A 115,343-nucleotide genomic window follows, 5' to 3' on the forward strand; every position below is an offset into this window, starting at 1 on the left:
ATGGATGCCTGGTCCCGTAGTCTCGAGCGCCTCGAAGCGGAGTTCCCGCCGGAAGACGTTCATACCTGGTTGAAGCCGCTGCAGGCCGATCTGCGCGTGGACAGCCTGGTGCTGTATGCACCGAATGCCTTCATCGTCGACCAGGTCCGCGAGCTGTACCTGGCCCGGATCCGCGAACTGCTGGCCCATTTCGCCGGTTTCAGCGACGTTTTTCTTGAAATCGGCTCGCGCCCGCGTCCCGTGGAGGCGCAGAACGCGCCCGTTTCCACGCCGTCGGCGCATGTGTCCAGCGAACCGCAGGTGCCGTTTGCCGGCAACCTGGACAATCACTACACGTTCGCCAACTTCGTCGAAGGCCGCAGCAACCAGCTGGGCCTGGCCGCCGCCTTCCAGGCAGCGCAGAAGCCGGGCGACCGCGCGCACAACCCGCTGCTGCTGTACGGAGGCACGGGCCTGGGCAAGACCCACCTGATGTTCGCCGCCGGCAATGCCATGCGCCAGGCCAATCCGGGTGCGAAGGTGCTGTACCTGCGTTCGGAACAGTTCTTCAGCGCGATGATCCGGGCTCTGCAGGAAAAGACCATGGATCAGTTCAAGCGCCAGTTCCAGCAGGTGGACGCGCTGCTGATCGATGACATCCAGTTCTTCGCCGGCAAGGACCGCACCCAGGAAGAGTTCTTCCATACCTTCAACGCGTTGTTCGATGGCAAGCAGCAGATCATCCTGACCTGCGACCGCTATCCGCGCGAGGTCGAAGGCCTGGAAGCACGCCTGAAGTCGCGGCTTGCCTGGGGCCTGTCGGTCGCGATCGAACCGCCGGACTTCGAGACCCGCGCTGCGATCGTGCTGGCCAAGGCACGCGAACGCGGTGCAGAGATTCCCGATGATGTTGCGTTCCTGATCGCCAAGAAGATGCGCTCCAACGTGCGCGACCTCGAAGGTGCGCTCAATACCCTGACCGCCCGCGCCAATTTCACCGGCCGCGCGATCACCACCGAATTCGCCCAGGAAACCCTGCGCGACCTGCTGCGCGCCCAGCAGCAGGCGATCAGCATTCCCAACATCCAGAAAACCGTTGCCGACTACTACGGCCTGCAGATCAAGGATCTGCTGTCGAAGCGTCGGACCCGCTCGCTGGCCCGCCCCCGCCAGGTCGCCATGGCCCTGACCAAGGAACTGACCGAGCACAGCCTGCCCGAGATCGGCGACGCCTTTGCCGGTCGCGACCACACCACGGTGCTGCATGCCTGCCGCCAGATCCGGACCCTGATGGAAACCGACGGCAAGCTCCGCGAGGACTGGGACAAGCTGATCCGGAAGCTGAGCGAATGATGCACGGATGCCGATGAGGCGTCATCGCACAAAACGGTGCAGAATCCGGTAGCAAGCGCGGGACACGTTGTGGATAAACATGGCGTCTGAAATCGCGTCGAATTTATCCACAGCTTTCCCCACCCCCTTGGGGTCGGTAATACAGAGGGTTTCGAGGTCTGAAATTCTTTTATTTACAAAGACTTAGCGTTGTTTTCCAGCGATTCTGTCTCTACCAGCACCACCAAGCTTTTGATTTATTCCACATTTTTTAAAGCATAGGGGCACGGAACCACATGCGTTTCACACTGCAGCGCGAAGCCTTTCTCAAGCCGTTGGCACAGGTCGTCAACGTGGTCGAACGCCGCCAGACCCTTCCGGTTCTGGCCAATTTCCTGGTCCAGGTGCAGAACGGCCAGCTGTCGCTGACCGGTACCGACCTGGAAGTGGAGATGGTGTCGCGGATCGCGGTTGAAGATGCCCAGGACGGCGAAACCACCATCCCCGCCCGCAAACTGTTCGAGATCATCCGCGCCCTGCCCGACGGCAGCCGGATCACGGTCTCGCAGACCGGTGACAAGATCACCGTGCAGGCCGGCCGCAGCCGCTTCACCCTGGCCACCCTGCCCTCCAACGACTTCCCGTCGGTTGACGAAGTGGAAGCCACCGAGCGCGTGGCCATCGGCGAAGCGACCCTGAAGGAACTGATCGAACGCACCGCGTTCGCGATGGCCCAGCAGGACGTGCGCTACTACCTCAACGGTCTGCTGTTCGATCTGCGCGGCGATGCGCTGCGTACCGTCGCCACCGACGGCCACCGCCTGGCGCTGTGTGAAACCGACCTGGCCAAGCCCAGTGGTTCCAAGCGCCAGATCATCGTGCCGCGCAAGGGCGTGACCGAACTGCAGCGCCTGCTGGAGAGCGGCGATCGCGAGATCGAGCTGGAAGTCGGCCGCAGCCACGTCCGCGTCAAGCGCGACGATGTCACCTTCACCTCGAAGCTGATCGACGGCCGTTTCCCGGATTACGAAGCAGTGATTCCGATCGGTGCCGACCGCGAAGTGAAGGTTGATCGCGAAGCACTGCGTGCCTCGCTGCAGCGTGCCGCAATCCTGTCCAACGAGAAGTACCGCGGCATTCGCGTGGAAGTCTCGCCGGGCAACCTGAAGATCAGCGCGCACAACCCGGAACAGGAAGAAGCCCAGGAAGAGATCGAAGCCGACACCACGGTCAGCGATCTGGCCATCGGCTTCAACGTGAACTACCTGCTGGATGCCCTGTCTGCCCTGCGCGACGAGGAAGTCATCATCCAGCTGCGCGACTCCAACTCCTCGGCGCTGGTGCGTGAATCCAGCAGCGAGAAGTCGCGCCATGTGGTGATGCCGCTGCGTCTCTGACGGCAGCCTGTTCCACGTGGAACCGAACGACGCCCGGGATCTTCCCGGGCGTTTTTTTTTGCAGGTTCCACGTGGAGCATCGCGATGGCCGGATCTCCAGGTGTGGGTGAATGCCTTCCTTGAGATTGCTGGTTGCCGATTGATCCTGGCTGCCCTTCCGATGCAATCGGTGCTGAGCGATTGGAATCCAGGTTGTGAGCTTGGGCGCAGTCCAGCCGCTCTCGATCGAGTATGCCGTTCCGGGTCTTCAGCCTGATGCACGTTCCCCGAACTTGCCGGAGGGGTGAAGCAGATCGTGGGTCGCAACGCTGCGGTTGCTTCATCTGCAGACGCCACTGTCCACAGGTCTCGTTGGGGTCGGATCGGGGCCGGCCTAGCTTCTAAATCTGGGTATAAATCTAAAGCATGGTGGTGATGGTAGGCCCAGATTTCGTGGAGAAATGCATTATCTATTTGATTTTTAAGAGATTTATGCACCTGAAACCCCCTGTATAGAGGCCCCTCAGGCTGGGGGGGAACCTGTGGATAGTTTCGCAGGCCGGGCAAAAGGGCTTTTTTATCCACAGTTTGCCCATACCTTGTGTATAAGTCATACAGACCTGCTGTGGACAGCGTGAAACGGCGGGCTCGAATTCCTTGAAATCTGTGGAACCCTCCAGGGCATCGCATCGTAGATTTCAAGAAATCTGCGCGGTGTTCGCGCAAACCACCGTCGGGGCACCTGGCGATGCTCGCGGAATGAGGCTGAAATCGCTGAAATCTGAGGGCCGGTACCCTGCGCCGCCGCTCAGAATTCAAGGATTCCCGGGCGTATCCAGACCCAGGCGAGCCCAGGTGAGGGAGCGCCACCACGTGGAACACGCGTAGGGTTGCCAGGCGGAGGCTTCAGCACAGTGGCGATGTCTGGCGCGGCACGGCTGGCTTGACCGATGCAGTAAGCTGATGGATTCCCTGCCCCTCTACCGCCTTGTGCGGATGGTCTTTCGCGCCCCATGCAGATCCGCCGCCTCGCCTTGCATCAACTGCGTCGTTTCAGTGCGGTGGACCTGTCGCCCCAGCCGGGATTGAACCTGCTGACCGGCGACAACGGTGCCGGCAAGACCAGCGTGCTCGAAGCCCTGCACTTGATGGCCTATGGCCGCAGCTTCCGTGGCCGGGTGCGCGACGGTCTGGTACGCCAGGGCCAGGAAGCGCTGGAAATCTTCGTGGAATGGGACGAACAGCGTGCCCATCACCCGCCCCACCGCCGAAAAGCCGGCCTGCGCCACAGTGGTCAGGACTGGAAGGGGCGACTGGACGGCGAGGATGTCGCACAGCTGGGTAATCTCTGCGCAGCGCTGGCCGTGGTGACGTTCGAGCCCGGGAGCCATGCACTGGTCAGTGGTGGTGGTGAACCCCGCCGCCGCTTCCTCGATTGGGGCTTGTTCCACGTGGAACCGGATTTTCTGTCCCTGTGGCGTCGCTACTCCCGGGCGCTGAAGCAGCGCAATGCCCTGCTCAAGCAGGGCGGGCCGTCGCGGATGCTCGATACCTGGGATCACGAGCTGGCCGAGGCAGGAGAACCACTGACCAGCCGCCGCCAGCACTACCTGGAGCGTCTGCAGCAGCGCACGGTCGCCTTGGCCGCCAGCCTCGCTCCACAGCTCGGTATCCAGGGATTGGAGCTGAGCCCCGGTTGGCGGCGGCACGAGCTTCCCTTGGCCGATGCCCTGCTTCTGGCCCGGGAACGTGACCGGCAGGCCGGGTATACCTCGGTGGGCCCGCACCGCGCGGACTGGAGTGTGGATTTCCACAGCATTCCAGGTCGTGATGCGCTGTCCCGCGGCCAGGCCAAGCTGACGGCGTTGGCGTGCCTGTTGGCACAGGCGGAGGACTATGCGGAACAGCGAGGCGAATGGCCGGTGATCGCATTGGACGATCTGGCCTCGGAGCTGGATCGCACCCATCAGGCGCGGGTACTGGAGCGCCTGCTCAATGGGCCGGCACAGATCTTCATCACCGCCACCGAAACCCCGGCGGCGCTGCAGGAACTGACCCACATCGCCCGGTTCCACGTGGAACATGCACAGATCGTGGCTGTGCCATAGTGGGCACACCAGGGCCGCTCGACCCCGGCTGGTATAATTCGGGTTGGAATCCTTTCATTCTCGGCGCATCGCCCCAAGCGGTGCCCGACCTGCGGAGCCTACGGCAAGCGCAATGAGCGACGAACAGAACACCCCGGCAAACAACGGCAATTACGACGCCAACAGCATTACCGCCCTGGAAGGCCTGGAGGCTGTCCGCAAGCGTCCCGGCATGTACATCGGCGACGTGCATGACGGCACCGGTCTGCACCACATGGTGTTCGAGGTCGTCGACAACTCGATCGACGAAGCGTTGGCCGGCCACGCCGACCACGTTGCAGTGACGATCCACGCCGACGGCTCGGTCTCGGTGTCCGACAACGGCCGTGGTATTCCGACCGGCAAGCACGAGCAGATGAGCGCCAAGCTCGGTCGCGAAGTGTCTGCGGCCGAAGTGGTCATGACCGTCCTGCACGCAGGCGGCAAGTTCGACGACAACAGCTACAAGGTTTCGGGCGGCCTGCACGGCGTCGGCGTCAGCGTGGTCAACGCGCTGTCGCAGAAGCTGCTGGTGGACGTGTTCCAGAATGGCTCCCACTACCAGCAGGAATTCAGCAACGGCGCAGCCGTGACTGCGCTGGCCAAGCTGGAAGCCACCACCAAGCGCGGTACCACCGTGCGCTTCTGGCCGTCGACCGTCGCCTTCCACGACAACGTGGAATTCCACTACGACATCCTGGCCCGCCGCCTGCGCGAGCTGTCGTTCCTGAACTCCGGCGTCAAGATCGTCCTTGCCGACGAGCGTGGCGACGGCCGTCGCGATGACTTCCACTACGAAGGCGGCATCCGCAGCTTCGTGGAGCATCTGGCCCAGCTGAAGACCCCGCTGCACCCGAACGTCATTTCAGTCACCGGCGAGCACAACGGCATCGTCGTGGACGTGGCGCTGCAGTGGACCGACTCCTACCAGGAGACGATGTACTGCTTCACCAACAACATTCCGCAGAAGGACGGCGGTACCCACCTGGCCGGTTTCCGCGGTGCGCTGACCCGTGTGCTCAACAACTACATCGAGCAGAACGGCATCGCCAAGCAGGCCAAGATCAACCTGACCGGCGATGACATGCGCGAAGGCATGATCGCAGTGCTGTCGGTGAAGGTGCCGGACCCGAGCTTCTCCAGCCAGACCAAGGAAAAGCTGGTCAGCTCCGACGTGCGCCCGGCGGTGGAAAACGCCTTCGGTGCGCGCCTGGAAGAGTTCCTGCAGGAAAACCCGAACGAAGCCAAGGCGATCGCCGGCAAGATCGTCGATGCCGCACGTGCACGTGAAGCCGCGCGCAAGGCCCGCGACCTGACCCGCCGCAAGGGCGCGCTGGACATCGCTGGCCTGCCGGGCAAGCTGGCCGACTGCCAGGAAAAGGATCCGGCGCTGTCCGAACTGTTCATCGTCGAGGGTGACTCGGCAGGTGGTTCGGCCAAGCAGGGCCGCAACCGCAAGAACCAGGCGGTGCTGCCGCTGCGCGGCAAGATCCTCAACGTGGAACGCGCGCGTTTCGACCGCATGCTGTCCTCCGACCAGGTGGGTACGCTGATCACCGCGCTGGGCACCGGCATCGGCCGTGACGAGTACAACCCGGACAAGCTGCGTTACCACAAGATCATCATCATGACCGACGCCGACGTCGACGGTGCCCACATCCGCACCCTGCTGCTGACGTTCTTCTACCGTCAGATGCCGGAGCTGATCGAGCGCGGTTACGTCTACATCGGCCTGCCGCCGCTGTACAAGATCAAGCAGGGCAAGCAGGAGCTGTACCTGAAGGACGACCCGGCGCTGGACAGCTACCTGGCCAGCAGCGCAGTGGAAAATGCTGCACTGGTGCCGGCCACCGGCGAGCCCGGCATCGAAGGCCTGGCGCTGGAGAAGCTGCTGCTGGCCTACGCGGCGGCGCTGGATTCGATCGAGCGCAACGCACACCGCTACGACCGCAACCTGCTTGAAGCGCTGGTCGACTTCGTCCCGATGGACCTGGAAAGCCTGCGCGCTGCCGGCGAAGGCGAGGGCCTGGATGCACTGGCCAAGCGTCTCAACCAGGGCAGCCTGGGCAGCCCGCGTTTCACGCTGGAACTGCAGGACGCCAACGATGAGCGCCCGGCCGCTGTGCTGGTGACCCGTCGCCACATGGGCGAACAGCACATCCAGGTGCTGCCGATGTCGGCCTTCGAGAGCGGCGAACTGCGCGCGATCCACCAGGCATCGAAGCTGCTGCACGGTCTGGTCCGCGAAGGCGCGACCATTTCCCGCGGTGCCAAGTCGATCGAAGTCGACAGCTTTGCCAAGGCACAGAACTGGCTGCTCGAGGAGGCCAAGCGCGGCCGCCAGATCCAGCGATTCAAGGGTCTGGGTGAAATGAATCCGGAGCAGTTGTGGGACACCACGGTGAATCCGGAAACCCGTCGACTGCTGCAGGTGCGCATCGAAGATGCTGTCGCTGCCGACCAGATTTTCAGCACGCTGATGGGCGATGTCGTCGAACCGCGTCGCGACTTCATCGAAGACAACGCGCTGAAAGTCGCAAACCTGGATATCTGACACAATCGGGACACGGCCGGTGCGCGGGGAGGCGCGCCGGCCTTCGACTCTTGAACGCAGGTACCTGATGTCCGCATCCGCCCCGGTTTCCGCTCCGCCCCCGGTTCCGCCGGCTTCTGCCGCGCCGCGTGCCGTTTCGCCGTTGGCGGGGTTTTTCATCGACCTGGGTATCGCCGCTGTCACCCTGTTCGGCCTGAGCCTGATCAGCGGCCTGCTATGGGGCCTGTACCGTGGCGTGGTGGTCGGTTACGCGAACGCGCAGGCCGGCGCTGGTGCCCCCGACGCCAGTTCGGTAGCGGCGTCACTGGGCCAGCCGGGCGCGCTTGCGCAGATTCTCATGGCGCTGTTTGCCACCGGCGGCGCCGCGCTGCTGCTGTACTTCTGGCGACGGCCGGCCAATGCCGCCGAGCGCCACGCGTCGCGCCAGGCGCTGCGCCGTCCCTCCACCTGGGGCTGGACCCTGCTGGTGGCGACCCTGATCGTGCTCGGCAGCAATGGCATCGCCTTCCTGGCCAAGCAGTTCGGCATCGAGCCGGTTCCCACCAATCTGGCGCTGATGCAGAGTGCGATCGCGCGCTTCCCGTTGTTCCTGGTGCTGTTCGCGGTGGTACTGGCACCGGCCTACGAGGAGCTGCTGTTCCGCCGCGTGCTGTTTGGCCGCCTGTGGAAGGCCGGACGCCCGTGGCTGGGCGTGGTACTGAGCAGCCTTGCTTTCGCCCTGATCCATGAAATCCCTGGCACCAGTGCCAACGGCCCGGCCGAGATCGCGCAGCTGTGGCTGGTCTATGGCGGCATGGGTGCCGCGTTCTGCTGGCTGTACCAGCGCACCGGAACGCTCTGGGCCGCGATCACCGCGCACGCGCTGAACAACGGCGTGGCGCTTGCCGCGCTTGTGTTCTTCGGGGCAACGTAACGCCGTGTCCGCTTGACGAAAGATTAAGCCGCTACGCTACACACTGCGCATATGAACACGGGGGTGGATCCATGAAACAACTGCTGCTGGCCCTTGTCATCACCACCCTGGTCAGCGCCTGCGCGACCACGACCTCTCCTACCGGCCGTCGGCAGATGGTGGGCGGGGTGTCGCAGGCGCAGCTGGACCAGCTCGGCGCACAGGCGTTCGCCGAAACCAAGCAGAAGGAAAAGATCAGCACCGACGGCCGCCAGAACGGTTACGTGCAGTGCGTGGTCAACGCCCTGGTCGCGCAGCTACCGCCTCAATACCGTGGCGTACGGTGGGAGACGGCCGTGTTCGTCGACAAGGAGCCCAACGCCTTCGCCCTGCCCGGTGGCAAGGTCGGCGTGAACACCGGCATCTTCACCGTCGCCAAGAACCAGGATCAGCTGGCTGCCGTAATCGGCCATGAAATCGGCCACGTCATCGCCCGCCACCACGAAGAGCGCATCACCCGGCAGATGGGTGCGCAGACCGGGCTGGCCGTGCTCGGTGCGCTGGCCGGCGCGGCCTACGGAGAAGGCGCTGCCAGCACCGTCAACCAGCTCGGGGGCATGGGCGCGCAGACCGCCTTCCTGCTGCCCGGTTCACGGACCCAGGAAAGCGAGGCCGACGTGATCGGCCAGCGACTGATGGCCCAGGCCGGTTTCAACCCGGCGCAGGCGGTCGATCTGTGGCAGAACATGATGGCCGCCAGTGGCGGCCGCAGCCCGCAATGGCTGTCCACCCACCCCGATCCAGCCAACCGTATCCAGGAACTGCGACGCGATGCACCGGCACTGACGCCGGTCTATCAGCAGGCGCAGGCGGCCGGGCTGCGGCCAAAGTGCGGATGAGTGCGCAGTTCTATGCTGTATTGCAGCACATAAAACGATTTCTCACGCCATCTGTTTCTGATACGTTTGGCGGCTCAGATTTTTCTGACAGTCCGACTTTGCCGCTATCCGGCGGTTCGATCGAGGTGAACGATGATTTTCCGTAACCACAAAGCTGTGCTTTCCGTCCTCGTCGCGACCGCCCTGACCGGCGCCGTGGTCACCGATGCCTTCGCGCAGTCCTCGCGTTCCTCCGAGCGTGGCAACCGCGGCGGCAAGCAGGCCAAGGCCGAAGCGCTGTACCCGAACGCGACCCGCGAGGAGCCGACCGTCAAGGCATCGGCCAAGCTGGGCAGCAAGCTGCAGAAGATGATCGACAGCTACAACAAGGAAAAGTTCCCGGAGACGCGCACGCAGGCCGACGCGATCCTGGCTGACAGCGCCGCGAACGAGTACGACAAGTCGCTGGCCGCGCAGCTGGCCTCGCAGGCCGCCTACCAGACCGACGACACCCCGGCTGCCGTGGCCTACCTGAAGCAGGTCCTGCAGTTCAACGGCCTGGACAACAACGGGCACTTCCAGTCGATGCTGATGCTGGGCCAGCTGCAGCTGCAGGAAGACCAGACCGCCGAAGGCCTGGCGACCCTGGACAAGTACTTCGCCGAGAGCAAGTCGACCAAGCCGGAAGAGCTGATCGCCAAGGGCCAGGCGCTGTACCAGCTGGAGCGCTACCAGGAAGCGATCCCGGTGCTGAAGCAGGCCATCGCCGGCGCCACCGAACCGAAGGACAACTGGAACCAGCTGCTGATGGCGGCCCTCTCCGAAGCCGGCCAGACCGGTGAAGCGGTGAAGGAAGCCGAGGCACTGGCCGCCAAGAACCCGAACGACAAGAAGGCCCAGCTGAACCTGGCCAGCATGTACATGCAGGCCGATCAGATGGAGAAGGCTGCCGCGGTGATGGACAAGCTGCGCAGCAGCGGCCAGCTCACCGAAGAGCGCGAGTACAAGCAGCTGTACTCGATCTATGCCAACACCGAACACAAGGAAAAGGACGTCATCGCGGTCATCAACGAAGGGTTGCAGAAGGGCATCCTGAAGCCGGATTACCAGGTCTACCTGGCGCTGGCCCAGTCCTACTACTACTCCGACCAGGTGCCGCAGGCGATCGATGCGTGGCAGAAGGCTGCCCCGCTGTCCAAGGACGGTGAGACCTACCTGAACCTGGCACGCGTCCTGCATGCCGAAGGTCGCATCCCGGAGGCCAAGCAGGCCGCCCAGCAGGCGCTGGCGAAGGGTGTGAAGAACCAGGCTGATGCCAAAAAAATCATCAACCTGAAGTAAGTAGGAATAACGCCTGAATGCCTGCACAGTTGATGCGCAGGCGCTCAGGATTGGTATAAGCTTGGAGGTTCCTGCGGTGTCATGCACCGCTGATCAGGGATTCCGCCCCCGGCATCCCGGCCCCACTATTGAGCTCTTGGCGCATGACGGAACAACTAGTCGTTCACCGGTACGAACAACCCGATGACAAGGGGCTGAGCTGGCCTCGCATCGTCGGCATCGCGTTTGTAATTGCCCTGCATCTGGCCGCGTTCATGATGCTCCTGATCCCCGCCGTGGCTCCCAAGGCCGTGGCTGAGAAGGAGCGCAACGTCATGGTGACGATCGTCGACGCCCCGCCGCCGCCGCCACCGCCGCCGCCGCCGCCGCCGCCGACGGATACTCCGCCGCCGCCGGTGAAGAACCTGTCGCCGCCGAAGCCGTCGCCGGTCCCGCCGCCGCCGCAGGCGCCGGTCGTGGACGTGCCGGAACCGCGCCCGAGCGATATCGTCACCCCGCCGTCGCCTCCGTCGCCGCCGGCTCCGCCGACCTCGATCGAGGCCAGCGTGGACATCTCGTCGAAGGCCATGAACCCGCCGCGCTACCCGCCGGCAGCCTTCCGCGCGGGTATCCAGGGCGAAGTGATCCTGATCATTGATGTCGATGCCAGCGGCAACGTCACCAATGTCACGGTGGAAAAGTCCAGCCGTAACCGCGACCTGGACCGTGCTGCGATGGAAGCAGCTCGCAAGTGGCGCTTCAACGCCGCTGAATCTGGCGGTAAGAAGGCGGCAGGTCGCGTTCGCGTCCCGGTCAACTTTGCGCTGAACTGATGCGTCCGGGTGGCCGCCTGGCCACCCCCGCTCCCAGTTCGATTGTTTAGCTTAGCTACACCCTTTATCACCACACACAACAAAGGTAAGCGTCATGCTGCAGGAAATTTTCATCGCCGCTGCTGCCGGGGGCAATCCGTCCAACGCCCTGTCGCAGATGGGCTTCGAGCACCTGATCCACGAAATGACCACCAAGCCGGGTGATTTCGCGGTTTCCTGGGTCGTGCTGCTGACCCTGGTCGTCATGTCGGCCATGTCCTGGTACTGGACCGTCATCAACATCTTCCGCGCCACCCGCCTGAAGAGCGCCGCTGATCGCGTCGTCAGCCTGTTCTGGGATACCCCGAACGCGCAGGACGCCATCCGTGCGATGGAAGAACAGCCGGCTTCCGAGCCGTTCTCCAAGATCGCCCTGGACGCTGCCCAGGCGGCTGCCCACCACCAGCGCGCTGAAGGCGGCGCCACCGGCGGCGTGGGTGAGAACCTGAGCCGTTCGGAGTTCGTCGACCGCGCTCTGCGTCAGGCCGTGACCCGCGAAAGCAACAAGCTGCAGTCGGGCATGACCCTGCTGGCCACCGTCGGCGCGACCGCTCCGTTCGTCGGTCTGCTGGGTACCGTGTGGGGCATCTACGGCGCGCTGATCAAGATCGGTGCCACCGGCTCCGCTTCGATCGACGCCGTTGCCGGCCCGGTGGGTGAAGCGCTGATCATGACCGCGATCGGTCTGTTCGTCGCGATCCCGGCCGTGTTCGCCTTCAACTTCTTCAGCAAGATCAACAGCGCGACCATCAGCAAGTTCGATACCTTCGCGCACGACCTGCACGACTTCTTCGCCACCGGTTCGCGCGTCCGCTAATTGCGACGCGCTGTACCCAGCGAGAACGTAGTCAACACGATCTAGACGGAGCCCGTTATGGCTTTCAGTAGTGGTAACAGCGGCGGCCCCATGGCCGACATCAACGTTACGCCCCTCGTGGACGTGATGCTGGTGCTGCTGATCATCTTCATCATCACGGCGCCCCTGATGTCCCACAAGGTCAAGGTGGATCTGCCGGAGGCCAACCTGGTCCAGAAGCCGGACGACACCAACGACCGCAAGGGCCCCATCACCCTGGCAGTCAAGGAAGATGGCTCGATCTACTGGAACGACGAAGAAATCAACAAGCAGACTCTCGAGTCGCGCTTGGCGACCGCCGCCCAGCAGACCCCGCAGCCGCCGTTGAACCTGCGTGGTGACCGCACCACCAAGATGCGTGTCATCAACGAGATGACCAAGATCGCGCAGGAACAGGGCATGCTGGACGTCGGCTTCGTCGCGACCAAAGAGAAGGGGCAGTAAGCCATGGCATTCAGTAGTGGTGGTGGCAAAGGCCCCATGGCAGACATCAACGTCACGCCCCTCGTGGACGTGATGCTGGTTCTGCTGATCATCTTCATCGTGACCGCGCCGATCATGACGTACCCGATCGCCGTGGACCTGCCGCAGCGCGTGCTCAACCCACCGCCGCAGCTGGTCGAACCGCCGCCGCCGATCGAACTCAAGATCGACGCCAGCAACCAGGTCTCGTGGAACAACAGCCCGATCAATGCGAGCGAGCTGCAGCAGCGGATGGAGAACGAGGTCCAGAAGGACCCGACCAACCAGCCGGAACTGCGCATCGATGCGAGCCCGGATTCCGAGTACGACGTGATGGCCAAGGTTCTGGCTGCCGCGAAGAACGCTCAGATGAAGAAGATCGGTTTTGTGCAGCAGTAACTGCTACACCGCAATACAACAGTCATGACGCGACTGCAGACGCCCCTGGAAACAGGGGCGTCTTTTTTTATGCCTGACGGTCTGGACCGTTATGATCGGCGGATGCTCGCCCTCTTCGACTCCCTGCGCCACTGGCTCGACGGCATCGCCCACCTTGGCACGATCCTGGCGGTCGCCTATCTGCTGTACCTGTTCGCGCTGGCGGGCTGGATCATGCTGCAGAAGCGCGAGCCGGTGGCCACGCTGAGCTGGATCCTGTCGCTGGCGCTGCTGCCCTACCTGGGTCTCTTCATCTACTACCTGCTGGGCCCGCAGAAGGTGAAGCGGCAGCGCCTGCGCCGTGGCCGTGCCCGCTCGGGCATGGAGCACTACAGCGATGTCTGCCCACCCGACGCCGACTGCACCGAGCTGGCCAAGGTCGCACAGGCCACGACCGGGCTCGCGCCGAGCAGCGCCACCGAAGTCACCTGGCTGGTGGATGGCGCGGCAACCTACGCGGCCCTGCTGGACGCCATCGCGCAGGCCCGCGATCACGTGCACCTGGAGTACTACATCTTCAACCCGGACCATGCCGGCACCGCGCTGCGCGACGCCCTGGTCGAGCGCGCCCGCGCGGGTGTGCAGGTGCGCCTGCTGCTCGACGCGGTGGGTTCGTCGGCCCTGCCCCGCCGCTTCCTGCAGCCGCTGCTCGACGCCGGTGGCGAAGCGATCTGGTTCCACCCACGGCAGCTGCTGAAGCCATTCAAGCGCCCGTGGTTGAACCTGCGTACCCACCGCAAGCTGGTGATCGTCGACGGCCGCCTCGCCTTCACCGGCGGCATCAACATCACCGACGACGAGGATGAAAGCCGCAGGGCGGATGCCTACCGCGACCTGCACATGCGCATCCGCGGCCACGTGGTGCGCAGCCTGCAGCTGGTGTTCGCCGAGGACTGGCTCTACGCCAGTGGACAGGATCCCTCGCGCATGGACATCGCGCGTCTGTGGCCAGCTGACATGCCGCTGCGCGGCGATGGTGCGATCAACGCCCAGGTGCTGGTCTCCGGCCCGGACTCGGGCTGGGAAACGATCCATCGCCTGCATGTGGCGGCGATCCAGGAAGCGCACGAGCGCGTCTGGCTGGTCACGCCCTACTTCGTGCCGGGCGAAGCGGCGCGGATGGCACTGACCTCGGCCGCGCTGGGCGGGCTGGACGTGCGCCTGCTGGTGCCGAAGATGAGCGATTCCTGGTTCGTCACCCAGGCCGCCCGCTCCTACTTCGACGAGCTGCTGCATGCCGGGGTGAAGATCTACGAGTACGGCCCACGCATGCTGCATACCAAGGCCTTCATCGCCGATGACGACGTCTGCATCGTCGGCAGTGCCAACTTCGATCACCGCAGCTTCCGGCTGAACTTCGAGCTGTCGATGATGATCAGCGACCGTGACCGGGTGGCTGCGCTGGCCGAACTGCTGCAGGGCGAATTCGACCGTTCCGCGCGGGTGCACGACCAGGCCGGTCGTTCGCTGTGGCTGCACCGCCTGCCCGAGGCCTTCGCCCGGCTGGCCTCGCCGCTGCTCTGACGCAGCGCTACACTGCGCCGATCATCCGGGGAGCCCGACTATGTACTGGTTGTACCTGCTGCTGGCGCTGGGCTGTTTCGCCTTCGCGCTGAAGACCCCCAGCCCCGGGCTGATGACCCTGTGCCTGCTGGCCGCCCTCGCCTTCCTGCTGGCCTGGGTACGCGGCCGCTATGTGGCCCGTTTCGGTGATCCACAGCGCGATCCGTCCACACTGGTCGATGCCGAAGAACTGCGCCGCCTGCGCGAACAGGCCCAGGCCCGCCGCGGTGACGACCCCAACGATCACGATCCATCCCCTCTTTCCAAGTAGTTTCGTTCCATGACCCAGCTCAGCGTCAACGTCAACAAGATCGCCGTCCTGCGCAATTCGCGCGGCGGTGCCGAACCGGACGTGGTACGCGCCGCCCAGGCCTGCCTGGATGCCGGCGCGCACGGCATCACCGTGCATCCGCGACCGGACCGTCGCCACATCACCGCCGAGGACGTGCTGGCCCTGTCCACGCTGACCCGTGCGCGTGGGGTGGAGTTCAACATCGAAGGCAATCCGTTCGCACCGCCGCGCGAGGGTTATCCGGGGCTGCTGCCGCTGTGTGCACAGACCCGTCCGGCGCAGGCTACCCTGGTGCCTGACAGCGACGGCCAGATCACCTCCGATCATGGTTTCGACTTCGAGCGGGATGCCGAACGACTGCGCCCGCTGATTGCCGAACTGAAAGCGATGGGTTGCCGGGTCAGCCTGTTCGTCGATGCCGGCAACCCGTTGCTGGAGCAGGCGGCCGAAGTGGGTGCGGACCGCATCGAGCTGTATACCGGGCCCTATGCGGAGGCGCATGCGGCTGGTGATGCTGACGCGATGCTGGCGCTGTTCGCCACTGCCGCACGCCGTGCACAGGCCGTTGGCCTGGGCGTGAACGCCGGCCACGATCTGTCGCAGGACAACCTGCGCGATTTCCTGGCCAACGTGCCGGACGTGCTGGAGGTGTCGATCGGCCACGCGCTGATCGGTGAGGCGCTGTACGACGGGCTGGACGCCACGGTGCGCGGGTACCTGGCGCTGCTCTGACCCCTCCCCTGTAGCATCGAGCCCTGCTCGACTTCGGTCTTGGGCCACCTTGGGTGGGAGTCGAGCACGGCTCGACTCTACGGGGGCGCTGAACCCTTCAGGCGGCCGTCGCAGCCACTGAGACGGCCGCGACGTACCCTGCCGCAATGGGTATTGCGATCAAGGGCCGAGGTTCCACGTCCCACCTTGCCGGGCGCTTTGAAAGCACTGTCAGCGAGGCGGTGGACGACGGCTGGGCGGTCGACGAGAGCGAGGAGTTCCTTGCCCCTCGCCTGCGTACCGAAGTGCGTGCCGAGACCGCGCGCAGCATCATCAGCCGCAACACCTCGCCGGACGTCGGCTTCAGCCAGTCGGTCAATCCGTATCGCGGCTGCGAGCATGGATGCTCATACTGCTTTGCACGCCCCTCGCATGCCTATCTGAACCTGTCGCCGGGCCTGGATTTCGAAACCAAGCTGTTCGCCAAGACCAATGCGCCGCAGCTGCTGCGCAAGGAGCTGTCGAAGCCGGGCTACGTGCCGCAGCCGATCGCGCTGGGCATCAACACCGACGCGTATCAGCCGATCGAGCGCAAGTTCAAACTCACCCGCCAACTGATCGAAGTGATGCTGGAGACCAAGCATCCTTTCTCGCTGATCACCAAGAACGCACTGGTCGAGCGCGATATCGACCTGCTTGCACCGCTGGCGGCGGAGAACCTGGTCAGCGTGCATTTCTCGGTGACCTCGCTGGACCCGCACCTCTCCGCGAAGCTGGAGCCACGCGCGTCTGCACCGCATGCGCGGCTGCGCGCGATGAAGCGCCTGCATGAAGCCGGTATTCCGGTGGGCGTGATGGTGGCGCCGGTGATTCCGTGGATCAACGACAGCGAACTGGAAGCCGTGCTGGAGGCTGCACACGATGCCGGTGCCAGCACCGCCGGTTATGTGCTGCTGCGCCTGCCGCTGGAAGTGGCACCGCTGTTCCGCGAGTGGCTGGACACCCATCATCCAGATCGCGCCGCACATGTGATGAGTACCATCCAGCAGCTGCGCGGCGGCAAGGACTACGACAGCCAGTTCGGCACGCGCATGCGGGGCCAGGGCGTGTATGCCGATCTGTTGAACAACCGCTTCAAGCTGGCGCGCAAACGTCTGGGCTTCAATGCGCAGAACAGCCATTGGCCGAAGCTGGATTGCAGCCGGTTCCAGAAGCCGCTGCCGCCGAAGAAGGATTCGCCGCAGGGTTCGTTGTTCTGAGTAGAGTCGAGCTTGCTCGACTGGAGACGGAAAAGCAGTCGAGCAAGCTCGACTCTACCCTCCAAACAACTTCTGCGCACTCTGGAACAGGATCCAGCTGGTCGCGATGAACTTGTCCCCACCCTGCGGCCGGTTGCCACGATGCGTGTGGGTGAACGCAGTCGGCGCAATCAGCAGGCTGCCGGTGCGCGGCGCGATCTTCCGCCCCTGGAACAGGAACTCGGTTTCGCCCTCTTCGAAGTCGTCGTTGAGGTACAGCGTCCACAGCACGTGCCGGTGCAGGGTCTCGGCCTGCGCATCCTTCGGGTACAGCTCGCAATGCCAGTACGGGTAGCCGCCCTCGCCTGCCGCATACCACTGCAGGTTGATCGCACCCGGGCGCAGGCAGGTGCGGGCCAGATCGGCCAGCTGCTGCTGCGGCATGTCGGGGAAGTCCTCGGCAGACAGGCGTCGCGGTTGGCCGTTGCTGTCCTGGATCTGCAACATCAGCGGCGCAATCAACGCCTGTGGATAACGGCGTAGATAAGTCAGCAGGCCGTTGAACACCGCGATCTGCAGCTGCTGATCGACATCCTGCCAGCCGTCCAGGCCACTGATGCGCAGATCCTTGCTGTGCTTGAGTTCCGGGAACACGCCACTGCCCACCGCACCGGGCTGCAGGCCACGCGTAGCGCGCAGGCGCTCAACGATGGCCGCGCAGACCTCGCTGGGGACGGCGTTGTGGATGACTTCGATGAAATCGACCGGGCCCTGCTCGTGCATGCGTGCATTCCTTAGGCGGCAACGGCTTGATGGTGCCGTTTGCCGCCCTCGGTGTCACCCCACGGTCATGTCATCGAACTGCCATGACCGCTGTCAGGCGATAGGCCGTCAGCCCTGCGCGTCGTCGTGTGCGTGGTGGTAGCGCACGGCTTCAGCCACTTCCTCGCGCGAACCCAGGAACACCGGCACGCGCTGGTGCAGCTGGTCGGGCTGGATGTCGAGGATGCGCTCGCGGCCGGTCCAGGCAGCGCCACCGGCCTGTTCGACCAGCAGGCCCATCGGGTTGGCTTCGTACATCAGGCGCAGCTTGCCGGCCTTGGACGGATCCTTCTTGTCCCACGGGTAGATGAAGATGCCGCCGCGGGTCAGGATGCGATGCACGTCGGCGACCATGCTGGCGATCCAGCGCATGTTGAAGTTCTTGCCGCGCGCGCCTTCCTTGCCCGCCAGCAGATCACCGACATAGGCCTGCATCGGCGCTTCCCAGTGACGCTGGTTGGACATGTTGATGGCGAATTCCTGGGTGGCCGCCGGAATCTGCATGTTCTCGGTGGTCAGCACGAACTCGCCCTTCTCGCGGTCCAGGGTGAAGGCATGGGTACCGTGGCCGACGGTCAGCACCAGCTGGGTGCTGGGCCCGTAGATGCAGTAGCCGGCGGCAATCTGCTTGCTGCCCGGCTGCAGGAAGGCGTCATCGCCCGGCAGTTCGACGTTGGTCGGGCAGCGCAGCACCGAGAAGATGGTGCCGACGGAGACGTTGACGTCGATGTTGGAGCTGCCATCGAGGGGATCGAACAGCAGCAGGAAATCGCCGCGCGGATAGATGTCCGGCACCGGCTGGCTGTGGTCCATTTCCTCCGAGGCGCAGGCGGCGAGGTGGCCGCCCCAGGCGTTGGCTTCGAGCAGGATCTCGTTGCTGATCACATCCAGCTTCTTCTGCGCTTCCCCCTGCACGTTGCCGGTACCGGCGTCGCCGAGCACGCCACCGAGGGCGCCCTTGCTGACGGCGATGGAGATGCTGGTGCAGGCGCGGGCGACGACCGCGATCAGCTGGCGCAGGTCGGCATTGATGCGGCCGGCGTGCTGTTCCTGGATCAGGAAGCGGGTCAACGAAGTACGGGACATGAGCGGGCAGGTCTCGGCAGCGGGAAAACGCCTATTGTCGCCCGTATGGCGGGGCCGTGCGTGAGCGCGGGAAGGCGTAATCGTTTCCAGATGCGTTGCGCTGTCGGCGCACTCCTTCATGGAGGCGCAGGGCGAGGCACACCGTGACCAGGACACGCCGTAAACCCCCCTCCGGGGTCCGGCCCAGCCGCTGGCGGCAGGGCGTTCGGGCGCTTGCGAAGCAGTGCTTCGCAGGCAAAGCGCCCTCACCCATGGGGGCTCGATCGGCGCATCCATGCGCCTCACGGTCCTGGCCACGGTGTGCCTCGCCCTGCGCTTCAGGGTTCGCCGCGAGCGCGGAGAGTGTGGCAAAGGCAAAGCAGGAGCAAAAACAAAGGCGCCTTTCGGCGCCTTTGTCTTCAAACCACTGGAGCACTGTTTCAGCCCTTGGCCACAGTGGCCACGGCCTTGGCGACGTATTCCAGGTTGTTCTGGTTCAGCGCGGCCACGCAGATGCGGCCGGTGCCGACGGCGTAGATGCCGAACTCGTCGCGCAGACGCTCGACCTGCTCACGGCTCAGGCCGGAGTAGGAGAACATGCCGGCCTGTTCGTTGATGAAGCCGAACTGCGGGGCACCGGCAGCGGCCAGCTTCTCCACCAGGCCCTGGCGCAGGGCGTGGATGCGCTCGCGCATCTCGGTCAGCTCCTGCTCCCACATCGCGCGCAGTTCCGGGTTGGTCAGCACGCCGGCCACCAGCGCGGCACCGTGGGTGGACGGGCTGGAGTAGATGGTGCGGATCACGCGCTTGACCTGCGACTGCACGGCCTTGGCGTCAGCGGCGGTCGGCGCCACCATCGACAGCGCACCCACGCGCTCGCCGTACAGCGAGAACGACTTGGAGTACGAGTTGGCGACGATGAAGCTGTCGATGCCGGCTTCGGCGATGATGCGCACGGCGGCGCCGTCCTGCTCGATGCCCTTGTCGAAGCCCTGGTAGGCCATGTCGATGAAGGGGAACAGCTGCTTCTCCTTCAGCAGCTGCGCGACCTGCTTCCACTGGGTGACCGTGAGGTCGGCGCCGGTGGGGTTATGGCAGCAGGCGTGCAGCAGCACCACGGTGCCGGCGTCCAGCTTGCCCAGGTCGGCCAGCAGGCCGTCGAAGTTGACGCCATGGGTGGTCGGGTCGAAGTAGGTGTAGTCCACCACTTCGAAGCCGGCCGCGCTGAACACGGCGCGGTGGTTCTCCCAGCTCGGGTTGCTCAGCGCAACGGTGGCGTGCGGCAGCAGCTTCTTCAGCACGTCGGCGCCGACGCGCAGCGCACCGCTGCCACCGACGGTCTGTGCGGTGGTGACGCGGCCGGCGGCCAGCAGCGGCGAATCCTTGCCGAACACCAGCTCGCGCGTGGCCTGCGTATACGCCGGCAGGCCATCGATCGGCAGGTAGCCGCGCGGTTTGGCTTCAGCGGCGAGCTGCTGCTCGATCTGCTTGACGGCGCGCAGCAGCGGAATGCGGCCGCTCTCGTCGTAGTAGATGCCCACACCCAGGTTGACCTTGGTCGGGCGGCTGTCGGCGTTGTACGCCTCGGTCAGGCCCAGGATCGGGTCGCCTGGGACCAGTTCCACGTTTGCAAAGAAGGACACGGCGGTACTCGTTCGGTAGACGGAAAGGGGGAGGAATTGCGCCACGCGGTCTGCGGCTTTTCGGCCGGAAACAGCCCATCGTAACAAAGCCTGCCGGGGCTGGCCGCCGCCATCGTCATCCGCGGCCCCGTACCATGGCGTGCGTTGCCGCCCGATCCATCAACCTGAATCATGAATCCTGCCGCACGACGCCGTTGCCTGCCGCTGTCCGTTCTGCTGCTGTCGCCACTGGCGGCCATGGCCGAGCCTGCGCCCACCGCCCTGCCCGCCGTGCAGGTGCAGGTGGCGCGGGTGCCGGGTATCGACCCGTTCGCGCTGCCGGCCAGCCTGGACACCGTCTGGATCGACGCCAGCCGCGCGGGCACCGGCGCGCAGCTGTCCGAGGCGTTGGCCGGCGTACCGGGACTACTGGCACGCGACCGGCAGAACTTCGCTCAGGATACGCAGCTGTCGATCCGTGGCTTCGGTGCGCGCTCGACCTTCGGTGTGCGCGGGGTGCGGGTGCTGATCGACGGGGTGCCGGCGACCATGCCCGATGGCCAGGGCCAGCTGTCGCACGCCAGCTTGTTGGGCGCCGAACGCATCGAGGTGCTGCGCGGGCCGTTCTCGGCGCTGTACGGCAATTCCTCCGGCGGCGTGCTGCAGGTCTGGAGCGCGCAGGGCCAGGCCGGCGACCCGTGGCGGCTGCGCGTGAACGCCGGCGCCGACAACACGCTCAGTGTCGGCGCGCAACTGAAGGGTGCCGGCCAAGCGCTGGACTACAACATCGCCGCCAATCACTTCCGCACCGATGGCTGGCGGGACCATAGCCGCGCGCGCCGTGAATCGCTCAACGCACGTATTGGTGGTGATCTGGGCGGTGGACGGCTCGAGCTGCTGCTCAACGCGCTCGATGCCCCCGATGCGCAGGATCCGCTGGGCCTGAGCCGTTCCCAGGTGGCGGCCGATCCGCGCCAGGCCACGGCAGTGGCTCACCAGTACAACACCCGCAAATCGGTGCGCCAGCAGCAGGCTGGGTTGCGTTGGACCCGGGAAACAGACACCCAGCGCTGGCAGCTGATGGGCTATGCCGGGCAGCGTGAGGTCACCCAGTACCTGCCGATTCCGCCGACCGCACAGGCCAACCCGTTGCATGCGGGCGGCGTTATCGATCTGGACGCGGGCTACGGCGGACTGGACGCGCGCTGGGGCTGGCACGGCGACCTCGCCGGTCGACCGCTGGATCTGGTGGCCGGGCTCAGCGCCGACCGCCAGCGCCAGCATCGCACCGGCTACGAGAACTTCATCGGCAGCACCCTGGGCGTGCGTGGGCGCCTGCGTCGTGACCAGATCGACGTCGTGCAGAACGTGGACCAGTTCGCCCAGGCCTGGTGGCAGTGGAGCCCGCGCTGGTCGCTGCTGGCTGGGCTGCGCCACAGCGCCTTGCGATTCGAATCGAATGACCGCTACATCACCGGGCGCAATCCGGACGACAGCGGCCACCGTCGCTATCAGGCAACCACGCCGGTGGCAGGTGTCAGCTTCGAGGCCAGCCCGCAGTGGCGGCTGCACGCCGCCGTGGGCCGGGGCTTCGAGACGCCTACCTTCAATGAGCTGGGGTATCGCGCCGACGGCCAGGCGGGATTGGCACTGGATCTGGCGGCCGCGCGCAGCCGCAATCTGGAGATAGGCAGCAAATGGCGCGCACAGGACGGAACCCAGCTTGATATCAGCCTGTTCCGCGCAGATACCGACGATGAGCTGGCAGTTGCCAGCAACTCTGGTGGGCGCAGCACCTATCGCAACATCGGCCGCACCCGCCGCCAAGGTGTGGAACTGCAGTACCGACAGCCGCTGGCCGAGCAGCTGGAACTGCAGCTGGCATGGACATGGCTGCAGGCGCAGGTGCGCTCGCCGTACCTGACCTCGAACAGCGTGGTCGCCGCGGGCAGCCGCCTGCCCGGTGTGCCGCGCCAGCAGGCCTTCGCCAGGCTGCAGTGGACCCCCGCCGACTGGCAGTGGGCGCTGGAAGCCTCGGCCAGTAGCGATACCGTGGTCAACGACGTGGCGACCGAACGCGCGCCCGGTTTCGCCCTGCTGCATCTGGAAGGCGGGCGTCGCTGGAACCTGCCGGGTGGCGAGCTGCGCGCCTTCGCACGGTTGGAGAACGTGCTGGACCAGGCCTACATCGGCTCGGTGATCGTCAATGACGGCAATGGCCGCTTCTACGAGCCGGGACCGGGACGGCGGGCCAACGTCGGCCTGCAGTGGTCGTGGCGCTGAAGTGGTAGTGCCGGCCGCTGGCCGGCATCGCGCGGTGCAGGACGTCAGGAGGTTGCCGGCCAGCGGCCGGCGCTACCGTCAGTCGGGGGCCTTGGCCGGCACGAACGGCGAGGTCGGGTCGCTGGCCGGGAAGGTCTCCTCCAGCGCCTCATCCTGGTTGTCGCTGGCGCGCTGCTTGCGCTCACGCCGCTTGAGCGGGCTTTCCTGGCCGCCACGATGGCGGTCGCCGCCGTCCTTGCGGTCCAGCGCGGCCTGTTCAGACTCGTGCTTCACTGGCAGATGCTCTCCGGCATGCTCGGCATCGAAGAACGGTGCACCGGTGCCGCGGTAGTCGGCATTGTCGGCATCGCGCTTGCCGCGCTGCTCGCCGGGAATGGGCGGGTGGTTTTCGCGCAGCGGGTCTCGTGAGGTCTCTCGGCTCATGGTCTGGTACCTGCACTCGGGGACTCCCACTACACCGCCCTGCAGGTAAAGCCGCTGCGAACCTGGCGTCATGAACATCTCGCTCACCCCCCGGTAACGGGACCGCGCGTATTCCTGCCCACCCGCCCCCGCTGCAGGAGCCGGCCATGCCCCGTCTTGAACGACCCGCACCGTCCGTGTTCAACGCCCTGCTCGATCCGCTCGGCCAACGCACCGCGCAGCGCCGCACGCGCCGCCAGGAAGATCCGCAGGCGGTGGCGCAGGACTACCTGCAGTACATGCTCAGTGACTACGAAGAGCGCCGAGGCCACAGCCACCGCAACTGGCGCGATCTGTGCCCGGTGTATGCCTTCGCGCTGACCACGCATGCCGCCGACTGGCCGCGCGGTGATGCCGCCGATACCTGCGAGGAACTGGCCGAGCATTGGGAGCAGATGCGCGGGCAGTCGCGGTTGAGCTGGTCGCAGGCGAGGCCGGTGGTGGAGGACGCCTGGCGCGCACTGGACCATATTCCGGCGGCGGCGGTGAGGCCGTTGCTGCAGTAGTGCCGGCCGCTGGCCGGAAACCCAGGAAACTTCAGTCCGCGAGCCTCAGCCGGCCAGCGGCCGGCACTACCGTAGAACCCACGTGCACGGCATGGACACGGCTGGTTTACGCCCTCCGGCCCACGCTGGGCACCCTGCCCCGCCAAAGGTGCGCCCATGGCCCGCCCGATCTGGACCGGCACGTTGTCGTTTGGCCTGCTCAACGTGCCGGTGTCACTGATGTCCGGCGAACGCAAGGTCGATCTGCAGTTCCGCATGCTCGACTCCCGCGATCGCAAGCCGATCCGTTTCGAACGGGTCAACGCCGACACCGGTGAGGAAGTGCCCTGGAAGGACATCGTCAAAGCCTATGAGTACGACAAGGGCAGTTATGTCGTGCTGGAGGAAGGTGATATCCGTTCGGCGGCGCCGGAAAGCCACGAAGCGGTGGAGGTGGAATCGTTCGTGGATGCGGCGCAGATCGACCCACGCTACTACGAGAAACCGTATCTGCTGGTGCCCGGCAAGAAGGCCGAAAAGGGCTATGTGCTGCTGCGCGAAACGCTGCGCAGTACCGGCAAGGTGGGCATCGCGCGGGTGGTGGTGCGCACGCGCGAATACCTGTGCGCGGTGATGCCGCATGAGGACGCGCTGGTGTTGATGATCCTGCGCTATCCGCAGGAGCTGGTGGATCCCGAGGACTACAAGCTGCCCACCGGAAAACTGTCCGACTATCGCATCACCAGCAAGGAAACGGCGATGGCCGAACAGCTGATCGAGTCAATGGCCGGTGACTGGGATCCTTCGGATTATCACGATGAGTTCCGCGAGCGTCTGCAGCTGGTATTGAACAAGCGCATCAAATCCAAGGGCGGCACTACCCGGGTGGAAGACGAGCCCGCACCGCGTGAAGATGCCACCACCAATGTGGTGGATTTCATGGCGTTGCTTCAGAAGAGCCTGGACGCCAACAAGCGCACGCCGGCGAAGAAGACGGCAATGCGCAAGGCACCGGCGAAGAAGGCTGCGAAGAAGGCTGCGAAGAAGGCCGCCAAAAAGGCCGTAAAGAAGACCACGCGGCGCAAGGCAGGTTGAACCATGTCGCTGCACCAGTACCGGCGCAAGCGCAGACTGGGTGGTGGCGCCGGGCGGACGCCGGAGCCTGACGACACGCCCGCACGCGGGAATCCGAAGCGGCGGCCGACCTTCGTCATCCAGCTGCATCACGCAAGCTCGCGTCACTATGACTTCCGCCTGGAAATGGACGGCGTACTGAAGAGCTGGGCCGTGCCCAAGGGGCCTTCGCTGCGCGTCGGTGAGAAGCGGCTGGCCGTGGAGGTGGAAGATCACCCGTTGTCCTACGCCGGTTTCGAAGGAGACATTCCTGAAGGCCACTATGGCGCTGGCCACGTGGATGTCTTCGATCACGGCACCTGGGCCTGTGAAGGTGATCCACTGCAGGCGCTGGCGGCTGGAAAGATCGACTTCGTGCTGCACGGGCAACGCCTGGCCGGTGGGTGGAAGCTGGTGCGTACGGCAATGAAAGGGCGTCAGGTGCAGTGGCTGCTGATAAAGCGCGACGACGGCGAAGCGCGCGACGCGGAGGCGGATGACCTGCTGACGGCACCCACGCCGAAACGAGCATCTGCGGCGAAGAAGCGTTCCACAGCGAAGGCGGCGCGTGCTGCACCCGTCGCACGCACGACCACGCGCAAGGCCGATGCGCGTTGGCATGCACGCGCGCTGCAACTGCACGGCGCACGTGATACGCCCTATCCCCTTGGGTTCAAACCGCAGTTGACCGATCATCGCGACAGTGCCCCCGACGGCGAGCGCTGGCTGCACGAGATCAAGTGGGACGGCTATCGTCTGCTGGCCGATCTGCACAATGGCGAGGTGAAACTCCGCTCGCGCAACGGCCTGGACTGGACGGCCGATTTTCCCGAGGTCGCGCAGGCCGTGCTGGCGCTGCCGGTGCGCGATGCGCGCCTGGATGGCGAGCTGGTGGTTCTGGACAAGGAAGGACGCAGCGATTTCGCAGCACTGCAGCGCGTGATCGATGGAAGCTCGAAGCAACCGTTGCGTTACATCGTGTTCGATCTTCCGGGTGTGGCCGGCGTGGACATCAGTCGTGCGCCGTTGCTGGAACGCAAGGCGCTGCTGAAGGATCTCATCGGGCCGGCGCCCGGCACACTGGCCTTCAGCGAACACGTGGTCGACCATGGGCCGCAGGTGTTCGATGCCAGCGGCGAGGCCGGCTTCGAAGGCATCGTCAGCAAGCAGGTGGATGCGCCGTACGTAAACACCCGCGCGCGCAGCTGGGTGAAGGTGAAGCACGAAGACACCGACGAGTTCGTGATCGTCGGCTATACGGCACCCAAGGGTTCCCGGGTGGGATTCGGCTCGCTGCTTCTGGCCACGCCGGACAAGGCCGGGCTGCGCTATGTGGGCCGCGTGGGTACCGGCTTCGACGACGAGCGCCTGCGCGCGCTGCTCAAGGCACTGCAGCCTTTGGCAGTGAAGACGCCGGTGCTGCAGCTGCCGGCGCATGTGCCGTTCCGCGCCGCCAGCGTACGCTGGGTGAAACCGGTGACGGTGGCGGAGGTGGCGTTCCGTGGCTGGGGCAAGGAAGGCCTGCTGCGCCAGGCCAGTTTCAAGCGGCTGCGCAGCGACAAGCAGGAGGAGGACCTGGGAATGAGCACCGCAGATGCCGAACCCGGAGGTGAGGTCCAGATCACCCATCCTGAGCGGGTGGTGTTTCCAAAGCAGAAACTGAGCAAGGGCGACGTGGCCGACTACTACCAGCGCATGGCGCGCTGGATCCTGCCCGAACTTGGCGGACGTCCGCTGTCATTGCTGCGCTGCCCGGACGGCGTGGGCAAGGCCTGCTTCTTCCAGAAGCATCATGGCCCCGGCCTGGGCGATGCGGTACATGCGGTGCCCCTCCTGCAGAAGAGCGGCCGCGAGGATTACGTCTACATCGACGATGCGCGGGGCCTGCTGCAACTGGTGCAGATGAACACGCTGGAGCTGCATCCCTGGGGTGCGACCGTGGCCGACCCGGAGCATCCGGATCGACTGGTGTTCGATCTCGACCCTGGTGAGGGCGTCAGCTGGGCACAGGTGAAAGCCGGTGCGCGCGACGTGCGTGACCGCCTGCAGCAGGTGGGTCTGGAGAGCTTCGTACGCCTGTCTGGCGGCAAGGGGGTGCACGTGGTGGTACCACTGCAGCCCAAGGCTGGCTGGGGCGAAGCCAAGGCATTCTGCGAGGCGTTCGCACAGGCGATGGCGGAGCAGGCGCCGGACCGCTACGTGGCGACGATGAGCAAGGCGAAGCGCAATGGCGTCATCTTCATCGACTGGCTGCGCAACACCCGAGGCGCCACCAGCGTGTGCTCGTGGTCGCTGCGTGCACGCGATTCTGGCGGCGTGGCGGTGCCGCTGCGCTGGGAAGAACTGGCGCGGGTGAGCGCGGCCGACGCGTTTCCGATGGCCAAGGCGCTGGCGCGTGCCAAGCGGCTGAAGGGTGACCCATGGCAGGGCATCGCGCGATTGAAGCAGACGCTGCCGACGCTGAAGCGGTAGTGCCGGCCGCTGGCCGGCACCTGTAGCATGGGCGAGGTTGCCGGCCAGCGGCCGGCACTACCTGGATGCGCTCAGCGCGGATCGCGCGACGCGCGGCGGCCGAACCACCAGCCGGCCAGCAGCTGCAACGGCAGCGATGCCAGCAGCGAAATGACGAACCACAGCGGGAAATCCGCGCCGGCGCTCCACATCGCGTAACCGCATCCGAGTGCGATCAACGACCAGATCGAAAAACCATGCGAACGCGGCCACCACGGTGCGTAGTAGGTGGCGAAGGAAATGCCAGCGACGCCGCCGAGCACGCTGAAGGCCAGGTCCCACCCCAGCTGCACGCAGTTGTTGTCCGGCGACATGCCCAGCAACGGGGGCAGCCAGCTGGCGACGCTGCTGACCAGCGCAAGCGACAGCACGCCGCCGATCAGGGCGACGAGGGACAGGAACAGGGTCTTGAGCAGGCCGGGCATGCGCGCATTGTACGGCGGCGCGAAATGCCTGGGGTTGCCGGCCAACGGCCGGCACCACCGGGGGATAGGCATGGCCGCCGCGTCCGTGGGAGAGGGGGACGGAGCGACGGCGGCCATGCACAGGCGGTCAGGCGGCGAAGTCGAGCACCACGCGGCCTTCAATGGTGCCCGCGTGCATGCGCGCGAACACGTCGTTGATGTTTTCCAGGCGGTCGGTGCTGACCGTGGCCGCGACCTTGCCTTCGGCAGCGAACTGCAGCGACTCCTGCAGGTCCAGCCGGGTGCCGACGATCGAGCCACGCACGGTGATGCCGTTGAGCACCATGCCGAAGATGTCCAGCGGGAAATTACCGGGCGGCAGTCCGTTGAGCGAGACGGTGCCGCCACGGCGGACCATGCCCAGCGCCTGCTCGAACGCCTTCGGCGACACCGCGGTGACCAGCGCGCCGTGCGCGCCGCCGATTTCCTTCTTCAGGAAGGCGGCCGGATCGGTGGTACGCGCGTTCACGGTGATCTGCGCGCCGAGCTGCCGGGCCAATGCCAGCTTGTTGTCGTCCACATCCACCGCAGCCACGTTCAGCCCCATCGCGCGGGCGTACTGCACCGCCATGTGGCCCAGGCCACCGATGCCGGAAATCGCCACCCAGTCACCGGGTTTGGTGTCGGTGACCTTCAGGCCCTTGTAGACGGTCACGCCGGCGCACAGCACCGGCGCGATCTCGACGAAGCCCACGTCCTTCGGAAGCAGGCCGACATAGTTGGCATCGGCCAGTGCGTACTCGGCGAAGCCGCCGTTGACCGAGTAACCGGTGTTGCGCTGTGTCTCGCACAGCGTTTCCCAGCCACCCAGGCAGTGTTCGCAATGGCCACACGCCGAGTACAACCAAGGGATGCCGACCCTGTCGCCTTCCTTGACGTGCCCTACCCCGCCTCCCACGGCCACGACGTGCCCCACGCCCTCGTGGCCGGGGATGAACGGCGGGTTCGGTTTCACCGGCCAGTCGCCCTCGGCGGCGTGCAGGTCGGTGTGGCAGACGCCACAGGCCTCGATCTTGACCAGCACCTCGCCCGCCCCCGGGCGCGGTACCGAGACTTCCTCGATCACCAGTGGCTTGCCGAACTCACGCACGACAGCGGCCTTCATGGTCGAATTCATGTTCGGATCTCCGTAGTGCGCTTGCCCACAGAATGACGCCGGCACGAGGCCGGCGCTTTGATCACGATCAAACCTTTGAAGATTCGTGGAGCGGCTTCAGCTGGCCAGCACCGAGGCCTCGCGGGCCAGACGCTCGATCGCATCCCAGTCGCGGGTCTGCAGCAGCGCCGGGGTGGTCAGCCACGAGCCGCCCACGCACAGCACGTTGGGCAGGTGCAGGAACTGCGGCGCGGTCTGCGCGCTGATGCCGCCGGTCGGGCAGAAGCGCATATCGGCGAACGGGCCGTGCCAAGCCGCCAGCAACGCAGCGCCACCGGCCTGCACCGCCGGGAAGAACTTGAAGGTGTCGTGGCCGTGCTCCAAGCCCAGGATCAGGTCGGAGGCAGTGGCGGCACCAGGCAGGTACGGCAGGTCGGCATCACGCGCGGCGGCATACAGCGTCGGCGTGGCACCGGGGGACACCGCGAAACGCGCACCGGCCTCCTTGGCTGCCTGCATCTGCGCGGCGTTGAGCACGGTGCCGGCACCGATTACCGCATCGGGCACGGCCTCGACCATCGCCTTGATCGCATCCAGCGCCTGCGGCGTGCGCAGCGTCACTTCGATCACCGGCAGGCCGCCGCGGAACAGCGCCTGGGCCACTTCGACCGCTTCATTCACATCTTCGGGGGTGTACACCGGAATCACCGGTGCCAGCTTCAACAGCGCGCGCAGGCGCGGATCAGCGCTGGACATCGTCTTGCTCCTTGCCCGACCGGGCATCGCGGATCGCCGCCGGGTCCGGCAGCGCAGCGGCGCATGATGCCACGTGGCTCACGACGGTGCTGGTGGTGCCCCGCCCTGCCCCCGGCTCAGGCCGGGTCGGCCTGCAATGCCTGGATGCGACGCTGGTACCAGTCACCACCGAGCGGATCGAACACCGCAGAGCGCTCCATCTGCGCCTCGTACACGTGTACCGAGATCGCCAGCGCTTCGTTGCTGGCGTTGCGCAGGGTGTGGTACTCGTGCGGCGGAATCAGGCTGCCGGCACTGCCGCAGCCCCCGCGCAGCACGGCGTGGCGGCGGAAGCGGCAGCGCTCACCGTTGCGCTCCAGCAGTTCATAGCGGGTGATCTCCAGCTCGCCTGACCACACTCCCTCCACACACCACATGGCATCGTGGTCGTGCAGCGGCGTGCCCTGCCCTGGGCCCCAGCTCATGGCAATCACGCTGTAGCCGTGTTCGCGGCTGTGGTACAGCGGGCGTCGCGCGTAATGATCACTGACCGGACGGTGTACGCACTCGGGCAATTCGATGCGGCTGTCCGCGATGGCTTCCTGCAGCGCCAGCTGCAGGTCGGCGGTGATGCGCTCGGCATCACCGGAGGTCATCGCCGCGTCGACCGCAGCGATCAACCTGTCGCGGCCACGGAACACCGGAAACGGAGAAGTCTGCAGGTCCATGCCCCGACTGTAGCGGAGCCTGGTTAAGGGAATGTTGGCGTTCGCGCGCGTCGCGCCCGCATTCAAGGTGAACACGCGCGGAAGAACGGTTCAGATGGACATCAAGTAGAGCGATCACAATGGAACCTCGCGCAGCAGAAGCGGTCGAACACGACGCGATCCATCTTCGCTGCGACATTCCGCAACTTCGCGCCCCACGGGCGCAAGGCTAGAATTCTCCGACTTACCTGGTTCTATACATGTCAGTGCGAATTATTAGCGATGCCGCGTTGCCGGCATCGAAGGGCAAGGCTGCCACGATCAACGACATCGCACGACTGTCGGGAGTTTCCAAGAAAACGGTTTCAAGAATCATCAACAACTCGCCGCTGGTGCGCAAAGACACCCGCGACAAGGTCGAGGCGTTGATGCGCGAGGTCGGTTACGTGCCCGACCCCCTGGCGCGCGGCCTCGCGTTCCGCCGCTCCTTCCTGATCGGCCTGGTGTATGACGACCCGGGCGCCCAATGCATCGTCGACCTGCAGCACGGCGCGTTGGAAGCGCTGCGCGGCACCGGCTATGAACTGGTCGTGCATCCCTGCGACAGCCTGGCTCCGGACTGTGCGTACGGCGTGCGGCGCTTCGTGCAGCAGCAGAAGCTGCATGGCGTGATCCTGGGCCCGCGTGCCTCCGAGTCAGCTGCGTTGACGGAGATGCTCGACGGCATTGAATGCCGCTACGTCCGCATCAACGCGCATGTGTCGGATGACGAGGCACAGGCCGTCGTCACCCATGATCGCGACGGTGCAGCCGCGGCAGCGGGCTACCTGCTCTCGCTCGGCCACCGCGACATCGCGGTGATTGCCGGTCCGGGTGACCGCCGTACCGCACGCGAGCGCACCCATGGCTTCCTCGACCGGCTGGCGCAGGTGGGCCTGACCCTGCCGGGTGAACGCGTGCTGGAAGCAGGCGATACGTTCGAGTCGGGCGTGCATGCCGCCGAACGGCTGCTGATGGGCGGACAACGCCCCAGTGCGATCTTTGCCGGCAACGACGAAATGGCTGCCGGCGTGTACCAGGTGGCGTTGCGTGCGGGCATCGCGGTGCCGCAGCAGTTGTCGATCGTCAGCTACGACGACAGCCCGCTGGCGTCGCGGCTGTGGCCGCCGCTGACCTCGGTGCGTCGCCATGTGTCCGACATCGGACGCATGGCGGCGGCGATGCTGGTGCAGGCCGACGTGCCGGATGCGCCGACCGCAACCAGCGTGCATCCGCAATTGATGGTGCGCGGTTCCTGCCGGGCCGTGGACGCCTGATTGCCCTGCCCTCGCCTGCACCGCCGTAACGGTGCAGGCAGGCAGCAACGAAAACGGCGCATCCAGGTGCGCCGTTTTCAGTACGAAGCGGTGTGTGCCGTTCGCCTACACGTCGCCGCCGTCGGCCCAGCCTTCGCCGGTGCCCTTCTGGAACACGCGGTCATCGCGCTGCACATCGCCCGCCGGCAGATGCGCCTGATCAGACAGCGCCGCGTAGATCGGGGTGAAGTCCGGCGAGGTCGCCTGCATCAGCTGTTCGAAACTGTCGATGACGAAGTAGGTCTTCTGGAAGGTGTCGATGCGGTACTTGGTACGCATGATCCGCTGCAGGTCGAAGCCGATGCGGTTGGGCGCGGCCGATTCCAGCGAGTACAGCGATTCGCCCTTCGACGACACGATGCCGGCGCCGTAGATGCGCAGGCCGTCGGGCGTATCGATCAGGCCGAACTCCACCGTGTACCAGTACAGGCGGGTCAGGTTCTGCAGCGCGTCCGGGCCGATCGCGTGGGCTTTGACCCCGCCACGGCCGTACGCCTCCATGTAGTCGGCGAACACCGGGTTCATCAGCAGCGGCACATGGCCGAACAGATCGTGGAACAGGTCCGGTTCGGCGATGTAATCGATCTGGTCCGGGCGACGGATCCACCAGGTCACCGGGAAACGACGGTTGGCCAGGTGGTCGAAGAAGTCCAGTTCCGGTAGCAGGCCTTCCACGCCGACCAGGGTCCAGCCGGTGGCGGCGCCGAGCACTTCGTTGAGCTGGTCGAAGCGCGGAATCATGTGCGCGCTCATGCCCATCTCGTCCTGTGCATCCAGGAATTCCTGGCAGGCGCGGCCGACCAGCAGCTCGCGCTGGCGCTGGTACAGCGTGCTCCAGGTGGCGTGGTCGTCGGCGCTGTAGGTGTCCCACGGCTGCTCGACGAGCGCGGTGGTATACACCGGCACGTAGCCCTTGTCGGTCTGCTGGTGTTCGACGCGGCGGGGCTGGGCGAGGTCCATGGGGCACTCCTTGACGGGATACCCACGATGCTAGGGCAGGGCGCGCGCAACAGGGTTGCAAAAGTTGCGCCGATTGGCCTTGTTGGCGCAATATCCTTGCGTACTCACCATGTTGCGGGGCAACAATGGCCGGAGAAGTCCAGTTCGATCGCACGGATATACGTCTGCTGGCTGAAATCCAGCGGGATGGGCGCGCCACCAACGCCGAGCTGGCGACACGGGTGAATCTCTCGCCCTCGGCCTGCCTGCGGCGCCTGCAGCGGCTGGAAAGCGAGGGCGTGATCGTCGGCTATGGCGCGCGGCTGGAACCGCGCCAGCTGCGCCTGGGCCTGCAGGCCTTCGTGCGCGTGCAGCTGGAAAAGCACGACCAGGCCGCCATCGGCCACTTCGTCGACAGCGTGCAGGGCTGGGATGAAGTGGTGGCCTGCCATGCACTGACCGGCGACATGGACTACCTGCTGCACGTCTACGTGCGCGACCTGGAGCACTTCTCGCACTTCCTGCTGGACCGGCTGCTCAACGCCGGTGGCGTGGCCGATGCCAATTCCAGCTTCGTGCTGCGCACGGTGAAGGGCTTCCAGGCATTGCCGCTGTCGCAGCTGGAATGAACGCGCCGCTGCGATTTGACGGCGCCGGGCGGGTAGCCGAGCATCTCCGCCCTGCGCGCGTCGCAGCGTTCCTTTCCGGTTCCACGCATGTCCGAACTCCAGCACCCGCTGCCCACCACCACGTTCCTGCCGCTGCAGCGCAAGTCGCTGGCGCGCTACGTTGCCCATGGCACGCCACCGCAGACCGCAGTGGAGCAGGCCGGGCTGATGGCCGCGCAGCTGTGCCGGACGCGCCTGCATCCGGCGGCCGAGATCGAGCGCCTGCTGCATGATGCCTGCGCGTTGTTTGCTGGCAACGAAGGCGCGGCTGCACAGCTGGCCGGGCCCGGTGGCGGTGGCCAACCGGAGCTGGATGCCTGGCTGAGCGCATTGGCCGGCCACGGCGTGCTGCTGGCACCGGCGGAGATCCTGCAGGACGTCATCGCGCAGTCGCCACGGGAGTATCCGGGCCTGGCCCTGCAGCAGGCCTGTCAGGAAACCCTGGTCGAACATGAGATCCGCTTTCCCGCCACCTTTTCCAGTGACGATGACGAGGCCACGCAGGATGAGGTTGTCGCCGAGGATGCACGGTCGGTCGAACACCATGGCCTGTACACCTCCGAGCAGGCCCGCGTGCTGCGCGCCATCGCCGCCAACCCCGATGAGCTGATCGACCTCGATGGCTATGCCGGCACCGGCAAGGGCCACCTGGTGCTGGCGCTGATGGAGGCGCGGCCGGGCCGCTACACCTACGTGGCGCCCTCGCGTGGGCAGGTGGAAGCCTTCCGCGCCCGCGTGCCGGCCAGCACTGCGGTGCGCCTGCTGACCCAGATCGAGTTCGCCAACCGCGTGGCGCAGCACGCCGCGCGCAGCGGCCAGACCGGTGGCTTCGTTGCCAGCTACCGGCGCAGCACCCGTACTCCGCGCGAGATTGCCGGCCGCATCGGCCTGCAGGGCATCGGTGGGCGCAGCCCGGAGCAGGTGCTGCTGACCGCGTTCGAGGCCATCAACCGTTGGTGCGCGTCGTCGGCCCCGGGCTTGGCGTTCCAGCATTTCGACCGTTCGGTGCCCGCTGCGATGCTCGATGTGTCGCCGTACATGGCGGCCGCCGAGCACGTCTGGCGCTGCATGTTCGACGCCGAGCTGCAGCGGGGCACGCTGCTGAGCCTCAGCCCGGCGCACATCGGCAAGTGGCTGGCGCTGCGCGGCGTCACCCCGCCGCAGGACATGGGCATGCTGCTGGTGGACGAGGCGCACGACCTGAGCCCGTCGTGGAAGCAGGTGCTGGCCACGCATGCGCCGGGCGTGGTCAGCCTGGGTGACCCGCACCAGTGCCTGACCGGTACGGTGCCGCGCTGGGCCGCGTCGAAGGTGCTGGAAATGCACCAGTCGGTGCGCCAGGGCAACCAGGTCGAGGGCCTGGTCAACCAGACCCTGGCACTGGATGGACTGGGCCAGGACAGTGGGCCGTTCGTCGGTGCCACCGACCGCGCCACCGGTGTGCTGCATTACCGCGACTGGGCGCAGGTGCCGAGCGAGGGCCTGCGCATCCATGGCAGCGTCGCCGATCTGGCCCTGGACGCGGCACAGCTGCACGCACTCGGGCTGCGGCCCTACCTGCATCCGGCATCGCTGCGCGCGCTGCGCAGCGTGCTGCAGCGGCCACTGGATGCGTGGCGCCGGCGCCGCGACAGCGCATCGGACCAGGAATGGGAGCGCTTCCTGGCCACCCAGGCCGACGAAGGGCAGGGCGCGCTGGTCGAACTGTTTGCGTCTGCCGATCGGGTGCAGTCACTGCTGCTGGCGCTTGATGACCAGGACACGCCCGCTGAAGGGCGGGTGGCGCTGTGCCTGGCCGAACACGCGAAGAACCTGCAGTTCGACGTGGTCTCGCTGTCGCCCGGTTGCTTCAGTGCGGGGCAGGGCGGGCGCATCTGGCACAACCCGGTGCGCGCGGTCTATCTGGCGCTGACCCGTGCGCGACGCCAGCTGCACGTACCGGGCGATGGCATGGAACAGCTGCAGCACACGGCGACACTGCAGGAGCAGGCCCGCCAGATGCGCAGGCGCGAGCGGCAGCAGGCCAGCGGTTACCGGCCCGCGCGCTAGCACGCGCGTCGCTGTCTGGCAGCGACACGCTGGCTCAGGTCAGCACTTGTCCTTGCGGCCCATCAGCTTGCCCAGGCGCGAGGCTTCCTCGCACTTCGGCGCGGCCACCGGTGCCGGTGCGGCCGCCGCGGCACGTGCGCGCTGCAGCTGCTGGATCTTCGCGCGGATCTGCGGCATGGCTGCCATCGCGGCCTTTTCGCCTTCCAGGATGGCGGTGCCACGCTGGCTGAAATCGGCGGCGCCGATGTCCAGCACCTTCGGGCGGATGACGATGTCGGCGCGCGCCAGTTCCTGCTCGCCCAGGCGCTGGCCCATGATCGAGATGGACTGGTTGACGATGCCCAGCATGTCGGTCGGCGCCTTGCCGCTGGCCTTGCTGGAGATGTCCACGGCGATCACGAAGTCGGCGCCGAGCTGGCGCGCGGCATCCACCGGCACCGGGCTGACCACGCCGCCATCGATGTAGTTGCGGCCGCCGATCTTCACCGGTTCGAACACACCGGGAATGCTGCTCGACGCGCGCACCGCCTGGCCGACGTTGCCGCGCACGAAGATCGCACGCTCGCCGGTTTCGAGCTGGGTGGCGACGGCGGCGAACGGCTTCTTCAGTCGCTCGGCAGGACGGTTGGCGACCTGCTCGTTGACGTAGTCCTGCAGCTTCTGGCCCTGCACCAGGCCGCCGGAGAACAGGCGCACGTCGCGGATGCTGGCTTCGTCCAGCGCGACCGCCTTGCTCTGCATCTGGAACGCGTCCATGCCGCTGGCGTACAGCGCACCGACCACGCTGCCGGCGCTGGTGCCGGACACCACGGCCGGTTCGAAGCCGTTGGCCTCCAGCATCTTGATCACGCCGATGTGCGCGAAGCCCTTGGCTGCGCCACCACCGAGGGCGATGCCGATCTTCACCGGCTTGGCCTGCGGCACCACGGTCGGCGCCGGCGGCGGTGTGGGGCGGACCGGGTCGCCACCGCAGCCGGCCAGCAGGCCGATCAGGGCGACGGACAGCAGCATGCGGGGGCGGAACAGGCTCATCGGCAGTGCGCTCGCGGCGCCGGATTCAGGAAAGGGCGCCAGCATACCGAAGCCGTGGCGGGGCGGGCAGGGTAGGAAACATCGCCCATTCATAAAGGTAGTGCCGGCCGCTGGCCGGCAATCATTGGGAACCTGGCAACGGTTCATGAGGCTGCCGGCCAGCGGCCGGCACTACCGGGATGCGCGCCAAGGTCCATGAGGCTGCCGGCCAGCGGCCGGCACGACCGGGGGCGGTCAGAACCGGTTGTCGCCGTCCAGCATCCGGCCCAGGCCGCCCAGCACCGAGCCTTCGCCGCGGTTCTGGCCACCGCCCTGCGGCGCGGCCATCCACATGCGGCCGGCCAGACGCGAGAACGGCAGCGACTGCAGCCAGACCTTGCCCGGACCGGTCAGCGTGGCCAGGAACACGCCTTCGCCGCCGAACAGCATGCTCTTGATGCCGGCCACCCGGCGCACATCCATGTCTACGGTCGGGTGGTAGGCCACCACGCAGCCGGTATCCACGTCCAGGCGCTCGCCCGCGGCCAGCTCGCGCTCCACCACGCAACCGCCGGCATGGATGAACACCCAGCCGTCGCCTTCCAGCTTCTGCATGATGAAACCTTCGCCGCCGAACAGGCCGGTCATGATCTTGCGCTGGAACTGCACGCCGATCTGCACGCCGCGCGCGCCGGCAAGGAAGCTGTCCTTCTGGCAGATCAGGCGGCCGCCATGCTGGTCCAGCTTCATTGCCAGCACGGTGCCGGGGTAGGGCGCGGCGAAGGCGACCTTGCCCTTGCCGTGGCCGCTCTGGGTGTAGACGGTGGCGAACAGGCTCTCGCCGGTCAGCACGCGCTTGCCGGCGGCCATCACCTTGCCCATGAAGCCGCCGCCCTGGTCGCCGTTGGCGGCGCCGAACACCGTGTCCATCTGCACGGTGGCATCCTTGAACATCAATGCGCCGGCCTCGGCAATGGCGCTCTCGCCGGGGTCGAGCTCGATCTCCACGAACTGCATTTCATGGCCGACGATGCGGAACTCGATGTCGTCGGCGCGGCCGCTGGCCGCGGCGGGGACCGGCGGCGGGGTGTTCGGCATGCCCGGGGCCGCGGACTGCAGTTCGGGCACCTCGGCAATCGAGGTCCACCCGCTCATGCCCTGGCACCAGGCCAGGGCGCGCGGGTTGGCCTGCGCATAACGGCGCGCGGCCTCGTCATCAAGCGGGCCGATACGCTCGGCCTGGGCGGAGGCATGGAAGTACCACTGGGTCATCGCGGCGGCTCTGCAGGGCTGGAAAACCCCGAGTCTAGCGAGGGCGTGGGGGCCGGGGCGACGCGGCCATGAACGGCAGGCATTTGCGGGGCAGGTGCTGTATTGCAACAATTATCTGGTAGCGCCGTTTTACCACCCCTCCAAACACAGCCTACCGCCATGTCTCCGACCCGCACTTCCCGTGGCCGCCTTCCGGTCGCGCGCCCCCTCGTTGCCGCTCTTTCCGCCCTGTTGCCGCTGGTAGCAGCCGCCCAGGAAACTCCCGCTGCCAAGGATCCGGTTGCCCTTGATGCCCTGCAGGTGACCGCGCAGCGCCGCGTCGAGAACGCCAAGGACGTGCCGGTCGCGATCAGCGCGATCCAGGGCGAGAAGCTCGATGTGCTGGGTTCGGCGGGCGATGACATCCGCTTCCTGGCCGCGCGCGTGCCCAGCCTCAACATCGAGTCGTCCTACGGACGTGCCTTCCCGCGCTTCTACATCCGTGGCCTGGGCAACACCGACTTCGACCTCAATGCGTCGCAGCCGGTGTCGCTGGTGTACGACGACGTGGTGCAGGAAAGCCCGCTGCTGAAGGGCTTCCCGCTGTTCGACCTGGCCAATGTGGAAGTGCTGCGTGGCCCGCAGGGCACGCTGTTCGGCCGCAACACCCCGGCCGGCGTGGTCAAGTTCGATTCGGCGCGCCCGTCGCAGGATGCCGATGGCTACGTGCGCGTCGGCTACGGCAGCTACAACAGCTGGAATGTGCAGGGCGCCTATGGCGGCCCGCTGACCGACCGCTGGTCGGCTCGCGTCTCGGCCATCTACCAGCGCCGTGACGACTGGGTCGACAACACCCGTGCCGGTGCGCCCAACAGCGGTTTCGAAGGTTATGACGAAGCCGCCGGCCGCGTGCAGTTCCTGTACGAAGGCGACGACTTCGAAGCACTGTTCAACCTGCACAAGCGCAAGCTCAACGGCACCGCCCGCCTGTTCCGTGCCAACATCATCCAGAAGGGTGGCAACGGCCTGGTCGAGAACTTCGATCGCGACAAGGTGGCCAACGATGGCGTCAACTTCTCCGACCTGGAGACCTGGGGCGGCAGCGCGCGCCTGCAGTGGAACCTCGGTTCGGTGACCCTGCACTCGATCACCGGTTATGAAACCGCCGAATCGCTCAATCGTGGTGACATCGACGGTGGCTACGGCGACGCATCGCTGGGCGCTGGCAACTATGGGCCGGGCTTCATCCCGTTCTCGTCGGAGTCGGCCGACGGCCTGCCGCACCATCGCCAGTGGACGCAGGAATTCCGCGTTGAATCCAACGAATGGGGCCGCTTCGACTGGCAGGCCGGCGTCTTCTATTTCGACGAAGACGTGACCATCAACAACTTCAACTACAACTCGTTGAAGCCGGGCAATCCGCAGACCGGCCACGTGGTGCAGAACCAGCGCAACAAGGCATGGGCGGTGTTCGCCTCGGGTGACTTCGATGTCACCGACCGCTTCAAGCTGCGTGCCGGCGTGCGCTACACCCAGGACAAGAAGGACTTCAACGCCAGCGTGCTGCAGGCCGTGCCGTTCGGCACCCCGGTCAGTGGCCCGTACCTGGCCAACACCGACGTCAACGACGTCAGCTGGGATGTCAGCGGCGTGTACAAGCTGACCGACAACGTGAATGCCTACGCCCGCGTGGCCAAGGGCTTCCGTGCGCCGTCGATCCAGGGCCGCCTGGCCTTCGCGCCGGGCCTGTCGCAGGCCGATTCGGAGAAGGTGATCTCGTACGAAGCCGGCATCAAGGCCGACCTGTTCGAGCGCCGCGCGCGCCTGGGCCTGAGCGTGTTCCGCTACAACGTTGACGGCCAGCAGTTGATCGCGGTGGGCGGCACCAACAACACCGCCACCCTGCTCAACGCTGACAAGACCATCGGCCAGGGCGTGGAGCTGGACCTGGAAGCCTATCTGGCTGACAACGTCCTGCTGACCTTCGGCAGCAGCTACAACGACACCGAGATCAAGGACAAGGATCTGGCGGTAGCGATCTGCGGCGGTGGCTGCACCATCAATGACCCGACCACCGTCATCAACGGTGGCACCTACGCACTGGTGAACGGCAACCCGCTGCCGCAGGCGCCGAAGTGGATCCACAACGCGACCCTGCGCGTGGGCTTCCCGCTCAGCGATGGCAGCGAGCTGTATGCCTACACCGACTGGGCCTACCGCAGCGCGGTGAACTTCTTCATCTACGAGTCGCCAGAATTCCGCGGCCGTAGTTCGCTGGAAGGCGGCCTGCGCCTGGGCTACAACTGGGATTACGGCCAGTACGACGTGGCCGTGTTCGGCCGCAACCTGACCAACCAGACCCGCGTGGTCGGCGCGATCGACTTCAACAACCTGACCGGCTTCCTCAACGAGCCGCGTACCTGGGGCGTGGAGTTCACCGCGAAGTTCTGATGCGGTTGCTGCGTTGATGCAATGAAGAAGGGCCGGCGCAATGCCGGCCCTTCTGCTTTACACCCATCGGTAGTGCCGGCCGCTGGCCGGCAACAATTGAACCGCCAGGCGCTTACAGCGCGCTCTGCGGGCGCACCTTCAGCACCGCTTCCTCGGCCGCGCAGTCGCGGCTGGAGTGCAGGCCGGCCTTGCGCGCGGCAGCGATCTCCTTGCGTGCGGCCAGCAGGTCCTTGTTGAACGCGGCGTTGTCATGCAGGCGGGCCACGGCGGCGGCGCCCATGAAGCGGCCTTCGAGGATGTCGCTCTGCCAGTGCACGTTGCAGACCAGGCGGCTCTCGCCGTAGTTGCGGCCGCGCGCCTGGATGGCATCGGCGCGATCCGGTGCGATCTCCGACAGGATCAGGGCCCAGGCCCAGCCGATCGAGGTGTGGCCGGACGGGTATGAGCCGTTCTTGCGCAGGCCTTCTTCGTCCTTCGGCGAGCAGGTCGGTTCACCGTTGACCATGAACGGGCGCGGGCGCTGGTAGTGGTTCTTGGCGGCCTTGGTGGCGGCGCTGGCGTCGATCCGGCTGCGCTCCAGCAGGCGGTACAGCGCCGGGGTCTTCACCGCATCGACGTCGATGTCGGCGGCGCAGGAGAAGTGGTTGGCGCCTTCTGGGAAGCCGAGTTCGGCATCGACACCGGCCTGGGCGAAGCGCGGGCTGCCACGCAGCGCGCGGGCTTCACGGCTGACCTGTTCGTCGAGGGCGAGGGCGGCCGAACCGGCCACCGGCGGTGCCGGCACCAGGTCGAGGCTGGCCGGTACCGCGCTCTTGTCCAGATAGCCCACCGCCTTGGTAGTGATGTTGGCTTCGACGGCGGTCGGCTTGGCGGCGGTGGCGGCACAACCGGCCAGGGCCGCGATGACGGCAAGGCCGAGCAGCGGGCGGGCAGGGTGGGAAATCAGCGACATGGACAGGCTCCGGAGGAAAAACATCGCGCCATGATCGCAGCCCGTATACGACACCGCAGTGGCCATCGGTCATACGGCCAGACCCGGCATGGTCATCCCGGTGATATGAAAAGCGTCATCGAGTGACGTCAGTCTCCTGAATCCGGGCGCAGCGCACGGACTTTCACGCGGCCGCGCCGCGAGCATCGGCACAACGGCAAGCACCAGGGGCCGTCCAGTTCCAGCCGGGTCGGGGGGATCCGTTGACAGAGGGAGAGAAGCGATGCGCAGCACCGCAACAGGAAGTACCGTCCTGGCCCTGCTCCTCGGGCTGGCAGCCGCGCCGGCTCAGGCGGCCGACGTGGTCGGCGTGGCCTTCGTGCATGGCACCGGCGCACAGACCAACGCCACCCAGGAGTACTGGCAGCCGGCGATCATCGACACCGTGCGCCAGGGCCTGCCGAACAGCAGCAACTACGTCGTCATCAACTGTGACTTCACCCAGTACATGTGGAAGCCGGAAGCGGCCGGCTGTCTGGCCAATCAGCTGACCGGCTTCATCGACAGCCGTGGCATCACCCAGCTGGTGGTGATCACCCACTCCAACGGCGGCAACGTGATGCGCTGGATCCTGTCCAACCCGACCTATGACAGCCGCTATCCGAAGATCATCCGCACGGTGCGCAAGGTCAACGCGCTGGCACCGTCTTCGGCCGGCACGCCGTTGGCCGATGCGGTGCTCAACGGCAACACCTTTGAAACCTCGCTGGGCTGGCTGCTGGGCTACAAGAACGACGCCGTGCGCCAGCAGCAGGTGGCGAGCATGGCCACCTACAACGCGCAGAACCTGTACGGCACCGCTGGTCGCCCGGCGCTGCCCAAACCGTTCCGTGCGGTGGTGGGCAGCGATGTGGAATCGGCGGTGTGGGACAGCAACAGTTACTGCGGTGGCTATGCCGCCAACGTCGGCCTGGAGTTCACCCAGAACTGGCTGTCGTCCTGCTCCGATGGCTTCCTGGAGTGCAGCAGCCAGAAGGCCGCCGGCACCACCTGGTTCACCGACAAGGCGCTTACCCAGGGTGCAGAACCGCTCAGCCACAACCAGAGCCGCCGCGAGTGCTTCGGCCTAGGCACCCTGCTGCGCAACGACCTGACCCAGTGAGGGAGACGACCATGACGATTCAATCCACCCTGCTGGCCGGCGCCACCCTGGCAGTGCTGTCCCTTTCCGCAGCGCAGGCCGCGGAGCCGCTGCAGGCCGCCCGTGCGGGCGATCAGGTGCCTGCCGCCCTGGTAGCCGCGCCGCTTCCCACCGATGAGAGCGAACACGCGCCACTGGCCTTTGCCTGGGCGCTGGACCCAGCACAACCGCTGCAGGCGGCCACGCCGTATGCCTCGGTCAGCCGCAGCTACTGGCAGCAGGTTGATGGCACGCAGCTGCAGCGAGGCCTGGACCTGCCACTGACGGCGCCGGATGCGGTGATCCAGCTGAGCCCGACCGCAGGTGCCCGCGCGCTGCCGGCCAACACGTTGCAGGTGCGCGACCCGGCCGGCCGCAGCAGCGTGGCGCGCAGTGTCGATGCGCGCGCGCTGCAGGACGCCGGCATGCCGGTCAGCGATGGCAGCAGCATGCTGCGTACCGGCGCGACCAGTGCCGTCGGTGCGTACACGCTGCAGAGCGCGCAGGCCCAGGGCCGCTACGTGGTGCAGGTGCTGGAGCCGAACAGCCCGCTGCGGCTGGAGGTGCAGGCCAACCAGGCCCAGGTGCTGGCCGGCGGTAACATGCAGCTGCAGGCACGCCTGCTGGAAGACGGCGCCACCACCGCGCAGCTGGCATCGCGTCGTGGTGGGCTGGGCGGTGAAGCCCTGCTGGTCGCACCGGATGGCCGCAGCTGGCCGCAGCGGTTGCTGCGAACCACCGATGGCAGCCTGCGCGCGCAGGTGCGGATCCCCGCCGATGTCGGCAGCGTGCAGGGGCTGTGGGAATTGCAGGTGTTCGCCCAGGCCGACGGTGTGCTGCGCGATGGCAAGGTCGCCTTTGCGGTGGCACGGCCGACTGCCCGCTTCAGTGGACAGGCCGCGCCGGACCCGGCCAGTCGGCAGGTGGCGCTGCCGCTGCAGGTGGCCGCCGCCGGCCGCTATGAGGCGCGGGGCACGCTGTACGCCACGGCCCGCGATGGCCAGTTGAAGCCGGTCGCACAGGCACATGCGGCCGCGTGGTTCGATGGCCCGGGCGCAGGCCAGCTGGTGCTGCCGTTCGACCAGGCCGCATTGCCGGCCGGATTCGGTGCGCCGTACGAGCTGCGCGACCTGCAGCTGCAGGACCAGAGCCGGATGGCACCGATCGAGTCGCGCGCACTGGCGTTGCGGTTCTGAGCAAAGCGGTGGCGGGCCGGAACATCCGGCCCGCTGCCCCGCCTTCCGTAGAGCCGAGCCATGCTCGGCTGCTTCTGCTCGCGGCGAACGGCAGTCGAGCATGGCTCGACTCTACAGACGGTTACGGAGAGCGATGCATCTGTCTATCCCGCGTACGCGGTCAGTCGGCCTTCCTGCTCGACCACCGTAATCGCACCGCCGAACACCGCCGACAGCGGTTCGTTGCGCAGCAGCTCGGCGCGGGTGCCATCGGCCAGTACGCGGCCGTCGCGCAGCAGCACCACCCGCTCGATCTCGGGAATGATCTCTTCGATGTGATGGGTCACCAGCACCAGGGTGATGCCCTGCTGTGCCAACACCCGCATGGTCGCCACCAGCTGCTCGCGGGCGACCAGATCCAAGCCGGTGGAGGGCTCATCCAGCAGCAGTGCCTGCGGCCGGTTGACCAGCGCGCGGGCGATCAGCACGCGGCGGGTCTCGCCGGCCGACAGCTCTGCGTAGGCGCGTTCACGCAGCGACAGCGCGCCGGTCATCGCCAGTGTCTCGCCGACGCGTGCACGCATGTCGGCGGTCACCTCGCGGAAGGCCGGTACCACGTAGCTGGCGAAGAAGCCGGACAGCACCGCCTGTTCCACGGTCAGCCCGGGCATGTCGGCCAGGTTGCTGCTGAGGTCGCCGGTGACGATGCCCAGCTGCGAGCGCAGCCGGTCCACCTGCCAGCGGTTCTGGCCCAGCACCTTCACCGCCACCGCGCCGTCGCCCTGGGCCAGCGGGTACAGCTCGCGGGTGATCAGCTTGATGAAGGTGGACTTGCCGCAGCCGTTGGGGCCGAGCAGGGCGGTGTGCTGGCCCTGCGCGATGCGCAGGCTGAGCCCGTGCAGCACCTTCACCTGGCCGCGTACCACGGTGGCGCGGTCCAGTTCGATCAAGGGGGGCAGCTCCGGCAGGGGCGGGGCGGCGGTCATGGCGCTGGCGCGTGGATCAAGGCTCGACAACTCAGGTCCCCAACTGTGAACGGTGCCTCGGATGGCGATGCAAAGCATCGCCGCAGGGATGCAGTTTGCAACGCAAGCGCCCATGATGTCTGCCATCCCCGCGTCGATCCGGAGAGCCGTCATGCCAGATGCCCTGATGTCCCTGTTGACCGGTGGTGTGCTCGGCCTGGGGTGGTGGGCCATGCTGGCGGTGCTGCTGGTCTTCACCCAGATCACCATCTTCTCGGTGACCCTGTACCTGCACCGCAGCCAGGCCCATCGCGGGGTCGATTTCCACCCGGCGCTGGCCCATGTGTTCCGCTTCTGGCTGTGGCTGACCACCTCGATGATCACCCGCGAGTGGGTGGCCATCCACCGCAAGCACCACGCCAAGGTGGAGACCGAGGACGACCCGCACAGCCCGGTCACCCGTGGCATCGGCAAGGTGTTCTGGCACGGCGTGGAGCTGTACCGCGAAGCGCGTGGCATGCGCGCGGACATCGAGCAGTACGGGCGCGGCACCCCGGATGATGCGATCGAGCGCCGCCTGTATACCCCGCATGCCACGTTGGGGCCGGTGCTGCTGTTCGCGATCAATACCGTGTTGTTTGGCCTGCCGGGCGTGGCCCTGTGGGCGATCCAGATGGCATGGATCCCGTTCTGGGCCGCGGGCGTGGTCAATGGCCTGGGGCACTGGTGGGGCTACCGCAACTACGAGTCCGCCGACACCTCCACCAATCTCACGCCGTGGGGGTTCTGGATCGGTGGCGAGGAGCTGCACAACAACCATCATGCCTTCCCCAGTTCGGCGCGCTTCGCGATGCGGCGCTGGGAGTTCGATATCGGCTGGAGTGCGATCCGCCTGCTGCAGGCGCTGCGCCTGGCCAAGGTGCTGCGGGTGGCGCCGGCCATGGACGTGCGCCCGAACATCGCGGTGCCCGATGCCGAAACCCTGAAGGCGCTGCTGTCGCACCGCTTCCAGGCGATGACCGATTACCAGCGCAATGTGTTCATGCCGGCCCTGCGCGAGGAAGCCGTGCAGGCGGGGGCCAAGCTGCGCCGCCTGCTGCCACGCCGGCTGCGCCGTGGCCTGGTCAACGATGGCCGCTGGTTGAAGCCGGACAGTCGTGCCCAGCTCAGCGAATGGGTGGCGCAGCGCCCGCGCATCCGCACCCTGGTCGAGTACCGCGCGCGGCTGGCGGCGCTGCTCGAGGCCCGCGGCCACGATGCCGCTGAGCGCCTGCATCAGTTGCAGGCGTGGTGCCGTGAGGCCGAGGAAAGCGGGATCGCCGCGCTGCAGGCCTATGCCGCACGGTTGAAGGGCTACAGCCTGGTGGGCGCGTGAGGGCTGGGTACGGGGTTCTGCTGGCGGTGCTGCTGCCGGGCGTGGCGCTGGCCCAGGTCACCGACACCACCAGCTACCTGCAGCGGATGGACAGCGATGGCGACGGCCGGGTGAGTGAATCCGAGTACGTGCAGTGGATGCTGTATGCCTTCGACCGCATGGACCGCAATGGCGATGGCGTGCTGAGCGCAGACGAGCTGCCCGGCGGCAAAGGCAGGGCGATCAGCCGCGAGCAGCAGCGGCAGGTGATCGTGCAGCGTTTCCACAAGCAGGATGCCAACGGTGATGGCGTCCTGGATGCCCGTGAACTGGCGGCACCGCCACGCTGAGCGGGCGTAGAATCGGTTCATGCCTGAACTGCCCGAAGTCGAAACCACCCGCCGCGGCCTGGCGCCGCACCTGCAGGGTCGCCGCGTGCATGGCGTGATCCTGCGTCGCGCCGACCTGCGCTGGCCGATTCCGCCGGAAGTGGCCGAGCTGCTGCCGGGGCAGCGCATCGAGGAGATCCGCCGGCGCGCGAAGTACCTGCTGCTGGATACCGCCATCGGCAGCGCGGTGCTGCACCTGGGCATGTCCGGCAGCCTGCGCGTGCTGCCCGGTGATACGCCGGTGCGCGCCCACGACCACGTCGACATCAGCCTGGACAACGGCCGCCTGCTGCGCTTCAACGACCCGCGCCGCTTCGGCAGCCTGCTCTGGCAGCCCGCCGGTGAGATCCATCCGCTGCTGCAGGGGCTGGGCCCGGAGCCGCTGGACGACGCGTTCGACGGCGACTATCTGTTCGCCCGCAGCCGTGGCCGCAGCGCGCCGGTGAAGACCTTCCTGATGGACCAGGCGGTGGTGGTGGGCGTGGGCAACATCTACGCCGCCGAGAGCCTGTTCAAGGCCGGCATCAGTCCACTGCGCGAGGCCGGCAAGATCTCGCGCGGGCGCTATCAGCGGCTGGCCGACGCGGTGAAGGAAATCCTCGGCTACGCCATCACCCGTGGCGGCACCACGCTGCGCGATTTCATCAGCCCTGACGGCGCACCGGGCTACTTCGAACAGGAACTGCTGGTGTACGGCCGCGATGGGCTGCCCTGCCCGAACTGTGGCCGCGCGCTGAAGCACGCCACCATCGGCCAGCGCGCCAGCGTCTGGTGCAGCCACTGCCAGCGCTGAGGCGGGCGGCCAGCGGCAGCTGAACGGGCAGGGTACGTCTCCGCTGCCCGTTAACGTTTGTCTGCCTATGATGGCCGACCTTCCCTCTGTGCCTGACGCGCCTGCATGCAACGACGCGACTTCATCCGCAATGCCTCCTTCGCCCTGGCTGCATTCGGCCTGCCGTCCCTGCCCGCGTGCGCGGCCAGCAAGAGCGGCCAGATGGGCCTGCGCCGCCTCGGCCAGCCGCAGCCGTTCGACTTCGCCACCCTGAAGGGCCAGGCGCGCGCGCTGGCACAGGCACCCTACAAGAGCCACAAGCGGGTGCTGCCGGGCCGCCTGGAAGGCCTGGACTGGGACCAGTACCAGTCGATCGGCTACCGCCAGGACCATGCGCTGTGGGCTGACCAGCCTGGCAAGTTCCAGGCCAAGTTCTTCCACCTGGGCCTGTACTTCCACTCGCCGGTGCGCATGTTCGACGTGGTCGACGGCAAGGCGCAGGAGCTGGCCTATGACGGCGCGGCGTTCAACTACGGCAAGAGCGGCATCAAGGACGGCGAGCTGCCGGCCGATCTGGGCTTCGCCGGCTTCCGCCTGAACACCCGCAAGGACACCGACCGCGACTTCGCGGCCTTCCTCGGCGCCAGCTACTTCCGCGCGGTCGGCAAGGAAGGCCAGTACGGCCAGTCCGCGCGCGGCCTGGCGATCGACACCGGCATGGGCAAGCCGGAGGAATTCCCGGACTTCATCGCCTACTACCTGGAGCAGCCGTCGGCCGATTCGGAGACGATCGTGGTCTACGGCCTGCTGGATTCGCCCAGCGTGGCCGGTGCGTACCGCTTCGCCATCACCAACGGCGACGTGCTGCTGATGGATATCGACAGCGCGCTGTACCCGCGCAAGGCGATCGAGCGGCTGGGCATCGCCCCGTGCACCAGCATGTACCAGGTGGGCGAGAACGACCGCCGCATGGCATGGGACTGGCGCCCGGAGATCCACGACACCGATGGCCTGTCGCTGTGGACCGGTGCCGGCGAATGGATCTGGCGACCGCTGCTGAATCCGCGCAACCTGCGCTTCAACATGTTCGTCGACCGCAACCCGCGTGGTTTCGGCCTGCTGCAGCGCGACCGCAACTTCGACCACTACCAGGACGACGGCGTGTTCTACGAGAAGCGCCCCTGCCTGTGGGTGGAGCCGAAGGGCGAATGGGGCGAGGGCTCGGTGCAGCTGGTGGAGATTCCCACCGTGGACGAGACCTTCGACAACATCGTGGCGTTCTGGAACCCGAAGGAAAAGCCGCAGCCGGGCCAGGAGCTGCTGGTCGGCTACCGCCTGTACTGGGGCGCCGAGCCGCCGGCACGGCCGCCGCTGGCGCACTGCGTGGCCAGCCGCACCGGCCTGGGTGGCGTGGTCGGCAAGAAGCGCGAGTATTTCAGCTGGCGCTTCGCGGTGGACTTCGAAGGCGGCGAACTGGCCAGGCTGATCGACAAGGGCGAGGTCGAGGCCGTGGTGGAAGCCAGCCGTGGCCGGGTCGAGATCGTGTCGGCGCGCCCGCTGCGCGAGATCAACGGCTACCGCGCGATGTTCGACCTGGTGCCGCCGGAAGGCAGCACCGAGCAGATCGACATCCGTCTGTTCCTGCGCAGTGGCGGCAAGACCCTCACCGAGACCTGGCTGTACCAGTACACCCCGCCGCCGGCAGGTGCGCCGGAGCGCACGCTGTACTGAATGGATGCGGCCCGGTGCCGGCTACACGCCGGCACCGTTGTTTCAAGGCTTGCTGTCGGTGGCGTGCGACTGGGTCGGCACACCCACTTCCACCGTGCCCCGGCGGATCTTCATCCAGGTTTCGTCCTGCCAGCGTTCGTACTGCTTCGGGTCCCAGTACTTCGGGTCGTAGAGGCGATCGGCCTTGATGGTGCGGGAGATTCCGCCGTCCATGTACACGATGTCGACGTTGTTGGACATCGAGCCGACGCGGCTGCCGGTCATCTCGCGGCGCCCCTTTCTGAGCACTTCGGCCATGCGTGGGCGCGCGACTTCGTCACCATACTCGGCGCGCAGCGCGCTTGCCTGCGCGCGCGCCGCATCATGCTGCTCCAGCGGCAGCGTGGCCCAGTACTCGTTGCGCAGCTCGACGAACAACGGATAGCCACGTTCGGCCGCCACCTCCATCCAGGCATAGGCCATGACCGGATTGCGCGGCTGCTCTACCCCGTACCAGTACATCTCGCCGAGGTAGCCCTGGGCAGGCTTGTCCGCATACCGCGCGGCCAGCCGGAAGTTGTCCATCGCGCCGTTGACATCGTTGCGACGCAGCGCGTTGACGCCCCATTGCCGGTACATCATGTCCGGGTGGCTGTCCATGAAACCGGCGCCGATCACCGCCGCATCGTCTTCACCTGACGGGCGCTCGGCCGCGGTGGCCAGCAGGTGCAGCAACAGCAGCGGCAGCAGCAGGAGGGCAGAGCGCATGTCGGACGTCCAGTTCGGCAGCAGGGGAGCCGCAGCCTAGGCGCGACAGCGCTTGCTTGTAAACCGCTGGAGGTCATGGCGCACCGGCGCGCCTGCTACAGCGGCAGCGGCGCCTGCGCCGGATCGATCCGCCCTTCGCCGCGGGTAATCTTCTTGAACTCCGCGCGGCTCACCGACACGTAGCGGTCGTTGCCGCCGATCTCCACCTGCGGGCCGTCCTGCACCGCGTGGCCATGCTCGTCCACGCGCACCGTCATCGTCGCCTTCTTGCCACTGTGGCAGATGGTCTTGATCTCCTGCATCTCGTCGGCCCAGGCCAGCAGGTATTGGCTGCCCTCGAACAGCTCGCCGCGGAAGTCGGTGCGCAGGCCGTAGCACAGCACCGGAATGCGCAGCTGGTCGACCACTTCGCTGAGCTGCCAGACCTGGGCGCGGGTCAGGAACTGCGCCTCGTCCACCAGCACGCAGCCCATCGGGCCGTTGGCTGCCAGATCCTGCTCGACCCAGCGCTGCAGGTCGGTATCGCGGTCGAAGGCCATGCCGTCCGCACGCAGGCCGATCCGCGAGGCGACCACGCCGGCGCCGGCACGATCGTCCAGGCGCGGGGTCAGGATCGCCACCCGCATGCCGCGCTCGCGGTAGTTGTGGGCGCTCTGCAGCAGGGTGGTGGTCTTGCCGGCGTTCATCGCCGAATAGTAGAAGTAGAGCTTGGCCATCGACGGATTGTACGCCGCAGCCCCGCTTTGCCGAAGCCGTTCAGCAACCCCACCGGCGGCCCGCTGTGGTCGTCACCCGGCCCCGCTACAATCCCCATCCCATGCACGGTCTCAATCCCCCCCAAGCCGCCGCCGTCCTGCACATCGAAGGTCCATTGCTGGTGCTCGCCGGCGCGGGCAGCGGCAAGACGCGTGTGATCGTGGAAAAGATCGCCCACCTGATCGGCTGCGGCCGCTATCCGGCGCGCCGCATCGCGGCGATCACCTTCACCAACAAGTCGGCGAAGGAAATGCGCGAGCGCGTGGCCAAGCGCCTGCGCGAGCAGGACGCCGACGAGGTGACCATCTGCACCTTCCATGCGCTGGGCCTGAAGTTCCTGCAGATCGAGCACGCGGCCGTTGGCCTGAAGCGCGGCTTCTCGATCTTCGATGCAGACGATGCCGCTGCGCAGATCAAGGACCTGATGTACGGGGCCAAGCCTGATGACATCGAGGACATGAAGAACCTGGTGTCGCGCGCGAAGAACGCCGGCCTGTCGCCCGAGCAGGCGATGGCCGCCGCGCGCAGCAATCGCGAGAAGGAAGCGGCCAGCGTCTACGAGCGCTACCAGCTGCGCCTGACCGCGTTCAATGCGGTCGACTTCGATGACCTGATCCGTCTGCCGGTGCAGATCCTGGAAGAGAACCCGGAGATCGCGCTGGCCTGGCGTGAGCGCATCGGTTACCTGCTGGTGGACGAATGCCAGGACACCAACGATGCGCAGTACCGGCTGCTCAAGCAGCTGGCCGGCGACAAGGGCAACTTCACCTGCGTGGGTGACGATGACCAGTCGATCTATGCCTGGCGCGGCGCCAATCCGGAAAACCTGCAGCAGATGGGGCGCGACTATCCCACGCTGGAGATCATCAAGCTGGAGCAGAACTACCGCTGCTCCAACCGCGTGCTGCGCGCGGCCAATGCGCTGATCGCCAACAATCCGCACGAGCACCTGAAGAAGCTGTGGAGCGACCAGGCCGACGGCGAGCGCATCCGCGTGTGGGAGTGCCGAAACAGCGAGCACGAAGCGGAAAAGGTCGCCGCCGAGATCGCCTTCGTGGCGCAATCGCGCAATGTACCGTGGAGTGACTTCTGCATCCTGTTCCGCGGCAACTTCCAGTCGCGCCCGCTCGAAAAGGCGATGCAGCTGCTGCGCATTCCGTATCACCTGACCGGCGGCACCATGTTCCTGGAACGCCAGGAAGTGAAGGACACGCTGGCCTGGTTGCGGCTGCTGGTGAACCCCGACGACGACACCGCGTTCATGCGTGCGGTGCAGTCGCCCAAGCGCGACGTCGGTGCCGGCACGCTGGCCAAGCTGGCCGAGCTGGCGCAGGAAAAGGACATGCCGATGGCACAGGCCGCCGAGGCGATTGGCGCCCTGCAGCAGTTGCCGCCGCGCGCGGCCAACAGCCTGGCGCGCTTCACCGACATCCTGCGCGACCTGCGCGCGCAGATGCGTCAGGTCACCTCGGGCGACATGATCCGCAAGGTCGCCAAGGAATCCGGCCTGCTCAGCGAACTGCGCCAGCAGGCCAAGGAAGAGGCAAGTTACCAGCGCCGTGCCAACAACATCGAGGAACTGGCGCAGTGGTTCGAGGGGGGCCCGCGCGGTGCCACTGCCGCCGACCTGGCCGGCCAGCTGGCGCTGCTGTCGCGCAGCGACAAGGACGAGGGCGGCAACCAGGTGCGCATGATGACCATGCACGCCTCCAAGGGCCTGGAATTCCCGTACGTGTTCATCGTCGGCTGCGAGGATGGCGTGCTGCCGCACCAGGTCAGCCTGGACGAGGGCAACCTGCAGGAAGAGCGGCGCCTGCTGTACGTGGGCATCACCCGCGCCAAGATCCAGTTGTGGATGAGTTACAGCAAGCTGACCCGCAAGTTCGGTGAGCACGTGCGGTTGAAGCCGAGCCGGTTCTTCGAGGAGATTCCGGCGGAGGAGATCCAGCGCGATGGTGCTGATCCGGTGGCCGATGCGGTGCGCAAGAAGGAACGGGCGAGTGCGGGGTTGGCGGCGATCGAGGCGCTGTTCGATTGACCGGCGAACGGCGCAGCCCCTCGTGGCTGCCGCCGTTCGCAGCGCATTCGTGGTGGGCCGGGCGGGTGGGCTGGTCGGGACACGCCGTAAACCCGTCCATGGGGGCTCGGCCGCGGCATCCATGCCGCGGACGGTCCCGCCCAGCCCACCCGCCCGGCCTCTGACAGGTTCCGTGCGCGCCAGCCACGGAAAAGAAAAAAGAAAATCAAAAGCAACAGCCGGGGGTTGAGGCAGAATCGGGGTTTCGGCTGGAGGTCTGCGCGTGCATCCCATTGAAAGTGAACGCCTGCGCCTGCGTGCGATTGAACCTGATCGCGATGCGGCGCCGATGCTGGCGCTGTTGAATGATCCGGGCTTCGTGCGCTTCATTGGTGACCGCAATGTGCGCAGTGAAGAACAGGCGCGTGAGTACATCGCGCTGCGGGTGCTGCACAGCTATGCGTTGAATGGGTTCGGCATGTATGCCATCGAGCGGTTGTCCGATGGGGCGTGGCTGGGCAATGCCGGGCTGGTGCGCCGCGATGGCTTGCCGGGGCCGGACATCGGCTACGCGGTGCTGTCTGAATTCGCCGGGCAGGGCTATGCCGGTGAGGCGGCGCGGGCGGTGTTCGCGCATGCGCGCGCTGAGCTGGGCCTGCAGGATCTGTACGGCATCACCGATCTGGACAACGTGGTGTCCGGGAAGATCCTGCTGGGCCTGGGCATGCAGGAGCGCGGGGTGATCCAGTTGCCGGGCATCGAAACGCCCAGCCGGCTGTACGCCACCTTGGGTGCGGCTGACGTCGGGTAGTGCCGGCCGCTGGCCGGCACAGTAGCAGCTGACGGTCGGCACCCACCATCAGCCGCGCAGTTCGGCCAGCTGCGCCTGCAGCTCGGCCACGGCCGCTTCCAGCTGGGCCACGCGCTCGGCCAGGCCCGGATCGGCCGCGTCGCTGCCACCGCCGCTGCTGGCGTATTTGGCCGCAAGCGCCGCGCCGTCCACTTCACCGCACAGCAGGTGCATGTAGCGGTCTTCGCGCTGGCCGCTGGCGCGCGGCAGTACTACCAGCAGCGCGCGCTGCTGCAGGCGCTCGATGGCGTGGCGGGCTTCGTCGGCGTCGGCGAAGCGGTGCAGGCGCTCGCTGCGCGTGACCAGTTCGCCCAGGGTCTGCGGCCCACGCAGCAGCAGCATCGCCAGCAGAACGGTCTGCTGCCGGGTCAGGTCCAGCGCGGCCTGCAGGCGGTGCTCGTAACGGTCTGCACGGGAGGAGAAGTGCTGGCGGGCCAGGCCCAGTGTTTCCAGCTGGCGCAGCGCGTGCTGCACGCTGCCGGCATCGACGTTCATCACCGGCTCGCGGGCGGTCTTCTGGTTGGCGGCCGATTGGGCGGCGTTGACCGTCAGCGGATAGGTGTCCGGGGTGGTTGCCTCCTTCTCCACCAGGCAGCCCAGCAGGCGGGCCTGCACGGCGTCGAGCAGGGGGACGTCGGGGGTCTGGGTGGAATCGGTCATGGCGGCCTCCGGAAGGGCAACGGGTCAACCGCCAAGCATAGCCGTCCCGGGACCGCCTTTGCCGGTAAAATGCGCCGGTATATCTGATTGCCGGTGAATCCATGCGTCGTCCCGTTTCCCTGTCCCTGACCCTGCTCGCCACCGCGGCGCTGGGCCTGTCCGCCTGCAAGCGCGTGGATGCGCCTGCCGCCGAAGCCGCTGCACCGGAGGCCCCGGCCGCCGCTGCCAAGGCCGACGGCGCGCTCGATGCCACTGCCAACGACAATCTCAATGCGGTGCTGTGGATGCAGCGCGCGCAGGAGTACAAGGCGATCACCGAGCAGACCTACCGTGCCGCCGCCGACCACCTGGATGCCGCGCTGAAGGAAGCCCACTGGGATGCGCTGGTGCCGGAAGAACGCGGCAACGAGGCCAAGGGCCTGAAGCCGGCGGTGGTGCTGGACGTGGATGAGACCGTGCTGGACAACTCGCCCTACCAGGCGCGCCTGGTGCGCGACGGCAAGGAATACGACGAGCTGACCTGGGACCAGTGGGTGGCCGAAAAGAAGGCCAAGGCCATTCCGGGCGTGGTTGATTTCGCCAAGGCCGCCAACGCCAAGGGCGTGACCCTGCTGTACATCTCCAACCGCGCCGTGCACCTGAAGGACGCAACCCTGGCCAACCTGCGCGAGCAGGGCCTGCCGGTGGCCGATGACAGCGTGTTCCTGGGCCTGGGCACCGTGGTCGAAGGCTGCGAGCAGGCCGGCAGCGAGAAGAACTGCCGCCGCCGCCTGGCCGGGCAGAAATACCGCGTGCTGATGCAGTTTGGCGACCAGCTGGGCGATTTCGTCGAAGTGACCGCCAACACCAACGACGGTCGTGACGCGCTGCTGCAGCAGTACCACGACTGGTTCGGCGAGCGCTGGTGGATGCTGCCGAACCCGACCTACGGCGGCTTCGAGCCGGCGCAGTTCAACAACGACTACAGCCAGTCGCGCCAGGCCCGCCACGACGCCAAGCGCGCTGCGCTGGACTACGCGCCGTGAGCCGCGCGCCGCTGCCGCTGCGCGATGACGAGCGCCTGATCTTCGCGCTGGACGTGCCGGACCGCGTGCAGGCGCTGGAGTGGGTCGAGCGCCTCGGCGACAGCGTGGCGTTCTACAAGATCGGCATGGAACTGCTCGCCTCCGGCGAGTACTTCCAGGTGCTGGACGAGCTGGCCCGCCGCGACAAGCGCGTGTTCGTCGACCTGAAGTTCTTCGACATCCCGGCCACCGCCGCGGCGGTGATCAAGCGCCTGTCGCAGTGGCCGGTCAGCTACGCCACCATCCACGGCTGGCACCCGGCGATGATGGAAGCCTGCGCCGCCGCCAACAGCAGCGACATGCGCCTGCTGGCGGTGACCGTGCTGACCTCGATGGGCCGCCCGGACCTGGCGCAGATGGGCATCGACCGTGAGCCGGTGGACGTGGTGGTCGAGCGCGCGCTGGCCGCGCAGGCGGCCGGCATCGATGGCGTGATCGCCTCGGGCCAGGAAGCCGGCCCGATCCGCGCCGCTACCGGCGCCGGGTTCTCGATCGTCTGCCCGGGCATCCGCCCCGGTGGCCCGGTCGGCGATGACCAGAAGCGTACCGTTGGCGTGGCCCAGGCCTTTGCCGATGGCGCCGATGCCATCGTGGTCGGTCGCCCGATCCGCCTGGCCGCCGATCCGCAGGCTGCGGCCCGGGCCATTCAGCAGGAAATCGCGTCGGCGTTGGCTACGCGCTGAGATTCCGCTGCGCAGTCTGCAGGCCCGAACGCCATCCCGACCCGCGCGGGATGGCGTTTTTGCATCCGCCGAAGGACCGGTTGTGCCCGAATCGCCGCAAAACCTGCCGTAGATTTCATGGCCCCGGCGCAAGGCATCAGGCTAATCAATAAAATCAATGATTTATATGACACTACGTGAAGTGTTGCCTTAACTTGAGCGGCAGCGTAGGATCGCCGCCATCCGGTCCTCGGACCGGACATGTGCCACAACACTGTCCACCGGCCCTGCGCCGGCTTGAAGAGCCTGTGATCCTCGTGATTCCGGCTCTTTTTTTATTCCGATCAGTGACTTGCACAAGCAACTGCGGAAACCGTGACGTCCCGGCTTGCCGCTGTCACCTCGCAGGCCGCAAGATGCGGACCGGTCCGGGGAGTCCGAGTGCATGAGCGTGGCAGTGCGAGGAAGGTCTGCGCGTGGATGGGGGCTGGCAGTCATGCTGCTGGCCGTGACCGCGTGCCGTGAACCGGCCAACGATCCGGCCAGGCCGGCAGCCGAACCAGTTGCGGCGGTGCAGGCGATGGCCCTGCGCCTGGCCGAGGACGATCTGGTCGGCTATGCAAAGCTGTCGGTTCCGCCCAGCCAGTACCAGCGCCTGCACCAGGCCTGGGCCGAGGGCCGCAGCCAGTGGCCGCTGACTGAACTGCCACTGGGCGACCAGCTGCTGCCGATGCTGGCCGCACTGCGCACGCCCAATGCCGGTGCCGAACTGCAACGCAGCTTCGACCGCCAGCTGGCCGGCCAGGCCGGTGCCGTGCGCCAGGCCGCGCAGTCGATGGGCAACTTCGGCGTGCAGTACCTGCGCCACCAGAAGGGCTATACGCCCGGCCAGCAGGCCCATTACATCGCCCTGGTGGAAACCCTCGCCAGCTGGGCGCAGGGCGCGCCGATCAGTGACCGTGCGCGTGCACGCAGCACGATCGCCGCGCTGGTGGGGGCCGCCGGCAAGGTCGGCTTCGACGATGAGGCCGGCCTGCAGGCCGCGGGCATGGAAGGCAGCCTGCAGCAGCTGGCGCCGTTCATCCATACCCTCAAGGCGGTGTTGGGCAGCTACGGGTTGGGCGTGGATGACGCACTGCGCAGCGTGCGCGGTGAACTGCTGTCGGTGGAGGGCGACAACGCGCTGGTACGCCTGCACTACGACCTGGCGGGGCGTGAGATGACCCTGCAGCTGCCGCTGAGCCGGCGCGAGGGCCACTGGTATCTGACGCGCACCCTGGCCGATACCGATGCCCTGCTGCGCCAGGCCGATGCTGCCCGCGCCGCTGCGTCGCCGTCACCGGCTGAAGCCCCCGCCGAGGGTGGGGAAGCGGCAACGCCGCCGCCTAAGCCATAATGGCGCCGATGTCGAAACAGAACCCGCTGCCGTTCCCCGGCGAAGAATCCCAGTCGACGCCCGCCGATACGGTGCCGGCGTCCCCCTCGACCGGTACCGGCCCGAACCCGGTACCGCCGCCCGCGCACGCGCGTCCGGCCGGCCGCCGCCCGCTGTGGGCTCGCCTGCTCGGCCGCCTGGTCGAGCCGTGGCTGTCGCTGAAGATCGAACCGGAAGACCCGGGCCAGTACAACGATGGCCGCCCGGTCATGTACGTGCTGGAAGACTACGGCCTGTCCAATGCGCTGATCCTGGACAAGGCCTGCCGCCAGGCCGGCCTGCCATCGCCGCTGGTGCCGCTGGCCGGTGACCCGACCGGCCGCAAGCGCGCCTACCTGGCGCTGTCGCGGCGCAGCTCCAGCAACTCGCTGATTCCCGAGCAGCGCGGCGCCAAGACCCATTCGGACTCGCTGGCCAAGGTGCTGCAGGCTCATCGCGTGCGCGATGACCTGGACGTGCACCTGGTGCCGGTGTCGATCTTCGTCGGCCGCGCGCCGGACAAGCAGAGCGGCTGGTTCGCCGTGCTGTTCTCGGAAAACTGGGCGCTGGTGGGTCGCTTCCGCCGCCTGCTGGCGGTGCTGCTCAACGGCCGCAGCACCATCGTCCGCTTTGCCCCGCCGATCTCGCTGCGCAGCACCGTGGACGAAGGCCTTGAGCCGGAGCGCACGGTGCGCAAGCTGCAGCGCGTGCTGCGTACCCATTTCCGCCGCATCCGTGAATCGGTGATCGGCCCTGACCTGTCGACGCGGCGCCTGCTGGTCGACCAGGTGCTGGCCGCCGAACCGGTGCGCGAAGCGATCGCCGCACAGGCCAAGCGCGACAATTCGAAGCCGGCCGATGCCTGGAAGAAGGCACACGCCTACGCCTGGGAAATCGCCGCGGACTATTCCAGCCCGGTGGTGCGTTCGGCCAGCTTCATGCTCAGCCACGTGTGGAACCGCATCTATGCGGGCGTGCTGGTGCACCACCTGGACAAGTTCAAGGCCGCCGCGCCGGGCCACGAAGTGGTCTACGTGCCCAGCCACCGCAGCCACATGGATTACCTGCTGCTGTCCTACCTGCTGTACGACCGTGGCATCGTGCCGCCGCACATCTTCGCGGGTATCAATCTGAACCTGCCGGTGGTCGGTACCCTGCTGCGCAAGGGCGGTGCGTTCTTCGCGCGCCGTAGTTTCCGTGGCAATCCGCTGTATTCGGCAGTGTTCTCCGAATACATGGCGCAGCTGGTGTCAGGCGGATATTCCATCGAGTACTTCGTCGAAGGTGGCCGCTCGCGTACCGGCCGACTGCTGCAGCCCAAGGGAGGTGTCATCTCGATGACCCTGCGGGCCTATCTGCGCCAGCCGCGCAAGCCGGTGCTGTTCCAGCCCATCTACATCGGCTACGAGAAGCTGATGGAAGGCAACAGCTATCTGGACGAGCTGTCCGGCCGGCCGAAAGAAAAGGAATCGATCTGGTCGCTGCTGTGGGGCATCCCCAAGGTGCTCAAGCAGAACTACGGCCAGGTGGTGGTGAACTTCGGCGAGCCGATCGAGCTGACAAGTGTTCTTGCAGCCAATGCTCCCGAATGGGATGGCCGGGCTGTGCCGGAGGATGAGAAGCCGGCTTGGCTGATGAAGACCGTCGATACTCTCGCGCAGAGCATCAACGTGCGCGTCAATGCCGCCGCCGACGTCAACCCGATCAACCTGCTGGCGCTGGCCCTGCTGTCCACGCCGAAGCACGCGATGGGCGAGGCCGACCTGATCGCGCAGATCGAGCTGTGCAAGACCCTGCTGGTCGAGATGCCGTACTCGGACCGGGTGACGGTGACCCCGCACTCGCCGGAGCGGATCATCGCCCATGCCGAGGAAATCAACGTCCTCACCCGCATCAAGCACCCGCTGGGCGACGTGCTCAGCGTCAGCGGCGATACCGCGGTGCTGCTCAGCTACTTCCGCAACAACGTGGTGCACCTGTTCACCGCCTCGTCGTGGGTGGCCTGCTGCTTCCAGAACAACCGCCGCATGAGCCGCACCGGCCTGGTCCAGCTGGGCCGTACGGTATACCCGTTCCTGCAGGCCGAGCTGTTCCTGCCGTGGAGCGAGGACGAGTTCGCCCAGCGCATCGACCGGACCATCGACGTGTTCGTGCGCGAAGGCCTGCTGCAGAACGTCAACGATGACGATGGCGGCATCCTGGCGCGCAACACCGGGCAGACCGACGAGGTGTTCCGCCTGCGTGCGATCGGCCATTCGCTGCAGCAGGCGTTCGAGCGCTATTACATCGCCATCTCGGTACTGGTGAAGAACGGCCCCGGCGTGCTCGGCGCGGCCGAGCTGGAAAGCCTGTGTCAGCAGGCCGCGCAGCGGCTGAGCCTGCTCTATGCACCGGCGGCACCGGAGTTCTTCGACAAATCCCTGTTCCGTGGCTTCATCCAGAAGCTGCGCGAGCTGCGCCTGGTGTGGCCGGACGAGAACAGCAAGCTGCTGTTCGACGAACGCCTGGACGCCTGGGCCAAGGATGCCAAGTTCATCCTCGGCCGCGAGCTGCGCCACACCATCGAGCGGGTCAGCCCGGAAGCGGCCCGTCCGGACGAGCCTGCGCCGCAGGATTGAAGGCAGCGCCCGGCGATGCCCGGCGAACGGCATGCCAACCAAGGTTGGCATCTACCGGGGCGAAGCAGTAGATCCACGCCATGCGTGGATGGGCCACCGCTCAGGCCGGTTCGTCGGGAATCTGCAGGCTTTCCAGCCTGGCGATGCAGTCCTTCAGCTGAAGCTTGCGCCGCTTCAGGCGCTTGGCTTCCAGCTCGTCCTCGCCATTGGCGGCCATGCGGGTGATCTGTTCATCCAGCAGGCGGTGCTCGGCGCGCAGGGCGGCGAGGTGCTCGACGATCTCGGCGGGGCTGTAGGTGTCCACAGCCTCCGAGCATACACAGCGATGATGACTGCCGGGAGAGGGGAATCCCGACCCCCGGCCGTGGCCGCTCCGAGCCGTTAGAATGGAACCCATGAGTGCCGTGATTTCCCTTCCCGATCCCCAGCCGCGCATCGCCCGTGATCCGCGCGTGGCCGAGCGCGAGCAGCACAAGCTGGCCAAGCGCCTGCGCCGCCAGGTCGGCGAGGCGATTGCCGACTTCGGCATGATCGAGGCCGGCGACAAGGTCATGGTCTGCCTGTCCGGCGGCAAGGACAGCTACACCCTGCTGGACGTGCTGCTGCAGCTGCAGAAGAAGGCGCCGGTGCCGTTCGAGCTGGTGGCGGTGAACCTGGACCAGAAGCAGCCGGACTTCCCCGAGCACGTGCTGCCGGAGTACCTGGCCGGGCTGGGCGTGCCGTACCACATCATCGAGCAGGACACCTATTCGGTGGTCAGCCGGGTCATCCCGGAAGGCAAGACCATGTGTTCGCTGTGCTCGCGGCTGCGTCGTGGCGCGCTGTACAACTACGCCGAACTCCATGGCTTCACCAAGATCGCGCTGGGCCACCACCGCGACGACATGGTGGCCACGTTCTTCATGAACCTGTTCCACCACGCCAAGCTGTCGGGCATGCCGCCGAAGCTGCGCAGCGATGACGGCAAGCACGTGGTGATCCGGCCGCTGGCCTACGTGCGCGAAAGCGACATCGTCGAGTACGCACAGGCCCGCCAGTTCCCGATCATTCCCTGCAACCTGTGCGGCAGCCAGGAGAACCTGCAGCGCCGCCAGGTCGGCCTGATGCTGAAGCAGTGGGAAAAGGACCACCCGGGCCGCATCGAGCAGATCGCGCGTGCCATGGGCGAAGTCCGGCCCTCGCAGCTGGCCGACACCACCCTGTTCGACTTCATGGCGCTGGGCCGTCGCGACGACGCGCCGCTGCCCGACGCCCATGCCTGGCTGGCCGGTTCCCCGGCCGACGCCGACGCAGATCCCGAGACGCCCACCGTTTAAGGTCGGTCGCCCTTCCTCTTTGCCATCCGGAATTCCATGTTCTTTCGCAACCTGACGTTCTTCCGTTTCCCGACCACCACCGATTTTTCCGAAGTCGACACCCTGCTGCCGCACGCGCTGCTGAAGCCGGTCGGCGCACTGGAAATGAATTCGCGCGGCTTCATCTCGCCGTTCGGCCGCGAGGAGAAGGAACTGCTCTCCCACCGCATCGCCGAACATCTGTGGCTGACCGTGGGCGGCGAGGACAAGATCCTGCCGGCGGCGGTGGTCAACGACCTGCTCGAGCGCAAGCTGGAGGAGATCGAGGAGAAGGAAGGCCGCCGCCCGGGTGGCCGCGAGCGCAAGCGCATGAAGGACGACCTGCTGCATGAACTGCTGCCGCGCGCCTTCGTGAAGTCCTCGCGCAACGACGCCTTCATCGACCTGCAGCACGGCTACGTGGCGGTGGATACCTCCAGCCGCAAGACCGGCGAGTACTTCATGTCCGACATCCGCGGCCTGCTCGGTAGCTTCCCGGCGATGCCGCTGAATGCCGAAGTCGCACCGCGTTCGATCCTGACCGGCTGGATCGCCGGCGAGCCGCTGCCGACCGGGCTGAGCCTGGGCGAAGAGTGCGAGATGAAGGACCCGGTGGAAGGTGGCGCGGTGGTCAAGTGCCAGCACCAGGAACTGCGCTGCGACGAGATCGACAAGCACCTGGACGCCGGCAAGCAGGTGACCAAGCTGGCGCTGATCTTCGAAGACAACCTGTCCTTCGTGATCGGCGACGACCTGATCGTGCGCAAGCTGAAGTTCCTCGACGGCGCCCTGGACCAGCTGGAGCATGCCGACGAAGACGGCCGCCGCGCCGAGTTCGATGCCCGCTTCGCCCTGCAGAGCGCCGAGATCCGCCGCCTGTTCCTGTTGCTGGAAGAAGCCTTCAAGCTCAGCAAGGCTGACTGAACAGGCAGCCCGACGGCCGCCGGTCATCCGGCGGCCCGAAGCGGCGCTATGCTGGGCGCATGAGCCGTCTGCTGCGCCGCCTGATCAGCCCGACCCCGCCCGCCACCGTACAGCGCGACACCGTTCGCCTGCGCCTGGAGGATGCCGAGATCGAGGTGCTGCGCGTGCGCGATCCACGTGCGCGCCGCATCAAGCTGAGCGTGGACGAACGCGGCGCACGTTTGACCCTGCCGCCGCGCGCAAGCCTGGTGATGGGCGAACGCTTCCTGGAACAGCACCGCGACTGGCTGGCACTGCAGCTTCGCCAGTACCAGGGCCAGGGCCTGCCGGCACCGCTGCAGCCGGGCGAAGACGGCGTGCTGCCCCTGCGTGGCGAACTGCTGCCGCTGCGCTGGCAGGAAGGCCGCTACGCGCGGCTGGAGATCGACGAGCACGGCGCCTGCGTGCAGTGGCCGACCCGCGGCGGTGATGCCACCCTGCGCCGCCTGCTGCGCGAGTTCTACGAAGCCCAGACCCGCGCCGACGTTGGCCGCTGGCTGCCGAAGTACCTGCCCACCCTGCCGCGCGCACCCAGCCGCCTGCGTCTGAAGGTGATGTCCTCGCAATGGGGCTCACTTGCCCCGGACGGCAGCATGGCACTGGACCTGGCCCTGGTGCTGGGCCGATCCGAGGCGTTCGAGTACGTGCTGGTGCACGAACTCTGCCACCTGATCCAGCCGAATCACTCACCCGCGTTCTGGCACGAAGTGGAACAACGCTTCCCCGCCTGGCGCGAACAGCGCGATTACTTCCAGCTCGAAGGGCGCCGCTTGAAAGCTATGCTCCGCCAGCTGCTGTAGAGCCGAGCCTATGCTCGGCTAACGCGCGTAGCGCGGATATTCAGCCCTCGCGATCAACAGCAGCCGAGCATGGCTCGGCTCTACAAAAGCGCGCGCAGCGCGCGACCCGCTTTCGCTCCTGCTCTTCTTTCTTTCTTCCGTGGTGGGCACACCGGAAAGTGTCCGTGGCCGGGTGGGGTGGGTTGCGCAGGGGCGTGAGCCGCATGGGCCCGAGGCATGCCTCGGGCGGGTTGGGCAGGACGCCCAAGCCCGGTCTTGCCGTGTGCGCAGGACAGCGCACACGAGCAAGCGGCGACCGAGCTTACAGGGGTGAAGGCGCTTTGCTTGCGAAGCACTGCTTCGCAAGCGCCTGAACGCACAGCCGCCAGCGGCTGGGCCGGGCCCCGGAGGGGGACTTGCAGCGACCCCTGCGCAATCCACCCCACCCGGCCAAGCACGGCTTCTGATCTGAACGACCCACCACGAGGGGCTCAGCCGTTGGCCGAAACCCTCACCCCGCCCGCAACGCCGCCGCCGCCGCCCACCGCGCCGCCACCCGCGGCGCCGTAATGCACACCGCCTGATCGGTCACCGTGGTCACCGCGCGCTCCAGCAGCTGGATATCCGCCTCATGCTGGCGCGCCACATGCGGATCCTCGAAGAAGATCGCGCGCTGGCAACGCCCCTCCAGCACCCGGTCGGCAATCTGCGCATCACCGCCCATCGGGCCGCTCTGGTAGCGCGTCACCCACGGCGTATCACGCGGCCAGCCCCGGCTCCAGGCCAGCTCGTTCAAACGCTGGCCGGTGGTCCCGGTGGCCACCCGCTCACCGAACCGGGCCAGCACATCGAAGTGCTCATCGGCGAAGGCCAGCATCGCCGGCTTCATCGCATCGTGCGCGATCAGCGCCAGCGTCTGGCCTTCGAACGCATGCAGGTCGTCGGCGCCGGCATCTGCTGCCAGCCCGGCGTGGACGCGCTCCACCTCCACCCAGTCGCGTGCGGTGGCCACGGTCGAAATGAACGGCTTGCCGTGGATCACGCACTGCCGCTTGAGCGCGGTTGCTTCCGGAAACACCGAGGATGGATCGACCGGGTCGATCAGGTAGATCGCGCCATCCAGTGTCCGATCCGGACCCATGCCAACGACTTCGGCGACCAGCTTCATCAGGCCACCCTCGCGTCCGTAGGGATAACGGTGCAGGCCCGCGTACCCGGTCAGGAAGCCCTGCCGTTCGATCGCGTCATGGGTGCGGCCGACCGCATGCAGCGACACGCCCAGCTCGCGCAGGCCGGCCTCGCTGCTGCGCAGCCAACGGAACAGCGCAGCGCGCGCGTCGTGGTGATGAAGACGGTTGGCAGCCAGGCCGATGCGCATCGAACGCTCCGCAGGTACGGGTGAAGGCGGCAGTGTATGTCGGCATTCCCCCATCTGGATGCTTTTACAACTTTCTTCATTGCCGTCGGCCCGCGCGTCGATAGCGTGGCAGGCAGCGGTACCGCAGCGCGGCCGTTCCTTCCGCCCGCGAGATGAGGATGCCTACCGTGAATGTCGCCGGCTTCCCGGCAGCCATTGCTGTCATGGCCAGCCTGCTGCTGCCTGCCGCGGCCTCCGCCACGGGCTGCAGCACACCGCTGCGCATCGCCTGGCCGTCCGACCGTGATCCTTTGTCGTCCAGCGAACAGGGCGAAGCCCGGGGGCTCGGCGCGGCGTACCTGAAGCTGCTGGGCGGGCAACGGCCACTGCAGCTGTTGCCCGTGCCGGCCACCAGCGTGGACCGGGACGAGCTGCCGGCCGGCACCCAGGCGCTGCTGGGATGGCCACGCTCGCAACTGCCTGCCGGATGGGTGGTCAGCACGCCCTACCTGCAGCTGCCACAGGTGATCGTGCGCCGGGAGGATGCGCCGCCGGTGCTGGGCCTGGAAGATCTACGTGGACGCATTGTGGCCAGCCCCAGCCGGGTGCCGCTGCAGGGGCTGCTGGCCGAGCAGGCAGCGGGTGCACAGCTGCTGCCTCCGGCAGCGCTGGACGATGCACTCCCGCTGCTGGGTACCGGATTGGTCGATGCGGTGGTCGCCAACCTCGGCGACGTCGAGGCGGCGTTGCGCCGCTACCAGGGCGGTGCACTGCTGATCGCCGCGCCGGCCGGTTTCGATGATGCCCTGGTGCTGGCGACCACGCCCGCCTGCGCCGATGTCATCGCCGGCTTCGAACAGGCGCTGTCGCAGCTGACCGACACCGAACGCGATCAGATCCGCGCGGCCTGGCTGCCGGACCGGCCGCGCAATGCTCCGTCATCGTCGCCCCTGCGCTGGCTGGTGCCGGCCTCGCTCATCCTGCTCGCCCTGGCGCTGGTCCATGCCTTCGGCTACTGGCGGGTCCATCGCGAGAGCGTGCGCCGCCGAGGGGTGGAGCAGCGCCTGCAGGAGGTGACCGCGAACCTGCCGGCGGTGGTCTACCAGGCGCGTCGTTCGGCGGGCGGCCACTACAGCTTTCCGCAGATCGCCGGGGACGTGCAGGCCCTGTTCGGAATCAGCGTGGAGACCGCGCGGATCGATCACCAGCGGTTGTTGGCCGCGGTCCACCCGGATGACCGCAACCAGGTGATGGCCTGCGTCGAGATGGCTGCATTGGCGCGTGGCCCGATCGACGTCACCTTCCGCACCCGCTCGCCACAGGGCTGGCGATGGGTGCGCTCGCATGGGCGGCCGTTGTCCTGCGACGACAGCGACGTCGAGTGGAGCGGCTACTGGATCGACGTCAGTGAGGTGCAGTCACGTACCCGCGCGCTGGCCGAAGCGCGCCGCGAGGCCGAGCAGGCGGCACAGGCCAAGGCGCACTTCCTGGCAACGATGAGCCACGAGATCCGCACCCCGATGAGCACGCTGCTGGGCATGCTCGAACGGCTGGCGGGCAGCAGGCTGGAGCCGCGCCAGCAGCAGGTGCTGGCCACCGTCGATGATGCCGCGCGGATGCTGCGGCAGATCCTCGACGATGTACTGCACAGCCAACGCCTGGAGGGCGCACCACTGCAGCTGCGGCCCACCGACCTGGCGGCACTGGTGCGCGCGGTGCAGCAGCTGCTGATGCCGGTGGCCGCCAGCCGAGGCCTGCACCTGCAGGTGGTGCTTGATCCGGAGATGCAGCCGGGATCGCTGGCCGATGGCCTGCGCCTGCGCCAGATCCTGTTCAACCTGGCCGGCAACGCGTTGAAGTTCACCCGGCACGGCCACGTGGAACTGCAGGTGCAGGTACTGCAGCAACGCGACTGGGGCCAGCGGCTGCGCCTGCAGGTAAGCGACAGCGGCGTGGGCATCAGCGAGGAGCGCCAGCAGGCGGTGTTCGCTGCCTATACCCAGGCGGAGCGCTCGACCACGCGGCGCTTCGGCGGCAGTGGGCTGGGCCTGGCGATCTGCCGCGAGCTGGCGATCTCGATGGGGGCGGAGCTGCAGCTGCGCAGCTCACCCGGGAAGGGCACCACGGTGTGGCTGGATCTGGACCTGGATGCCTGTGAGGCACCCGTGGCCGCGCCCGCGCCGGCGGTTGCGGACGAGCGTCCATTGCCGGCGGCGCGCGTGCTGATGGCTGAAGACCATCCCACCAACCTGCATCTGCTGGAGCAGCACCTGTGTGCGCTCGGGCTGCAGGTCCACGCCTGTACCGATGGACGGTCGGCGCTTGAAGCATGGCAGGCGCAGCCGTTCGACCTGGTCATCACCGACTGCCACATGCCGGGCATGGATGGCTTCGCGCTGGCACGGGCGATCCGTGCCGATGCCTGCCCGGCGCGTGCGCAGTTGCCGATCATCGCGCTCACCGCCAGCGTGATGGAAAGCACCCGCGAAGCCTGTCGTGCGGCTGGCATCGACCACTTCCTGGCCAAGCCGGTGGAGCCGCACGCACTGCGGGCGCTGCTGGCGGCATTGCTGGTACCGGACTCAGTGGGCCAGTAGCCGCACGATGCTGGCGGCGGCATCGCGGCCTTCGGCCACGGCGGTCACCACCAGGTCAGCACCGCGCACCGCGTCACCACCGGCGAACAGGCGCGGATGCGCGGTCTGGAATGGCAGGCGGTCCTTGCCGCCGGCCACGATGCGTCCGTTGGACTGGCCTTCCACGCCCAGCTCGGCCAGCCACGCCGGCACGCTCGGTGAGAAGCCGAAGGCGATGATCACCACGTCCGCTTCCAGCAGCGATTCACTGCCTTCGATCGGCACGGCGTTCTGGCGGCCGTTGGCATCGGGCTCGCCCAGCCGGGTTTCCACCACGGTCACGCCGATCACTTCATCGTCGGCGCCGGCTTCGATCGACAGCGGCTGCCGGTTGAACAGGAAGCGCACGCCTTCTTCGCGGGCATTGGCCACTTCGCGCGCGCTGCCGGGCATGTTGGCTTCGTCGCGGCGATAGGCACAGGTGACCTTGGCCGCGCCCAGCCGCACCGCGCTGCGCACGCAGTCCATGCCGGTATCGCCGCCACCGAGCACCACCACGCGCTTGCCGTTGAGGTCGGGCAGGGCAATGGTGTCTTCCCAGCCGGCAATCGGCCGACCCTTCGGGTCATCGCCGCCCACAATGCGGCTGTTCTGTACCAGGAACGGCAGGGCCGGCAGCACGCCCTTCAGGTCCTGGCCGTCGAGGCCACCATCGGTGTAGCGGTAGGCGCCGGTGCCGACGAACACCGCGTCGTGGCTGTCCAGCAGCTGCTGCACGCTCAGGTCACGGCCGATCTCCACGCCGAGGCGGAACTGCACGCCCATGCCCTCCAGCACTTCGCGGCGGCGGTGGATCACGTCCTTGTCCAGCTTGAAGCTGGGAATGCCGAACTGCAGCAGGCCGCCGATCTGCTCATAGCGGTCGTAGACCACGGCGGCAATGCCAGCGCGGGCGAGGCGATCGGCGCAGGCCAGGCCGGCTGGACCGGCGCCGATCACCGCCACGCTGTGGCCGCTGGGCTGCACCGCGCCCAGGTCAGGGCGCCAGCCGCTGGCCAGCGCGGTATCGACGATGTACTTCTCCACCGCACCGATGGTGACCGCACCGAATTCCTCCAGCGTGCAGCTGCCCTCGCACAGTCGATCCTGCGGGCAGACCCGGCCGCACACCTCCGGCAACGGGTTGGTGCTGTGGCACAGCGTGGCGGCTTCGTGGATGCGGTTCTCCTGCACCAGCTGCAGCCACTGCGGAATGGCGTTGTGCACCGGGCACTTCCAGCTGCAGTAGGGGTTGCCGCAATCCAGGCAGCGACCGGCCTGGTACTGGGCGTCCTCCTTGCCGAACTTGCCGTACAACTCGCCCCAGTCGCCGGACGTGCGCAGTTCCACCGGAATGCGCTGCGGCATGGTGCGGGGCAGGTCGAGGAACTGGAAGGCGTGCTTGCGGCTCATGGCGGGCTCTTTGATGTTTTCCGGTTGCCGGCCAGCGGCCGGCACTACGTGATCCTGGGTTGCCGGCCAGCGGCCGGCACTGCCGTTAGGCGGCGCGTCGCAGGGTTTCGGTCAGCGACTCGATGCTGGCGGCCTTCGGTTTGACCAGCCAGAACTTGCCGATGTAATCGCGGAACTCGTCCAGGATCTGCTGCGCCCAGATGCTGCCGGTCAGCTCGCGATGGCGGCCGATCAGGCGGTGCAGGTGCTGGCGGTAGTTCTCGAAGCCTTCGGCGGAGACGCGATGGATGTCGATCAGCTCGTGGTTGTAGCGGTCGACGAAATCGCGGTCGACATCCAGCACGTAGGCCAGCCCGCCGGTGAAACCCGCACCGAAGTTCAGGCCGACCTTGCCCAGCACCAGCACCACGCCATCAGTCATGTACTCGCAGCAGTGGTCACCGGCACCTTCGACCACCGCCAGCGCGCCGGAATTGCGCACCGCAAAACGCTCGCCGGCACGACCGGCAGCGAACAACTCGCCACCGGTGGCACCGTACAGGCAAGTGTTGCCGATGATGGCGGTGCTGCGTGCCTCGAAGCGCGCGCCGCGCGGCGGACGCACTACCAGGCGGCCGCCGGCCATGCCCTTGCCGACGTAGTCGTTGGCTTCGCCTTCCACTTCCAGGTGCAGGCCGCCGACGTTGAACGCGCCGAAGCTCTGCCCGGCACTGCCGCGGAAACGCAGTTCCAGCGGCGCCTCGGCCATGCCCTGGTTACCGTGTGCGCGTGCCACCGCACCGGCCAGGCGGGTGCCGATGCTGCGGTCGGTGTTGTGGATCAGGAAGCGGTGTTCGCCACCGCGCTTGTGTTCGATGGCCGGGGCCAGCAGGCCGTCCATCTGCGTGGCCAGGCTGTCCGGCGATTCGTACAGGCGCTGCGCGGCACAGTGACTGCCCTCGTAGCGGGCATCGGCCAGCAGGCGTGACAGGTCCACGCGCACGCCGTCGCGCGGCGCCGCCTCGATCTGCCGCAGCAGGTCGGTGCGGCCCACGATTTCTTCCAGCGAACGTGCGCCCAGGTAGGACAGCCAGCCACGCACTTCCTCGGCCAGCAGGCGGAAGAAGTTCTCCACGCGCTCGGGCTGGCCGGTGAAGTGGTTCTCGCGCAGGCGCTCGTCCTGGGTGGCCACGCCGGTGGCGCAGTTGTTGAGGTGGCAGATGCGCAGGTACTTGCAGCCCAGTACGATCATCGGTGCGGTGCCGAAGCCGAAGCTGTCCGCGCCCAGCAGCGCGGCCTTGACCACGTCCAGGCCGGTCTTCAGGCCGCCGTCGGTCTGCAGCAGGGTGCGCCCGCGCAGGTCGTTGGCCAGCAGCGCCTGGTGCGCTTCGGCCACGCCCAGTTCCCACGGTACGCCGGCATAACGGATCGAGCTGACCGGCGAGGCGCCGGTGCCGCCGTCATGGCCGGAGATGGTGATCAGGTCCGCACCGGCCTTGACCACGCCCGCGGCAATCGTGCCGACGCCGGCATGGCTGACCAGCTTCACCGACACCAGCGCGGTCGGGTTGACCTGCTTGAGGTCGTAGATCAGCTGCGCCAGGTCCTCGATCGAATAGATGTCGTGGTGCGGCGGCGGCGAAATCAGGCCGATGCCCGGGCGCGCATAGCGCAGCCGCGCGATCAGTTCGTTGACCTTGTGGCCGGGCAGCTGGCCGCCTTCGCCGGGCTTGGCACCCTGCGCGACCTTGATCTGCAGCACCTCGGCATTGACCAGGTATTCGGCGGTGACGCCGAAGCGGCCCGAGGCCACCTGCTTGATCTTGCTGCGCTTGGCGGTGCCATAGCGGGCGGGATCCTCACCGCCTTCGCCGGAGTTGCTGCGACCACCGAGGCGATTCATCGCAATCGCCAGCGCCTCGTGTGCCTCAGGGGACAGTGCACCCAGGCTGATCGCCGCGGTATCGAAGCGCGGGAACAGCTCGCTGGCCGGTGCCACGTCATCGAGTGGTGTCGGCGCAGCGGCCGGCACCAGTTCCAGCAGGTCGCGCAGTGCCGACGGCGGACGCGCGTGCACGGTATCGCAGTACTGCTGCCAGGCACGCGGATCGCCGCTGCGCGCCGCGCGCTGCAGGGTGGTCACCACGTCCGGGTTGTACATGTGGTACTCGCCGCCGTGCACGTACTTCAGCAGGCCGCCGACATCCACATCCTGCTGCGCGTCCCAGGCCTGCGCGCACAGCTCGCGTGCGTCGGCATCCAGGCGCGCGAAACCGGCACCACCGATGCGCGAAGCGGTATCCGGGAAGCACAGGTCCACGACTTCCGGTTCCAGGCCGATGATCTCGAACAGCTGCGCGCCGCGGTAGCTGGCCACGGTACAGATGCCCATCTTCGAGATGATCTTCGACAGGCCCTTGTACACGCCCTTGCGGTAGCGGCGGCCGATCTGCGACTGCTCACCGCCCTTGCTGAGCTTGAGGATACCGCGTCGGCCCAGGTCGAACAGGGTCTGATAGGCCAGGTACGGATACACCGCGGTAGCGCCGAAGCCCAGCAGGCAGGCCATGTGGTGCGGGTCGCGCGCGGTGCCGGTCTCGACGATGAGATTCACGTCGCAGCGCAGGCCCAGCCGCGAGAGGTGATGGTGGATGGCGCTGGTGGCCAGCAGCGCATGCACCATCGGCCGCCCGGCCACCGGGTAGCGGTCAGACAGCAGCAGCATCACCATGCCGTCGCGCGCGGCCTGTTCGGCCTCGGCACAGATACGCTCGATGCCGGCGCGCAGGCCCTCGTCTTCGCTGTAGGACAGGTCCAGCAGGCGGTTGGCCTGCACGTACTGGTCCATCTTCAGCAGCTGGCGCAGCTTGCGCTGGCTCAGTACCGGCGAGTTGAGGATGACGTGGTTCACCGTCTCCGGACCGGCATGGAAGATGTTGGTCTCCTTGCCGAGCTGGGTGGACAGCGACATCGCGCAGTCTTCGCGCAGCGGGTCGATCGGCGGGTTGGTGACCTGCGCGAAGGCCTGGCGGAAATAGTCGTACAGTGGACGGCTGCGCTGGCTCAGCACCGCCATCGGCGTGTCGTCGCCCATCGAGCCGGTGGCTTCCTGTTCGGTCTCGGCCAGCGGCCGCAGCACCTGTTCCACTTCCTCTCTGCTGAGCTGGTAGAGCTTGTGGTAGCTGCGCAGGGTGCCTTCGTCGAAGGGTTCCTCCACCAGCGACGGGTCGATCAGTTCGGTCTGCAGGTAGGTCACGCCCTGCTGCAGCCATTGCTTGTACGGCGCGCGACCGCGGTTGATGCGATCCACCGCATCGGAGTCGAGCAGGTCACCGCGCTTGAGATCGATGGCCACCATTTCGCCGGGGCCGAGCTTGCCCTTGCGCACCACGCGCTCGGTCGGCACTTCCCACACACCCGCTTCGGAGGCGACCAGGAAGTGGCGGTCGGCGGTCAGCATCCAGCGCGCCGGACGCAGGCCGTTGCGGTCCAAGGTGCACACCGCATAGCGGCTGTCGCAGGCGACGATGCCGGCCGGGCCATCCCACGGTTCGCTGTTGAGCCCATGGAACTCGTAGAAGGCGGCCAGGTCCGGATCCTTGAATTCCAGCGACTGGGTGGCCGGCGGCACCAGGATGCGCAGCGCCTGGATCAGCTCCATACCACCGGCCACCATCAGCTCCAGCATGTTGTCCAGGCTCTGCGAGTCAGAGCCGTGCATGGAGATGACCGGGTCGAATTCACCGATGTCGAAGCGCGGCGTCTTCCACACCTTGCTGCGCGCCTGGGCCCAGCGCCGGTTGCCTTCGATGGTGTTGATCTCGCCGTTGTGGGCGAGCATGCGGAACGGGTGCGCCAGCGGCCAGCGCGGCAGTGTGTTGGTGGAGAAGCGCTGGTGGAACACGATCGCGCTGGAGGCCAGCTCGCGGCGCTGCAGGTCCGGGAAGAAACGGCTGAGCTTGTCCGGCAGCACCATGCCCTTGTAGCTGATCGCATCCGGGGTGAGGGTGGTGACGTAGAAGTCGGCGTGTTCGCGCAGCTGCTGTTCGCTGCGGCGACGGGCCAGGAACAGCGCCAGCGCGAAGCCGGCATCGTCCTGGCCGATGCCGGCGTCGACGAACACCTGCTCGATGCGCGGCAGCGTGTCGCGCGCCAGCTGGCCGCAGACGCTGTCATCGGTGGGCACCTCGCGCCAGCCGGCGACCTTGCAGCCGACCGCTTCCACCTGCGCCTGCAGCTGCGCGCGGCAGGCCTGCGCCGCGTCGGCGTCGTGCGGCAGGAACACCAGGCCGGCGGCGAAACGCGCAGCGACCGCGATGCCGGCTTCGCTGGCCAGCAGTTTCAGGAACGCATCGGGGCGGCGCAGCAGCAGGCCGCAGCCATCGCCGGTCAGGCCATCGGCGGCGACACCGCCACGATGGGTCATGCGCGAAAGCGCGGCGATGGCGGTATCAACCAACAGGCGCGATGGTTGATCGTCGAGCTGGGCGACCATGCCAAATCCACAGGCATCGCGCTCGGAGCGCGGGTCGTAAAGCCCTTGGCGGTTGCGGGGGGCCATCTCTACCTCGATGCGGAATGAATTGAACGGGGACACTCAAGCCCGCTCAATCCCTGGAGCGCATCGTGAGGCCACCGGATGCCTCGACTAGATCACAGGTTGCTGCAACGCCGCAATACACGGTTGCAGGTGCAACAGAACGCGCCGGCAACCCAGTGCCGGCGCGGGGCCGGACTCAGCCGCAGCGCGCGCCGCTGACGGCGCCCTTGGCGTCCACTTCGATGTTCAGGCGGTCGCCGAGGAACTCCATCGTGGCCACGTCGTTGGGCTTGAGCACGCGCACCTGGTTGGCGCCGGCATCTTCCTGCGCCTGCTTGCCCAGCGCGTCGGTGTAGGTCTGGCCGACCAGGCTCTGCACCTGGCTGGCATCGCAGGTGCCGACCGGCGGAGCCTCGGTGGCCTTGCCGGCTTCGTCGGCCGGCGCCTTGGCGGCTTCGGCGGCCTGCTGGGCGTGGGCCGTGGCCGAATCCTGTTCATCCAGCGCCGGTGCCTGGCAGGCGGTCAGCGCCAGCACGGCCGGCAGCAACAGGGCGGAGAGCGAACGGGCGCGAATCGGGAACGACATCATGACTCCGGAAGGGGTTGTGAAGACCCGAGCATAGCGGCGAACCGGCCCTCACGTGTTTGTCTTGTGTTATCGACAGGATCGCGGCATGGCGACGGCGACACTACCGACATGGCAACCCCCTCTACTCCTGAACGACAGGCCGCGCGCGCGGCCGGCCTGCGCTATGTCGATGACACCCAGCCGGGCATCAGCCGGCGCCGCGCCGGCAAGGGTTTCAGCTACCGCGATGCCGATGGTCACGCGATACGCGACGCCACCACCCTGCAACGCATCCGGGCGCTGGCGATTCCGCCGGCGTATACCGCCGTATGGATCTGCGCCCACGCCAACGGCCACCTGCAGGCCACCGGCCGCGATGCACGCGGACGCAAGCAGTACCGCTACCACGCCGACTGGGCCAGGGAGCGCGACGCCGGCAAGTTCGACCGCATCATCGCCTTTGGCGAGGCCTTGCCTACGCTGCGGCGGCGGTTGTCGCGGGATCTCAAGCGACCTGGGTTTCCGCAGGAAAAGGTGCTGGCCATGGTGGTGGCGCTGCTGGCCGACACCCTGGTGCGGGTCGGCAATGAAACCTATGCACAACAGAACCGTTCGTTCGGACTGACCACACTGCGCAACCGCCATCTGGAACTGCTGCGCGGCGGCCGGGTGCGCATGCGCTTCCGCGGCAAGTCCGGGCAGCTGCAGGAGGTGACCGTGGGCGACCGCAGGCTGGGACTGCTGGTGAGGCGTCTGCAGCAGCTGCCGGGACAGGCGCTGTTCCAGTATCGCGATGAAGACGGCACGCCGCAGCCGGTGGATTCCGGCGCGGTGAACGACTACCTGCGTGAAGTGATGGGTGAGGACTTCACTGCCAAGGATTTCCGCACCTGGGGCGGTACCGTGGCGGCGGTGCAGGCGTTCGCGGCCACCGAGCTGCCGGAACCGGCCAGCCAGCGCGCGCTGGCCCAGGCGCAGCGCGCGGTGGTGTGCGAAGTGGCATCGCTGCTGGGCAACACTCCGGCGGTGTGCCGCAAGGCCTACATCGACCCGTGCGTGTTCGCCGGCTGGGAACGCGGCGAACTGGCCACGCTGGCCGGCCTGCGCGGGCCGCGCCAGTGGGAACAGGCCACCCTGCGCGTGCTGCGCAGGGCGCGCAGGTTCAGCCGCAGTAGATTGCGGTGATGTTGTTGGTGCGGCCCTTTTCGATGGTCAGGCGGTCGCCGCCTTCGTGCGCCGGGGGCACCCGCGGGCCGTCGTGGCGCAGCACCCGCACGTGCAGGCTGTCGCTGTCCACGCGTGCGCGGGCCACGGTGGCGTCCGAAGCGGCCAGGCCGAGTGCGCCGCGCACCATGTCGCTGTGGCACTGCCCGGAAATGACGCCGTCGATCGGCTGCACCTGCGCCATTGGCGTGCTGCTGCAGGCGGCAAGGGCAAAGCAGGCGGCGGCGATGGCAAGTTTCATGGAGGCGTTCCTTGTTTGATTGCGTGCAGGGTGCGACGTCAGACGTGGTGGCGGAATGAATGCCGTGCACATCGTGGACACGGTGCGCTCACTGCCGCCAACAGCATAGGTGGAGACACTGCAGGCGCGGCGGATGCCGCCCGGGGTAGTGCCGGCCGCTGGCCGGCAACCCCATTCCCCCCGAGGAGACCTGCATGGCCACCGCCAAGAAGACCCCCGCCCGCCGCAAGGCATCGCCGAAGGTGCGCAAAGGCAGCACCGCAACCAATACCGTCGCCGACCCCGATCGCACGCGCGTGGTGAAGACCGCAACCCGCAAGGCGGCTGCCGGCGATCCGCGGGCAGCGCGCGTCGCGGCCCGGCAGCGGCGCCTGCAGGACCAGGAAAAGGCCAAGGATGTGCGCGCGGCAAAGAAGGCAACAAAGAAGACCGCGACCCAGGCAGGTGCACGCCGTCAGCCGGAGGCGATGCCGGCGCAGCAGCTGGCCAAGCCAGGGCATGAACACGAACTGGAGCTGGCGCCGCGTTTCCTTGCACCGGACTACACCGGCAGCGGCAAGCTGCAGGGCATGCGTGCGATCGTCACCGGTGGCGATTCCGGCATTGGCCGTGCAGTGGCGGTGCTGTTCGCACGCGAAGGCGCCGATGTGGCGGTACTGCACCTGGACGAGGCTGAGGACGCGGACATCACCCGCCAGCACGTGGAGCGCGAAGGCGGCCGCTGCGTGGTGATCGCCGGCGACGTGCGCGATCCGCGCTTCTGCAACAAGGCGGTCAAGCAGGTGGCCAAGGCGTTCGGCGGCATCGACATCCTGGTCAACAACGCCGCGTTCCAGCTGCATTGCGAGCGGCTGGAAGACCTGGAAGACGCGCATTTGCAGGAAACCCTGCAGACCAACATCGGCGGTTACATCCAGATGGCGCGCGCGGTGCTGCCGCACTTGGGCGAGGGTGCCAGCATCATCAACACAGGATCGGAAACGGGAATCTTCGGCAGCAAGGCGCTGATCGACTACTCGGCCACCAAGGGCGCGATCCATGCGTTCACCAAGGCGCTGGCCAGCCAGCTGCTGCCACGTGGCATCCGGGTCAACTGCGTGGCGCCGGGGCCGGTGTGGACGCCGTTGAACCCCGCCGACAAGCAGGCCGAAGATGTTGCGGAGTTCGGCAAGGACAGCGACATGGGGCGGCCCGCACAGCCTGAAGAACTGTCGCCGGCCTATGTATTCCTGGCCTCGCCGGTCTGTGCCAGCTACATCAGCGGGGTGATCCTGCCGGTGATGGGCGGGCCGCACGGCTGACGCACCGATTCTGCCGGAAATGGCCGTCGGCGCGGCCGATGCTCCGGTAGTGCCGGCCGCTGGCCGGCAGCCTCAGGGCACGGTCACCGCAGGCGCATAAAGATCGGCAATGCGCGGAATGAACTGCTGTGGATTGGCACCGACCAGATTGGTCAGCACCACCACCGCGACGTCGCGGTCGGGATAGACCACGAAGGCCGAGCGCGCACCGCCGATACCGGCCACCTGCAGGTCGGGCGATGTGCGCAGCACCGGCCAGCCGCCCGCCCATGGGCCGGCACGGCCATCGGTGAGGCGCTCTGCGGTCCACATCCTCTTCCGAGCTGCATCCTGAAGCAGGCGCCCGTCGGTCAACGCGACCAGCCAGCGCGCGGTGTCGTCGGCGGTGGTGAGGATGCCACCACCGGCCCACAGTGAAGGCGGCATGTCGTAGAACCAGTGCGACAGGCGGGACGGTGCATCCGCAGCGTCGGTGGCACGCGGGGCCAAGCTGTACATCGTCGCCGCATCCGGAATTAGGTCGTAGCTGTCGCCGAAGGTGGTGCGGGCCATGCGCGCGCTGCTGAACTGGCCGGTGGCGAGGAAACGTTCGTAGGGCATGCCGGATTGCTGCGCGATGATCCGTGCCAGCAGTACGTAGTTGGTCTGGTTGTAGGCGAAGCGCTGCCCGGGTGCGGCTTCGACCGGCCGCGCAGTGACGGCTGTCCACGCCTGCGCTTCGGAGCCACCGCCCAACAGCCCGTTCGCATCAAGGATGTCCGGAAGGCCTGAGGTATGCGCAAGCAACTGGCGTACGCGTACGTCTCTCCACGCTGCCGGAAGATCATCCAGGTAACGCGAGGCCGGCGCGTCCAGATCCAGCTGCCCCTGCTGGGCCAGCTGAGCGGCAGCCACGCCGGTGAACGCCTTGGTGGCCGAATTGAGCGGAAAGCGGGTGTCGCGCGAGGCGAGCACACCGTTCTCGACATTGGCCAGGCCGTAGGCCTCGGATAACACGATCTGCCCGTCTTTGATCACCGCGACCTGCAGCCCGGGAATGCGCTGCTCCAGCATGATCTGGCGGATCAGCCGGCGGGTCTGGTCGTTGGCCTGGTCCTGGCTGGCGGAGATGGCGGCGAAGGGCAGGGCAGTGATGAGCATGAGCACGACTCGAAGCATTGGGCGGAACATGCGGGATTCCGGCGGGGCGTCGAGGATCGGATGCAGCGGGCGCGTCAAAGGTTTAAGCGCGAGGTGTGCCTACCGTTCGTCGGCCCATGACTTCCGGGGGGTTGACTACAGTTGTCGTCACGCAGACAGTGGCGACACGTGTAGTCAAGGGAGTGGTGTCATGCGTGGCAAGACGATCGGGGACCAGGAACTGGCCCTGCTGCAGTACATCGATGAACATGCGCCGGCCAGCGTCGGCGAGGTCGCCAGTGGCTACGGCGAGGCCCGTGGCCTGGCCCGGTCCACCGTGCTGACGATGATGGAGCGGCTGCGGGCGAAGGGGTATCTTCGTCGCCAGCAGCAGGACGGCGTCTACCGCTACCAGGCCACGCGTGGCCCGGAAAGCGTGCTGCAGGGTGCAGTGGCCCAGTTCGTCGACAACACCCTGCAGGGCTCGGTGTCGCCGTTCGTGGCCTACCTGTCGCAGCGCCAGCAGGTCAGCGACAACGAGCTGGCCGAGCTGGAAGCGCTGGTCGCCGAACTCCAATCGCGCCGCCACGAGGGCTGAGCCATGGACACCACGATGCTGATCCCGTTGTTGGAACGGCTGGGCTGGACCAGCCTGCAGACCGTGCTGCTGGTGGCCCTGGTGTACGGCGTGTGCCGCGCGCTGCCGTCGCTGTCGGCGGCCACCCGCTGCCGCCTGTGGTGGCTGGTGTCGCTGCAGGCCGTGCTCGGCCTGTTCTGGAGCCAGCCGCTGCAGCTGGCCTGGTTGCCCGCACCGCAGGCGGTGGCGATGACCGCCACCGACGTTGCCGCAGATCTGGTCTACCCGCTGGCACCGGAAGCCTCGGCGCAGCTGCTGGCGGCGATGCCGGTGCCTGCAGCGGACGTGCCGGCAGTTGCGTGGTGGGCCGTTGCACTGGCTGCGCTGTGGGCATCCGGTGTGCTGCTGATGGCCCTGCGCACCTTTGGTGAATGGCGCCGCTGCCGCGCGCTGCTGGCCGCCGCCTATCCCTGCGAGGACGAAGCGCTGGTGCAGGCCCTGCAACTGGCCTCCGATGCGCACGGCGTGCGTCCTGCGCCGCGGTTGTGGATGAGCACGCAGGTGGACGCACCGCAGCTGGTCGGGCCGTTCCGCCCGGTGCTGCTGCTGCCGGCCGGCGACAACGCCCTGCAGGGTGATGCGCTGGACCTGGCACTGACTCACGAACTGCAACACCTGCAGCGGCGTGACCTGCAGTGGGGCCTGCTGCCCGCACTGGCCCAGCACCTGTTCTTCTTCCACCCGCTGTTGCGCCTGTCGGTGCGCGAATACGCACAGGCCCGCGAAGAAGCGGTGGATGCGGCCGTGGTTGGCCAGCATGGCGCGAGCCGTCAAGCCTACGGTCGCCTGCTGTTGCAGCTTGGCGTGGCACCGCAGCCACACCTGGGCGTGGCCAGCGCCGCGCCGAACACCACCAGCCTCAAGCGTCGCCTGCTCTCGCTGCAGCCGCGCCGGGCCTGCCCGCGCATTCTGGCGATGGCACTGACCGCCGTCGTGGTGCTGGTGGGCGTGGCACCGATGCGGCTGGTCGCTGCGCCAGTGCCACCGGCACCGCCCGCGCCGCCGGCCGCACCGAAGGCCGTGGTGCCGCCGCCGCCGAAGGCTCCGAACGCGCCGCCCGCAGCGCCTTCGGCCGCGCGCGTTCCGGCCGTGCCGGTGGCGCCCGCGCCGCCTGCCGAGCCGGCCGATGTCGAGGCGCTGTCAGGCCCAGACGATGCCGATGTGGCGGTCGACGTGGATGTCGACGTGGATACCGACATGCACAGTAAACATTCGACTTCCCACACCACCTCCATCACCACCTACGGGCGCCTGGATCTCGGCAAGTCGCCGTCGCAGGCCTACGTGCTGGTCGATGGTGATTCGACCTTCGCCAATGGCGGCATCGACGATGTAACGGTGGCCCGCAGGCAGCTCGGCAAGGGGCCGGCGCTGTGGTTCCGCCAGGGCGACAAGCGCTATGTGGTGCGCGACCCGATGCTGATCCAGACCCTGCAGCGCGCCTACAGCGGCGCCGCAGACCTCGGTCGCCAGCAGAGCGAACTGGGCCGCCAGCAGAGTGCGCTGGGTCGCGAGCAGGGCGAACTCGGCAGGCAGATGGGTGAGATGGGCCGCCTGCAGGGTGAGGAGTCACGCCGCCTTGCGCTGGCCGCCGCTGAGGTAGCGCGCAGCGCGATGGCCGCCCACGACATCAACCGTGAGGCCGCCGCAGAAGCCGCGAAGGCGGCGCGTGGTGCGACCAGCGATATGGCCGTTGCACGTGAGGCTGCACGCGAGGCCGCCGCTGAGGCACGTCGTGCAATGCAGGAAGCCCGCAGCGAGGCCGCGCAATCTGGCCGCACCCGTGACATGCAGCGCCTGGCCAGCCAGCAGTCTGAACTGGCCAGCCGACAGGCGGCACTGGGCAGCCAACAGGCCGCGTTGGGCGAGCGTCAGGCACGCGTGCATGCGCAGGCATCGCAGCAGGCACAGCAGGTGATCGCGCGCGCACTGGCCAGCGGCAAGGCCGAGCGCCTCTGAGCGGTAGTGCCGGCCGCTGGCCGGCAATGTGGGGTGCCGGCCAGCGGCCGGCACTACCCTGAGGCGATCAACCGCAGCTGGCGCGCTCGATGCGGTTCTGCGCATCCACCTGCACGGTCACGCGGTCCTGGCGGAAGTCCATGGTCACCGCCATGCCGGGTTTGACTACCCGTGCACCGCGCGCGCCGCTGTCAGCCACCAGTTTCTTGATCGTGGCTTCGTCGGCGGTCTTGCCGGTGAAGGCCTCCAGCGCCTCCGGCCTGCATTCGTGCGCGGTATCGGCCACGGGCGCCGGCGCGGGATCGTGGGTGGTGCTGCTGCCGGCGTGACTGCAGGCGGCCAAGGGCAGGATGGCGAGCAGGACCAGGGGGCTGAGGCGCATCGTCGGTCTCCAGGCGTGGATGGTGGCGGCAGTGTCACCGCTGCCACCGTCAGGCTGCGTCAACGCCTACTGCCCGACCAGCGCCAGGGTTTCGCGCTCACGTTGTTCTTCCCGTACCAGCCGCTGCAGCAGCAGGGCCAGGGTCACCACGTCCTGGTGGTTGTGGTCGGCCACCCGGCGCAGGTTCACCGCGTCGCCGCCGCGCAGGAAGCGCAGCCATGCGCCCGGCGCTTCAGAACCGGGCAGGTCGTCCTCGCGCACCACGCGCAGCAGCTGGCGCTCGATGGTGGACAGCTTGCAGTTCTCCCACGTGCCGCGATAGCGGCGACGGGTCGGATAGAGCAGGTCGACGTGATCCAGCGCGCTGATCGGGCAACGCTGGCGGGCCAACCGGTAGCGCGCCTTCAGCAGCGGCGCATCGTAGCTGCGGCCGTTGTAGCTGCAGAACACGGTGGACGGCTGCAGCCAGCGGGCGAAGGTGGCCAGCATCGCGTCCTCGGCGGCCATCGTCGCCATCAACAATTGGCGGATGCGCAGGCCTTCGCCGCGTTGCGGGCACACATGCCAGTCGGCGGCACCGATCATGAAGGCGCGGGTGCCGGTGCCGCCGGCCAGGCCGGTGGTTTCGGTATCGAAGAACAGCAGGTCGCGCGAGGATACGTGTTCGCCTTCGCGGCGGGCGAAATCCAGCGACAGCGGCTGCGACGGAATCGGCTGTGGCTGCAGCGACTCGATCAGGAACAAGCCCGGTGCGATTTCCTCGCCGGGCAGCTGGCGATCCTGCGCGCTGGCGCGTGCCGGCGCGGCTCCACCCCGCGAACGCAGGCCGAGCAGGCGATGCAGGCTGCCCACTTCCGGCCGACGCAGCGGTGCGGGTGCCGGTGTGGAGGCCGCTGCACCGGTCGGCTTGTGGCGGATTTCCTGTTCGACCCAGGCGAACACCGAACGCTCGGCCGGTGGCTGCTGTGCATCGTTGGCGGCTACCGGGACCGTCGCTGGCGGCTCGGGCGCCACCGGCGTGACTGCTTTCGGGTCACCGGCCTGCTTCCGCAGCAGGCGCAGCTTGTCCAGGCTCAGGCTCACGGGGCCAGCAGCTCCATCGGATCGCGCGTGGTCATCACCACGTCGGGCACGTGCTGGCAGGCCTCGCCATCGAACAGGTCGAGCACGCGCAGTGCCAGCGCACGCGGCGAGGTTTCATCCTCTTCCTGCGCGGCCAGTACCGGGCCCACGCAGGCCGGGCAGCCGGCCTTGCAGTCGCAGCGCTGCACCAGTTCGCGCGCGCGCTGCACCAGCTCGGCCTGGCGCTGCCACAGCGGTTCGCTCAGGCCGACGCCGCCGGGGAAGTTGTCGTACAGATACACGGTGGGCACGAACTCCTGCAGCAGCTCCACCACACCGGGATCGCCTTCACTGCCGCGCAGCTGGCCACGGCCGCTCTGGTCGGCGATCGCGAACCAGGAACCATCGCCGTTGCCCACCGACTTCTGCAGGTCGCGCGCATCGGCCATCACCGCCACGGTGGCGACGATGTGTAGCGCATACGCGGCGCCGAGGAAGCCATCCAGCGCATCCTGCTTGCTGGCGAAGGCGCGCAGCAGCAGTGCCTGCGGTAGCTGCCACCACACCGCAGTGGTGTGCAGTTCCTGGTCGGGCAGGTTCACCGGGCCGTAGCCGATGTTCTCGTGGGTGTAGTAGCGGATCTTCTTGTAGCCAGCCACGCGGCGCACCACGTGCACCTCGCCATGATGCGAATCACCCCGGCCGGCCACGCCGCCGTCGAAGCGGTCCAGCACCTTGAGCTTGGTGAAGTCGATGCTGTCGGTGTAGTAATCCACATGCGTGCGGGTGACATAGGCCTTGCGGCCGTCCCAGTCGAGCGTCTCCACCTGGTAGGGCGTGGACTGCACCATGTGGATGGCACCTTCATACAGGGTGAGTGCGGCAGCGGAATAGTCGACCTCGGCGATGATCTGCTGGCGGCCATCGCTGCGATCGACCACCACGAAGTTGCCATCGGCCACTGCGCGCAGGCTGACTGCGTTGGCCGGATAGCTGTCGGCGATCCATTCCCAGCGTTCGCCTTCGCGGTGGATCACCTCGGTTTCAGCCAGCGCTTCCAGGAATACTTCCGGGTCGATCGGGCCGAAGCCATCGCCGACCCGGAACGGCAGCTCGAAAGCCGCGCAGCGGATGTGGTCGAACAGGATCAGCGGCTGGTCCGGCGCGATGCGCGCGTGCTCGGGCGAGGCCTCGGCGAAGAAGTCCGGATGCCGCACCACGTACTGGTCCAGCGGCTGCGAACTGGCCACCATCACCCCCAGCGCCGGCTGCTGACGGCGGCCGGCACGGCCGAAGCGCTGCCAGGTGGCGGCCACGCTGCCGGGGTAGCCATTGAGGATGACCACGTCCAGGCTGCCGATATCCACGCCCAGCTCCAGCGCCGAGGTGCTGACGATGCCGTCGATGTTGCCCGCGCGCATCGCACGCTCGGTCTCGCGGCGTTCGGTGGGCAGGTAGCCGCCACGGTAGGCGCGGACGCGCGGCGGCTTGCGCGGGTCGTGGTCGAAGATGTCCTTCAGGTACTTGGTCAGCACCTCGACCATCAAGCGGGTCTGCGCGAACACCAGGGTCTTCAGCCCGGACTTGATCGCGATGCGCGCGATGCGGTTGCTCTGCGAGCGTGCCGAGGCGCGCAGGCCCAGGTCCGGATTGATCACCGGCGGGTTCCACAGCAGCACCTGCTTGGGCCCGCTGGGCGCGCCGGATTCGGTGATGGCGGTGACCGGTGCCTCGATCAGCGCCTCGGCATGCGCCTGCGGGTTGCCGATGGTGGCCGAGCACAGGATGAACTGCGGTTGCACGCCGTAGAACGCGCAGATGCGCTTGAGCCGGCGCAGCACGTTGGTGACGTGGCTGCCGAACACGCCACGATAGGTGTGCACTTCGTCGATGACGATGTAGCGCAGGTTCTCGAAGAACTGCGCCCACTTGGTGTGATGCGGGAGGATCGCCTGGTGCAGCATGTCCGGGTTGGACACCACGATGTCGCCGTGCAGGCGGATGGCCTGGCGCGCATCGCCGGGAGTGTCGCCATCGAAGGTGAAGGCCTTTACGCCGAGGTCGCCGGCGCGGTTGAGTTCCAGCAGCTCGGCCACCTGGTCCTGGGCCAGTGCCTTGGTCGGGAACAGGTACAGCGCCTTGGCCTTGTCCTGCATCGCCGCGCTGACCACCGGCAGGGTGTAGCACAGCGACTTGCCGCTGGCGGTGGGGGTGACGATGGCCACGTGCTCGCCGCGCTGGCTGGCGTTCCAGGCCTCGGCCTGGTGGCTGTAGAGCTGTTCGATGCCACGTGCCTTCAGGGCGGCAGCCAGGGCCGGCGGAACCGAATCGGGAATGGGCGCATAGCGGCCTTCGCGGCCGGGAATGGCAAAGCTGCCGGTGATGCGGTCCTGGTAGCGGCGCTGCAGGCGCGCGCTGAGCAGTGCGCCGTCGCGGGCGGGCAGGCCATCGCGGGTGGCGAGCTTCTGCTCGGCATCGGCGGTGCGCTTGGCGAGTTCGTAAGCCATGGAAAGTGGAGCCGGGACGGATTGCGAGGGGTCACATGGCACCACACTCACGTCTCAGGATGTGAGACACCGCACACCAAGGGCATGAACCGTTCAGTGCTCGCGTCCCGTGGCGTCGCCGCATCTCCCCTGGCTGAACAGCTGCCAGTGCAGCAACGAAATCTGAAGCCGGCATCCGTATCCTTGGGTGCTGGACGCAACCAACAGGGTGGATGGCTGTGGCACGACGTGGAACGCAGGGAGCCGTCCTGGCCAGCATGCTGCTGGCCGGTATCGCGCAGGCGCAGCAGGCCACGCCGGTAGCGGTGCCCGACCCGGCGCCCGAACCTTCTGCAGATGCGCCGACGGCAACCACCGCGCCGGTCTCGACCGCCCTGCCGCAGGACAATGTCACCACCCTCGGCGAAGTGCGTGCGCTCAAGCCCGAAGACGAGCCGCTGGACCTGTACCGTTTCAAGAACCCGGTGAAGTTCGGCGACAACCGCTTCAGTCGCGACTGGAGCGAACCGCCGTCGCCGGAGCAGGTCAGCATGGGCGGTGGCTACATCATGATGGGCGTGGTCAAGGGTGTGATGGCGGCGGCCAAGGGGATCAACAAACTCACCGGCGGACCGGCGCAGATCCAGGCCGCCGTGGCGCGGCCACCGCCGGAGCTCAGTGCCGAACAGCAGCAGCGTGCGCTGCGGTTCTCCCAGGAGCAGGATGCCGGCGATGCACCGCCGGTGAAGTAGGCCGGTATATCCTGCCGGCTCCCCACCGCTAGTGCTGCCATGTTCCTGCGTTCGATCTGCCTGCTGGCCGCATTGCTGCCGGCGTCCGCCTTCGCCGATGATGGCGCCTGCCGCAATGGCGCGTTTCCCTCTGAACAGAGCCGGTTCGCTCTGGCGCGGGTGGTCGATGCGCCCCGTCTGTACCTGCTTGGCGACATGGACGGCTGCCCGGCGAAGGGCGAACCGGCCTGCCGACAGCGCAGCTATGTGGTCAATGGCGATACCGTGGTGACCGGGCGTGATCTTGGCCGCTACCGCTGCGCGTTCTTCCCGAACAAGGTGGGTGGCAGTGCTGGCTGGGTGGACCGCAGCAAGCTGCAGGCGTTGCCGGTGGTCGTGCCGTCGCTGCAGGATTGGGCGGGCCACTGGAAGGACGGCGACAACGGCCTGCGCATCACCGTGCAGGGCGGGCAGCTGCATGTGGAGGGTGACGCCTACTGGCCCTCCGCCAACCCCACGCCGGAGCAGCGTCCCTACGGGCCGAACATGGGCCAGGTGGAAGCGCGCGCGGCGCCGCGTGGTGCCGATGTCGAGTTTGTAGAGGACACCTGCAAGGTGCGCGTGCATTCGCTGGGGGAGGTGCTGATCGTGGCCGACAACAGCGAATGCGGTGGCATGAACGTGCGCTTCAACGGCGTGTACCGGCGTGCGGGCACGCGTTGACCTCGCGGAAAGGCGCCAACCAAGGTTGGCATCTACCAGGGCAACCGGCCAGTAGATCCACGCCATGCGTGGATGCTGTCCGCGATCCAATCGATGGGCTCAGCGTCGCCGTTCCAGCCACCACAGCAGCGATGCGCACAACACGAACGCCAGCCACCACGGCCAGCGTAGGCCTGACACGGGTTGCATCACTGACGCGTCTGCCGGCGTGCTGGCAGCCAGTGCACGTGTGGTCGCATCGATCATCGCCTGCCGATGCAGCGTCGGTGCATCCTTCGGGTCGAACACATAGCGCCAGACAACGCTGCCGCCATGCTGCAGGCGCTGCCAGCCCGGTTCGCGGGGCCACCAGCCAGCGCAGCGCAGCGCCGACGTCGCGCCATCGACGATCAGGGGTACATCGTCGCCACGCTTGTTGAAGACATGCAGCGGCGCCTGCACACCGCACAGCGCCTGTCGTTCGCCTGCCCAGCCGATCGGTTGCGGTGACCACAGCGCATCAGCGCTGCCCTGTGCACGTGCCAGCGTGGCCACCACGCCGCTCCACAGTTCGCCGTGGCGGTCGTCGCGCCCGGCCAGTACCCAGCGCCAGCTGTCGGTCAGCGGCAGCAGGCCGATGCGGCCCTTGCCGGCAGCGCGCCAGCCACCGACAGCCTTGCCCGTGCCATCCTGCAGCAGGGCGGTGCTGCCCGGTGCCTGCAGCGCGAGTGCTTCCAGCGCAGGCAGGGGAGCATTGTGCGAGCTGCGGTCAGCCTCTTCGCCGTAGCCGGTCGGCAGCGTACCCGCGGCGAGCGGGCCACGCCGTGCAGCGAGGACCGCGCTGTCGCCGTCGCCGGGAAGTTCGAGGGCGTGGCTGCTGCCATCGCCTTGCACCGGTAGACCAATATCCTGCAGGCGCTGGCGCGCGCTGGCCGAAGGTGCGCCCGCACTGCGTACCAGCACGCCCAGTCCCTCGCGCAACGCCTGGCGCATGGCAGCCAGCTGGCCGGCACTCAATGCGGCCAGGCTGCGCTCGTCCAGCAGCAGCAGATCGCTGCGCGCGAGTGACGCCGCATCCAGCGCGACCGCGCCATCTCCCACGCTGACACCCGCCCCGGTATCGGCCTGCACCTGCACGCGGATGCCGGCATCGGCCGCCCAACGCCGCAGGTACTTCAGCTCTGGGCCCGGCGCGCTGGCGCGCACCAGCAGGCGCAGCGGTGCGGCCGGCAGGGTCTGCTGCGGCACCGGTACGCTGTCCACCACATGGCCGTCGGCATCGAGCAGGCGCAGCTGGAACACGCTGCGGCCTTCGGCGCGGGCGATGCCGCTGAGCTTCACGCGCCCGTCCTCGGCAACGTCCGTGCGATCAACCACGCTGTCGGCGGGGTCAAGCAGCTCTGCTTTCGCCTTGGCCGCGCCACGCGCCTGTGCCTGGACGTCAAAACGAGCACCGGGAGCGACATCGGCCGGTGGTTGCAGCGCGATCCAGCCGCGCGGCTCCGGTGCGGCCTGCCAACGTACATCCGGCGGCAACACCGCGTCGCGATCACGTGCGGCGAGGCCCGCACCGACCAGTGTCAGTGTGGACGCCGGATGCTGGCGCAGCGCGGTGGCCAGGTCGGGAACGCGCTGTGCGCCGGAAATATCGGCAGCTTCGGGCAAAAGCAACAGCGGGCCTTCGCTGGCCGGGAGCGCGCCGGCCTTGCCGGCATCGGTTCCGAGGACCACCAGCCCGCCTGCGGGTTGCTGGCGGGTGGGCGGCACCAGGCAGAAATACAGCAGCGCGGCGACGATGATCTGCAGTGCGATCACGATCCACCGGCGGCCAGGGTGGGCGGTGTTTCCACGCAGCTGGCGCACGCTGGCGATGACCACGATCAGGGCAAGTGCCAGTGCAATCCACAGGTCCACAGCGGAGGCGTTCATGGCTGCGCCTCCAGCGCATCAAGGTACCGCTGCCCCATCGCATCGGCGGCACTGCGCCGCATCGCCTGCGGCAGCGGACGCTGCAGCGCCCGCCACAACTGTGCACGCAGGCGCTGGCGACAGTCTTGGCAACCGGGCTCGATGCGCAGCTGCTCGATGGCCGCAGCCAGATCGAGTGCATCGGGCAGGTAGGCCGCGTTGCGCTGCTGCCAAGTCGCGAGCGCATCCAGATCCGGCGCGCCGGTGTCGTCGCCGAGACGCTGCCAGGCTTCGACGATGGCCGGATCGGGCGGGGTGCGGGCGGCCAGCGGCAGTTCCCGACTGGCCAGTCCAGCGCGATCACCGCCGAGGCGGCGGCCTTCATCGATCGGTGGCAGTTCCGGCCCGACCCGGGCCAGATAGATGCGCTCGGCCTGCTGCACCTGCTTGATGAAGCCCAATGCCTTGTAGGCGAAGGGCAATGCCTGCTCCGGTCGGCCCTGGCGCAGCTCGCCTTCGGCCGACCACATCTGGTCAAGCGCCGCCTTCAGCGTGGCACGGGTCTGCGGATCGAGCAGAGTGGCCGCCTCGGCGTGGTCATGGGTGTGTCCGTACTCGGAGAGCACGTCGGTGGCGCTGCCGAACACCGGCGGCGTATCGGCATTGGCCGGCTTGCCGCCGTGGTCGTGGCCATGCGCGTCGTGCGCTCCGGCCTCGGCGCCATGGTCGTGATCGTCGTCGTGATCGTGGTCGTCTGCGGCGGGCGTATCGCTGGTGGGCAGGTCGCTGGTCGGCGGTGGCTTCGGCGCACCTTCGCTTTCCTCACCCAGGAACTGGCCGTAGCGCAGGCGCAGGATGCGCTGTTCGATACCGATCGCATCGCTGCGCTTCACGAAGTCCTCGGCGGCCAGGCTGCGTCGTTGCCGGATCAGCGCTTCGGCATCGATGATGATCTGCCGCTGGCTGCGGAAGTAGGCAGGCAGGGTCTTCTTGATGCGGCCTTCCAGCTCTGCACCGAGTGCGACTTCGGCGCTGGGCAGGCGCAGGATCACGCTGCTGCTGCGTCCGGTCTGCGGCGTGGGCGCATGGTTGTCGCGCACTTCCAGCTGGGCGATGACATCGTTGCCGGGCTGTGCGCCCAGCGCAGCCAGATCAAGGGTATGGGCGAAACGCCGCGCGGTGGCTTCGCCGCTGCCGGCAAGCGTGACGCTGCGCTTCACGAAGGTGATGTTCTCACCGCTGCCCTGGGTGGTGGTGATCGACAGCGTTGCCTGCGCCGCGACACCGTAATCGTCGCTGGCCTCGAAGCGCAGCGCCCATTGCCGTTGCCCGGGCGTGCCCAGCACCAGGCTGGCGGCCGGCTCCAGCACGCGCACGCTGGGCGCGCGGTCGGCCACAACATCCAGCCGGTACAGGCGGGTTTCGGCCAGCGCCGGTTCGCTCACCACGCGGTACAGCACCGGCGTGCGCGCCACATCCTGTGCCTGCCACTGCCCATCGCGCTCGCTCAGCGGCAGCCGTCGACCATCGTGGAACTGCAGCCATGCCTTGGCCGGTGCGTGGTCGAAGCGCAACGACCACGACAGCTGGCTGTCGGCGGCGACCTTTGCATCCAGCGTGCTCTGCGTCAGCGTGGCTTGCCCGGTGTAAGCCGGTGCGTCGATGCGCAGGCGACTGGACTGCAGTTGCAGCGGGCCTGCGGACGCCGTGCTGCCTGGCGCCGACGTGCGAGCAGGCGCGGAACCGGGATTCGAACGCGGCCAGCCGAGTGCCAGCGCAACGATGGCCAGGCCTGCGATCCAGCACAGCGCCAATGCCCCACGCGGCCAGCGCGGACGCAGTTCCGGCATCGCGCGTTCCAGCGTGGCCAGCACGCGCGCGCGCTGGCGCTGCTGCAGCGGATTGAGGGTGAGCGTATCGGCGAACAGCAGATCGGCACTGTCCTCGCTGGTACCGCCGGCATCGAGCTGGCGCTGCACCCACTGCGGGTCCAGCTGGCGGGAACGTGCCGTGGCGAGCGCTGCGCAGGCGAGCAGGCTGACCGTGCCGACCACGCAGGCGATATCGAAGCCCGCCAGGCGCAGCGCCAGCGTCGTCGCGGCCAGCGCCCACGGCAGGCCCAGCAGCAGGGTAATGAGTGCACGGCGACGGCGTGCGCGTTGCCAGGCGTGCTGCAGAGTGTTCATGTGGCCACCCTGCGCCGGCGACTGCTGGCCATCCAGCGCTCCAGCGCGAACAGCAGCACGATGGTCAGCAGCAACCAGGCGGTTGGCTCCCGCACCGGCGGTGTTGCCGCAGGCAACGCAGACCGATAGGGCGCCTGGTCCCTTGCATCGCCGAGGCGCGGCGAAGGGGGCGCTTGCAGCGCCAGCAGCAGGGCACGCGGCAACTGCGGATCGCGCAGCGCAGCGTTGCCTGAGGCGTCCCAGTCACCGGGCAGAGACAGCAGGACACCGTGGCCGATGCGTTGCTGCCACAGCAGCGGGGTGCCCTCGGTGTTGCGCAGCAGGATGCTGGCGCTGGCAGCAGGCTTGCCGGCAGTCATAGTCATGACACGACCGCCGTCGCGCAGCCACGCCTGCCAGTTCGCCGGCAGTGCATCGTTGCGGCTCCATACGCCGATCTCGCCGCGTTCGGGCAGGGTATCCGCCACCAGAGGAGCGAGCGGCGCCTGCACGCCCCACGCGCGCTGCAGTGCATTCAACCAGTGCTGGGCAGCGGCCGAAGCATCGCTGTGCACGCGCAGGCGCGGCGACGTTGCGGCACGCGGTTGCGCAGTGACCGGCATCGGCTGCGGGCGCCACTGCACCTCGCGCGACAGCTGCAGGCGTGCGCCGTCCAGGCCGGGCAGGGGATCGGGAACGTGCACGGTCAATGCGGTGCCAACGGGCAGCTGCGCGTCCAGTTCGCGCAGCAGGCTGGGCAGGGATGCACTGGCTGCAGGTGGCGCCTGATCAATGGCCGGGAAGCCGGGCGCCAGCCAGTGCCAGTTGCGATCCGCAGCGGTACCGCGCAGTGCGGCGGCATCCAGTCCCGGGGCCACCACCGTCCATGCACTGGAGGCCGGCACGGGCCCGGTCAACGCAGGCCGTGCCAGCAGCAAAGCCAGCGCGGCAAGCAACAGCAGGCGCACCAGCAGCAATGGCCAGTCATCGAAGCGGATGCGCTGGCGTGGCCGGATCTGTGCGCGCAGCCAGCGCAGCGCGGCGAAATCCAGCGGTGTGTACGGATGGCGGCGGGCGAGGTGGATCAACAACGGCAACAGCCCTGCGGCGAGCGCGGCCAGGCCCAACGGGAACAGCAGGATCATGCACCGCCCCCACGCCCGAACAGCGCCTGCAGTGGTTGATCCAGCGGCTGGTCGAGCCAGCCGGTGGCACTGGCGATGCCACTGGCCTGCAGGCGCGACTGCAATGCGTTGCGTGCGCCAGCGAAGCGCTGCAGGTAGTCGCTGCGGATCGCCGCGCCATCGCCCAGCAGTTCCTCGCCGGTCTCCGGATCGCGGAAGCGATGGCCGGCGTCGAACGGGAAGTCGCGTTCGTCGGCAGTCAGGATCTGCAGCAGGGCCACTTCGCGGCGCGCGCTGGCCAGTTGTTCCAGCAGCACGATGCCGGCCTCGTCGAAGCCATCACCGATCGCCAGCAGCAGGTCGCCCGGACGCACGCGCTCCCACAGCGGGCGCAGGCGATCGGCCGCAGGCCAGCCGCCGCGTGCCTGCAGGGCATGCAGTTGCAGATGCACGCGGTCACGCTGGCGTGCGCCGTTCGCTGCGGGTACCAGCTGCAGGCCATCGCCATTGATCGCCAGCAGGCCGAAACGGTCGCCCTGCTGCAGGGCCAGCTCCACCACGCACGCGGCCACGCCGCGCATGTGGTCCAGGCGCGTGCGCTGCGGTGCCGCGCGATCGGCCTGGCCGGCCGAGGCGGTGGCATCGAGCAGCAGCCAGACCGTGATCGGGCTTTCGCGTTCGGATTCGCGCACGAAGAAGCGGTCCGAGCGTGCATACAGCTTCCAGTCGATCTGGCGCAGCTCGTCTCCCGGTTCGTAGGCCCGGTACTGGGCGAATTCGAGGCCCGCACCGCGGCTGCGGCTGGCGTGCTGGCCGATGCCGCTTGCGCCGCTCGCCAGGCGCGGCCGCAACCGCAGCAGGCGCAGGCGCGCACGCAGTTCCGGTGGCAACGTCAGCGGGGCACCTGCGTTCACGCGTGGCTCAACCCGGGAACGGCACGGCCTGCAGCAGGGCGGCGACCACGTCGTCGGCACGCTTCTGCTCGGCCTCGGCGGCGAACGACAGCAGCAGGCGATGACGCATCACCGGCGCGGCCAAGGCCTGCACATCCTCACGGGTGGCGGCGAAGCGGCCCTGCAGCAATGCGCGTGCTTTCGCCGCCAGCACCAGCGATTGCCCGGCGCGTGGGCCAGCGCCCCATTTCACCCATTGGTTGATTGCTGCCGGTGCGCCCTCGCCGGGACGGCTGGCGCGCACCAGGCGGGTGATCCAGGCCAGCACATCGGGGCTGACATGCACCTGGCGCACCGCGGCCTGCAGGGCAATCACCGCTTCGGCATCCATCACCTTCGGCACCGCGTCGGTGGCACCGCCAGTGGTCTGTTCCAGGATCTGCCGCTCTTCGTCCTCGCTCGGGTAATCCACCAGCACGTGCAGCAGGAAACGATCCAGCTGTGCTTCCGGCAGCGGGTAGGTGCCGGCCTGCTCGATCGGGTTCTGCGTGGCCAGCACGAAGAACGGTGCAGGCAGTGCATACGTGGTGCCTGCGTAGCTGACGGTACGCTCCTGCATCGCTTCCAGCAGCGCGGCCTGGGTCTTGGGCGGGGTACGGTTGAGTTCGTCGGCCAGCAGCAGGTTGGTGAAGATCGGGCCCTGCTGGAAGCGGAAATGGCGATGGCCGGTGCCGTGATCTTCCTCCAGCAACTCCGTACCGAGGATGTCGCTGGGCATCAGGTCGGGGGTGAACTGCACGCGCCGGAACTGCAGTTCCAGCGCCTGCCCGAGCGAGCGCACCAGCAGGGTCTTGCCCAGTCCCGGGGCGCCTTCCAGCAGGCAGTGGCCGCCGGCCAGCAGGCCGATCAGCAGCTGCTCGACCACGGTGTTCTGGCCAACCACCGCGCGTGCGAGCGCAGCGCGCAGATCGTGCAGGCGCGGCAGCAGGGAGTCGAGGTCAGCGGTGGTCATGGGCGTGCAGGTCCTATCAATTGTTCAACGCGTACATCACGATGTTGACGCCGAAGCGGGTGTTGTCTTCGGCCAGGAAACGCTTGTTGCGCCAGTCGTAGTCCCACTCGCAGCCGTAGTCCTTGTTGCTGTAGAGCAGGCCCAGGCGGCCGTCGACCTCGATGCCCTTCAGGTAGTCGTGCACCAGGTCGTCGCCCCAGCCGTTGAGCTCGAAGCTGGTGGCCGGTGGCCCATCGGGGAAGCGGAAGAAGCTGCGGTACAGCGCGTGGCTGTTGGGCAGCTTCTGCAATGCCTTCGGTCCAAACAGGCGACCCATCTGCGCCTCGAACGAGGTGGCGAACAGGCCGTCGATATCATGGTTGCAGTCGTCGACGAAGACGAAGCCGCCATTGCGCACGTAGCGCACGAAGTTCTGCCGCTCGGCGGCGTTGAACTCCACCAGTGTGTGCCCGGCCAGGTAGCAGAACGGCGCTTCCAGCATGCGCGGGTCGGCCAGCGCCACCACGTGTTCCTGCGGATCCACGCGCAGCGAGGTGTAGTCAATCAGCGAGGTGATCAGGTTGGACGGCATGCGCGCGTCCACATCCCAATCGCCGGAGTCGTACTGCAGGCGGGTGAACCAGAAGTCGTAGCGCGAACTGCGCGGGCCTGACTGCGCCAAGGCCGGCAGCACCGCCGCCGAAGCGGCAGCGGCCAACCAGCGCAGGCAGGCCCGGCGATCCATCAGACCGCGTCGGACAGCGAGGTGAAGGTGAAATCGCGCAGCTTCATCGGCGGGATCATCATCACGTAGCTGGATTCATCACCGGCCACGCGCACCGGCTTGCCCAGCTCTTCGATGTTGTTGAGCATGATCACCGGCGATTCGTTGAAGCGGAAGTTCTTCACCGGGTGCTTGATCTGGCCGTTCTCGATGTAGAAGGTGCCGTCGCGGGTCAGGCCGGTCAGCAGCACGGTCTGCGGATCAACCATGCGGATGTACCAGGTACGGGTGACCAGGATGCCCTTCTGGGTACCGCGCACCAGCTCGGCGGTGCTCTTGTCGCCACCGCTCATCAGCAGGTTGCCCGGCGTGGCCTTGGCGGTCTTGCCCTGCTTCTGCGCCCAGAAGCGCGAGTAGTCGAGGTTGGCGATCCTGCCGTTCTCGATGATCGCCATGCGTTCGCGCGGCATGCCTTCGCCGTCCCACGGCAGCACCGGTGCATCCGGATGCCAGGGGTCGGCAATCATGGTCACGCGCGGGTCGTAGACCTGCTCGCCCAGCTTGTTGCCGCCGCCCTTCTTCGACAGGAAGCTGCGTCCTTCATCGGCCGAGCGTGCGCTGAAGAAGTTCATCATGAAGCTGATCAGGCCGGCGGCCGCGGCGGGCTCCAGGATGACCGTGTACTTGCCCGGCTCCAGCGCCTTGGCTTCGGCCGATTCGGTGGCCTTGCGCATGGCGATGCGGATGTCCTGGTCGGCCTTGAAGTCGGCCGCATCCTTCAGGTTGCGGCCGACCCAGCCCGAACCGCGGCCATCTTCGGTACGCACGGTGCAGGTGTAATCGAAGTTGGTGGTGCGCTGGTAGGCGAAGTTGCCGTTGCTGTTGGCGGTGGCCTGGAAGCCCTGGCCGTCTTCGAGGAAGCCGGCGGCGATCAGGCCGTGGCCACGGCACGGGGCGATCGAATCGGCGGCGACCTTGGCGCGGAACGCCGGATCGATCGCTGCAGTGGATTCGCTGAAGGTCGGGCTGGCGCGATAGCTCTGCTTGCCGATGGCCGGCATGAACTCCGGGTTCTCCGGCGCCAGGCGCGCCAGGTCTTCGGCACGGCGCACCACGCGTTCCAGCGCGGCGTCGTCGAACTCGTTGATCGAGGCCGTGCCGACGCGCTTGCCGAAGGCGACGGTGACCGCCAGCTCGGTGTTGTCGACGATGCCACTGGTGGAGACGTTGTTCAGCGCGAAACGGATGTTGCCGCTGATCGCGCCGGCCAGCACGGCGGTGCATTCGTCGGCCTTGGACAGGGCGATGACCTTGTCGAGGATGGCCTTGGCCTGGGCTTCGGTGAAGATACTCATGGTGTAAGGGCTCCTGACCGATCAGCCGAGGCTGCGTGCGGTGTTGATGACGTTGATGCCGTTGAAGCGCGCAGTCGACGAACCGTGCGAGACCGCCGAAACCTGGCCCGGCTGGCCCTTGCCGTCGAAGAACGAACCGCCCAGGCGGTAGTCGCGCTCGTCGGCCACGGCGGTGCAGGCGTTCCAGAACTCCGGTGTGCGGATCTGGTAGGCCACGTCTTCCAGCATGCGGGTGATCTGGCCGTTCTTGATCTCGTAGAACAGCTGGCCGCCGAACTGCGCGTTGTAGCGCTGCTGGTCGATCGAGAACGAACCATCACCGATGATGTAGATGCCGTTCTCCACGTCCTTGATCAGGTCCGGCACGCTCAGCGGCTTCTTGCCCGGTGCCATCGACACGTTGGCCATGCGCTGGAACTGCACGCTGGACCACGAGTCGGCGTAGCAGCAGCCGTCGGACTCGGTCTTGCCGAGGATGTGGGCCTGGTCGCGGATGGTCTGGTAATCCACCAGTTTGCCGTTGCTGATCAGGTCCCAGCGCTTGCACTTCACGCCTTCATCGTCGTACGCCACCGCACCGAGGCTGCCCGGCTGGGTCTTGTCGGCGAAGATGTTGACCAGTTCGCTGCCGTACTGGAAATGCTGTTCGCGCTTGTCCAGGGTGGCGAAGCTGGTGCCGGCGTAGTTGGCTTCGTAGCCGAGCACGCGGTCCAGCTCCAGCGGGTGGCCGATCGACTCATGGATGGTCAGCCAGGTGTGCGACGGGTCGAGCACCAGATCGTACTTGCCCGGCTTAACGGACGGGGCCTTCAGCTTCTCCTGCGCCTGCTTGGCGGCGGCGATGGCATCTTCCTTCATGTTGTAGGAAGAGCTGTAGTTGACCACGCCATTCGGGCTGACCACCTTGCCGGCAGCCGCGCCGTCCAGATACTCGTAGCCCAGGCCCATCGGCGAGGACAGGCCTTCGCGGGTACGGAACTTGCCGCTGGACTTGTCGATGGCGGTGATCGTCATCGGTGCCCAGATGCGGTGCACGTCCTGGTCGATATAGGAACCATCGGTGGAGGCGAAGTACTTCTGCTCGTTGACCAGGAACAGCATCGAGTTGACGAAGCTGGCACCGGCGCCCATCGCCGCAGCGTTGACGTCCAGCAGCAGGCCGACCTTGTCCTTGATCGGCACTTCCATCGCATTCTTGCGGATAGGCGTGCGCCAGCTCACCTCACCCACGCCCGGCGCCTTGGCCAGCTGTACCGGTGCGGTCTGCACGCCGGCATTGGCCTTGGCGATTGCTGCGGCCTGCTGCGCGGCCTTGGCTACATCGGCCGTACCCAGCGCATTGGTGGCGGCGAAGCCCCACGCACCGTTGACGATCACGCGGATGCCAACACCGGTGGACTCGGTGTTCACCACGTTCTGCACCTTGTCCTCGCGGGTGATCACGAACTGCCGCAGGTAGCGGCCGATGCGCACGTCGCAGTAGGTGGCACCGGCCTGGCGGGCAGCGGCCAGTGCTGCATCGGCCAGGCGCTTCTTCAGCCCTAGGTCCAGCGTGCTCTGCAGTTGCTCGGCGGCAATCGCCTTGCCGAAGAAGGAGGGCACGATCAGCCCGCCCGCGGTAAGCCCGGTCAGGGCCAGGAAGTCACGTCTTTGCAAGGCTGCTCTCCATGTCGAAGGATGGGTGGCTCAAGCGCCGAGACTGCGCGCGGTGTTGATGATGTTGATGCCGTTGAAGCGGGTGGTGGACGAACCGTGCGAGACCGCCGAGACCTGGCCGGGCTGGCCCTTGCCGTCGAAGAACGAACCACCCAGGCGGAAGTCACGCTCGTCGCAGATGGCAGTGCACGCGTTCCAGAACTCCGGCGTGCGGATCTGGTAGGCCGCATCCTCGACCATGCCGGCGATCTTTCCGTCCTTGATCTGGTAGTACAGTTGGCCGCCGAACTGCGCGTTGTAGCGCTGCTGGTCGATCGAGTACGACCCGCGGCCGTGGATGTAGATGCCGTTCTCCACGTCCTTGATCATGTCCTCGACGCTGAGTGGCTTTTTGCCAGGTGCCAGTGAAACGTTGGCCATGCGCTGGAACTGCACGCTGGACCAGGAATCGGCGTAACTGCAGCCATGCGAGGCATCGCGGCCGAGGATGTGGGCCTCATCGCGGGTGGCCTGGTAATCGACCAGGATGCCGTCGCGCACCAGATCCCAGCGCTGGGTCTTCACGCCTTCGTCGTCGTAGCCGACCGCACCGAGGCTGCCCGGTTGGGTCTTGTCGGCGAAGAAGGTGACGATGTCGCTGCCCCAGCGGAAACCGGCATCGCGCTTGTCCAGCGTGGCGAAGCTGGTGCCGGCGTAGTTGGCTTCGTAGCCGAGCACGCGGTCCAGCTCCAGCGGGTGGCCAACGTTCTCGTGGATGGTCAGGAACAGGTTGGACGGGTCCAGCACCAGGTCGTACTTGCCCGGCTTCACCGACGGCGCCTTCAGCTTCTCGCGCGCGTGGCGGGCGGCGGCGATGGCGTCCTCGACCGGGTCGTAGGAATCGCGGTAGGCGGTGATGCCACCGGGCAGCTGCACCTTGCCGCGCGCATCGCCATCAAGGAACTCGTAGCCCATGCCCATCGGCGAGGACAGGCCGGCACGAGTGCGGAACCTGCCGCTGGCCTTGTCGATGGCGGTGGCAGTGAACGGCAGCCAGATGCGATGGATGTCCTGGTCGATGAACGAGCCGTCGCTGGAGGCGAAGTACTTCTGTTCATTGACCAGGAACAGGGTGGAATTGATGTAGTCGGCGCCCGCATTCAGCGCGGCGGCGTTGACTGCCAGCAACAGCTCGACCTTGTCCTGGATCGGCACCGTCATCGCGTTCCTGCGCACTGGGGTCTGCCAGCGCACCTCGCCCACCGACGGCGTCGGTGCCAGCTGCACCGGCCGGGTCTGGATGCCGGCGTTGGCGCGGGCGATCGCTGCGGCCTGCTCGACCGCCGCGCGCACGGCAGCCTCGGTCTGCTGGTGGGTAGCGGCAAAGCCCCAGGCGCCGTTGACGATCACCCGCACGCCGACACCGGACGATTCGCGGTTGGTCACATTGCCGACCTGGTGCTCGCGGGTGATGACCGACTGGTTGAGATAGCGGCCGATGCGCACGTCGCAGTAGCTGGCCTTGGCGGTGCGTGCGGCGGCGAGCGCAACGTCCGCCAGGCGTCTGCGCTGGGCGGTATCGACCGGGGCGAGCAGCTGCTCGGCGGCGATGGCACGGGAATGCGGCAGCAGCAGGCCCGCCAGGCCCAGACCGGAAAAAGCCAGGAACTCACGTCGTTGCACAGCGTTTCTCTCTCTCGCTTGCGTGCGGTTGGCAACGGGCCGGACCGATCACGTCAACTCCTCGACTTTCGCCAGCGCGGCGCGTCCGGGCAAGTGACTGCAGTCATGGTTGGGTGGGTTTCGGCAGGGCTTGCAGCCCTGCACCTGCTCAATGCAACGGCAACGGCAACGGCCAAAGCCAGAGCGGCATTCCGTGGGTTGGTGGGGCGGTGTCGGACTGCGGGGACGCCGCAAGTACGTCCCTGTAGGTGTCGACCTTGGTCGACACGTCTGTCAGATATCGAAATGTATCCGGGGTCAGAGCCGTTCCGACAGACCGCAGAAAACTGTCGAAGGCGGGGTGGGTCCGGTTGCGGGGGCGTGAGCGCCATGGATGGCGCGACCGAGCCTCCATGGATGGATTCACGGCGTCCCCCGCAACCGGACCCACCCCGCCATCCCCCAGGAAGCCCGCTGTTGCAGTTGCTTTGGCTGTTGCTGTTGCTCCGGCTTCGGCGGGTGCAGGGCGCCGAAGCCCTGCCGAGCAACACCCCCTCGTGCACAATGGGGCCGACCCCGCCTGGACACCGTCCCTGATGTCGAGCAAGCCGTATTCAGAAGCCTGCGAGCGCAACCGCGAACCCATCGCCACCGCACTCGACCCGTGGATGGGCGACCGTCATCGGGTGCTGGAGATCGGCAGTGGCACCGGCCAGCACGCGGCGTTCTTCGCCGAGCGCTGGCCCTGGCTGCGCTGGCAGCCTAGCGATCATCCGGACCATCTGCCGGGCATCGAGGCCTGGCGTGCGGAGGCCGCGCTGCTCAATCTGCTGCCGCCGGTGGCACTGCAGGTGGAACTACCTCCGGCGTCGGGCCTGTCGTTGCCCGAGGGCAGCACGTTCGATGCCGCATTCAGCGCCAACACGTTGCACATCATGAGCTGGGAGCATGTGCAGGCGCTGTTCGCCGCGCTGCCATCGGTGCTGCGGCATGGTGCGCTGCTGGCGGTATACGGCCCGTTCAACTACGGCGGCCGCTACACCAGCGACAGCAACGCGCAGTTCGATGCCTGGCTTAAGGCGCGTGATCCACGCAGCGGCATCCGCGATGTGGAAGCGGTGCAGGCGCTGGCGGCGGACAACGGCTTCACCCGCCTGGGTGATGTGGCGATGCCGGCCAACAACCGGTTGCTGCTGTGGCGGCTGGGGTGATCAGGCGTCCGGCGACATGCTGGAAAGGCGTGCCGCCGCAGCGCGCAGCCCGTTGAAAATGGGTTCGGACACGTTTACGGGGAAATCACTTGGGAGCTGACGCGTGACCTGCTCGATGGCGGGTTCGACGGCTGCGATCAGCGCTTCGATCCACGGCTCCGCACCATCAGCGATACCACAGGCGCGTGCGGTTTCGTTCCAATGGCGTCGTCGCACAAGGTGCAGCTTCCGGTGGCGATTCTTGCCCTGGACGGACATGGCGAGCTGTGCATTCCGCGGGTCGAGCTGGTTTGGCCCCCTACCCAGGATGGGATGCACCGACAATACGTCGTAGACGGGTGTCAGGCGGAAGCGTCCACCGGCTTCGAGGTAAACACTGAAGTTCTTGGCATGTCCATCGGTTGCAGCCAACATCCAGAAAAGAATCTGCGTCTTGAAGAAGGTCGCCCGATCCTCGAAATGCTCGGATTGTCGAAGCAGATCCATGATGGTCACGATGCCTGGGCCGCCACCGGATTCATACTTCCTGGCAGCGGGCAGACCGAAGACCTGGCACATGTCTTCCTGCGGCAGCCGCAGCCACCACCGGCGATCCGCAGAAAGGCGGCGGTCGAATCGCTCCACAATAAGCGCGCGTTCGTCCTTGAAGCGTCCCATCTGCGTATTCGCAACGGGGATTCCAAAGGCGGAAAGCAGTTGCATGCACAGCCATTCGTTCTCGACGGATTGGTGCATGTCCGCCCGCATGTTGCCCACAATGCCAAGCGGCAGCTTGAAGATATGGGTGGATGGGGTACTGCCGGTGGGAATGCACCACTGGCCAGCATGCAGCAGAAGTCCCGTCTTCTCCTGCGCACCGGCGATGGATATGCGGAACGCATCATCACTGGTGGGTGCGCCAGGTAGATTCCCTGCCGTCACCTGACGCAGGATCGCAGCGACGCCTGATTCGTCCAACGCTTCGCACGTAATCTGCTGGATGTCCCCCGGTGTATGCGAAAGCGGCAGCAGTTGCACTGCGCCGACGCAATCCCGGCCAATGGCTTCGAGAAGATCGAATGTGTCGCTGCTGCGCGTGGAGAACCTGTCGCGGATCCGGTTGCGGATGACGGCGTTGTCGGGAAGAAGGTTGTCGAAGTAGTTGTTGACGACATTGCCCCGATGGCTCTCACCCTCCGGGAGCAGGGGCAGTGAGAGTGACAACGGCCGGGACTGGGCGGAGCTGATCCACGAGTCGACGTACGAAAGCCGGGAAGAGCCGCTCCGGACATCATCCCAGAGCGCGACCTCGACACCATTCATCCAGACCCGCAGCGTACCCATGGCTCACCACTCCAACGTTGACGTTGTCTCCGGGGGGCTTCGCTGCTGCAATCTGACTTCCAGACCCAGCACTGCCCAGACCCGCATCAGCCGTTCGAAGCTTGCCGATGCCGGGTCGCGCTCCAATGCGCCTACTGCCTGGCGGCTTATGCCGAGCTGTGCCGCCAACTGCGCCTGGCTCAGGCCCGCCTGGCGCCTGAACGCACGCATCAGCGGTGCCAGTTGTTGAGGTGTCCTCACCGTGTGCAGCGGCCTGTCCATATCGGCAGTCCCCTAGAAAGTGACCGTACGCGAACGTGTACGCAAAGGATAGGTTGCATTACGACAAGCAACCTATCTCTTTCCTTCGCTGGAGGCAACCTATCGATTGCTATCTCAATATGCAATCAATAGGTTGCTTTCGCGCCGCCAGCGGTGCTCAAGCCACCTGCACGATGTGCAGCGCCTTTGGGTTCCGCCACTGCGCCAGCAGGGCGGCTTCGCGCGCCTTGGCCTGCTCGAAATGCGCTTCCTTGACGTGGCCGAAGCCGCGGATGTGCTCGGGCACGCTGGCGATCTCCACCGCCAGCGCCAGACGGTCGTCATCCAGGCCGTCCAGCAGCAGCTGCACGGTGGCCTCGTAATCGCCGATCAGCTTGCGCTCCATGCGGCGTTCCTCGGTGCGTCCGAACACGTCGAAGCGGCCACCACGCAGGAACTTCAGCTTGGCCAGCAGGCCGAAGGCCTTGAACATCCACGGGCCGTATTCCTTCTTCAGCAACCGGCCCTGCTCGTCCTTCTTGGCGAACAGCGGCGGTGCCAGGTGGAAGCGCAGCTGGTAATCGCCCTCGAACTGCTGCTGCAGGCGGCGCTGGAAGTCGCCACTGGTATACAGGCGGGCCACTTCGTACTCGTCCTTGTAGGCCATCAGCTTGAACAGGTAACGGGCTACGGTCTCGGTCAGCGCGGTGGAACTGCCGATGCGGTCGGCTTCGGCGGCGCGCACGCGCTCGACCAGGCTGCGGTAGCGGTTGGCGTAGGCAGCGTCCTGGTACTCGACCAGGAACGCGGCGCGGCGCTCGATCATTTCATCCAGCGAGCGCGACAGGCGGGCGTCGTCCAGCGGCAGGAACGCAACATCGCCACCGTGCGAGGGCAGGCCACGCAGTTCGCGTTCGTCGCCGGTGTTGCGCGGTGCGGCGGTGGCACCCCATTCGTTGCCCTCCCACTCGCCCGGCGGCAGCGGGTGCAGCGGGCCCGGAGTGGATTCGGTATCGGTGTGGCGGTTGCGCACCAGGCCGGCGGCCTGCTGCACGGCCTGCGGGTCGACCACGGCCAGGCGGCCCCAGGCGAAGGCCTGCTGGTTCATCGCCACGGCGGCGCCGTTGAGCTCGATGGCGCGCATCAGTGAATCGAACGACAGCGGCACCAGGCCCTGCTGCCACGCATAGCCGAGAATGAACAGGTTGGCGGCGATCGCATCGCCCAGCAGCGCGGTGGCCAGCTGGGTGGCATCCAGCAGCAACGGCTCCTGGCCGCCCAGCGCCACGCGCACACCGGCCACGATGTCGGCGGCGGGGAACTGCATGTCCGGGCGGGTGGTGAAGGTACCGGGCATCGCTTCGTAGGTGTTCAGCACCACCTGCGAACGGCCGGCACGCACCTTCGACAGGGCCCAGTAGTCGTTGACCACCACCATGTCGCAGCCCACCACCAGGTCAGCCTCACCGGCGGCGATGCGCACGGCGTGGATGTCTTCGGGACGACGGGCGATGCGGATGTGCGTGGTCACCGCGCCGCCCTTCTGTGCCAGGCCGGTCTGGTCGAGCACGGTCGCACCCTTGCCTTCCAGGTGGCCGGCCATGCCCAGCAGCGCGCCGATGGTCACCACGCCGGTACCGCCGACGCCGGTGATCAGGATGTTCCAGGGCTGTTCGAGGGTGCCGCGGATGGCCGGTGCCGGCAGGTTGTCCAGCAGGGTGGAAGCATCGCGCTTGCTGCCCTTGCGCGGCTGGCCACCGTGCACGGTGACGAAGCTCGGGCAGAAACCGTTCACGCAGGAATAGTCCTTGTTGCAGTTGGACTGATCGATCTCGCGCTTGCGCCCGAACTCGGTTTCCTTCGGCAGCACCGACACGCAGAAGCTCTTCTTGCCGCAGTCGCCACAGCCTTCGCAGACCAGCGAATTGATCAGCACGCGCTTCTGCGGATCTTCCAGCTTGCCGCGCTTGCGGCGGCGGCGCTTCTCGGTGGCGCAGGTCTGTTCGTAGATCAGGATCGAAACACCCTTCACCTCGCGCAGGCGCTTCTGCACCTCATCCAGCTCGCTGCGGTCGTGGAACTCGACGTCGCTGGGGAAGTGCTCGCGCTGGCCGGTCCACTTGCCGATGTTGTCCGACAGCACCACGATGGTGTGGATGCCTTCGGCGCGCATCTGCTTTGCGATGTCGGGCACGCTCAGCGGGCCGTCCACCGGCTGGCCGCCGGTCATCGCCACCGCGTCGTTGTAGAGGATTTTGTAGGTGATGTTGACGCCGGCGGCGACCGCCTGGCGGATCGCCAGCGAGCCACTGTGGAAATAGGTGCCGTCGCCCAGATTCTGGAATACGTGCGGGGTGTCGGTGAACGGCGCCTGCCCGGCCCAGGTCACGCCTTCGCCGCCCATGTGAGTGAAGGTGTCGGTGCTGCGGTCCATCCAGGTCACCATGTAGTGGCAACCGATGCCGGCCAGCGCCCGCGAGCCTTCCGGCACCTGTGTGGAGGTGTTGTGTGGGCAGCCCGAGCAGTAGTGCGGTACGCGCGGGAAGCTGGCGCGCGGCAACGCAAGCTCGGCTTCCTTCTCCTGCATCCACTGCAGGCGCTGCTCGATCGATTCGTTGTTGAAGAACTTCTGGATGCGGCGGCCGATCACGCCGGCGATGGTGGCCGGCGTCAGCTCACCGGTGGACGGCAGGATCCATTCGCCGCTCTCGTCGTACTTGCCGACGATGGACGGGCGCTGGCCCCAGCTGGCCGGCCAGTTGAAGAACTGTTCCTTCATCTGGCGCTCGATGAAGGCACGCTTCTCCTCCACCACGATGATGTCTTCCAGGCCCTGCGCGAAGCGCGCGATGCCCTGCGGTTCCAGCGGCCAGGTCATGCCGACCTTGTACACGCGGATGCCGATGTCGGCGCACGCGACTTCATCCAGGCCCAGGTATTCCAGCGCCTGCAGCACGTCCAGATAGCTCTTGCCGGTGGTGACGATGCCCAGCCGCGCGCGCGGCGCATCCATCACCACCTTGTCGATGCCGTTGGCGCGGGCAAACGCCTGCGCCGCCTTCACCGCATAGCGGTGCAGGCGCATTTCCTGGTCCAGCGGCGGGTCCGGCCAGCGGATGTTGAGACCACCCGACGGCATCTCGAAGTCTTCCGGCAGCACGATGCGGCGCGCCATCGGGTCGACCTCGACCGAGGCCGACGATTCCACCGTCTCGGCGATCGTCTTGAAGCCGACCCAGCGGCCGGTATAGCGGCTCATCGCCCAGCCCAGCAGGCCCATGTCGAGGATGTCCTGCACGCCGGCCGGGTTCAGCACCGGCATCATCGCGCTGACGAATTCGTCCTCGCTGCCGTGCGGCAGCGTCGAGCTGCGGCAGGCATGGTCGTCGGCAGCCAGCGCCAGCACGCCGCCGTAGCGCGAGGTGCCGGCGGCATTGGCGTGCTTGAACACGTCGCCGCAGCGGTCCACGCCCGGGCCCTTGCCGTACCACATGCCGAACACGCCCTGCACGTTGGCGCCGGGGAACAGGTTGGTCTGCTGCGTGCCCCACACCATGGTGGCGCCCAGGTCCTCGTTCAGGCCCGGGGTGAACTTCACCTTGGCTGCTTCAAGGTGCTTGCGCGCGCGCCACAGCTCCAGGTCGAAGCCACCCAGCGGGCTGCCACGGTAGCCGCTGACAAAGCCGGCGCTGTCGATGCCTTCGGCGGCGTCGCGCAGCCGCTGCATCAGCGGCAGCCGCACCAGCGCCTGCACGCCACTCAGATAGATCCGCCCCTCGCTGCGGGTGTACTTGTGGTCGAGCGTGTAATCACGGTCGAGCAGGTCGGCGGACGAGGGCGAAGTGAGTTGCGCGGTACTGGTCATGGCTGGCCCGGTAGGATCGGCTGGCACCGGCCGCGTGCAGGCACGCGGCGGGAAAGGCGCGAATTGTAGCAGCGGGGCCGCGAGGCCCCGGCACTCGCGCCCGCGGCGGTGCTGGGGTTAGGATCGGGGAGAGAGAGGGAGGCTGCAGTTGCGGCCTGGGGAGAAGGGATGTCAGTTCCAGGAAAGATCCTGGCCAGCGTGCTGCTGGCCTCGGGAGTGGCCACGGCGTGGGCCGCGCCGGCCGTGCCGGCACCACAGGAGTTCTACTTCGACAACGACCTGGCGGCAACGCCGATGGTGGCGGTGCAGGGCGAGGGCGATGAGCTGGTGGCCCAGCTGGTCAAGCTGCGTGAGCGCGGCCGCCGCGCGGTGGAGGCGACGGTGCAGCTGGCATCGGTGGCCGGTGCGCAGGGCCGGGGCGAGCTGGCCGAGCAGCTGTATGGCGAGGCGATGAAAGAGGCGCCGGCACAGAGCAGCAGCGGCCGCAGCGTGCGCTGGAACTACGGTTGGGACCTGCTGCGCCAGGGCAAGCCGGAGGCGGCGCTGGAACAGTGGCTGGTATCGGCCAGCAACGCCCGTACGAAGCCCACCTGGGTGCCACCGACCTATGCGTTGGCATTGTGGCGGATGGGGCAGAAGCAGGAGGCGGTGCAGTGGTATGCGGCTGCGGTACGCACCGAGCCGACGCAGTGGAGTACCACGGCCAACTATGGGCAGCTGCTGCCGCAGTGGCGTGAGGATGAGCGCGCGTCGCTGGCCGAGGTGCAGCAGGCCTGGGCGGCCGCACCACCTGCCTGGCCCTGAGGGAAGGGGTTCGGCCGGGTTGCACCCGGCACCCGCAGAGGCAACAGCTGAAGCAACAGCAACAGCCGAAGCAACAGCGGGCTTCCTGCGGGATGGCGGGGCACTGTGGGTTTGCGGGGCCGCCGTAAACCCGTCCTGGGGGCTTGGTCGCCGCATCCATGCGGCTCACACCCCGCAAACCCACAGTGCCCCGCCTTCGACAGATTCCGGCAGCTGTTGGTAGGTGTCGACCTTGGTCGACACGGTAGATCCACGCCATGCGTGGATGAATCTGTAACGGAATCGACTATTCGATATCTGATCGAAATGCAGCCGAGTGTGGGCTCGGCTCTACAGGAAGCGGCCAGCCAACCGGCTTTTGCTTCTGCTCTTCTTTTTTCTTTTCCGTGGCGGACGCACTCGGAAATTGTCAGAGGCCGGGCGGGGTGGGTTCGCGGGGGTGTCCGCGGCATGGATGCCGCGGCCAAGCCCCCATGGACGGGTTGACGGCGTCCCCCGCGAATCCATCCCGCCCGGCCAAGCGCGGCTTTTGATGTTCACAGTCAACCAGCCGCCACGAGGGGCTGCGCCGTTCGCTGGAAACCCCTCAGTCGTCCGCGGAAACCGTCCGCCCCGACGCCCACGCACGCAGTGCTTCTACCTGCTCTGCCATCAGCACCGACAGCGGTCGGGTGGCGCGGATCTCGGTCATCAGCAGCTCGGTGTCCAGCGGCCGGCCCTCGGCATGCGCCGCATACAGGCCAGCCACGATCGCCTGCTCGATCTCGGCGCCGGAAAAACCATTGGCGGCCGCCGCCAGCGCGGGCAGTGCGAAGTCGTCGGCGTTGAGCTGGCGCCGGCCCAGGTGCAGCCGCAGCAGTTCCACGCGCACGTCGGGCGAGGGCAGATCGACGAAGAAGATCTCGTCGAAGCGGCCCTTGCGCAGCAGCTCGGCGGGCAGCTCGTGCACCTGGTTGGCGGTGGCGACGATGAACACCGGCGCTTTGCGTTCGGCCATCCAGGTCAGCAGGTAACCGAGCACGCGGCGTGACACGCCGCCGTCCTCGCCTCCGCTGGCCAGGCCCTTCTCGATCTCGTCCATCCACAGCACGCAGGGCGCGAGTTGTTCGGCCGAGGCCAGTGCCTGGCGCAGGTTGGCTTCGGTCTCGCCGTGGTACTTGTTGTACAGCGCGCCCACGTCCAGGCGCAGCAGGGGCACGCCGAAGCCGGCGGCGGTGGCCTTGGCCAGCATCGACTTGCCACAGCCCTGTACGCCCAGCAGCAGCATGCCGCGCGGCGGGTCCAGCCCGGCCGGGGCGGAGCCGGCAATGAACGCCACCCGGCGTTGGTTGATCCAGCGCTTGAGCCGGTTGGCACCGGCCACATCGCCGAAGCGCGCGCTGTCATGTTCGAAGAACAGGTGGCCGCTGCGGTTGAGCAGCTCGAACTTCAGCCGCGCCAGCTGTGGCAGGTCGTCGTCGCGCAGTGCGCCATCGGCGTAGATCAGCTGGCGCGCGATGCGCCGGGCATCGACCAGGCTCAGGCCCTGCAGGTTCTTCAGGATTTTCTTCACCGCCTCGCTGTCGACTTCAACCCGGCGGCCGCCATGCTCGCGCGCATAGGCGTCGGCCTCCTCGCGCAGCATCTTCAGCAGGGCATTGGCATCGGGCAGGCGCGGGTTGAAGCGCACCGCCAGCGCTTCCAGCTCGGCCGGCAGCTCCACTTTGGCACCGATCAGCACCAGCACATGCGGCTCGCTGTGGCGGCGCTGGATCAGGTCGCGAAGGGCGCGCTGGTGGCTGGCATAGCCCAGGTAGGGATGGAAATCGAGCAGCAGGTAGACGCCGCGCTGGTGGGCCTGGCGGATCATCTGCAGGGCCGCGCTGGCATCGGGCGGCCCGACCGGCGGGTCTTCGCTGTCCAGGTCGATCCGGCGCAGGCCCTCGGTGATCGACCAGCGGTGCAGGGCCCGCCAGACGTGCATCAGCGTCTGCCGGAACAGCTCGACGATGCGACCCTCGTCCTGGGTCTCGATGACGATCAGTGGGGTATTGGCGCGGATCAACGCGCTCAGATCCTGCAGTTCGCTCATGCCGGTTCGATCCTTCGGGGGCGCCACGATAGCAAAGGCGATGGCCGCTGGTTCAGCACGACGCTACCTCCCGTCACCATCACCGGTGTACGCTCGGGGCACGTACCCGGAAGCGAGGCTGGCATGAAGACGATCCTGGTGGCCGGTTCCAAGGGCGGGGTGGGCAAGACCACCGTCGCCACCCACCTGGCCGCGTACGCGGCATTGCAGGGCAAGGCCACGGTGATTGCCGATGCCGACCCGCAGGGTTCCAGCACCCGCTGGGCACAACGCCGTGCCGGGCTGGAAAGCGCGGTGCTCCCCATCGACGTGTATCGGAAGAAGCAGTGGGCGCAGAAGCTGCCCGACGGCACCGACACCGTCATCATCGATGCGCCGGCCGGTGCCCTGGCTGACGATATTCCCCATTTCCTCGACGCTGCCGACGCGGTGGTGGTACCGGTGCTGCCCTCGGCGCTGGACATCGAAGCGATCGTCGGCTTCCTCAACAGCCTGGCCCAGAACCCGCGCGTGCACAGCCGCAAGCTGCCGGTGGGGCTGGTGCTCAACCGTACCAAACCATGGACCCAGACCTCGCAGCAGGCGCTGCAGATGCTGGGTGAATGGCCGTACCCGGTGGTCGCGCAGCTGCGCGACAGCCAGAGCTATGTGGTCATGACCGGCCTGGGCCGCAGCCTGTTCGACTACCGCTCGGCCCAGGTGCGCGAGCACCAGGCCGACTGGGAGCCGCTGCTGTCCTGGCTGAAGCTTTGATGCCTGCGTCACTCTTTCTGCTGCATCCTCTTCTTCATGGAAACCCGCGATGCGTGAACTGATCCTGCTGCGCCATGCCCATGCCGAACCGGCTACCCCCGGCCAGGCCGACCTCGACCGGCCGTTGTCGCCGGTGGGGCTCGCCGAAGCCGAAGCCGCCGGCAAGTGGCTGAAGGAGAACAACCTGCTGCCGGACTGTGTGCTGTGCTCACCGGCGCGGCGCACCCGGGAGACCCTGGAAGCCGTGCTCGGCACCATCGGCTATGTCGAGAAGCGCCTGGAAGACCGCATCTACGAGGCTACCCCCGGCACCCTGGCGGCGCTGGTGGACGACCGCCGTGACCTCGACCGGGTGCTGATCGTCGGCCACAACCCCGGCCTGGAGCGCCTGGTGGCGTTGATGACGGAAGGCACCAGCAGCGACTATCGCGGCATGCCGCCGGCCGGCATTGCCGTGCTCGGCTTCCCGCGCGAGGCCTCGATCGAGCCGGGCGTGGCCAGCCTGAACGCGTTCTGGTGGCCGTGATCCAATGAGCCTGGCGCGGCGCAGCCGCTTTCTGCTGCCCGTGCTGCTGGCTTCCGGCGCGGCCTGGGCTGCCGCGCCACCGCCAACGCCCTTGCCGCCGGTGGTCGCTGAAGCGCACCGGGTCCTGCACCTGGATACCCAGCGCTCGCAGATCGGTTTCGAGGTGCGGACCCGCTTCGGGCAACGCATCGAAGGCCTGTTCCCGCACTTCGAGGGTCGCATCGAGATCCTCTCCGACGGCCGCCACCAGGTGCACCTGAAGATGTTCACGCGCTCGGTCGAGATCCCCGGCAAGGCGCGCTACACCGGCTGGATGCGCGGCGAGGAGTTCTTCGACGCAGGCCGCCACCCGGTGGTCGAGTTCGACTCGCTGCCGTACTGGCCGGAGACCGTGGAAGACGGGGGCGACATCAACGGGCGGCTGACCCTGCGCGGGATCAGCCACCCCGAGACACTGAAGGTCGAGAAGGCGGATTGCGCCCGACCCGGCTATGATTGCGACGTCGTCAGCCGCGGTACCGTGCAGCGAGGCCGGTATGGAATGGACAGCTGGCAGCTTGCCTTGAGTGACCGAGTGACCTTCGTATTGCGAGCGCGCCTGAGCGAGGCGCCGAAACCGTGAACCTCCTGCTGCGTGTACTGGCGCTGGCAACCGTGTTGCTGGGCAGCGGTTGTGCATCGCTGTCCAATGCCGAGCGCGACCGCGCCGAAGCGATCGCCGTGCAGGCGCGCTCGATCCAGGTCGACTGTCAGCGCGCCGACCGCTGCGCACAGGATTCGCCGCTGCGGGCGCTGGCCGGCCGGGCGTTCACCGAATCCACCCCGGAGCAGCCGCGCCACTACGCCACCCTGCTGGACGAGGGGGAGGGCGCCCTGGTGGCGCGCCTGAACCTGCTGCGCAGTGCCACCCGCAGCATCGACCTGCAGACCTACATCTTCGACAAGGACGACAGCGCGCGGCTGGTCATCGACGAACTGCTGGCCGCGTCGCGGCGCGGGGTGAAGGTGCGGGTGCTGATCGACCAGCTCTCGGCGATCTCCGACCTGCAGATCCTCGGCGCATTGTCCGGCGCCCACCAGAACTTCCAGCTGCGGGTCTACAACCCGACCTTCGGCAAGGCCCGGCTGAACTACTTCGATTACGCCGGCAGCGTGCTGTGCTGCTTCCGTCGCTTCAACCAGCGCATGCACAACAAGCTGCTGGTGATCGACGATGCGATCGGCGTGGTCGGCGGCCGCAACTACCAGGACGACTATTACGACTGGGATCGCGAGTACAACTTCCGCGATCGCGACGTCATGATCGCCGGCCCGGAAGCGCGGGCGATGGCGGCCAACTTCGATGCGTTCTGGCGCGCCAAGCGCAGCGTGCCGGCCGAGCGCCTGAATGACGTGGGCCGCACCCTGCTGCGCGAAGGCGTGCCGGTGCTGCCGCCCGCCACGTTCCGCCGCCCGGAGCGGGTGCAGCGGGTCAGCGCTGAAGCCAATGACATGGACTTCGTCACCCGTTCCTTCGTGGATACCGCGCTGCCGGTGGCCTCGGTGCGCTACGTCGCCGACCTGCCGCGCAAGCACCGCCGCGAGAAGGCCGACGCCCCGCTGGCCGGCCAGCATGTGACCGAGCCGCAGCTGGACGCACTCATTGCCGGTGCGCAGAAGGAAGTGATCCTGCAGACGCCGTACCTGGTGCTGTCCAAGCCGGCGCAGAAGCTGTTCCGCGAGCTGCGCAAGCGCCCGCAGCCGCCGCGCGTGGTGGTGTCCAGCAACAGCCTGGCGGCCACCGACAACCCGATCGTGTATGCGCTGTCGTACAAGTACAAGCGACGCAACATGCGCGAACTGGGCTTCAACATCTTCGAGTACAAGCCGTTCCCGCTGGATGCACCGGTCGACTACCGCAATCTGCTGCCCGACCCGATCGCCGCGCCCGGAGGCGACGACGACGGCGGGCGCAATCCGCTGATCGGCGGCAGCGCCGCTGGCAGCAATGCCGGTGGTGGCAGCGAAGGGGATCTGGCCGCGCCCCGCAAGCAGGTGGCGGTGCATCATCCGCGTACCGGCAGTGCCTACCAGAACGCGCGCGAACGTCGCCGCGCCGCCGGCAGCGAGGTGGAAACGCGCCTGCTGCGCACCGAGACGCGTCCGTCGTTCCTGGGCAGCAAGGCGGTCAACAAGCCGTTGCCGGTCACCCGCAAGGGCGCCCGCATGGGCCTGCACGCCAAGTCGCTGGTGGTCGATCGCCGCATCGGCGTGGTCGGCACCCACAACTTCGATCCGCGCAGCGAGAACTACAACACCGAAGGCGCGGTGATCATCGACGATCCGGTGTTTGCCGAGCAGCTGGCCGAGAGCATCCTGCGCGATACCCATCCGCAGAACTCGTGGACAGTGGCGCCGCGGGCCAAGCCGCCAGTGCTGTCGGGCCTGAACTACAGCGTCGGCAAAGCCTCCGAAGCGCTGCCGATCCTCGACTTCTGGCCGTGGCGCTACGCCACCGACTACGAGTTCAAGCCCGGTCCGGACTGCCCACAGCCGCTGCCACGGCAGGACCCGGCGTTCCACAACTGCTACGTCGCCGTCGGCGACTTCCCCGAAGTCAACGTCGGCCCGAAGTGGCTGCTGGTGCGCATGCTGACTGCATTCGGCGCCGGCCTCGTTCCCATCCTCTGAAGGTGCCCGCATGACCCAGGTATTCCGCGAAGCCGTTTCCATCGAGCAGCTCAACGCGCTCAGCCGCAACACGGCGATCGAATCCCTCGGCATCGTCTTCAGCGCTGCGGGCGAAGACTGGCTGCAGGCCACCATGCCGGTGGACGAGCGCACCCGGCAGCCGTACGGCATCCTGCACGGCGGTGCCTCGGTGGTGCTGGCCGAGACCTTGGGCAGCAGCGCCGGCAACCTGTGCGTGGATACCGGCAAGCAGATCTGCGTGGGCCTGGAAATCAACGCCAACCACGTGCGCGCCGTGCGCTCGGGCACGGTCACCGGCACCGCCCGCGCGCTGCACGTCGGCCGCAGCACCCAGCTGTGGGAGATCCGCATCGAAGACGAGCAGGGCCGGCTGGTGTGCATCTCTCGGCTGACCCTGGCGGTGGTGGCCGCCGGCCACGGTTGAGCCCCCGGCGGGCGTGTTGACGGCGGCAGAACCCAGCGTTCCCCGCCGATTGCCCCGGTCAATGGCGGTTATGGCCTAAATCGGCTGGCAGCTGCTGCGGCGCTCCGGTATCGTGCGCGGATGACTTCCCCCACTCCGGCCCCCCGTGGCGGCGTGGCGCGTGTGTGCCGTTACCTGTACCGCGTACCGCTGCTGTTGGTCCACATCATCGTGTTCCTGCCGCTGATCCTGATCGGCATGCTTCCGCCGTGGGGCGAGCTGCGCGTGGGCGAGGATACCTTCGGGGCGAAGGTGGTGAACTGGTGGCAGGGGGGCCTGATGTGGATCTTCGGCTTCCGCCTGTCACGGGTGGGCCAGCCCTTGCCCGGTGCCGTGCTGTTCGTCGCCAACCACGTCAGCTGGGTGGACATCAGCATCCTGCACAGCCAGCGCATGATGGGCTTCGTCGCCAAGCGCGAAATCGCCAGCTGGCCGCTGGTCGGTTGGCTCGCCGCGCGCGGGCAGACCATCTTCCACCAGCGCGGCAATACCGAATCGCTCGGTGGCGTGATGCAGGTGATGGCCGATCGCCTGCGTGCCGGCAAGGCAGTAGGCGTGTTCCCGGAAGGGCGCACCCGCGGTGGCCATGAAGTGGGGCCGTTCCATGCCCGCATCTTCCAGGCCGCGGTCGAAACCGGTGTTCCGGTGCAGCCTGTGGCGCTGGTCTATGGGTTCAAGGGTGACGCACAGACCATCGTGGCATTTGGCCCGGGCGAGAGTTTCGCCGCCAATTTCCTGCGCCTGCTGGGTGAGCCGGCGCGGCATACCGAAGTGCATTTCCTGGAGCCGATCGGTACCCAGGACCTGGAAGGCCGTCGACGCATCGCGGAAACCTCGCGCGCGCGCATCGTGGCGGCCATGAGCACCGGCTGAGGGCACGGTGGCCCTGGTCCCGCCACCCGTCCTGGACGCCGGTACACCGACGTTGCATGCGACTGACTACCAGCCGCCGCGCTGGCTGCGCAATCCGCACCTGCAGTCGATGCTCAGCTCCAGCCGCATGCGCCTGCAGCGCGGCCTGCTGCTGCTGGCCGCCACCGGTGCGGTCAGCGAAGAGCTGATCCTCGACGGCGGTGATGGCGTGCGCCTGCAGGGCTGGCACAGCCATGTCGAAGGCCGCGAACCGAAGGGCATGGCCCTGCTGCTGCATGGCTGGGAGGGCAGTGCCGAATCCAGTTACATGCGCATGGCTGCCGCGCGCATGATCGAACAGGGTTTCGATGTTGTGCGGCTGAACTTCCGCGACCATGGCAACACCCACCATCTGAACCCCGGCATCTTCCACTCCAACCTGATCGATGAAGTGGTGCATGCCGCGGGTGACATCGCCCAGCGCTGGCCGCAGCTGCCGCTGGTGGCCGCCGGCTATTCGCTGGGTGGCAACTTCGTGCTGCGCCTGGCCCTGCGCGCGCCGGCTGCCGGCGTGCCGCTGCTGCGGGTGGCCTCGGTGTGCCCGGTGCTGGACCCGGGGCTGACGATGGAGAGCATCGAAAACGGCCCGGCGATGTACGACTGGTACTTCCGCCGCAAATGGGCCGGCTCGCTGCGCCGCAAGCGCGATCTGTTTCCCGAGCTGAGCGACTGCGACGATCGCGTGCTGAAGCTGGACATCCGTGCACTGACTGCCTGGCTGGTCGAACGGCACACCACCTTCGGCTCGCTGCAGGCCTATTTCGATGGCTATTCGATTGCCGGTGACCGCCTGTCCACCCTGCAGGTGCCGGCCGACATCCTGATGGCGCAGGACGACCCGGTGATCCCGTACGCGACCTTCAGCGATTGGCAGCTGCCGCGCCAGGCGCACCTGGAAACCGCCTGCTGGGGAGGCCACTGCGGCTTCCTGGAAAACTGGCGGGGTGACGGCTTCTCCGAGCGCTGGGTGGCACAGCGCCTGCAGCGGGTGCTGGCGGGCTGAACCGGCACCGGTGCGTGGACCGCTACAATGCGGGTTTGCACTTGAACCGGACCGCCATGCAAGACCAGATCATCCAAGCGTTGCGCCAGAACCAGGCCGACCAGGCCGTGCAGCTGGCCCAGGCGTGGACCCGTGATGAACCCGGCCAGGCCGAAGCCCACCGCTGGCTGGCGCTTGCGCTGCAGCAGCAGGGCAAGGCCGAGGATGCGATGGAGGCGCTGCAGCAGGCGTTGCAGCTGGCCCCCGATGATGCCCAGCTGCACCTGCAGCACGCTGGCCTGCTGCTCGCCCTGCGCCAGTACCAGGGCGCTGACGAAGCGCTGGCACGTACCACCGGGCTTGACCCGAACTCATTCGCCGCCTATCTGATGCAGGCGCACCTGGCGATCGGCCGCAACGACTTCGATGAAGCCCAGCGCCTGTCCACGCTGGCCTCGCGCGTTGAGCCGGACCACCCGGAACTGCTGACCATCGACGGCATGATCGCGCTGCGCCGCGACGACCCGGATCGTGCGCTGACGCTGCTGTCGGCGGCCAACCAGGCGCAGCCCAACGACACCCGCGTGCTGTACGCACTGGGCTTCGCCTACCTGGGCAAGGACATGCTGGCCTTCGCCGAGCAGGCGTTCCGCCGCGTGCTGGAGCTGAACCCGGCCATCAGCTCGCTGCATGGCCTGGTAGTGCAGTTGGCGCTGCGCCAGGGCAACCTGGAGGCGGCTGCCGAAGCGATGCAGATCGCGCTTCAGCAGGAAGGCATGGATACGCCGTCGATGCGTCGCCTGGCCGGTGAACTGTCGCTGCGCGGCGGCCAGCCGCTGCAGGCGCTGGACCATCTGCTGCCGTTGCTGGAATCGATCCCCGACGACCGCCAGGTGCTGCAGCTGCTGCTGATGTCCTGGCAGCGCCTGGGCCGCGAAGACGAGGCGCGCGCGCGCCTGGACGCGGCCCTGGAACAGCATCCGCAGCTGCACGACCTGTGGCTGGCACGCCTGGCCGTGGAAGAAGTCGGCAGCCCGACCGCCGCGGCGACCGTGGAGCGCTGGATGGACGCGATGCCGGGTCATCTGCCGGCACTGGAAGCACGCCTGCGCCTGCATGACATGGTGGGCGAACACGAACAGGCCGAAGCCATCGCCGAACGTATCGTCAGCCTCGAACCGGGCCGCGTCAGTGGCGAAACACGCCTGGTCGAAGGCCTGCTGCAGCGTGATCCGGTTGCCGCGATCGCGCGCGTGCAGGCGCTGATCGACAGGGCGCCGGACGGCCATCGCGCCGACCTGCGTACCTGGCTGGGTGAAATCCAGGACCGCGCTGGCCAGCCGGAACAGGCGCTGCAGACGTGGATGGCGCTGCAGGCCGACCAGGCACCGCAGCGCCTGCCGCTTCCACCGCAGGCCAAGGCGCCGCCGAGCTGGCCGGAGAAGGGCGAGATCGACAGTGATGCCAGCTCCGCGCCGATCTTCCTGTGGGGTGCGCCGGGTTCGGGTGTGGAGCGGGTTGCGACCGGCCTGGCGGCCGCCAGCCCGGTGCTGCGCAGCGACCGCTACACCAGCAATCCGCCGGATGATGCATTCCAGAACTACCACACGCTGCAGGACCTCGCCTCCGGCGTGCTGACCCCGGAGCGGCTGGTGCAGCGCTGGCGCGAGCAGCTGCCGGCGCGTGGCCTGCAGGGCGATGCCGTCATCGACTGGCTGCTGTGGTGGGACAACGCCCTGCTGTGGGCGCTGCGCCCGCAGCTGCCGCAGGGACGACTGGTGCTCGTGCTGCGTGACCCGCGCGACATGCTGCTGGACTGGGTGGCCTACGGCGCTGCCGCTCCGCTGGCGATGACCTCGCTGGCTGAAGCCAGCGAATGGCTGGCGCGCGGGCTGGCGCAGGTTGCCACCCTGCATGAGGAAGAACTGTATCCGCACGTGCTGCTGCGCATCGACCAGATCGGCAATGATCCGCACGCGATGGCCGAGCTGCTGGGACGCCTGTTCGAGCGGCAGATGCCGCCGGCCGCACAGCTGGGCGCACCGCGCTTCCCGCCGGGCCACTGGCGCAACTACCGCGACGTGATGAGCGCCGCCTTTGCCAAGCTCACCCCGATTGCGGTGCGCCTAGGTTACCCGGAAGAGTAAGGAGAAGCCGATGCAACTGAGCAGCCACAGCCTGACCAACGGCGCGCCGATCGACCGCGCGTTCGCCGCCGGCGATGCCACCGGCTTCGCGCCGGACCGCAATCCGCACCTGGCCTGGAACGGCGCACCGGAAGGCACGCGTTCGTTCCTGCTGGTGTGCGTGGACCCGGATGTGCCGACCGTTGCGGAAACGGTCGGCCGCAGCGACATGACCGTGCCGCGCGACCAGCCGCGCTGCGACTT

95 protein-coding genes (1 of these 95 running past the window's edge) are annotated in these 115,343 nt (G+C 67.3%); 56 read left to right on the top strand and 39 right to left on the bottom strand.

All coding sequences use genetic code 11. The features are described 5' to 3' along the window. From dnaA to ACZK13_RS00075, 15 genes are all read left to right on the top strand, one after another. Window positions 1–1,332 carry a chromosomal replication initiator protein DnaA gene (gene dnaA / locus ACZK13_RS00005; RefSeq protein WP_005411730.1) on the top strand — a complete coding sequence of 444 codons (1,332 nt, stop codon included), beginning with the start codon at window positions 1–3 and terminating at the stop codon, window positions 1,330–1,332. Between the two features lie 275 nt (window positions 1,333–1,607). Next, a complete protein-coding gene (dnaN, locus tag ACZK13_RS00010; RefSeq protein ID WP_005411731.1) occupies window positions 1,608–2,708 on the top strand; it encodes a DNA polymerase III subunit beta in 1,101 nt (366 codons plus the stop codon). Window positions 2,709–3,700: 992 nt separating this feature from the next. Next, a complete protein-coding gene (gene recF, locus ACZK13_RS00015) occupies window positions 3,701–4,795 on the top strand; it encodes a DNA replication/repair protein RecF (protein WP_032128507.1) in 1,095 nt (364 codons plus the stop codon). 112 nt (window positions 4,796–4,907) lie between these two features. Then, entirely contained in the window at window positions 4,908–7,367 is a 2,460-nt protein-coding gene (gyrB, locus tag ACZK13_RS00020; RefSeq protein WP_032128508.1) for a DNA topoisomerase (ATP-hydrolyzing) subunit B, read from the top strand. Window positions 7,368–7,434: 67 nt separating this feature from the next. Continuing rightward, window positions 7,435–8,280 carry a CPBP family intramembrane glutamic endopeptidase gene (locus ACZK13_RS00025; RefSeq protein ID WP_049399023.1) on the top strand — a complete coding sequence of 282 codons (846 nt, stop codon included), beginning with the start codon at window positions 7,435–7,437 and terminating at the stop codon, window positions 8,278–8,280. A gap of 71 nt (window positions 8,281–8,351) precedes the next feature. Then, window positions 8,352–9,158, top strand: coding sequence for a M48 family metallopeptidase (locus ACZK13_RS00030; RefSeq protein ID WP_010487422.1), 807 nt, complete (start codon window positions 8,352–8,354; stop codon window positions 9,156–9,158). Window positions 9,159–9,290: 132 nt separating this feature from the next. Beyond that, complete coding sequence (locus ACZK13_RS00035) at window positions 9,291–10,478, top strand: tetratricopeptide repeat protein (RefSeq protein WP_253143497.1); 1,188 nt, start codon at window positions 9,291–9,293, stop codon at window positions 10,476–10,478. Between the two features lie 143 nt (window positions 10,479–10,621). After that, on the top strand, window positions 10,622–11,290 hold the full coding sequence (locus tag ACZK13_RS00040) for an energy transducer TonB (protein ID WP_049399022.1): 669 nt from the start codon (window positions 10,622–10,624) through the stop codon (window positions 11,288–11,290). Window positions 11,291–11,384: 94 nt separating this feature from the next. Beyond that, a complete protein-coding gene (gene exbB, locus ACZK13_RS00045; protein ID WP_004132614.1) occupies window positions 11,385–12,146 on the top strand; it encodes a TonB-system energizer ExbB in 762 nt (253 codons plus the stop codon). Window positions 12,147–12,203: 57 nt separating this feature from the next. Beyond that, window positions 12,204–12,629 carry an ExbD/TolR family protein gene (locus tag ACZK13_RS00050; RefSeq protein WP_012509603.1) on the top strand — a complete coding sequence of 142 codons (426 nt, stop codon included), beginning with the start codon at window positions 12,204–12,206 and terminating at the stop codon, window positions 12,627–12,629. 3 nt (window positions 12,630–12,632) lie between these two features. Further along, entirely contained in the window at window positions 12,633–13,046 is a 414-nt protein-coding gene (locus tag ACZK13_RS00055; protein ID WP_032129281.1) for an ExbD/TolR family protein, read from the top strand. Between the two features lie 102 nt (window positions 13,047–13,148). After that, the gene (cls, locus tag ACZK13_RS00060; RefSeq protein WP_253143498.1) at window positions 13,149–14,609 is read left to right on the top strand and encodes a cardiolipin synthase; all 1,461 of its coding nucleotides are present in this window, start codon (window positions 13,149–13,151) and stop codon (window positions 14,607–14,609) included. Window positions 14,610–14,649: 40 nt separating this feature from the next. Continuing rightward, window positions 14,650–14,919, top strand: coding sequence for a hypothetical protein (locus tag ACZK13_RS00065; protein ID WP_032129280.1), 270 nt, complete (start codon window positions 14,650–14,652; stop codon window positions 14,917–14,919). Between the two features lie 9 nt (window positions 14,920–14,928). Continuing rightward, window positions 14,929–15,672 (top strand): pyridoxine 5'-phosphate synthase, encoded by a 744-nt coding sequence (locus tag ACZK13_RS00070; protein WP_121504965.1) that lies wholly within the window; start codon window positions 14,929–14,931, stop codon window positions 15,670–15,672. A gap of 146 nt (window positions 15,673–15,818) precedes the next feature. Beyond that, window positions 15,819–16,910 carry a PA0069 family radical SAM protein gene (locus tag ACZK13_RS00075; RefSeq protein WP_253143499.1) on the top strand — a complete coding sequence of 364 codons (1,092 nt, stop codon included), beginning with the start codon at window positions 15,819–15,821 and terminating at the stop codon, window positions 16,908–16,910. A 54-nt stretch (window positions 16,911–16,964) separates the two neighbouring features. Here ACZK13_RS00075 and ACZK13_RS00080 read toward each other — a convergent pair whose 3' ends face one another. The 3 genes from ACZK13_RS00080 to ACZK13_RS00090 form a co-directional block, all read right to left on the bottom strand. Beyond that, a complete protein-coding gene (locus ACZK13_RS00080) occupies window positions 16,965–17,672 on the bottom strand; it encodes a 2OG-Fe(II) oxygenase (RefSeq protein WP_065724008.1) in 708 nt (235 codons plus the stop codon). A 108-nt stretch (window positions 17,673–17,780) separates the two neighbouring features. Continuing rightward, window positions 17,781–18,797, bottom strand: a complete 1,017-nt coding sequence (locus ACZK13_RS00085) for a class 1 fructose-bisphosphatase (RefSeq protein WP_014035428.1) — start codon at window positions 18,795–18,797, stop codon at window positions 17,781–17,783. A 419-nt stretch (window positions 18,798–19,216) separates the two neighbouring features. After that, complete coding sequence (locus ACZK13_RS00090) at window positions 19,217–20,419, bottom strand: amino acid aminotransferase (protein ID WP_088022996.1); 1,203 nt, start codon at window positions 20,417–20,419, stop codon at window positions 19,217–19,219. A 171-nt stretch (window positions 20,420–20,590) separates the two neighbouring features. Between ACZK13_RS00090 and ACZK13_RS00095 the strand changes: the two genes are divergently transcribed. Further along, entirely contained in the window at window positions 20,591–22,681 is a 2,091-nt protein-coding gene (locus ACZK13_RS00095) for a TonB-dependent receptor family protein (RefSeq protein ID WP_253143500.1), read from the top strand. 78 nt (window positions 22,682–22,759) lie between these two features. Here the strand turns inward: ACZK13_RS00095 and ACZK13_RS00100 are convergent, their stop codons facing one another. Then, window positions 22,760–23,104 carry a hypothetical protein gene (locus ACZK13_RS00100; RefSeq protein ID WP_032129273.1) on the bottom strand — a complete coding sequence of 115 codons (345 nt, stop codon included), beginning with the start codon at window positions 23,102–23,104 and terminating at the stop codon, window positions 22,760–22,762. A 146-nt stretch (window positions 23,105–23,250) separates the two neighbouring features. Here ACZK13_RS00100 and ACZK13_RS00105 point away from each other — a divergent pair, with 146 nt between their 5' ends. The 3 genes from ACZK13_RS00105 (at window position 23,251) to ligD (ending at window position 27,213) form a co-directional block, all read left to right on the top strand. Next, window positions 23,251–23,649: a hypothetical protein gene (locus ACZK13_RS00105; protein ID WP_253143501.1), complete on the top strand. Its 399-nt coding sequence runs from the start codon at window positions 23,251–23,253 to the stop codon at window positions 23,647–23,649. 156 nt (window positions 23,650–23,805) lie between these two features. Beyond that, entirely contained in the window at window positions 23,806–24,723 is a 918-nt protein-coding gene (gene ku / locus ACZK13_RS00110; protein WP_180837982.1) for a non-homologous end joining protein Ku, read from the top strand. A gap of 3 nt (window positions 24,724–24,726) precedes the next feature. Further along, window positions 24,727–27,213, top strand: coding sequence for a DNA ligase D (gene ligD / locus ACZK13_RS00115; protein ID WP_253143502.1), 2,487 nt, complete (start codon window positions 24,727–24,729; stop codon window positions 27,211–27,213). Window positions 27,214–27,284: 71 nt separating this feature from the next. On the opposite strand, the gene ACZK13_RS00120 is transcribed toward ligD, so the two are convergent. The 4 genes from ACZK13_RS00120 to ACZK13_RS00135 form a co-directional block, all read right to left on the bottom strand. Then, entirely contained in the window at window positions 27,285–27,677 is a 393-nt protein-coding gene (locus ACZK13_RS00120; protein WP_125892688.1) for a hypothetical protein, read from the bottom strand. Window positions 27,678–27,804: 127 nt separating this feature from the next. Beyond that, window positions 27,805–28,833 (bottom strand): alcohol dehydrogenase AdhP, encoded by a 1,029-nt coding sequence (gene adhP, locus ACZK13_RS00125; protein WP_197587404.1) that lies wholly within the window; start codon window positions 28,831–28,833, stop codon window positions 27,805–27,807. Window positions 28,834–28,929: 96 nt separating this feature from the next. Then, window positions 28,930–29,568 carry a bifunctional 4-hydroxy-2-oxoglutarate aldolase/2-dehydro-3-deoxy-phosphogluconate aldolase gene (gene eda, locus ACZK13_RS00130; protein WP_180837733.1) on the bottom strand — a complete coding sequence of 213 codons (639 nt, stop codon included), beginning with the start codon at window positions 29,566–29,568 and terminating at the stop codon, window positions 28,930–28,932. A 116-nt stretch (window positions 29,569–29,684) separates the two neighbouring features. Further along, window positions 29,685–30,275: a cysteine dioxygenase family protein gene (locus tag ACZK13_RS00135; RefSeq protein WP_049399007.1), complete on the bottom strand. Its 591-nt coding sequence runs from the start codon at window positions 30,273–30,275 to the stop codon at window positions 29,685–29,687. A 239-nt stretch (window positions 30,276–30,514) separates the two neighbouring features. Here ACZK13_RS00135 and ACZK13_RS00140 point away from each other — a divergent pair, with 239 nt between their 5' ends. Then, window positions 30,515–31,570 carry a LacI family DNA-binding transcriptional regulator gene (locus ACZK13_RS00140; RefSeq protein WP_032129266.1) on the top strand — a complete coding sequence of 352 codons (1,056 nt, stop codon included), beginning with the start codon at window positions 30,515–30,517 and terminating at the stop codon, window positions 31,568–31,570. A 105-nt stretch (window positions 31,571–31,675) separates the two neighbouring features. Here ACZK13_RS00140 and phhA read toward each other — a convergent pair whose 3' ends face one another. After that, on the bottom strand, window positions 31,676–32,569 hold the full coding sequence (gene phhA / locus ACZK13_RS00145) for a phenylalanine 4-monooxygenase (protein WP_071228653.1): 894 nt from the start codon (window positions 32,567–32,569) through the stop codon (window positions 31,676–31,678). 125 nt (window positions 32,570–32,694) lie between these two features. Here phhA and ACZK13_RS00150 point away from each other — a divergent pair, with 125 nt between their 5' ends. After that, window positions 32,695–33,177, top strand: a complete 483-nt coding sequence (locus tag ACZK13_RS00150; RefSeq protein ID WP_004153377.1) for an Lrp/AsnC family transcriptional regulator — start codon at window positions 32,695–32,697, stop codon at window positions 33,175–33,177. Between the two features lie 87 nt (window positions 33,178–33,264). Next, complete coding sequence (locus ACZK13_RS00155; RefSeq protein ID WP_253143503.1) at window positions 33,265–35,265, top strand: hypothetical protein; 2,001 nt, start codon at window positions 33,265–33,267, stop codon at window positions 35,263–35,265. 39 nt (window positions 35,266–35,304) lie between these two features. On the opposite strand, the gene ACZK13_RS00160 is transcribed toward ACZK13_RS00155, so the two are convergent. Both ACZK13_RS00160 and ACZK13_RS00165 read right to left on the bottom strand, forming a co-directional pair. Then, window positions 35,305–36,297: a patatin-like phospholipase family protein gene (locus ACZK13_RS00160; protein WP_019337382.1), complete on the bottom strand. Its 993-nt coding sequence runs from the start codon at window positions 36,295–36,297 to the stop codon at window positions 35,305–35,307. A 234-nt stretch (window positions 36,298–36,531) separates the two neighbouring features. Continuing rightward, on the bottom strand, window positions 36,532–37,548 hold the full coding sequence (locus tag ACZK13_RS00165; protein ID WP_032129262.1) for a TIGR00266 family protein: 1,017 nt from the start codon (window positions 37,546–37,548) through the stop codon (window positions 36,532–36,534). Window positions 37,549–37,707: 159 nt separating this feature from the next. Between ACZK13_RS00165 and ACZK13_RS00170 the strand changes: the two genes are divergently transcribed. After that, a complete protein-coding gene (locus tag ACZK13_RS00170) occupies window positions 37,708–39,978 on the top strand; it encodes a TonB-dependent receptor (protein WP_032129261.1) in 2,271 nt (756 codons plus the stop codon). A gap of 112 nt (window positions 39,979–40,090) precedes the next feature. Here ACZK13_RS00170 and ACZK13_RS00175 read toward each other — a convergent pair whose 3' ends face one another. Further along, window positions 40,091–40,930 (bottom strand): acid phosphatase, encoded by an 840-nt coding sequence (locus ACZK13_RS00175; protein ID WP_049399001.1) that lies wholly within the window; start codon window positions 40,928–40,930, stop codon window positions 40,091–40,093. A 262-nt stretch (window positions 40,931–41,192) separates the two neighbouring features. On the opposite strand from ACZK13_RS00175, the gene ACZK13_RS00180 reads away from it, so the two are divergent. Then, entirely contained in the window at window positions 41,193–42,071 is an 879-nt protein-coding gene (locus tag ACZK13_RS00180) for a hypothetical protein (RefSeq protein WP_180837737.1), read from the top strand. 11 nt (window positions 42,072–42,082) lie between these two features. Continuing rightward, the gene (locus ACZK13_RS00185) at window positions 42,083–43,285 is read left to right on the top strand and encodes a DUF4785 domain-containing protein (RefSeq protein WP_180837738.1); all 1,203 of its coding nucleotides are present in this window, start codon (window positions 42,083–42,085) and stop codon (window positions 43,283–43,285) included. A gap of 143 nt (window positions 43,286–43,428) precedes the next feature. On the opposite strand, the gene ACZK13_RS00190 is transcribed toward ACZK13_RS00185, so the two are convergent. Next, window positions 43,429–44,250: an ABC transporter ATP-binding protein gene (locus ACZK13_RS00190; RefSeq protein ID WP_100467667.1), complete on the bottom strand. Its 822-nt coding sequence runs from the start codon at window positions 44,248–44,250 to the stop codon at window positions 43,429–43,431. A gap of 151 nt (window positions 44,251–44,401) precedes the next feature. On the opposite strand from ACZK13_RS00190, the gene ACZK13_RS00195 reads away from it, so the two are divergent. The 4 genes from ACZK13_RS00195 (at window position 44,402) to ACZK13_RS00210 (ending at window position 48,475) form a co-directional block, all read left to right on the top strand. Then, window positions 44,402–45,604 carry a DesA family fatty acid desaturase gene (locus ACZK13_RS00195; protein ID WP_032128677.1) on the top strand — a complete coding sequence of 401 codons (1,203 nt, stop codon included), beginning with the start codon at window positions 44,402–44,404 and terminating at the stop codon, window positions 45,602–45,604. Beyond that, on the top strand, window positions 45,601–45,933 hold the full coding sequence (locus ACZK13_RS00200; protein WP_180837739.1) for an EF-hand domain-containing protein: 333 nt from the start codon (window positions 45,601–45,603) through the stop codon (window positions 45,931–45,933). The genes ACZK13_RS00195 and ACZK13_RS00200 overlap by 4 nt, the downstream gene beginning before the upstream one ends. A 19-nt stretch (window positions 45,934–45,952) precedes the next feature. Next, a complete protein-coding gene (gene mutM / locus ACZK13_RS00205) occupies window positions 45,953–46,765 on the top strand; it encodes a bifunctional DNA-formamidopyrimidine glycosylase/DNA-(apurinic or apyrimidinic site) lyase (protein ID WP_049422377.1) in 813 nt (270 codons plus the stop codon). A 105-nt stretch (window positions 46,766–46,870) separates the two neighbouring features. Next, window positions 46,871–48,475, top strand: coding sequence for an OpgD/OpgG family glucan biosynthesis protein (locus ACZK13_RS00210; protein WP_253143504.1), 1,605 nt, complete (start codon window positions 46,871–46,873; stop codon window positions 48,473–48,475). 42 nt (window positions 48,476–48,517) lie between these two features. Here ACZK13_RS00210 and ACZK13_RS00215 read toward each other — a convergent pair whose 3' ends face one another. After that, entirely contained in the window at window positions 48,518–49,222 is a 705-nt protein-coding gene (locus ACZK13_RS00215) for a sel1 repeat family protein (protein ID WP_478482139.1), read from the bottom strand. A gap of 95 nt (window positions 49,223–49,317) precedes the next feature. Next, complete coding sequence (locus ACZK13_RS00220; protein WP_008264720.1) at window positions 49,318–49,938, bottom strand: thymidine kinase; 621 nt, start codon at window positions 49,936–49,938, stop codon at window positions 49,318–49,320. A 101-nt stretch (window positions 49,939–50,039) separates the two neighbouring features. On the opposite strand from ACZK13_RS00220, the gene ACZK13_RS00225 reads away from it, so the two are divergent. After that, complete coding sequence (locus ACZK13_RS00225) at window positions 50,040–52,016, top strand: UvrD-helicase domain-containing protein (RefSeq protein ID WP_253143505.1); 1,977 nt, start codon at window positions 50,040–50,042, stop codon at window positions 52,014–52,016. A 262-nt stretch (window positions 52,017–52,278) separates the two neighbouring features. Beyond that, window positions 52,279–52,806 (top strand): GNAT family N-acetyltransferase, encoded by a 528-nt coding sequence (locus ACZK13_RS00230; protein WP_049422378.1) that lies wholly within the window; start codon window positions 52,279–52,281, stop codon window positions 52,804–52,806. Between the two features lie 48 nt (window positions 52,807–52,854). Here the strand turns inward: ACZK13_RS00230 and ACZK13_RS00235 are convergent, their stop codons facing one another. Next, entirely contained in the window at window positions 52,855–53,505 is a 651-nt protein-coding gene (locus ACZK13_RS00235; RefSeq protein ID WP_032128686.1) for a YceH family protein, read from the bottom strand. Window positions 53,506–53,606: 101 nt separating this feature from the next. Between ACZK13_RS00235 and ACZK13_RS00240 the strand changes: the two genes are divergently transcribed. The 4 genes from ACZK13_RS00240 (at window position 53,607) to plsB (ending at window position 59,263) form a co-directional block, all read left to right on the top strand. Further along, window positions 53,607–54,530 carry a 5'-nucleotidase, lipoprotein e(P4) family gene (locus ACZK13_RS00240; protein WP_032128687.1) on the top strand — a complete coding sequence of 308 codons (924 nt, stop codon included), beginning with the start codon at window positions 53,607–53,609 and terminating at the stop codon, window positions 54,528–54,530. Next, complete coding sequence (gene pyrF / locus ACZK13_RS00245; RefSeq protein WP_253143506.1) at window positions 54,527–55,252, top strand: orotidine-5'-phosphate decarboxylase; 726 nt, start codon at window positions 54,527–54,529, stop codon at window positions 55,250–55,252. Before ACZK13_RS00240 ends, pyrF begins: the two co-directional genes overlap by 4 nt. 424 nt (window positions 55,253–55,676) lie before the next feature. Continuing rightward, window positions 55,677–56,627, top strand: a complete 951-nt coding sequence (locus ACZK13_RS00250) for a hypothetical protein (RefSeq protein WP_317618052.1) — start codon at window positions 55,677–55,679, stop codon at window positions 56,625–56,627. After that, window positions 56,627–59,263 (top strand): glycerol-3-phosphate 1-O-acyltransferase PlsB, encoded by a 2,637-nt coding sequence (gene plsB, locus ACZK13_RS00255; RefSeq protein WP_125893005.1) that lies wholly within the window; start codon window positions 56,627–56,629, stop codon window positions 59,261–59,263. The genes ACZK13_RS00250 and plsB overlap by 1 nt, the downstream gene beginning before the upstream one ends. A gap of 100 nt (window positions 59,264–59,363) precedes the next feature. On the opposite strand, the gene ACZK13_RS00260 is transcribed toward plsB, so the two are convergent. Then, the gene (locus ACZK13_RS00260) at window positions 59,364–59,567 is read right to left on the bottom strand and encodes a YdcH family protein (protein ID WP_005421068.1); all 204 of its coding nucleotides are present in this window, start codon (window positions 59,565–59,567) and stop codon (window positions 59,364–59,366) included. 91 nt (window positions 59,568–59,658) lie between these two features. Here ACZK13_RS00260 and ttcA point away from each other — a divergent pair, with 91 nt between their 5' ends. The 3 genes from ttcA to ACZK13_RS00275 are packed head-to-tail and all read left to right on the top strand — an operon-like array spanning window position 59,659 to window position 62,360. Further along, window positions 59,659–60,579 (top strand): tRNA 2-thiocytidine(32) synthetase TtcA, encoded by a 921-nt coding sequence (gene ttcA / locus ACZK13_RS00265; RefSeq protein WP_180837745.1) that lies wholly within the window; start codon window positions 59,659–59,661, stop codon window positions 60,577–60,579. A 36-nt stretch (window positions 60,580–60,615) separates the two neighbouring features. Continuing rightward, entirely contained in the window at window positions 60,616–61,521 is a 906-nt protein-coding gene (locus ACZK13_RS00270) for a recombination-associated protein RdgC (RefSeq protein WP_005411825.1), read from the top strand. 59 nt (window positions 61,522–61,580) lie between these two features. Next, a complete protein-coding gene (locus ACZK13_RS00275; protein WP_125893009.1) occupies window positions 61,581–62,360 on the top strand; it encodes a M48 family metallopeptidase in 780 nt (259 codons plus the stop codon). A gap of 490 nt (window positions 62,361–62,850) precedes the next feature. On the opposite strand, the gene ACZK13_RS00280 is transcribed toward ACZK13_RS00275, so the two are convergent. After that, window positions 62,851–63,717: a methylglyoxal synthase gene (locus ACZK13_RS00280; RefSeq protein WP_049422383.1), complete on the bottom strand. Its 867-nt coding sequence runs from the start codon at window positions 63,715–63,717 to the stop codon at window positions 62,851–62,853. Between the two features lie 167 nt (window positions 63,718–63,884). Here ACZK13_RS00280 and ACZK13_RS00285 point away from each other — a divergent pair, with 167 nt between their 5' ends. Next, window positions 63,885–66,293, top strand: a complete 2,409-nt coding sequence (locus ACZK13_RS00285; RefSeq protein WP_125893100.1) for an ATP-binding protein — start codon at window positions 63,885–63,887, stop codon at window positions 66,291–66,293. Here the strand turns inward: ACZK13_RS00285 and ACZK13_RS00290 are convergent. The 3 genes from ACZK13_RS00290 to ACZK13_RS00300 all read right to left on the bottom strand — a co-directional run bounded on the left by ACZK13_RS00290 (window position 66,279) and on the right by ACZK13_RS00300 (window position 72,829). After that, entirely contained in the window at window positions 66,279–67,724 is a 1,446-nt protein-coding gene (locus ACZK13_RS00290) for an FAD-dependent oxidoreductase (RefSeq protein WP_014035469.1), read from the bottom strand. The genes ACZK13_RS00285 and ACZK13_RS00290 overlap by 15 nt on opposite strands. Window positions 67,725–67,809: 85 nt before the next feature. Next, window positions 67,810–72,264 carry a glutamate synthase large subunit gene (gene gltB / locus ACZK13_RS00295; protein WP_125893011.1) on the bottom strand — a complete coding sequence of 1,485 codons (4,455 nt, stop codon included), beginning with the start codon at window positions 72,262–72,264 and terminating at the stop codon, window positions 67,810–67,812. Window positions 72,265–72,439: 175 nt separating this feature from the next. After that, window positions 72,440–72,829, bottom strand: coding sequence for an I78 family peptidase inhibitor (locus ACZK13_RS00300; RefSeq protein ID WP_004133799.1), 390 nt, complete (start codon window positions 72,827–72,829; stop codon window positions 72,440–72,442). A gap of 111 nt (window positions 72,830–72,940) precedes the next feature. Between ACZK13_RS00300 and ACZK13_RS00305 the strand changes: the two genes are divergently transcribed. Further along, on the top strand, window positions 72,941–73,996 hold the full coding sequence (locus ACZK13_RS00305; protein ID WP_253143508.1) for a DNA topoisomerase IB: 1,056 nt from the start codon (window positions 72,941–72,943) through the stop codon (window positions 73,994–73,996). On the opposite strand, the gene ACZK13_RS00310 is transcribed toward ACZK13_RS00305, so the two are convergent. Continuing rightward, window positions 73,974–74,276, bottom strand: coding sequence for a hypothetical protein (locus ACZK13_RS00310; protein WP_253143509.1), 303 nt, complete (start codon window positions 74,274–74,276; stop codon window positions 73,974–73,976). The two genes, ACZK13_RS00305 and ACZK13_RS00310, sit on opposite strands and share 23 nt — an antisense overlap. A gap of 194 nt (window positions 74,277–74,470) precedes the next feature. Here ACZK13_RS00310 and ACZK13_RS00315 point away from each other — a divergent pair, with 194 nt between their 5' ends. Then, on the top strand, window positions 74,471–75,577 hold the full coding sequence (locus tag ACZK13_RS00315; RefSeq protein ID WP_253143510.1) for an SDR family oxidoreductase: 1,107 nt from the start codon (window positions 74,471–74,473) through the stop codon (window positions 75,575–75,577). A gap of 72 nt (window positions 75,578–75,649) precedes the next feature. Here the strand turns inward: ACZK13_RS00315 and ACZK13_RS00320 are convergent, their stop codons facing one another. After that, complete coding sequence (locus tag ACZK13_RS00320; protein ID WP_180837750.1) at window positions 75,650–76,717, bottom strand: serine hydrolase domain-containing protein; 1,068 nt, start codon at window positions 76,715–76,717, stop codon at window positions 75,650–75,652. Between the two features lie 190 nt (window positions 76,718–76,907). Between ACZK13_RS00320 and ACZK13_RS00325 the strand changes: the two genes are divergently transcribed. Beyond that, window positions 76,908–77,294, top strand: coding sequence for a BlaI/MecI/CopY family transcriptional regulator (locus ACZK13_RS00325; protein ID WP_004133922.1), 387 nt, complete (start codon window positions 76,908–76,910; stop codon window positions 77,292–77,294). Window positions 77,295–77,297: 3 nt separating this feature from the next. Beyond that, window positions 77,298–79,292, top strand: coding sequence for a M56 family metallopeptidase (locus tag ACZK13_RS00330; RefSeq protein ID WP_253143511.1), 1,995 nt, complete (start codon window positions 77,298–77,300; stop codon window positions 79,290–79,292). A gap of 67 nt (window positions 79,293–79,359) precedes the next feature. On the opposite strand, the gene ACZK13_RS00335 is transcribed toward ACZK13_RS00330, so the two are convergent. From ACZK13_RS00335 to ACZK13_RS00345, 3 genes are all read right to left on the bottom strand, one after another. Further along, window positions 79,360–79,674 carry an I78 family peptidase inhibitor gene (locus ACZK13_RS00335; RefSeq protein WP_071228629.1) on the bottom strand — a complete coding sequence of 105 codons (315 nt, stop codon included), beginning with the start codon at window positions 79,672–79,674 and terminating at the stop codon, window positions 79,360–79,362. Between the two features lie 66 nt (window positions 79,675–79,740). Beyond that, the gene (locus tag ACZK13_RS00340; RefSeq protein ID WP_253143512.1) at window positions 79,741–80,757 is read right to left on the bottom strand and encodes a ribonuclease H-like domain-containing protein; all 1,017 of its coding nucleotides are present in this window, start codon (window positions 80,755–80,757) and stop codon (window positions 79,741–79,743) included. Continuing rightward, on the bottom strand, window positions 80,754–83,243 hold the full coding sequence (locus ACZK13_RS00345; protein ID WP_253143513.1) for a DEAD/DEAH box helicase: 2,490 nt from the start codon (window positions 83,241–83,243) through the stop codon (window positions 80,754–80,756). The genes ACZK13_RS00340 and ACZK13_RS00345 overlap by 4 nt, the downstream gene beginning before the upstream one ends. Before the next feature lie 212 nt (window positions 83,244–83,455). Between ACZK13_RS00345 and ACZK13_RS00350 the strand changes: the two genes are divergently transcribed. After that, a complete protein-coding gene (locus ACZK13_RS00350) occupies window positions 83,456–83,974 on the top strand; it encodes a hypothetical protein (protein ID WP_253143514.1) in 519 nt (172 codons plus the stop codon). A gap of 39 nt (window positions 83,975–84,013) precedes the next feature. Then, a complete protein-coding gene (locus ACZK13_RS00355) occupies window positions 84,014–84,676 on the top strand; it encodes a hypothetical protein (RefSeq protein ID WP_253143515.1) in 663 nt (220 codons plus the stop codon). Window positions 84,677–84,775: 99 nt separating this feature from the next. Here ACZK13_RS00355 and ACZK13_RS00360 read toward each other — a convergent pair whose 3' ends face one another. Genes ACZK13_RS00360 through ACZK13_RS00400 form a run of 9 tightly spaced genes read right to left on the bottom strand, consistent with a single transcriptional unit; the run spans window position 84,776 to window position 97,133 of the window. Then, complete coding sequence (locus ACZK13_RS00360; RefSeq protein WP_253143516.1) at window positions 84,776–86,584, bottom strand: hypothetical protein; 1,809 nt, start codon at window positions 86,582–86,584, stop codon at window positions 84,776–84,778. Further along, window positions 86,581–88,749, bottom strand: a complete 2,169-nt coding sequence (locus ACZK13_RS00365; RefSeq protein WP_478482144.1) for a hypothetical protein — start codon at window positions 88,747–88,749, stop codon at window positions 86,581–86,583. The genes ACZK13_RS00360 and ACZK13_RS00365 overlap by 4 nt, the downstream gene beginning before the upstream one ends. Beyond that, entirely contained in the window at window positions 88,746–89,873 is a 1,128-nt protein-coding gene (locus tag ACZK13_RS00370; protein ID WP_253143518.1) for a BatA domain-containing protein, read from the bottom strand. Before ACZK13_RS00370 ends, ACZK13_RS00365 begins: the two co-directional genes overlap by 4 nt. Continuing rightward, window positions 89,870–90,766 (bottom strand): DUF58 domain-containing protein, encoded by an 897-nt coding sequence (locus ACZK13_RS00375; protein ID WP_125893035.1) that lies wholly within the window; start codon window positions 90,764–90,766, stop codon window positions 89,870–89,872. Before ACZK13_RS00375 ends, ACZK13_RS00370 begins: the two co-directional genes overlap by 4 nt. 7 nt (window positions 90,767–90,773) lie before the next feature. Then, the gene (locus ACZK13_RS00380; RefSeq protein WP_004134018.1) at window positions 90,774–91,757 is read right to left on the bottom strand and encodes an AAA family ATPase; all 984 of its coding nucleotides are present in this window, start codon (window positions 91,755–91,757) and stop codon (window positions 90,774–90,776) included. Window positions 91,758–91,773: 16 nt separating this feature from the next. After that, window positions 91,774–92,481: a DUF4159 domain-containing protein gene (locus ACZK13_RS00385; RefSeq protein WP_125893037.1), complete on the bottom strand. Its 708-nt coding sequence runs from the start codon at window positions 92,479–92,481 to the stop codon at window positions 91,774–91,776. Further along, the gene (locus ACZK13_RS00390) at window positions 92,481–93,815 is read right to left on the bottom strand and encodes a TldD/PmbA family protein (RefSeq protein WP_053509475.1); all 1,335 of its coding nucleotides are present in this window, start codon (window positions 93,813–93,815) and stop codon (window positions 92,481–92,483) included. The genes ACZK13_RS00385 and ACZK13_RS00390 overlap by 1 nt, the downstream gene beginning before the upstream one ends. A gap of 21 nt (window positions 93,816–93,836) precedes the next feature. Continuing rightward, window positions 93,837–95,471 (bottom strand): TldD/PmbA family protein, encoded by a 1,635-nt coding sequence (locus ACZK13_RS00395; RefSeq protein ID WP_032128710.1) that lies wholly within the window; start codon window positions 95,469–95,471, stop codon window positions 93,837–93,839. 30 nt (window positions 95,472–95,501) lie between these two features. Continuing rightward, entirely contained in the window at window positions 95,502–97,133 is a 1,632-nt protein-coding gene (locus ACZK13_RS00400; RefSeq protein WP_253143519.1) for a TldD/PmbA family protein, read from the bottom strand. A gap of 575 nt (window positions 97,134–97,708) precedes the next feature. On the opposite strand from ACZK13_RS00400, the gene ACZK13_RS00405 reads away from it, so the two are divergent. Further along, window positions 97,709–98,323, top strand: coding sequence for a DUF938 domain-containing protein (locus tag ACZK13_RS00405; protein ID WP_125893039.1), 615 nt, complete (start codon window positions 97,709–97,711; stop codon window positions 98,321–98,323). Here ACZK13_RS00405 and ACZK13_RS00410 read toward each other — a convergent pair whose 3' ends face one another. The 3 genes from ACZK13_RS00410 to ACZK13_RS00420 form a co-directional block, all read right to left on the bottom strand. Then, entirely contained in the window at window positions 98,324–99,646 is a 1,323-nt protein-coding gene (locus ACZK13_RS00410) for a type II toxin-antitoxin system HipA family toxin (RefSeq protein WP_125893040.1), read from the bottom strand. 3 nt (window positions 99,647–99,649) lie between these two features. Next, entirely contained in the window at window positions 99,650–99,907 is a 258-nt protein-coding gene (locus ACZK13_RS00415; protein WP_004134030.1) for a helix-turn-helix domain-containing protein, read from the bottom strand. Between the two features lie 157 nt (window positions 99,908–100,064). Further along, a complete protein-coding gene (locus tag ACZK13_RS00420) occupies window positions 100,065–103,751 on the bottom strand; it encodes an indolepyruvate ferredoxin oxidoreductase family protein (RefSeq protein ID WP_253143520.1) in 3,687 nt (1,228 codons plus the stop codon). Window positions 103,752–103,919: 168 nt separating this feature from the next. Here ACZK13_RS00420 and ACZK13_RS00425 point away from each other — a divergent pair, with 168 nt between their 5' ends. Next, window positions 103,920–104,555 (top strand): tetratricopeptide repeat protein, encoded by a 636-nt coding sequence (locus tag ACZK13_RS00425; RefSeq protein WP_032128715.1) that lies wholly within the window; start codon window positions 103,920–103,922, stop codon window positions 104,553–104,555. Between the two features lie 586 nt (window positions 104,556–105,141). On the opposite strand, the gene ACZK13_RS00430 is transcribed toward ACZK13_RS00425, so the two are convergent. Next, window positions 105,142–106,626 carry an AAA family ATPase gene (locus tag ACZK13_RS00430; RefSeq protein ID WP_253143521.1) on the bottom strand — a complete coding sequence of 495 codons (1,485 nt, stop codon included), beginning with the start codon at window positions 106,624–106,626 and terminating at the stop codon, window positions 105,142–105,144. A gap of 123 nt (window positions 106,627–106,749) precedes the next feature. Between ACZK13_RS00430 and ACZK13_RS00435 the strand changes: the two genes are divergently transcribed. The 9 genes from ACZK13_RS00435 to ACZK13_RS00475 form a co-directional block, all read left to right on the top strand. Then, the gene (locus ACZK13_RS00435; RefSeq protein WP_010487235.1) at window positions 106,750–107,379 is read left to right on the top strand and encodes a ParA family protein; all 630 of its coding nucleotides are present in this window, start codon (window positions 106,750–106,752) and stop codon (window positions 107,377–107,379) included. A 49-nt stretch (window positions 107,380–107,428) separates the two neighbouring features. Continuing rightward, window positions 107,429–107,905 (top strand): SixA phosphatase family protein, encoded by a 477-nt coding sequence (locus ACZK13_RS00440; RefSeq protein WP_005407539.1) that lies wholly within the window; start codon window positions 107,429–107,431, stop codon window positions 107,903–107,905. Between the two features lie 4 nt (window positions 107,906–107,909). Next, window positions 107,910–108,527, top strand: coding sequence for a YceI family protein (locus ACZK13_RS00445; protein WP_032128717.1), 618 nt, complete (start codon window positions 107,910–107,912; stop codon window positions 108,525–108,527). Next, window positions 108,524–110,575 carry a phospholipase D family protein gene (locus ACZK13_RS00450; RefSeq protein WP_253143522.1) on the top strand — a complete coding sequence of 684 codons (2,052 nt, stop codon included), beginning with the start codon at window positions 108,524–108,526 and terminating at the stop codon, window positions 110,573–110,575. Before ACZK13_RS00445 ends, ACZK13_RS00450 begins: the two co-directional genes overlap by 4 nt. Window positions 110,576–110,585: 10 nt before the next feature. Further along, a complete protein-coding gene (locus tag ACZK13_RS00455) occupies window positions 110,586–111,020 on the top strand; it encodes a hotdog fold thioesterase (RefSeq protein ID WP_032128719.1) in 435 nt (144 codons plus the stop codon). Between the two features lie 120 nt (window positions 111,021–111,140). Then, window positions 111,141–111,932 carry a lysophospholipid acyltransferase family protein gene (locus tag ACZK13_RS00460; protein ID WP_049398187.1) on the top strand — a complete coding sequence of 264 codons (792 nt, stop codon included), beginning with the start codon at window positions 111,141–111,143 and terminating at the stop codon, window positions 111,930–111,932. A 52-nt stretch (window positions 111,933–111,984) separates the two neighbouring features. Further along, a complete protein-coding gene (locus ACZK13_RS00465; protein WP_050509830.1) occupies window positions 111,985–112,974 on the top strand; it encodes a YheT family hydrolase in 990 nt (329 codons plus the stop codon). 56 nt (window positions 112,975–113,030) lie between these two features. Continuing rightward, entirely contained in the window at window positions 113,031–115,100 is a 2,070-nt protein-coding gene (locus tag ACZK13_RS00470) for a tetratricopeptide repeat protein (RefSeq protein ID WP_049398186.1), read from the top strand. 10 nt (window positions 115,101–115,110) lie between these two features. Next, window positions 115,111–115,343 carry the 5' portion of a YbhB/YbcL family Raf kinase inhibitor-like protein gene (locus tag ACZK13_RS00475; protein ID WP_125893046.1) on the top strand. The gene runs 379 nt beyond the window's last position, so 233 of the gene's 612 nt are visible here — the first part of the coding sequence; its start codon is at window positions 115,111–115,113; its stop codon lies beyond the right edge, outside the window.

Source organism: Stenotrophomonas sp. 99219_Sma, assembly GCF_056480785.1.

Bases quoted from the DNA above. Each gene is read 5' to 3' on its own strand.
- ACZK13_RS00030 (WP_010487422.1), top strand. From the start codon at position 8,352: ATGAAACAACTGCTGCTGGCCCTTGTCATCACCACCCTGGTCAGCGCC.
- ACZK13_RS00460 (WP_049398187.1), top strand. From the start codon at position 111,141: ATGACTTCCCCCACTCCGGCCCCCCGTGGCGGCGTGGCGCGTGTGTGC.
- ACZK13_RS00160 (WP_019337382.1), bottom strand. From the start codon at position 36,297: ATGAGCCTGTTCCGCCCCCGCATGCTGCTGTCCGTCGCCCTGATCGGC.
- plsB (WP_125893005.1), top strand. From the start codon at position 56,627: ATGGCGCCGATGTCGAAACAGAACCCGCTGCCGTTCCCCGGCGAAGAA.
- ACZK13_RS00305 (WP_253143508.1), top strand. From the start codon at position 72,941: ATGGCAACCCCCTCTACTCCTGAACGACAGGCCGCGCGCGCGGCCGGC.
- ACZK13_RS00095 (WP_253143500.1), top strand. From the start codon at position 20,591: ATGAATCCTGCCGCACGACGCCGTTGCCTGCCGCTGTCCGTTCTGCTG.
- ACZK13_RS00380 (WP_004134018.1), bottom strand. From the start codon at position 91,757: ATGACCACCGCTGACCTCGACTCCCTGCTGCCGCGCCTGCACGATCTG.
- recF (WP_032128507.1), top strand. From the start codon at position 3,701: ATGCAGATCCGCCGCCTCGCCTTGCATCAACTGCGTCGTTTCAGTGCG.
- ACZK13_RS00310 (WP_253143509.1), bottom strand. From the start codon at position 74,276: ATGAAACTTGCCATCGCCGCCGCCTGCTTTGCCCTTGCCGCCTGCAGC.
- dnaA (WP_005411730.1), top strand. From the start codon at position 1: ATGGATGCCTGGTCCCGTAGTCTCGAGCGCCTCGAAGCGGAGTTCCCG.
- ACZK13_RS00385 (WP_125893037.1), bottom strand. From the start codon at position 92,481: ATGGATCGCCGGGCCTGCCTGCGCTGGTTGGCCGCTGCCGCTTCGGCG.
- ACZK13_RS00300 (WP_004133799.1), bottom strand. From the start codon at position 72,829: ATGTCGTTCCCGATTCGCGCCCGTTCGCTCTCCGCCCTGTTGCTGCCG.
- ACZK13_RS00415 (WP_004134030.1), bottom strand. From the start codon at position 99,907: ATGGACAGGCCGCTGCACACGGTGAGGACACCTCAACAACTGGCACCG.
- ACZK13_RS00455 (WP_032128719.1), top strand. From the start codon at position 110,586: ATGACCCAGGTATTCCGCGAAGCCGTTTCCATCGAGCAGCTCAACGCG.
- ACZK13_RS00435 (WP_010487235.1), top strand. From the start codon at position 106,750: ATGAAGACGATCCTGGTGGCCGGTTCCAAGGGCGGGGTGGGCAAGACC.
- ACZK13_RS00170 (WP_032129261.1), top strand. From the start codon at position 37,708: ATGTCTCCGACCCGCACTTCCCGTGGCCGCCTTCCGGTCGCGCGCCCC.
- ACZK13_RS00270 (WP_005411825.1), top strand. From the start codon at position 60,616: ATGTTCTTTCGCAACCTGACGTTCTTCCGTTTCCCGACCACCACCGAT.
- ACZK13_RS00390 (WP_053509475.1), bottom strand. From the start codon at position 93,815: ATGAGTATCTTCACCGAAGCCCAGGCCAAGGCCATCCTCGACAAGGTC.
- ACZK13_RS00050 (WP_012509603.1), top strand. From the start codon at position 12,204: ATGGCTTTCAGTAGTGGTAACAGCGGCGGCCCCATGGCCGACATCAAC.
- adhP (WP_197587404.1), bottom strand. From the start codon at position 28,833: ATGAATTCGACCATGAAGGCCGCTGTCGTGCGTGAGTTCGGCAAGCCA.
- gyrB (WP_032128508.1), top strand. From the start codon at position 4,908: ATGAGCGACGAACAGAACACCCCGGCAAACAACGGCAATTACGACGCC.
- ACZK13_RS00325 (WP_004133922.1), top strand. From the start codon at position 76,908: ATGCGTGGCAAGACGATCGGGGACCAGGAACTGGCCCTGCTGCAGTAC.
- ACZK13_RS00150 (WP_004153377.1), top strand. From the start codon at position 32,695: ATGGCCGGAGAAGTCCAGTTCGATCGCACGGATATACGTCTGCTGGCT.
- ACZK13_RS00105 (WP_253143501.1), top strand. From the start codon at position 23,251: ATGCCCCGTCTTGAACGACCCGCACCGTCCGTGTTCAACGCCCTGCTC.
- ACZK13_RS00085 (WP_014035428.1), bottom strand. From the start codon at position 18,797: ATGTCCCGTACTTCGTTGACCCGCTTCCTGATCCAGGAACAGCACGCC.
- ACZK13_RS00195 (WP_032128677.1), top strand. From the start codon at position 44,402: ATGCCAGATGCCCTGATGTCCCTGTTGACCGGTGGTGTGCTCGGCCTG.
- ACZK13_RS00080 (WP_065724008.1), bottom strand. From the start codon at position 17,672: ATGCACGAGCAGGGCCCGGTCGATTTCATCGAAGTCATCCACAACGCC.
- ACZK13_RS00365 (WP_478482144.1), bottom strand. From the start codon at position 88,749: ATGAACACTCTGCAGCACGCCTGGCAACGCGCACGCCGTCGCCGTGCA.
- ACZK13_RS00345 (WP_253143513.1), bottom strand. From the start codon at position 83,243: ATGGCTTACGAACTCGCCAAGCGCACCGCCGATGCCGAGCAGAAGCTC.
- ACZK13_RS00070 (WP_121504965.1), top strand. From the start codon at position 14,929: ATGACCCAGCTCAGCGTCAACGTCAACAAGATCGCCGTCCTGCGCAAT.
- ACZK13_RS00250 (WP_317618052.1), top strand. From the start codon at position 55,677: ATGAGCGTGGCAGTGCGAGGAAGGTCTGCGCGTGGATGGGGGCTGGCA.
- mutM (WP_049422377.1), top strand. From the start codon at position 45,953: ATGCCTGAACTGCCCGAAGTCGAAACCACCCGCCGCGGCCTGGCGCCG.
- ACZK13_RS00410 (WP_125893040.1), bottom strand. From the start codon at position 99,646: ATGGGTACGCTGCGGGTCTGGATGAATGGTGTCGAGGTCGCGCTCTGG.
- ACZK13_RS00155 (WP_253143503.1), top strand. From the start codon at position 33,265: ATGTCCGAACTCCAGCACCCGCTGCCCACCACCACGTTCCTGCCGCTG.
- ACZK13_RS00275 (WP_125893009.1), top strand. From the start codon at position 61,581: ATGAGCCGTCTGCTGCGCCGCCTGATCAGCCCGACCCCGCCCGCCACC.
- ACZK13_RS00140 (WP_032129266.1), top strand. From the start codon at position 30,515: ATGTCAGTGCGAATTATTAGCGATGCCGCGTTGCCGGCATCGAAGGGC.
- ACZK13_RS00370 (WP_253143518.1), bottom strand. From the start codon at position 89,873: ATGATCCTGCTGTTCCCGTTGGGCCTGGCCGCGCTCGCCGCAGGGCTG.
- ACZK13_RS00175 (WP_049399001.1), bottom strand. From the start codon at position 40,930: ATGTCGCTGATTTCCCACCCTGCCCGCCCGCTGCTCGGCCTTGCCGTC.
- ACZK13_RS00315 (WP_253143510.1), top strand. From the start codon at position 74,471: ATGGCCACCGCCAAGAAGACCCCCGCCCGCCGCAAGGCATCGCCGAAG.
- ACZK13_RS00405 (WP_125893039.1), top strand. From the start codon at position 97,709: ATGTCGAGCAAGCCGTATTCAGAAGCCTGCGAGCGCAACCGCGAACCC.
- ACZK13_RS00165 (WP_032129262.1), bottom strand. From the start codon at position 37,548: ATGACCCAGTGGTACTTCCATGCCTCCGCCCAGGCCGAGCGTATCGGC.
- cls (WP_253143498.1), top strand. From the start codon at position 13,149: ATGCTCGCCCTCTTCGACTCCCTGCGCCACTGGCTCGACGGCATCGCC.
- ACZK13_RS00440 (WP_005407539.1), top strand. From the start codon at position 107,429: ATGCGTGAACTGATCCTGCTGCGCCATGCCCATGCCGAACCGGCTACC.
- ACZK13_RS00470 (WP_049398186.1), top strand. From the start codon at position 113,031: ATGCAAGACCAGATCATCCAAGCGTTGCGCCAGAACCAGGCCGACCAG.
- ACZK13_RS00225 (WP_253143505.1), top strand. From the start codon at position 50,040: ATGCACGGTCTCAATCCCCCCCAAGCCGCCGCCGTCCTGCACATCGAA.
- ACZK13_RS00185 (WP_180837738.1), top strand. From the start codon at position 42,083: ATGACGATTCAATCCACCCTGCTGGCCGGCGCCACCCTGGCAGTGCTG.
- eda (WP_180837733.1), bottom strand. From the start codon at position 29,568: ATGTCCAGCGCTGATCCGCGCCTGCGCGCGCTGTTGAAGCTGGCACCG.
- ACZK13_RS00190 (WP_100467667.1), bottom strand. From the start codon at position 44,250: ATGACCGCCGCCCCGCCCCTGCCGGAGCTGCCCCCCTTGATCGAACTG.
- ACZK13_RS00065 (WP_032129280.1), top strand. From the start codon at position 14,650: ATGTACTGGTTGTACCTGCTGCTGGCGCTGGGCTGTTTCGCCTTCGCG.
- ACZK13_RS00355 (WP_253143515.1), top strand. From the start codon at position 84,014: ATGTTCCTGCGTTCGATCTGCCTGCTGGCCGCATTGCTGCCGGCGTCC.
- ACZK13_RS00350 (WP_253143514.1), top strand. From the start codon at position 83,456: ATGGCTGTGGCACGACGTGGAACGCAGGGAGCCGTCCTGGCCAGCATG.
- phhA (WP_071228653.1), bottom strand. From the start codon at position 32,569: ATGGACCTCGCCCAGCCCCGCCGCGTCGAACACCAGCAGACCGACAAG.
- ACZK13_RS00330 (WP_253143511.1), top strand. From the start codon at position 77,298: ATGGACACCACGATGCTGATCCCGTTGTTGGAACGGCTGGGCTGGACC.
- ACZK13_RS00215 (WP_478482139.1), bottom strand. From the start codon at position 49,222: ATGCGCTCTGCCCTCCTGCTGCTGCCGCTGCTGTTGCTGCACCTGCTG.
- ACZK13_RS00025 (WP_049399023.1), top strand. From the start codon at position 7,435: ATGTCCGCATCCGCCCCGGTTTCCGCTCCGCCCCCGGTTCCGCCGGCT.
- ACZK13_RS00100 (WP_032129273.1), bottom strand. From the start codon at position 23,104: ATGAGCCGAGAGACCTCACGAGACCCGCTGCGCGAAAACCACCCGCCC.
- ACZK13_RS00240 (WP_032128687.1), top strand. From the start codon at position 53,607: ATGCGTCGTCCCGTTTCCCTGTCCCTGACCCTGCTCGCCACCGCGGCG.
- gltB (WP_125893011.1), bottom strand. From the start codon at position 72,264: ATGGCCCCCCGCAACCGCCAAGGGCTTTACGACCCGCGCTCCGAGCGC.
- ACZK13_RS00120 (WP_125892688.1), bottom strand. From the start codon at position 27,677: ATGCCCGGCCTGCTCAAGACCCTGTTCCTGTCCCTCGTCGCCCTGATC.
- ACZK13_RS00235 (WP_032128686.1), bottom strand. From the start codon at position 53,505: ATGACCGATTCCACCCAGACCCCCGACGTCCCCCTGCTCGACGCCGTG.
- exbB (WP_004132614.1), top strand. From the start codon at position 11,385: ATGCTGCAGGAAATTTTCATCGCCGCTGCTGCCGGGGGCAATCCGTCC.
- ACZK13_RS00180 (WP_180837737.1), top strand. From the start codon at position 41,193: ATGCGCAGCACCGCAACAGGAAGTACCGTCCTGGCCCTGCTCCTCGGG.
- dnaN (WP_005411731.1), top strand. From the start codon at position 1,608: ATGCGTTTCACACTGCAGCGCGAAGCCTTTCTCAAGCCGTTGGCACAG.
- ACZK13_RS00040 (WP_049399022.1), top strand. From the start codon at position 10,622: ATGACGGAACAACTAGTCGTTCACCGGTACGAACAACCCGATGACAAG.
- ttcA (WP_180837745.1), top strand. From the start codon at position 59,659: ATGAGTGCCGTGATTTCCCTTCCCGATCCCCAGCCGCGCATCGCCCGT.
- ACZK13_RS00445 (WP_032128717.1), top strand. From the start codon at position 107,910: ATGAGCCTGGCGCGGCGCAGCCGCTTTCTGCTGCCCGTGCTGCTGGCT.
- ACZK13_RS00290 (WP_014035469.1), bottom strand. From the start codon at position 67,724: ATGAGCCGCAAGCACGCCTTCCAGTTCCTCGACCTGCCCCGCACCATG.
- ACZK13_RS00430 (WP_253143521.1), bottom strand. From the start codon at position 106,626: ATGAGCGAACTGCAGGATCTGAGCGCGTTGATCCGCGCCAATACCCCA.
- ACZK13_RS00035 (WP_253143497.1), top strand. From the start codon at position 9,291: ATGATTTTCCGTAACCACAAAGCTGTGCTTTCCGTCCTCGTCGCGACC.
- ACZK13_RS00210 (WP_253143504.1), top strand. From the start codon at position 46,871: ATGCAACGACGCGACTTCATCCGCAATGCCTCCTTCGCCCTGGCTGCA.
- ACZK13_RS00335 (WP_071228629.1), bottom strand. From the start codon at position 79,674: ATGCGCCTCAGCCCCCTGGTCCTGCTCGCCATCCTGCCCTTGGCCGCC.
- ku (WP_180837982.1), top strand. From the start codon at position 23,806: ATGGCCCGCCCGATCTGGACCGGCACGTTGTCGTTTGGCCTGCTCAAC.
- ACZK13_RS00320 (WP_180837750.1), bottom strand. From the start codon at position 76,717: ATGCTCATCACTGCCCTGCCCTTCGCCGCCATCTCCGCCAGCCAGGAC.
- ACZK13_RS00220 (WP_008264720.1), bottom strand. From the start codon at position 49,938: ATGGCCAAGCTCTACTTCTACTATTCGGCGATGAACGCCGGCAAGACC.
- ACZK13_RS00425 (WP_032128715.1), top strand. From the start codon at position 103,920: ATGTCAGTTCCAGGAAAGATCCTGGCCAGCGTGCTGCTGGCCTCGGGA.
- ACZK13_RS00280 (WP_049422383.1), bottom strand. From the start codon at position 63,717: ATGCGCATCGGCCTGGCTGCCAACCGTCTTCATCACCACGACGCGCGC.
- ACZK13_RS00075 (WP_253143499.1), top strand. From the start codon at position 15,819: ATGGGTATTGCGATCAAGGGCCGAGGTTCCACGTCCCACCTTGCCGGG.
- ligD (WP_253143502.1), top strand. From the start codon at position 24,727: ATGTCGCTGCACCAGTACCGGCGCAAGCGCAGACTGGGTGGTGGCGCC.
- ACZK13_RS00360 (WP_253143516.1), bottom strand. From the start codon at position 86,584: ATGAACGCCTCCGCTGTGGACCTGTGGATTGCACTGGCACTTGCCCTG.
- ACZK13_RS00135 (WP_049399007.1), bottom strand. From the start codon at position 30,275: ATGGACCTGCAGACTTCTCCGTTTCCGGTGTTCCGTGGCCGCGACAGG.
- ACZK13_RS00055 (WP_032129281.1), top strand. From the start codon at position 12,633: ATGGCATTCAGTAGTGGTGGTGGCAAAGGCCCCATGGCAGACATCAAC.
- ACZK13_RS00420 (WP_253143520.1), bottom strand. From the start codon at position 103,751: ATGACCAGTACCGCGCAACTCACTTCGCCCTCGTCCGCCGACCTGCTC.